Annotated in this window: 111 protein-coding genes and 1 tRNA gene (2 of these 112 only partly in view); 69 read left to right on the forward strand and 43 right to left on the reverse strand. The window is 57.3% G+C overall.

Features of this window, described 5'->3' with window-relative positions; all coding sequences use genetic code 11:
- Positions 1–1,144 carry the 3' end of a TonB-dependent receptor gene (locus IE102_RS15030; RefSeq protein ID WP_189488154.1) on the forward strand. Its footprint begins 1,607 nt before the window's first position, so 1,144 of the gene's 2,751 nt are visible here — the last part of the coding sequence; its start codon lies beyond the left edge, outside the window; the stop codon is at positions 1,142–1,144.
- A 185-nt stretch (positions 1,145–1,329) separates the two neighbouring features.
- Here IE102_RS15030 and IE102_RS15035 read toward each other — a convergent pair whose 3' ends face one another.
- The gene (locus IE102_RS15035) at positions 1,330–2,700 is read right to left on the reverse strand and encodes a CehA/McbA family metallohydrolase domain-containing protein (protein ID WP_189488156.1); all 1,371 of its coding nucleotides are present in this window, start codon (positions 2,698–2,700) and stop codon (positions 1,330–1,332) included.
- Positions 2,701–3,604: 904 nt separating this feature from the next.
- On the opposite strand from IE102_RS15035, the gene exbB reads away from it, so the two are divergent.
- From exbB to IE102_RS15075, 8 genes are all read left to right on the forward strand, one after another.
- Positions 3,605–4,477, forward strand: coding sequence for a tonB-system energizer ExbB (exbB, locus tag IE102_RS15040; protein ID WP_189488158.1), 873 nt, complete (start codon positions 3,605–3,607; stop codon positions 4,475–4,477).
- Positions 4,478–4,482: 5 nt separating this feature from the next.
- A complete protein-coding gene (locus IE102_RS15045; RefSeq protein WP_189488160.1) occupies positions 4,483–4,917 on the forward strand; it encodes a biopolymer transporter ExbD in 435 nt (144 codons plus the stop codon).
- Positions 4,918–4,933: 16 nt separating this feature from the next.
- Positions 4,934–5,653: an energy transducer TonB family protein gene (locus IE102_RS15050; RefSeq protein ID WP_189488162.1), complete on the forward strand. Its 720-nt coding sequence runs from the start codon at positions 4,934–4,936 to the stop codon at positions 5,651–5,653.
- 359 nt (positions 5,654–6,012) lie between these two features.
- Entirely contained in the window at positions 6,013–6,723 is a 711-nt protein-coding gene (locus IE102_RS15055; RefSeq protein WP_189488164.1) for an energy transducer TonB, read from the forward strand.
- 259 nt (positions 6,724–6,982) lie between these two features.
- Positions 6,983–7,738, forward strand: coding sequence for a M48 family metallopeptidase (locus IE102_RS15060; protein WP_189488166.1), 756 nt, complete (start codon positions 6,983–6,985; stop codon positions 7,736–7,738).
- A 133-nt stretch (positions 7,739–7,871) separates the two neighbouring features.
- Positions 7,872–7,947 (forward strand) — tRNA-His (locus IE102_RS15065).
- 48 nt (positions 7,948–7,995) lie between these two features.
- Entirely contained in the window at positions 7,996–9,081 is a 1,086-nt protein-coding gene (locus tag IE102_RS15070) for an NAD(P)/FAD-dependent oxidoreductase (protein WP_189488168.1), read from the forward strand.
- A gap of 123 nt (positions 9,082–9,204) precedes the next feature.
- Complete coding sequence (locus tag IE102_RS15075) at positions 9,205–10,062, forward strand: transglycosylase SLT domain-containing protein (protein WP_189488179.1); 858 nt, start codon at positions 9,205–9,207, stop codon at positions 10,060–10,062.
- Here IE102_RS15075 and IE102_RS15080 read toward each other — a convergent pair.
- Both IE102_RS15080 and IE102_RS15085 read right to left on the reverse strand, forming a co-directional pair.
- Positions 10,059–11,510 (reverse strand): SEL1-like repeat protein, encoded by a 1,452-nt coding sequence (locus tag IE102_RS15080; protein ID WP_189488181.1) that lies wholly within the window; start codon positions 11,508–11,510, stop codon positions 10,059–10,061. The genes IE102_RS15075 and IE102_RS15080 overlap by 4 nt on opposite strands.
- A gap of 24 nt (positions 11,511–11,534) precedes the next feature.
- Complete coding sequence (locus IE102_RS15085; protein WP_189488183.1) at positions 11,535–13,091, reverse strand: SEL1-like repeat protein; 1,557 nt, start codon at positions 13,089–13,091, stop codon at positions 11,535–11,537.
- Positions 13,092–13,623: 532 nt separating this feature from the next.
- On the opposite strand from IE102_RS15085, the gene rpsJ reads away from it, so the two are divergent.
- The 30 genes from rpsJ to IE102_RS15235 all read left to right on the forward strand — a co-directional run bounded on the left by rpsJ (position 13,624) and on the right by IE102_RS15235 (position 31,816).
- Positions 13,624–13,932, forward strand: coding sequence for a 30S ribosomal protein S10 (gene rpsJ / locus IE102_RS15090; RefSeq protein WP_006273890.1), 309 nt, complete (start codon positions 13,624–13,626; stop codon positions 13,930–13,932).
- An 11-nt stretch (positions 13,933–13,943) separates the two neighbouring features.
- Positions 13,944–14,687 carry a 50S ribosomal protein L3 gene (rplC, locus tag IE102_RS15095; protein ID WP_189488185.1) on the forward strand — a complete coding sequence of 248 codons (744 nt, stop codon included), beginning with the start codon at positions 13,944–13,946 and terminating at the stop codon, positions 14,685–14,687.
- A 2-nt stretch (positions 14,688–14,689) separates the two neighbouring features.
- Positions 14,690–15,322: a 50S ribosomal protein L4 gene (gene rplD / locus IE102_RS15100; protein ID WP_189488187.1), complete on the forward strand. Its 633-nt coding sequence runs from the start codon at positions 14,690–14,692 to the stop codon at positions 15,320–15,322.
- A gap of 3 nt (positions 15,323–15,325) precedes the next feature.
- A complete protein-coding gene (locus IE102_RS15105; protein ID WP_189488189.1) occupies positions 15,326–15,622 on the forward strand; it encodes a 50S ribosomal protein L23 in 297 nt (98 codons plus the stop codon).
- A 15-nt stretch (positions 15,623–15,637) separates the two neighbouring features.
- On the forward strand, positions 15,638–16,474 hold the full coding sequence (gene rplB, locus IE102_RS15110) for a 50S ribosomal protein L2 (RefSeq protein WP_189488191.1): 837 nt from the start codon (positions 15,638–15,640) through the stop codon (positions 16,472–16,474).
- Positions 16,475–16,477: 3 nt separating this feature from the next.
- The gene (gene rpsS, locus IE102_RS15115) at positions 16,478–16,756 is read left to right on the forward strand and encodes a 30S ribosomal protein S19 (RefSeq protein ID WP_189488193.1); all 279 of its coding nucleotides are present in this window, start codon (positions 16,478–16,480) and stop codon (positions 16,754–16,756) included.
- Between the two features lie 2 nt (positions 16,757–16,758).
- A complete protein-coding gene (gene rplV, locus IE102_RS15120) occupies positions 16,759–17,154 on the forward strand; it encodes a 50S ribosomal protein L22 (protein ID WP_189488201.1) in 396 nt (131 codons plus the stop codon).
- Positions 17,154–17,906, forward strand: a complete 753-nt coding sequence (rpsC, locus tag IE102_RS15125) for a 30S ribosomal protein S3 (protein ID WP_189488203.1) — start codon at positions 17,154–17,156, stop codon at positions 17,904–17,906. Before rplV ends, rpsC begins: the two co-directional genes overlap by 1 nt.
- A gap of 5 nt (positions 17,907–17,911) precedes the next feature.
- The gene (gene rplP, locus IE102_RS15130) at positions 17,912–18,355 is read left to right on the forward strand and encodes a 50S ribosomal protein L16 (protein WP_189488205.1); all 444 of its coding nucleotides are present in this window, start codon (positions 17,912–17,914) and stop codon (positions 18,353–18,355) included.
- 4 nt (positions 18,356–18,359) lie between these two features.
- On the forward strand, positions 18,360–18,551 hold the full coding sequence (gene rpmC / locus IE102_RS15135) for a 50S ribosomal protein L29 (protein WP_189488207.1): 192 nt from the start codon (positions 18,360–18,362) through the stop codon (positions 18,549–18,551).
- 9 nt (positions 18,552–18,560) lie between these two features.
- Entirely contained in the window at positions 18,561–18,797 is a 237-nt protein-coding gene (gene rpsQ / locus IE102_RS15140; protein WP_189488209.1) for a 30S ribosomal protein S17, read from the forward strand.
- 314 nt (positions 18,798–19,111) lie between these two features.
- Positions 19,112–19,480 (forward strand): 50S ribosomal protein L14, encoded by a 369-nt coding sequence (gene rplN / locus IE102_RS15145; protein ID WP_189488211.1) that lies wholly within the window; start codon positions 19,112–19,114, stop codon positions 19,478–19,480.
- A 1-nt stretch (position 19,481) separates the two neighbouring features.
- Positions 19,482–19,799, forward strand: coding sequence for a 50S ribosomal protein L24 (gene rplX, locus IE102_RS15150; RefSeq protein ID WP_189488213.1), 318 nt, complete (start codon positions 19,482–19,484; stop codon positions 19,797–19,799).
- Complete coding sequence (gene rplE / locus IE102_RS15155) at positions 19,792–20,349, forward strand: 50S ribosomal protein L5 (RefSeq protein ID WP_189488215.1); 558 nt, start codon at positions 19,792–19,794, stop codon at positions 20,347–20,349. The genes rplX and rplE overlap by 8 nt, the downstream gene beginning before the upstream one ends.
- 19 nt (positions 20,350–20,368) lie before the next feature.
- Complete coding sequence (rpsN, locus tag IE102_RS15160) at positions 20,369–20,674, forward strand: 30S ribosomal protein S14 (protein ID WP_189488224.1); 306 nt, start codon at positions 20,369–20,371, stop codon at positions 20,672–20,674.
- 14 nt (positions 20,675–20,688) lie between these two features.
- The gene (rpsH, locus tag IE102_RS15165; protein ID WP_189488225.1) at positions 20,689–21,087 is read left to right on the forward strand and encodes a 30S ribosomal protein S8; all 399 of its coding nucleotides are present in this window, start codon (positions 20,689–20,691) and stop codon (positions 21,085–21,087) included.
- 25 nt (positions 21,088–21,112) lie between these two features.
- A complete protein-coding gene (rplF, locus tag IE102_RS15170) occupies positions 21,113–21,646 on the forward strand; it encodes a 50S ribosomal protein L6 (protein ID WP_189488227.1) in 534 nt (177 codons plus the stop codon).
- A gap of 3 nt (positions 21,647–21,649) precedes the next feature.
- Positions 21,650–22,003, forward strand: a complete 354-nt coding sequence (gene rplR, locus IE102_RS15175) for a 50S ribosomal protein L18 (protein WP_189488229.1) — start codon at positions 21,650–21,652, stop codon at positions 22,001–22,003.
- An 11-nt stretch (positions 22,004–22,014) separates the two neighbouring features.
- A complete protein-coding gene (gene rpsE / locus IE102_RS15180; RefSeq protein WP_189488231.1) occupies positions 22,015–22,590 on the forward strand; it encodes a 30S ribosomal protein S5 in 576 nt (191 codons plus the stop codon).
- A gap of 5 nt (positions 22,591–22,595) precedes the next feature.
- On the forward strand, positions 22,596–22,772 hold the full coding sequence (gene rpmD / locus IE102_RS15185; RefSeq protein WP_189488233.1) for a 50S ribosomal protein L30: 177 nt from the start codon (positions 22,596–22,598) through the stop codon (positions 22,770–22,772).
- 118 nt (positions 22,773–22,890) lie between these two features.
- The gene (gene rplO, locus IE102_RS15190; protein ID WP_189488235.1) at positions 22,891–23,373 is read left to right on the forward strand and encodes a 50S ribosomal protein L15; all 483 of its coding nucleotides are present in this window, start codon (positions 22,891–22,893) and stop codon (positions 23,371–23,373) included.
- Positions 23,374–23,531: 158 nt separating this feature from the next.
- Complete coding sequence (gene secY / locus IE102_RS15195; protein ID WP_189488237.1) at positions 23,532–24,902, forward strand: preprotein translocase subunit SecY; 1,371 nt, start codon at positions 23,532–23,534, stop codon at positions 24,900–24,902.
- A complete protein-coding gene (locus IE102_RS15200; protein ID WP_189488240.1) occupies positions 24,899–25,459 on the forward strand; it encodes an adenylate kinase in 561 nt (186 codons plus the stop codon). Before secY ends, IE102_RS15200 begins: the two co-directional genes overlap by 4 nt.
- 355 nt (positions 25,460–25,814) lie before the next feature.
- Entirely contained in the window at positions 25,815–26,183 is a 369-nt protein-coding gene (gene rpsM / locus IE102_RS15205; RefSeq protein ID WP_189488242.1) for a 30S ribosomal protein S13, read from the forward strand.
- Between the two features lie 16 nt (positions 26,184–26,199).
- Positions 26,200–26,589 carry a 30S ribosomal protein S11 gene (rpsK, locus tag IE102_RS15210; protein ID WP_189488244.1) on the forward strand — a complete coding sequence of 130 codons (390 nt, stop codon included), beginning with the start codon at positions 26,200–26,202 and terminating at the stop codon, positions 26,587–26,589.
- A gap of 78 nt (positions 26,590–26,667) precedes the next feature.
- Complete coding sequence (locus IE102_RS15215; RefSeq protein ID WP_189488246.1) at positions 26,668–27,684, forward strand: DNA-directed RNA polymerase subunit alpha; 1,017 nt, start codon at positions 26,668–26,670, stop codon at positions 27,682–27,684.
- A 289-nt stretch (positions 27,685–27,973) separates the two neighbouring features.
- The gene (rplQ, locus tag IE102_RS15220) at positions 27,974–28,390 is read left to right on the forward strand and encodes a 50S ribosomal protein L17 (protein WP_189488248.1); all 417 of its coding nucleotides are present in this window, start codon (positions 27,974–27,976) and stop codon (positions 28,388–28,390) included.
- Between the two features lie 309 nt (positions 28,391–28,699).
- Positions 28,700–28,858 (forward strand): hypothetical protein, encoded by a 159-nt coding sequence (locus IE102_RS15225; protein WP_189488250.1) that lies wholly within the window; start codon positions 28,700–28,702, stop codon positions 28,856–28,858.
- Between the two features lie 138 nt (positions 28,859–28,996).
- Positions 28,997–30,265 (forward strand): alkaline phosphatase family protein, encoded by a 1,269-nt coding sequence (locus tag IE102_RS15230; protein WP_189488252.1) that lies wholly within the window; start codon positions 28,997–28,999, stop codon positions 30,263–30,265.
- A 96-nt stretch (positions 30,266–30,361) separates the two neighbouring features.
- Entirely contained in the window at positions 30,362–31,816 is a 1,455-nt protein-coding gene (locus IE102_RS15235) for a Do family serine endopeptidase (RefSeq protein ID WP_189488254.1), read from the forward strand.
- Positions 31,817–31,865: 49 nt separating this feature from the next.
- Here IE102_RS15235 and IE102_RS15240 read toward each other — a convergent pair whose 3' ends face one another.
- The 4 genes from IE102_RS15240 to IE102_RS15255 form a co-directional block, all read right to left on the reverse strand.
- Positions 31,866–32,255, reverse strand: a complete 390-nt coding sequence (locus tag IE102_RS15240; RefSeq protein WP_189488256.1) for an endonuclease domain-containing protein — start codon at positions 32,253–32,255, stop codon at positions 31,866–31,868.
- Positions 32,256–32,357: 102 nt separating this feature from the next.
- A complete protein-coding gene (locus tag IE102_RS15245) occupies positions 32,358–33,635 on the reverse strand; it encodes an HlyC/CorC family transporter (protein ID WP_189488258.1) in 1,278 nt (425 codons plus the stop codon).
- Positions 33,632–34,756: a 3-dehydroquinate synthase gene (aroB, locus tag IE102_RS15250; RefSeq protein ID WP_189488260.1), complete on the reverse strand. Its 1,125-nt coding sequence runs from the start codon at positions 34,754–34,756 to the stop codon at positions 33,632–33,634. Before aroB ends, IE102_RS15245 begins: the two co-directional genes overlap by 4 nt.
- Positions 34,753–35,325: a shikimate kinase gene (locus tag IE102_RS15255; protein ID WP_189488261.1), complete on the reverse strand. Its 573-nt coding sequence runs from the start codon at positions 35,323–35,325 to the stop codon at positions 34,753–34,755. Before IE102_RS15255 ends, aroB begins: the two co-directional genes overlap by 4 nt.
- Before the next feature lie 109 nt (positions 35,326–35,434).
- On the opposite strand from IE102_RS15255, the gene IE102_RS15260 reads away from it, so the two are divergent.
- The gene (locus IE102_RS15260; protein ID WP_189488267.1) at positions 35,435–36,352 is read left to right on the forward strand and encodes a tyrosine recombinase; all 918 of its coding nucleotides are present in this window, start codon (positions 35,435–35,437) and stop codon (positions 36,350–36,352) included.
- A 259-nt stretch (positions 36,353–36,611) separates the two neighbouring features.
- Positions 36,612–37,571: an acetyl-CoA carboxylase carboxyltransferase subunit alpha gene (locus tag IE102_RS15265; RefSeq protein ID WP_189488268.1), complete on the forward strand. Its 960-nt coding sequence runs from the start codon at positions 36,612–36,614 to the stop codon at positions 37,569–37,571.
- A 13-nt stretch (positions 37,572–37,584) separates the two neighbouring features.
- Here IE102_RS15265 and IE102_RS15270 read toward each other — a convergent pair whose 3' ends face one another.
- Positions 37,585–38,481, reverse strand: a complete 897-nt coding sequence (locus IE102_RS15270) for a mechanosensitive ion channel family protein (protein WP_189488269.1) — start codon at positions 38,479–38,481, stop codon at positions 37,585–37,587.
- A 141-nt stretch (positions 38,482–38,622) separates the two neighbouring features.
- Between IE102_RS15270 and IE102_RS15275 the strand changes: the two genes are divergently transcribed.
- Together IE102_RS15275 and IE102_RS15280 are read left to right on the forward strand one after the other, a co-directional pair.
- Positions 38,623–38,859 (forward strand): CopG family ribbon-helix-helix protein, encoded by a 237-nt coding sequence (locus IE102_RS15275; protein WP_189488270.1) that lies wholly within the window; start codon positions 38,623–38,625, stop codon positions 38,857–38,859.
- A gap of 15 nt (positions 38,860–38,874) precedes the next feature.
- Positions 38,875–39,150: a type II toxin-antitoxin system RelE/ParE family toxin gene (locus IE102_RS15280; protein WP_189488272.1), complete on the forward strand. Its 276-nt coding sequence runs from the start codon at positions 38,875–38,877 to the stop codon at positions 39,148–39,150.
- A 4-nt stretch (positions 39,151–39,154) separates the two neighbouring features.
- Here the strand turns inward: IE102_RS15280 and IE102_RS15285 are convergent, their stop codons facing one another.
- On the reverse strand, positions 39,155–39,625 hold the full coding sequence (locus IE102_RS15285; protein ID WP_229807797.1) for a nucleoside deaminase: 471 nt from the start codon (positions 39,623–39,625) through the stop codon (positions 39,155–39,157).
- A gap of 114 nt (positions 39,626–39,739) precedes the next feature.
- Here IE102_RS15285 and IE102_RS15290 point away from each other — a divergent pair, with 114 nt between their 5' ends.
- The 3 genes from IE102_RS15290 (at position 39,740) to IE102_RS15300 (ending at position 42,957) form a co-directional block, all read left to right on the forward strand.
- Positions 39,740–41,869, forward strand: a complete 2,130-nt coding sequence (locus IE102_RS15290) for a pseudouridine synthase (protein WP_229807798.1) — start codon at positions 39,740–39,742, stop codon at positions 41,867–41,869.
- A 5-nt stretch (positions 41,870–41,874) separates the two neighbouring features.
- Positions 41,875–42,450 (forward strand): 16S rRNA (guanine(966)-N(2))-methyltransferase RsmD, encoded by a 576-nt coding sequence (gene rsmD, locus IE102_RS15295; protein ID WP_189488274.1) that lies wholly within the window; start codon positions 41,875–41,877, stop codon positions 42,448–42,450.
- A gap of 336 nt (positions 42,451–42,786) precedes the next feature.
- Positions 42,787–42,957 carry a hypothetical protein gene (locus IE102_RS15300; protein WP_189488446.1) on the forward strand — a complete coding sequence of 57 codons (171 nt, stop codon included), beginning with the start codon at positions 42,787–42,789 and terminating at the stop codon, positions 42,955–42,957.
- Positions 42,958–42,966: 9 nt separating this feature from the next.
- On the opposite strand, the gene rimM is transcribed toward IE102_RS15300, so the two are convergent.
- From rimM to ileS, 8 genes are all read right to left on the reverse strand, one after another.
- Positions 42,967–43,506 (reverse strand): ribosome maturation factor RimM, encoded by a 540-nt coding sequence (rimM, locus tag IE102_RS15305; protein WP_189488276.1) that lies wholly within the window; start codon positions 43,504–43,506, stop codon positions 42,967–42,969.
- 69 nt (positions 43,507–43,575) lie between these two features.
- Positions 43,576–44,043 (reverse strand): 30S ribosomal protein S16, encoded by a 468-nt coding sequence (gene rpsP, locus IE102_RS15310; RefSeq protein ID WP_189488278.1) that lies wholly within the window; start codon positions 44,041–44,043, stop codon positions 43,576–43,578.
- A 41-nt stretch (positions 44,044–44,084) separates the two neighbouring features.
- Positions 44,085–45,668, reverse strand: coding sequence for a signal recognition particle protein (ffh, locus tag IE102_RS15315; RefSeq protein WP_189488280.1), 1,584 nt, complete (start codon positions 45,666–45,668; stop codon positions 44,085–44,087).
- Positions 45,669–45,889: 221 nt separating this feature from the next.
- On the reverse strand, positions 45,890–47,746 hold the full coding sequence (gene mutL / locus IE102_RS15320; protein ID WP_189488282.1) for a DNA mismatch repair endonuclease MutL: 1,857 nt from the start codon (positions 47,744–47,746) through the stop codon (positions 45,890–45,892).
- A gap of 172 nt (positions 47,747–47,918) precedes the next feature.
- On the reverse strand, positions 47,919–48,662 hold the full coding sequence (locus IE102_RS15325) for a class I SAM-dependent methyltransferase (RefSeq protein WP_189488284.1): 744 nt from the start codon (positions 48,660–48,662) through the stop codon (positions 47,919–47,921).
- Positions 48,663–48,787: 125 nt separating this feature from the next.
- Complete coding sequence (locus tag IE102_RS15330) at positions 48,788–49,348, reverse strand: DUF3035 domain-containing protein (RefSeq protein ID WP_189488285.1); 561 nt, start codon at positions 49,346–49,348, stop codon at positions 48,788–48,790.
- A gap of 135 nt (positions 49,349–49,483) precedes the next feature.
- Positions 49,484–50,008: a signal peptidase II gene (gene lspA / locus IE102_RS15335; protein WP_189488286.1), complete on the reverse strand. Its 525-nt coding sequence runs from the start codon at positions 50,006–50,008 to the stop codon at positions 49,484–49,486.
- A complete protein-coding gene (ileS, locus tag IE102_RS15340; RefSeq protein WP_189488287.1) occupies positions 50,001–53,000 on the reverse strand; it encodes an isoleucine--tRNA ligase in 3,000 nt (999 codons plus the stop codon). The genes lspA and ileS overlap by 8 nt, the downstream gene beginning before the upstream one ends.
- 150 nt (positions 53,001–53,150) lie before the next feature.
- Between ileS and IE102_RS15345 the strand changes: the two genes are divergently transcribed.
- Positions 53,151–53,555, forward strand: a complete 405-nt coding sequence (locus IE102_RS15345; protein ID WP_189488288.1) for a hypothetical protein — start codon at positions 53,151–53,153, stop codon at positions 53,553–53,555.
- Positions 53,556–53,923: 368 nt separating this feature from the next.
- Here the strand turns inward: IE102_RS15345 and ribF are convergent, their stop codons facing one another.
- Positions 53,924–54,961 (reverse strand): riboflavin biosynthesis protein RibF, encoded by a 1,038-nt coding sequence (gene ribF, locus IE102_RS15350; RefSeq protein WP_229807799.1) that lies wholly within the window; start codon positions 54,959–54,961, stop codon positions 53,924–53,926.
- 2 nt (positions 54,962–54,963) lie between these two features.
- The gene (locus IE102_RS15355) at positions 54,964–55,404 is read right to left on the reverse strand and encodes a MaoC family dehydratase (RefSeq protein ID WP_189488289.1); all 441 of its coding nucleotides are present in this window, start codon (positions 55,402–55,404) and stop codon (positions 54,964–54,966) included.
- Positions 55,405–55,700: 296 nt separating this feature from the next.
- Here IE102_RS15355 and IE102_RS15360 point away from each other — a divergent pair, with 296 nt between their 5' ends.
- Positions 55,701–56,087 (forward strand): response regulator, encoded by a 387-nt coding sequence (locus IE102_RS15360; protein ID WP_189488290.1) that lies wholly within the window; start codon positions 55,701–55,703, stop codon positions 56,085–56,087.
- An 85-nt stretch (positions 56,088–56,172) separates the two neighbouring features.
- Positions 56,173–57,186 carry a protein phosphatase CheZ gene (locus IE102_RS15365; RefSeq protein ID WP_229807800.1) on the forward strand — a complete coding sequence of 338 codons (1,014 nt, stop codon included), beginning with the start codon at positions 56,173–56,175 and terminating at the stop codon, positions 57,184–57,186.
- 157 nt (positions 57,187–57,343) lie between these two features.
- Here IE102_RS15365 and IE102_RS15370 read toward each other — a convergent pair whose 3' ends face one another.
- From IE102_RS15370 to IE102_RS15405, 8 genes are all read right to left on the reverse strand, one after another.
- Positions 57,344–58,213: a TIGR01459 family HAD-type hydrolase gene (locus IE102_RS15370; RefSeq protein WP_189488293.1), complete on the reverse strand. Its 870-nt coding sequence runs from the start codon at positions 58,211–58,213 to the stop codon at positions 57,344–57,346.
- A gap of 80 nt (positions 58,214–58,293) precedes the next feature.
- Positions 58,294–59,607 (reverse strand): flagella assembly cyclic-di-GMP phosphodiesterase TipF, encoded by a 1,314-nt coding sequence (gene tipF, locus IE102_RS15375; protein WP_189488295.1) that lies wholly within the window; start codon positions 59,605–59,607, stop codon positions 58,294–58,296.
- Positions 59,608–59,705: 98 nt separating this feature from the next.
- The gene (locus IE102_RS15380) at positions 59,706–60,200 is read right to left on the reverse strand and encodes a response regulator (RefSeq protein ID WP_189488297.1); all 495 of its coding nucleotides are present in this window, start codon (positions 60,198–60,200) and stop codon (positions 59,706–59,708) included.
- 268 nt (positions 60,201–60,468) lie between these two features.
- A complete protein-coding gene (locus tag IE102_RS15385) occupies positions 60,469–61,329 on the reverse strand; it encodes a M23 family metallopeptidase (RefSeq protein ID WP_189488299.1) in 861 nt (286 codons plus the stop codon).
- The gene (locus tag IE102_RS15390; RefSeq protein WP_189488301.1) at positions 61,305–61,523 is read right to left on the reverse strand and encodes a DUF2093 domain-containing protein; all 219 of its coding nucleotides are present in this window, start codon (positions 61,521–61,523) and stop codon (positions 61,305–61,307) included. The genes IE102_RS15385 and IE102_RS15390 overlap by 25 nt, the downstream gene beginning before the upstream one ends.
- Positions 61,524–61,550: 27 nt before the next feature.
- Positions 61,551–63,056, reverse strand: a complete 1,506-nt coding sequence (xseA, locus tag IE102_RS15395; protein WP_189488303.1) for an exodeoxyribonuclease VII large subunit — start codon at positions 63,054–63,056, stop codon at positions 61,551–61,553.
- Between the two features lie 57 nt (positions 63,057–63,113).
- Positions 63,114–64,763 carry a pilus assembly protein TadG-related protein gene (locus tag IE102_RS15400; RefSeq protein ID WP_189488305.1) on the reverse strand — a complete coding sequence of 550 codons (1,650 nt, stop codon included), beginning with the start codon at positions 64,761–64,763 and terminating at the stop codon, positions 63,114–63,116.
- An 11-nt stretch (positions 64,764–64,774) separates the two neighbouring features.
- Positions 64,775–65,275 carry a TadE/TadG family type IV pilus assembly protein gene (locus tag IE102_RS15405; RefSeq protein WP_189488307.1) on the reverse strand — a complete coding sequence of 167 codons (501 nt, stop codon included), beginning with the start codon at positions 65,273–65,275 and terminating at the stop codon, positions 64,775–64,777.
- Between the two features lie 181 nt (positions 65,276–65,456).
- Between IE102_RS15405 and IE102_RS15410 the strand changes: the two genes are divergently transcribed.
- The 4 genes from IE102_RS15410 to IE102_RS15425 all read left to right on the forward strand — a co-directional run bounded on the left by IE102_RS15410 (position 65,457) and on the right by IE102_RS15425 (position 69,441).
- Complete coding sequence (locus tag IE102_RS15410) at positions 65,457–66,350, forward strand: pirin family protein (RefSeq protein ID WP_189488309.1); 894 nt, start codon at positions 65,457–65,459, stop codon at positions 66,348–66,350.
- An 8-nt stretch (positions 66,351–66,358) separates the two neighbouring features.
- Complete coding sequence (locus IE102_RS15415) at positions 66,359–66,781, forward strand: OsmC family protein (protein ID WP_189488311.1); 423 nt, start codon at positions 66,359–66,361, stop codon at positions 66,779–66,781.
- Between the two features lie 372 nt (positions 66,782–67,153).
- Positions 67,154–67,390: a hypothetical protein gene (locus IE102_RS15420; protein ID WP_189488313.1), complete on the forward strand. Its 237-nt coding sequence runs from the start codon at positions 67,154–67,156 to the stop codon at positions 67,388–67,390.
- A gap of 89 nt (positions 67,391–67,479) precedes the next feature.
- Entirely contained in the window at positions 67,480–69,441 is a 1,962-nt protein-coding gene (locus IE102_RS15425) for a M61 family metallopeptidase (protein ID WP_189488315.1), read from the forward strand.
- Here IE102_RS15425 and IE102_RS15430 read toward each other — a convergent pair whose 3' ends face one another.
- The 3 genes from IE102_RS15430 to IE102_RS15440 all read right to left on the reverse strand — a co-directional run bounded on the left by IE102_RS15430 (position 69,442) and on the right by IE102_RS15440 (position 76,826).
- Positions 69,442–70,425 carry a calcium/sodium antiporter gene (locus IE102_RS15430; RefSeq protein ID WP_189488322.1) on the reverse strand — a complete coding sequence of 328 codons (984 nt, stop codon included), beginning with the start codon at positions 70,423–70,425 and terminating at the stop codon, positions 69,442–69,444.
- A 66-nt stretch (positions 70,426–70,491) separates the two neighbouring features.
- Complete coding sequence (locus tag IE102_RS15435; RefSeq protein ID WP_189488331.1) at positions 70,492–74,712, reverse strand: translocation/assembly module TamB domain-containing protein; 4,221 nt, start codon at positions 74,710–74,712, stop codon at positions 70,492–70,494.
- Positions 74,712–76,826 (reverse strand): autotransporter assembly complex protein TamA, encoded by a 2,115-nt coding sequence (locus tag IE102_RS15440; protein WP_229807801.1) that lies wholly within the window; start codon positions 76,824–76,826, stop codon positions 74,712–74,714. The genes IE102_RS15435 and IE102_RS15440 overlap by 1 nt, the downstream gene beginning before the upstream one ends.
- Before the next feature lie 292 nt (positions 76,827–77,118).
- Here IE102_RS15440 and otsB point away from each other — a divergent pair, with 292 nt between their 5' ends.
- The 6 genes from otsB to IE102_RS15470 all read left to right on the forward strand — a co-directional run bounded on the left by otsB (position 77,119) and on the right by IE102_RS15470 (position 84,840).
- The gene (gene otsB / locus IE102_RS15445) at positions 77,119–77,853 is read left to right on the forward strand and encodes a trehalose-phosphatase (protein ID WP_189488334.1); all 735 of its coding nucleotides are present in this window, start codon (positions 77,119–77,121) and stop codon (positions 77,851–77,853) included.
- Between the two features lie 107 nt (positions 77,854–77,960).
- Entirely contained in the window at positions 77,961–79,730 is a 1,770-nt protein-coding gene (locus IE102_RS15450) for a glycoside hydrolase family 15 protein (RefSeq protein WP_229807807.1), read from the forward strand.
- Between the two features lie 35 nt (positions 79,731–79,765).
- Positions 79,766–81,178: an alpha,alpha-trehalose-phosphate synthase (UDP-forming) gene (gene otsA / locus IE102_RS15455; protein ID WP_189488336.1), complete on the forward strand. Its 1,413-nt coding sequence runs from the start codon at positions 79,766–79,768 to the stop codon at positions 81,176–81,178.
- A gap of 68 nt (positions 81,179–81,246) precedes the next feature.
- Entirely contained in the window at positions 81,247–83,370 is a 2,124-nt protein-coding gene (locus tag IE102_RS15460) for an alpha/beta hydrolase family protein (protein ID WP_189488338.1), read from the forward strand.
- Between the two features lie 85 nt (positions 83,371–83,455).
- Complete coding sequence (locus IE102_RS15465; RefSeq protein WP_189488340.1) at positions 83,456–83,866, forward strand: hypothetical protein; 411 nt, start codon at positions 83,456–83,458, stop codon at positions 83,864–83,866.
- Positions 83,867–83,898: 32 nt separating this feature from the next.
- Positions 83,899–84,840: a glutaminase gene (locus tag IE102_RS15470; protein WP_189488342.1), complete on the forward strand. Its 942-nt coding sequence runs from the start codon at positions 83,899–83,901 to the stop codon at positions 84,838–84,840.
- Between the two features lie 182 nt (positions 84,841–85,022).
- On the opposite strand, the gene IE102_RS15475 is transcribed toward IE102_RS15470, so the two are convergent.
- From IE102_RS15475 to IE102_RS15485, 3 genes are all read right to left on the reverse strand, one after another.
- Complete coding sequence (locus tag IE102_RS15475; RefSeq protein ID WP_189488344.1) at positions 85,023–86,444, reverse strand: protein adenylyltransferase SelO family protein; 1,422 nt, start codon at positions 86,442–86,444, stop codon at positions 85,023–85,025.
- 37 nt (positions 86,445–86,481) lie between these two features.
- Positions 86,482–89,034 (reverse strand): TonB-dependent receptor, encoded by a 2,553-nt coding sequence (locus IE102_RS15480; protein WP_189488438.1) that lies wholly within the window; start codon positions 89,032–89,034, stop codon positions 86,482–86,484.
- A 440-nt stretch (positions 89,035–89,474) separates the two neighbouring features.
- Positions 89,475–91,268: an ATP-binding response regulator gene (locus IE102_RS15485; RefSeq protein ID WP_189488346.1), complete on the reverse strand. Its 1,794-nt coding sequence runs from the start codon at positions 91,266–91,268 to the stop codon at positions 89,475–89,477.
- Positions 91,269–91,495: 227 nt separating this feature from the next.
- Here IE102_RS15485 and spbR point away from each other — a divergent pair, with 227 nt between their 5' ends.
- Complete coding sequence (gene spbR, locus IE102_RS15490) at positions 91,496–92,671, forward strand: SpbR family protein (protein ID WP_189488348.1); 1,176 nt, start codon at positions 91,496–91,498, stop codon at positions 92,669–92,671.
- Positions 92,672–92,762: 91 nt separating this feature from the next.
- On the opposite strand, the gene IE102_RS15495 is transcribed toward spbR, so the two are convergent.
- On the reverse strand, positions 92,763–93,257 hold the full coding sequence (locus IE102_RS15495; RefSeq protein WP_189488350.1) for an Hpt domain-containing protein: 495 nt from the start codon (positions 93,255–93,257) through the stop codon (positions 92,763–92,765).
- Positions 93,258–93,650: 393 nt separating this feature from the next.
- Between IE102_RS15495 and IE102_RS15500 the strand changes: the two genes are divergently transcribed.
- On the forward strand, positions 93,651–94,280 hold the full coding sequence (locus tag IE102_RS15500; protein WP_189488352.1) for a hypothetical protein: 630 nt from the start codon (positions 93,651–93,653) through the stop codon (positions 94,278–94,280).
- 256 nt (positions 94,281–94,536) lie between these two features.
- On the opposite strand, the gene IE102_RS15505 is transcribed toward IE102_RS15500, so the two are convergent.
- The gene (locus tag IE102_RS15505) at positions 94,537–95,295 is read right to left on the reverse strand and encodes an NAD kinase (RefSeq protein WP_189488354.1); all 759 of its coding nucleotides are present in this window, start codon (positions 95,293–95,295) and stop codon (positions 94,537–94,539) included.
- A 140-nt stretch (positions 95,296–95,435) separates the two neighbouring features.
- A complete protein-coding gene (locus IE102_RS15510) occupies positions 95,436–96,485 on the reverse strand; it encodes a DUF2336 domain-containing protein (protein WP_189488356.1) in 1,050 nt (349 codons plus the stop codon).
- Positions 96,486–96,676: 191 nt separating this feature from the next.
- On the opposite strand from IE102_RS15510, the gene IE102_RS15515 reads away from it, so the two are divergent.
- Positions 96,677–98,005 (forward strand): hypothetical protein, encoded by a 1,329-nt coding sequence (locus tag IE102_RS15515; protein WP_189488358.1) that lies wholly within the window; start codon positions 96,677–96,679, stop codon positions 98,003–98,005.
- Between the two features lie 2 nt (positions 98,006–98,007).
- Here the strand turns inward: IE102_RS15515 and IE102_RS15520 are convergent, their stop codons facing one another.
- A complete protein-coding gene (locus tag IE102_RS15520) occupies positions 98,008–99,078 on the reverse strand; it encodes a phytase (RefSeq protein WP_229807803.1) in 1,071 nt (356 codons plus the stop codon).
- A 121-nt stretch (positions 99,079–99,199) separates the two neighbouring features.
- On the opposite strand from IE102_RS15520, the gene IE102_RS15525 reads away from it, so the two are divergent.
- Together IE102_RS15525 and IE102_RS15530 are read left to right on the forward strand one after the other, a co-directional pair.
- Positions 99,200–101,389 carry a TonB-dependent receptor plug domain-containing protein gene (locus tag IE102_RS15525; RefSeq protein ID WP_189488359.1) on the forward strand — a complete coding sequence of 730 codons (2,190 nt, stop codon included), beginning with the start codon at positions 99,200–99,202 and terminating at the stop codon, positions 101,387–101,389.
- An 88-nt stretch (positions 101,390–101,477) separates the two neighbouring features.
- Positions 101,478–102,890, forward strand: a complete 1,413-nt coding sequence (locus IE102_RS15530; RefSeq protein WP_189488360.1) for a purple acid phosphatase family protein — start codon at positions 101,478–101,480, stop codon at positions 102,888–102,890.
- Between the two features lie 9 nt (positions 102,891–102,899).
- Here IE102_RS15530 and IE102_RS15535 read toward each other — a convergent pair whose 3' ends face one another.
- The 4 genes from IE102_RS15535 to IE102_RS15550 form a co-directional block, all read right to left on the reverse strand.
- Positions 102,900–104,285, reverse strand: a complete 1,386-nt coding sequence (locus tag IE102_RS15535) for an ATP-binding protein (RefSeq protein ID WP_373295614.1) — start codon at positions 104,283–104,285, stop codon at positions 102,900–102,902.
- 3 nt (positions 104,286–104,288) lie between these two features.
- Entirely contained in the window at positions 104,289–104,987 is a 699-nt protein-coding gene (locus IE102_RS15540) for a response regulator (protein ID WP_189488362.1), read from the reverse strand.
- A gap of 125 nt (positions 104,988–105,112) precedes the next feature.
- Positions 105,113–105,649, reverse strand: coding sequence for a rhodanese-like domain-containing protein (locus IE102_RS15545; RefSeq protein ID WP_189488363.1), 537 nt, complete (start codon positions 105,647–105,649; stop codon positions 105,113–105,115).
- A gap of 35 nt (positions 105,650–105,684) precedes the next feature.
- Positions 105,685–105,996 (reverse strand): ArsR/SmtB family transcription factor, encoded by a 312-nt coding sequence (locus IE102_RS15550; protein ID WP_189488364.1) that lies wholly within the window; start codon positions 105,994–105,996, stop codon positions 105,685–105,687.
- A gap of 94 nt (positions 105,997–106,090) precedes the next feature.
- On the opposite strand from IE102_RS15550, the gene IE102_RS15555 reads away from it, so the two are divergent.
- Positions 106,091–106,447: a carboxymuconolactone decarboxylase family protein gene (locus IE102_RS15555; RefSeq protein ID WP_189488365.1), complete on the forward strand. Its 357-nt coding sequence runs from the start codon at positions 106,091–106,093 to the stop codon at positions 106,445–106,447.
- Between the two features lie 66 nt (positions 106,448–106,513).
- Here the strand turns inward: IE102_RS15555 and IE102_RS15560 are convergent, their stop codons facing one another.
- On the reverse strand, positions 106,514–108,187 hold the full coding sequence (locus IE102_RS15560; protein WP_189488366.1) for a methyl-accepting chemotaxis protein: 1,674 nt from the start codon (positions 108,185–108,187) through the stop codon (positions 106,514–106,516).
- Between the two features lie 207 nt (positions 108,188–108,394).
- On the opposite strand from IE102_RS15560, the gene IE102_RS15565 reads away from it, so the two are divergent.
- From IE102_RS15565 to IE102_RS15580, 4 genes are all read left to right on the forward strand, one after another.
- Positions 108,395–109,504 (forward strand): S-(hydroxymethyl)glutathione dehydrogenase/class III alcohol dehydrogenase, encoded by a 1,110-nt coding sequence (locus tag IE102_RS15565; RefSeq protein ID WP_189488367.1) that lies wholly within the window; start codon positions 108,395–108,397, stop codon positions 109,502–109,504.
- 26 nt (positions 109,505–109,530) lie between these two features.
- Positions 109,531–110,295, forward strand: a complete 765-nt coding sequence (locus IE102_RS15570; RefSeq protein WP_189488368.1) for a GNAT family N-acetyltransferase — start codon at positions 109,531–109,533, stop codon at positions 110,293–110,295.
- Positions 110,296–110,298: 3 nt separating this feature from the next.
- The gene (gene fghA, locus IE102_RS15575) at positions 110,299–111,132 is read left to right on the forward strand and encodes an S-formylglutathione hydrolase (protein WP_189488370.1); all 834 of its coding nucleotides are present in this window, start codon (positions 110,299–110,301) and stop codon (positions 111,130–111,132) included.
- A gap of 304 nt (positions 111,133–111,436) precedes the next feature.
- Complete coding sequence (locus IE102_RS15580) at positions 111,437–112,729, forward strand: hemolysin family protein (RefSeq protein ID WP_189488372.1); 1,293 nt, start codon at positions 111,437–111,439, stop codon at positions 112,727–112,729.
- A gap of 59 nt (positions 112,730–112,788) precedes the next feature.
- Here the strand turns inward: IE102_RS15580 and IE102_RS15585 are convergent, their stop codons facing one another.
- Positions 112,789–113,740: the 3' portion of a methyl-accepting chemotaxis protein gene (locus IE102_RS15585; protein ID WP_189488374.1), read on the reverse strand. It continues 1,112 nt past the right edge of the window; the window shows 952 of its 2,064 coding nt (coding positions 1,113–2,064); its start codon lies beyond the right edge, outside the window — the gene reads right to left on this strand; the stop codon is at positions 112,789–112,791.

The following is a 113,740-nucleotide window of genomic DNA, read 5'->3' on the forward strand; positions in this document are numbered from 1 at the left end:
CGATAAGCACGACGATCAGGACTGGATCATCGTTGACTGGGATAAGGCGCTGGGCCATTACGGCATAACCCGCACTGTCGCCCTGCAAAAGCCGTCGAACTATACGGTCAAGGAAGACACCACGGCGGCATACGGTCAGATGGACTGGAACGGCGACGTTTTGGGTAAGCACATGCGCGGCAATGTCGGCGTGCGCGCCTATGAAACCGAACTGACGTCTGACGGTTTCATGAGCGTAAAACCGTCGGCATCCTTACCGGCTGTCGTGACAGCGGTACAGGTGCAAAAGAAGTATTCCGGCTTCCTGCCGTCCTTCAACGCCGTATTGGAACTTTCTGACAGCTTCCAGATCCGTACTGCGGTTTCGCAAAACCTCAACCGTCCGGGCCTGACGGCCTATGCCATGCAAGGTTCGGTCAGCGAAGAAAACGGCTATGTGAAGGTCTCGGCCGGTAATCCGAACCTTGATCCCTATACCTCGGATGAGTTTGACCTGTCGGGTGAGTGGTACTTTGGCCGGGTTGGCATGCTGACCGCCGGTGTCTTCCACAAGAAGATCAACGGCTTTGTCGTTACCCGCATGGAAAGAAATGTCAGCTATGCCTCCACCGGCTTGCCGGAAAATCTGGTGGCGGGTGTCGTGGGTTCGACGACCGTTAACGAGTATTCGCGCCCAATCAACCTCAACGACGTGAAACTTAGCGGTCTGGAACTCAATGCTCAGACGGACTTCTTCTTCCTACCAGCACCATTTGACAACTTTGGTGCCATCGCCAACATGACCTTCGTTAAATCAGAGGTTAACAAAACCGACACACCGCTCACTGGCATGTCAGACGTCAACCATAACCTGACGATCTATTACGAAACCTCGACCTGGGGGGCGCGTATCTCCGAGAACTTCCGCTCGGACTACACCATTGATGGCGGCGGTTTTAATTCGACCACCTATGTCGATGCGGCGGCCTTCTGGCAGGTCACACCACGCATCCGTCTGACGGTGGATGGGGTTAACCTGACCGATGAGCGTGAGGAGCAGGTCAACAGCTTCTATAATGGCTTTGGCCAGCAAGGCGCCAAGCGTCTGTGGAACACCACCACATCCGGCAAGACGGTATTTGTCGGCGTCAGCATGACGTTTTAATTGAACTCACCGCAAAGTTATTGGCCGTTGGCCAAAATATTTTGGGGTGGGATAAATATAAGAAAGAAACACCCCCGAAGTTCAGGCTTCGGGGGTGTTTTATTATGTATATCCCCCGGCGTGCCGGGGGACCGGGCCGCCGGTGCGGGTGGCTGTGAAGCGTAGCGAGCAGACGGAGGGGGGGGCTATTTCACCTCAACAAACACTGGGTTGGAATAAAACCACAGATCCGGCCACGGGTTTTCGCCCAGCGGATCGGGCAATGGTTCCAGCTCATCGGTCGCGGTGCCACGCAGGCGGACATAGCCGTCGCGTTCAGCTTTGAATGAATAGTTGAAGTTGATGATCTCACCGTCGCGCGCCCAGTCGGCAGCAGTAAAGCGTTTGACCACGCGCGTGGTCGGGTTGTTGTCGGTCTTAACATCAGCCTTACCGGTGATATCGCCCATGATGACATCGACGCGTTTAAGGTCCGGCCGGTCACCATTGGCATTGGGGCCTGACGGATCGCGCAGCCGGACGGTAAGCGTAACTATCTGTCCGGCCTTGACGGTCGCTGTGCCGCCGATGTGGGCACCCGCGATATCCATATCCAGTTCGCTGATCAGGTCACCGGTCGCCACAAAAATCCGCCCTTGTCGCAGCCCCTCCATAATATCGGCCTGATCGAATGCAGCTAAGACATAGGTCTTGGTGTACTGACCGGGCCAAAAATCTTCGCCGCCGTCTTCGACATTGCGATGAGAATCGGACGTTGCGGTGATCCAGAACCGGCGGCCTTCGCCAAGGAACGAATCCCAGATCCCGCCGACCTTGGCCGTCATAATATCAAAGCCGCCGTAAGTGGGTGAATTGACGTAATAGCCGCGCTTGCGCAGGTTCTCAGTGACTTTCAGCGAAGTGCCCTGATGACCGGGCGCGCCTTCCATGCCGACGGCGACGCTGGGGGCCATGTCATGCCATGCCCGCAACTCCCACGGTGTGTGGCCGTGATAATCCCCAATGCCCTTGGCTGAGCGCGACGGGTGGTGAGCGAACACCAGCGGCTTGGGGGTGAGACCGTCCATGTCGCGCAGGGCCTTTAGCATGTTTTCGGTCGTGTCGCGGGCGGGATCATCAACCTCATGCTTGGCGTAAGCATGCTCCAGGCGGCGCAGGCGTTCGCGCTCATCGCCATTGATCGGCAGGATGATCGACGAATGATCGCCACCCGGCGTATCAAGCTCCATGCCGTAAAAGATAATCAGTTCCGGTGTGGCTTTGCGCGCCGCAACGACCTCTGGCCAGGTCTGGTCATAGTGTAGCTGCGACAATCCAAGCCCGCCGTGGTCGGTCGAGACAAACCATTTCAGCCCATACTTTTGCGCCATCTCAGCGTTTTTAGGGATGGTATAGATGCCGTCAGTACCCAGCACATATTGGCCATCCTTGACCTTACCCGAAAAGCGACTGTGGACATGGTGATCCCCGGCCAGCCATTGACGTGTGGGCTCGGCGTGGGCCGTAGCCGTCATCAGGGCAATCATTGAGGTGAGGGTGGCATATAACGGGCGCATGGCGATGTCCTTATGACAGTTTGTCTTTGGCTTACCCGCCATGTTTGACGCTTTTGTAACGCCTGGGGTAACCGCGTTACTGAGCCTAATGTGGCGAAGAGCGTACTACAGCGTAATTGGGTCTTCTGCTTAAGTTTATTTTCGCTCTGATGCGTGTGACAGGCAGTATAATGATTGTGTGCAGACAGCATGGCGCATCGCTATAAAGTTATAATGTATTTAATCTCAAACTATACAGGGTACTGTCCATGATCATTCGAGCCTGAGCCATACCGGACGAGGGTGCGCAGATTCGCACGTCACATACGAAGGCAGCGCAATAGTGTGCAAGTTGCTCATTTGTAACACATTTGTGTCACTTTTACACCGCCTCCAACTCGCGCGTTAGCGGTAACGGGGCTGATTGATTCTCTTTATGGGTGTGTAATTGTGCATGTGACAGTGGCATTGCGAAAAAAAGTCAAACGCGACTGGAATTAATTTCGTTCGCCACAATTGGGGTAAGCTGCGGACATATTTGATCTTTTATAACTTCTTTATACAGCAGTCTGTGGAATGTGGGAGAAAATGCCTTAAAAAGTCAATTTAAACACCTTGACGTTTAACGCTGGCACGGCTTTTTTAATCACAAATCACATTGTTGAGAGTAACAAAGTGATCGCCATTTGTATCTTAATGGTTCATAATGGTTTTGCATTGTGTGTGCATGAGACCCTGACAGAGCAGTTTTAGAACTCGGTATGGGTTGGTGTAACACAAAAAGATTCCTCACAGAGTCAAAGACGGGCCAAACGGTCCGGCTTTTTTTGAGGGGAGTTTAGGTTTTAACACGGGGTAAACGCTTCCCCCTTTAGTCCTTGGTCAGCCCGTAACGGGTCAGTCCTAATTCAGGAATTGGCGAAAAATGCTCGAACACAAGAAACACAACCCACTCATTGCTCTGCTCGGTGCGGCTGCACTGCTGATGAGCGCTCCCACCCTGGCCGTGGCGGCTGCGGCAACGCCAGCGGCTGAAGCGGCGGCCCCTGCGCCTGTCGAAGCGGCGGCTCCGGCTGACGACGCAGCGGCACCTGCCGAAGGCGGTCACTCCGGTCAAATCACCGTATCTTCCATGTTCATGGAAGCTGTGCCGGTCGTTAAGGCTGTCATGATCGGCCTGGTGCTGGCTTCTATCGTCTCCTGGACCCTGCTGGTTATCAAGTTCCTTGAGTTCGGTGGTCTGAACAAGGCAACCAACAACTATCTGGAAGCTTTCCGCGACGCGCGCTCGATCGCCGACATCAACCGCATCTCGGTTTCGGACGAATTTGCCGGTAACCCGCTGGCCGACATGGCCGCCGTGGCCACCGAAGAAGTCCAGATTTCGAAATCTGCTGGTCTGTCGATCTCCGGTGAACACCGTGAATCGACTCTGCACCGCGCCGAATCTTCGATCAACGCGGTTCAAGCCGGTCTGGCCAAGCGCCTGTCGGGTGGTCAGATCTTCCTCGCATCGGTCGGTTCGACCGGTCCGTTCGTCGGTCTGTTCGGTACGGTTTACGGTATCATGAACTCCTTCATCGGTATCGCTAACTCGAACACCACCAACCTGGCCGTTGTGGCTCCGGGTATCGCTGAAGCCCTTCTGGCTACCGGTATCGGCCTTGTCGCCGCTATCCCGGCCGTTGTGTTCTACAACTACTTCAACGCTCAGATCGCCAATTACGGCACCCGCTCGGAGCAATTTGTTTCGGAACTGATGAACTCGCTGTCGCGTCAACTCGACAAAGGGGCGTAATCTAGATGGGAGCCAAGCTATCAGGTGGCGGCGGCTCGAAGTTTCAAATCGAGCAGAACAGCGAAATTAACGTTACGCCGTTCGTCGATATCATGCTGGTACTTTTGATTATCTTCATGGTGGCCGCGCCTATGGCCACCGTGTCGGTAGAGGTTCAAATGCCAACAGCCGTCGCACCACCTCAACAGAACCCGCCTAAGCCGGTTTACATATCCATCCAGGAAGATGGCGATGTCTTTATCGGTGACGGTCCCACATCGGTTGATAGCATGGGGGCAGACCTCAAGCGACTGATCGGTAAGCGTAATCCCGACGAAGAGCGTATCTTTATTCGTGCAGACAAAAAGGTTCGCTACGGCACCTTTATGGAAGTCATGAACGCATTGCAGGACAGTGGTTTCTACAGTGTGGCTCTGGTCGGCGAAGACGGTAACAAGTAAGGAGGGCCCAGACATTATGGTAGAGACCCCCCACAGACGCCGCGATCCTATTCTTGATCCGCCTGAGAATAAAAACAAAGGCCCGATCTGGATTGGTATTGGCGTTGCCGCCGTATTCCACGTTGCTCTCGGTTACTATATCTACAAAGAGAAGTTCGAGATCAAAGAAATCCACTATGAGGATGAGAAGATAGATACGACGCTGGAGGAGCTTCTGCCACCTCCACCGCCGCCACCGCCGCCTCCGCCTCCGCCGCCCGATCTGCCGCCGCCGCCACCCAAGCTCCAGATTCGTGAGCCGGTTATGACGGATGTACCGGCACCGGAGCCTATCCGGATCGAGCCAACCAAGAAGGAAGACCGCGTTGACTATGAGGGTCCTCCTCAAGTCATTCCTGGTCCGCCACCACCGCCTGCACCCGTGGTCCCAGCCGGACCGCGTTACGTGAAAGCGGAATGGGCCAGCTATCCTTCGGGTGAAGCTGCGCTCAACTTCTACCCACCGCGCGCTCTTGACGGTGAAGTCGAAGGTGAAGCCACGGTCGAATGTACTCTGGCCGGTAACGGCAAGGTTACAGGCTGTTCGGTCATCAGCGAAAAGCCTGCGGGCTATAAGTTTGGTGAGCAAACCGTGAAGCTGCTGGTGCGTTATGCGCGCGCCAAACCGCAAACGGCTGATGGTGCTATTCAGGACGGCGATAAGATCAAGATCCGCTATCGCTGGACCTTGAACTAGGCTCAACTGATCCAAGTTAAAGAAACACCCCGTGGTTTTGCCACGGGGTGTTTTTTTTTGCGTCAAGAGCACTCATCCGGCGCGCGAATATTTGTGATCACAGTTTATTGACTTTGAGACGCAAAAATCTGCGGTACTCTGATGCTGCATTCCCTGGCGTAAGAACAGGGAGGCCTAACAACCATATGTCCTGACGTTTCTTAAGGTTCATGAGCTTTTGTGTGTCACGGTTTCGTGGCCAAAACCGCTTCATATTTGGCCTTTGGGTTTGTAATGCCCTTGCGCTGGCAGACCCGAAATTGTGACATGACAGGCGCAACCGACTGGCGGGGCGTCGCGACCTTTTACAGGGGTTAATCATGTCCGAAGTGGCGCACAGCCTTCATCATCCGCTTTTTGCCACGGCCGGCCAACGCCGATTGTCACCGTCTGTCATGGCCGGGCTTGGCATAGCCGCCCTGTTACATGCAGGGATTGCGGTCTATCTGTTTAATCAGAATTTTCAGATCATTGAGCCGCCAACCCTGCCGCCCGAAGTCATAACCAAGGGCGTCATGGTCCGGTTTGCGCCGCCACCGCCTACGCCGCAACCGAAATCACCGCCCATTGATCTGCATAAGCCGACCGTAATAACTCCGCTGGCACCGCCACCAATCCCGGTTGAACCGTCTACGGTCGAAGCCGGGCCATCAACCATAACATCGCCGCCCGCCACGATAGCAACTGGGGCACCCACCGAGGCTACGGGTACATCCTCGCAACCGGCGACAAGTCCTTACGTAAAGGCGCAGTGGGCCAGCTATCCGACCGGGGAGGCGGCGCTGAGCTATTACCCCAAGCGCGCCCTTGACGGCGAAGTCGAAGGGGAGGCGTTGGTTGAATGTACGTTTAACGCTACGGGCAAGATTACGGCCTGTGCGGTTTTGTCTGAAAACCCGGCCAAGTACGGCTTTGGACAGGCAACGGTGGACCTGTTGGTTGCACACGCCCGCGCCAAGCCCCAAACCGCTAATGGTGCCTTGCGTGATGGTGACAAGATGAAGATCCGTTATCGCTGGTCGCTTGACTGAGTAAACGGTAAAATGTGAACATAAGCACTCCGGGTAGTGATGCCCGGAGTGTTCCGTTTTGGGGGGAGATAATGAGAATCGCCACATAGGTCGTGCCGTAATATTTGTAGCGGGATTGGGGCTGAGCCAGGTATCGGCGGTAATTGCGTATACGGCGGAGGGGGCGACGGCGCCGACTTATGAGATTGCCTGATTGTAATTTAATACGGGCTGGGCGATAGTTCGCGAAAATTGGAACAGGCATCAGGTGACATCGCTCATGAACTCAAAACATATATTCGCAGGTATAGCCGCCCTTACGTTGGCGTCGGTTGCGGCCTGCACTACCAACGAAACGCTGGGGCGGTCACAATTACTACTGGTCGATAACGCGCAACTGGCCGAACCCGCCATGGCGGCCTGGCAGGAAACGCTCAAGACCTCAAAGATTTCCAATGATGCCGAGATGAATCGCCGGGTGAAAACCGTCGGCGCCCGTATCGTTCAGGCTGCGGGCCTGTCGGGTCAAGCGTGGGAATATGTGGTGTTCGACAACCCTCAACCCAATGCCTTTGTCATTCCCGGCAATAAGGTCGGCGTCAATTCCGGCCTGTTTAAGGTCGTCAAAAACGACGACCAACTGGCCGCGGTTCTGGGCCACGAAACCGGCCACAATATCGCGCAGCATGCCGCCGAGCGCTATTCGCAGCAGGTGGCGACTTCGGTCGGTATTCAGGTCGCGGCCGGGGCCACATCTGGCCGTACCCAGCAGGCGATCTCAAGCTATGGCGGCATCGGGGCGCAACTGGGCGTTATCCTGCCGTTTTCGCGCCAGCATGAACTGGAGGCTGATAAGATCGGCGTCGATCTGATGGCTAAGGCTGGTTACAAACCGTCTGAATCGATCGCCCTGTGGCGCAATATGGCCGCGCAACGCACCGGCGGGGCTCAGCCGCAGTTCCTGTCGACCCACCCGTCGGATGACACCCGCATCAGCCAGCTAGAGGCCTATATCAAGTCGAAGGGCTATAGCTGATCCTCCACAGCAAAGTTATTCGCTTGAGCATAATTGTGCCTTTGGCATAACTTCGCACTTGATCACGGGCGCGGCCTCGGTTAGAGACAGCGCCCTGACATTGTGTCGTGTACGCTATGTCTTGTGATAGCGTGCCGTCTTAGCTCACTTGGTAGAGCGCCAGATTGTGGCTCTGGAGGTAGCTGGTTCGAAACCAGCAGACGGTACCATCACAAACCCTTTCTAATGGTCATATTGCCGCAAAAAGCGAATATGCGATGACGGCATCACCCTATAGCGTAATCATAATCGGCGGTGGCATAGTGGGCCTGTGTGTGGGCTTACGCGCGCTTGATCTGGGGCTGTCGGCGACGATTGTGGCCAAGGACGATGTGATGGCGACGACCTCGGCCATGTCGGCGGGCATGGTCGCCCCCGCATTGGAGGCCATGACCGAAGCCGATCCTCACCTAAGCTTTGCCCGCTATGCGACGGCGCAGAAATCATGGACGGCCTTTGCGGACGGTATTGGGCTGAGCGAGGTGCTTGAAATGGCACAGCCGGGCATCTGGTTGTGGGAGCCGGGGCCCACGGCGGATGACATGCTGAAACGCTTTACCGACATGGGGGCGCGCGCCAAGCTGATGACGGACGCGAGCCTTGGGGCGATTGGCTATGACGCACCGTTTGAGGGCATCGAAATTTCCGGCGATTGGGTAATCTCGCCGGAACCAGTTTTGGCCTATCTCAAAAACCTTTTCCTTGAGCGCGGCGGGCAATGGCGTGAGGCCAATGTGCTTAAGGTCACCGCCCATGAGGTCGTGCTGACGGATGATGAACGCCTGAACGCCGGCCATGTGGTGGTGTGCGCGGGCTTTGGTTCGGCGCGCTTTGCGGAAGGCGTGCCGTCGCTGTCGGCCCTGTCGCCGATCAAAGGGCATTTGCTGGATATTACGCGCAAATCTGATCCGGCGCTGGCCGGGCGTATGGTGCGCTCGCCGTGGGGCTATTTTGTGTTCTATGACGGCCTGTCGAAATTCGGCGCGACCATGCAGAGCGGACGCGGCGATTTGGACGTCGAAGATAGTGCTGTGGCGTCCTTGAAAGACAAGTCGCCGAAATTCACGTCGGGTCTGGTGTCCGCGATTGATGATGACGCGGTGGCGCGGGTCGGGGTGCGGGCCGCCAGTCCCGATCACTGGCCGCTGATTGGTAAGGATGCAGCGTCTGGCGTGTGGGTGGCCACAGCTATGCGCCGTAATGGCTGGATCTATGGGCCCTATGCGGCCGAAGCGATTATCGCGGGTTTGACCGGTGTAACTTTGCCGGACGATGCCGCGCTGTATGACCCGAACAGGTTTTAATCCAACTTCCATTCGGAAGTTGGCAAGGGCGACTGCCCGCCGCCGCTTATGCGGCGAGCCATGCGGCGTTTGAGCTAAAGCAAATTAATCCCTCATTAACCATAAGGCGGCAAAATTTGCCGTATGAAATTCGGTTTGATTCCCACATCCGGCGGTGAGGCTGCGGCCAAAACCAGTACCAATCCGGTCATGCAGGCCCTGCAACGGGCTTCGCAGACGACCGGCGTGGATTTCAGCTATCTGGTCAAGACCGCCCAGCGCGAAAGCTCGCTCAATCCGCGCGCCAAGGCCCCAACGTCTTCGGCGGCGGGCTTGTTTCAATTTATCGAGCAGACCTGGCTGGCCACGGTCAAAAGCCACGGCGCCAAGCACGGCTACGGCACCTATGCCAATCAGATCGTCAAGGGCACTAATGGCCGGTACAGCGTGCCTGATGCCAGCGCCCGTAAGCAGGTGCTGGGTCTGCGCTATGATGCCACCGCCGCGTCGACCATGGGGGCGGAACTGACGGCGGGTAATGCCGCCTACCTCAAAGGGCGGACGGGGCGTAATCCGTCGGCGGGTGAGCTATATGCCGCGCATTTTCTGGGGCCAGCCGGAGCGGCGCAACTGATGCAGGCCCATGATAGCCGGCCGGGGGCATCAGCGGCGGCTCTGTTCCCGCAGGCGGCGTCGGCCAATCGCTCGATATTCTACAAACAGGGCCGGGCGGCCACCGTGGCCGAAGTCATGGCCAATCTGACCCACAAGGCCGGGGGCGCGGTGACTATGCCGGACGTGCAACCCGATGCCATCGAGGAAAGCTTGAGCGGGTTTCTGGTGGCGCGCGCCCAGCGGGTTGATGCCAATCAGGCGTTGCTCGATATGATGTTCGGCTCGGACAACGGCGATAAGGGGATGTTGTTCCAGACCCAACTCCTGTCGGCCTTCGGTCCGGAAAAGGACGAAGACCAACAGGATAAGAGCGGTCTGTTCGGTTAGGCTTGCGGGGATAACAGGGCTTCGGCGGCGGCTTTTTCAGCCGGTGTCATCCGTCCTTCCAGAATTTTAAGCACCGCTTCGGCATTGGGGTGACCGGCTGTCTGCGCCAGCGTCAACCACGCATAGGCCTTGGTGTGATCAGTCTCGCCGCCTTCGCCCTTCATCATCATGACCCCAAGGTTAAACATGCCGTCGGCCTGACCGCGCACGGCGGCGGCTTCAAACCACTTACGAGCCATGACCTGATCCTTGGGCAGTATCTGTCCGTTGTAGAAATAGGTGCCGAGCGCATTCTGGGCGTCACCGTCGCCGCCAATCGCCGCTTCCTTATAGAGGCTCAAAGCCCTATCTGGATCGGCCTTGACGTTTTCGCCCAAATCATAGGCCCGCGCCACAGCATAGGTAGCGCCCGGATGCTTTTGCCTGGCGGCGTGCCAGTACCAGTCCAGTGCCTTATTCGGGTCAGCTTTAATAGTTTCCTCGCCGGAATAGAGTATATTGGCCAGCGCATACTGGGCGGGCGCAAAGCTATATTCCGCCGCACCCGTGTACAGTTTAGCGGCTTTACCTAAATCACGTGGTGTATCGTAACCAAAATAATAGATGTCGCCTAAAGCCTTACCTGCGGGAACAAAGCCCAGATCATAGGCGCGGTCGAACCATTTTCGGGTCGCTTTCGGATTCTTAGGCACATCAAAACCGATCAGATAAATCTTGGCCAGCATCATGGAGGCTTCGGCCTTGGGGCTCATCCGGTCGGGACGTGTGGGATCATAAGGACGAGGCGTAACCTTTTCATGACCTGCGGCAGCGTCTTCAAACCATTTAATGGCTTCGGGGACATCCTTTTCCGTGGCCACGCCGTAAAGGTGCATTTTGGCGATCATGACGGCGGCTTCGCGATATCCCATCTTTGAATAGGACTTTTTGAACATCGCGAGGGCTTCGGGATATTTTCCAGCGTTGAACAGGTCTGCGGCGTCGCGCATGGTTGTGTCGCGGCGAGCAATATGCGCCCGCCCGGCGGCAAACCCATAATCCGCAGCACTACAGCCGCTGAAGCCGCTGCGGTCATCGGCGGTGCGGCTTCGGTCAAAGGCAGAAAAACCTGTTGAGGCGTCACCGAACGGGCTGCTGGCGCTGAAAGTTTGGCGGTCGTAGCTTTGCTGGCGTATGGCGCCGCGGACATAGTCAGCCGTGCTGGCGTTTTGCCCTGACATGAAACCGCAGGAGGACGCGGTGTCGGTTCTGATCGTCAGCCCGCTTGTGGGGGGTTTCAGTTTGCCGAATACGGTAACTGTGGTGACGTCGCCCTCAGCCGCCGGATTTGATGGGGCGGGTTGGGACGGAGGTGGCGTCGTCGCAGGCGTTTGGGCTTGCGCAACATAGGCGGCGCACATCGTCATGACCGTCAGCACCAGTGTGCGATGGATATTTGCAGAGCTCATTTTCATAATTCCGCCTTAACTCACTTAAGATTTGGCGGACGGTGACAGGATCGCCAGAGCCTGCGCCTTATCGGCATCGGTCATGCGCTTTTCCAATGCGGTGAGGGCGGCTTTGGCACTTTCGTGGCCCTTGGCCTGCGCCAGACGGAACCAGACCCAGGCCTTGACCATATCTTTGTCGCCGCCTTCGCCCTTCATCAGCATGACGCCGAGGTTGAACATGGCGTCGTCCTGCCCCTGACGGGCGGCGGCTTCGAACCATTTGCGGGCTGTGGCGTCATCCTTGACGATCTGATCGCCGCCCTGATAGAAATAGGTGCCCACTGCGTTCTGGGCGTCGGCATTTCCGGCAAGGGCGGCCTCTTTATAATAGACCAGAGCCTTGGCCGGATCAGCATCGGCGCCTTCACCGGCGTCATAGGCGCGAGCGACGCTATAAAGCGCACCCGCATGGTTTTGCTTTGAAGCTTCGTAATACCAGGCCACGGCGGTCTTGAGGTTCGGCTCTATGCCGTCGTCTCCAAGGTAATAGATTTCCGCAAGCGCATACTGAGCGGGGGCAAAGCCGACTTCGCCCGCCTGTTTATAATAGCTGACGGCCTTTTTAACATCCTTCTGCGTATCGTAACCGTAGTAGTAGATATCGCCCAGGGTTTTGGCCGCCGGGACATAGCCGACATAGTTGGCCCGCTCAAACCACTTGCGGGCCTCTTTTGGATTTTTAGCCACGCCGAAACCGGTCAGATATACCTTGGCCAGCATGACCGCGGCTTCGCTGATCGGGGTCAGGCTGTCATCCGGGTACTTCGGATCAAAGGCCGGCATCTGGCGTGTGGCATCAAAGCGGCTGCCGGCGGCACGTTCCAACCACTTGATAGCTTCCGGGACGTCGGCTTTCATGCCCAGGCCATTGAGATAGATTTTACCGATCAGGAGTGACGCTTCCACGCCACCATCACTGTCGGGAAGTTTAGCGTAGGATTTTTTCGCCATCTCCAGCGCTTCGGGGAATTTACCGGCATCGAATAGGGCATAGGCTTCGGGCAGGGTCTTGTCGCGGCGGGCAATGGAGGCCCGACCGGCTGCAAAGCCACGATCCGCACCGCTGCAATAGGCGGTCTGATCGGCGGTTGTACCGGGCGCTTCGGCGGAGGGAAAGCGCATGGGCGCGCCGGGAAGGGAGGCGTCACCAAACGGGCTGCTTTCGTTAAAGTAGTCGCTCCGGCCGCCGCCGATCACATTACCGTCGTCATCAAAGGTCGTGGGGCCCGCCATGGCGTCCGGATCGCGGCTGCCGGTGGTGGATTCGATGTAGTCCTGCACATAGCTATCTGTAGACCCCAGACCCGACGTGAAGAAATTACATGAGGCAGCGGAGTTGGGGTTGAGCTTCAGGACTCTACGGGCGGTCTTGGGTTTCAGCTTGCCTTCGACGGTTACGGTCGTTTCAGAAGGTGTCTCGGCCGCGGGCGGCGGCGTTGGCGTTTGCGCGGAAACCGACGTGGGCAGGATGACGACAGCACTAATAATGAGTGCGCGCGCGATAAACGCACCTGTGGCGGCTGTGGATTTCAATGACATGACTGTCCCCCTGAATCTATTCCCTGTCGGCAGCTTAAATGCGCAGCCGGTTTATTGCGGTACATAATGCCCGCTTTGGTGGAGCCGTCAACTGCAATCAGGTAGTGATCAAAATCGATCATCGAAGGGTGTGCTAAGTGGCCGGAATAGCGTCGTGCGGGCAGGGGACAAACCAAGGCGTTCCGGAAACGCGTTTCCCCTTATTGTTTTTGGATTTTTCCGACATCAGGTCTTGACGGGGAGGGAATCCTTGGGCATAAGCGCGACCTCTGTTGGATCGGCTGTGGTGCCTCAAGTGATTGAGGTGTCAGACGCGGTTCGCAAATCAAACGTTCAGGCACGGAATTGAGCCTTATACCGTAAGGCTCGAAACGGTGTCTGTTTTTTTGCTTTCATCTGCCGGGAAACTGGTAGATGAGGGTGGTAGTTGCGGAATATGCGTTCAGTCTCTTTTTTAGAGCCTGAGTTGGTCTTTGAAATGGTTCACTGCACGCGTTAAACCCGCAAGCTCTTTTATTGGAATACGAGCGATATGGATCGTCAGAATATCCGCATCAGACTCAAGGCCTTCGATCATCGCGTGCTGGATCATTCCACACGCGAAATCGTGAACACGGCCAAGAGAACGGGCGCCACCGTTCGGGGACCTATTCCCCTGCCTACGCTCATTGAGCGTTTCACCGTAAACCGTTCGCCGCACGTCGATAAGAAGTCCCGCGAACAGTTTGAAATTCGCACGCACAAGCGTGTGCTCGACATCGTCGATCCGACTCCTCAGACCGTGGACGCGCTCATGAAGCTCGACCTGTCGGCGGGTGTCGATGTCGAGATTAAGATCTGAGGATATTGACCATGCGGACGGGCTTGATTGCCAAAAAGCTGGGCATGACGCGTTATTTCGATAACGATGGCGTCCATGTGCCAGTTACCGTTCTCTCTCTAGAGGGCTGCCAGGTTGTGGCGCAGCGTACGAAGGACAGGGACGGCTATGTCGCGCTCCAGCTCGGTGCTGGATCTGCGAAAGCAAAGAACACCACGAAGCCGGAGCGTGAGCGCTTCGCCAAGGCTCAGGTTGAGCCCAAGGCGATCCTCGCTGAGTTCCGTGTTTCCGAAGACGCGCTTGTCGACGTCGGTGCTGAATTATCGGCTGACCACTTCGTTGAAGGTCAGAAGGTCGACATTCAGGGCACGACCATCGGTAAGGGCTTTGCCGGCGCCATGAAGCGCTGGAACTTCGGTGGTATGCGCGCAACTCACGGTGTGTCGGTGTCTCACCGGGCACACGGTTCAACGGGTCAGCGTCAAGACCCAGGCCGTACCTTCCCAGGTAAGAAGATGGCCGGTCACTACGGTGTTGAAACCGTCACGACCCTGAACCTCGAAGTGGTTCGCGTTGATGCCGAGCGTGGCCTTCTTTATATTCGCGGTGCTGTTCCCGGTTCGGAAGGGTCTTTCGTCAAGATCCGTGACGCCGTGAAAAAGGCCGCTCCGCAAGGTCTGCCGTTCCCTGCTGGTATTAAGTCTGTAGCTGCCGCTCCGGTCGCTGCAAATGAAGCCCCGGCTGAGGCTCCTGCCGCAGAAGAGGGAGCTGAATAATTATGAAAATCCAAGTCACCAATCTGAACGCTGATCAAGCGGGCGAGCTGGAACTTTCGGACAACGTCTTCGGTCTCGAAGATATCCGCTCCGACATTCTGGCCCGCGTCGTAAACTGGCAGTTGGCCAAGCGCCGCGCCGGTACGCACAAGGTTCAGACCCGCAATGAGAATTCTCGTACGGGTAAGAAGATGTATAAGCAAAAAGGCTCCGGCGGCGCCCGTCACGGCTCACGTCGTGCCCCGCAGTTCGTCGGTGGTTCGCGCGCTTTCGGTCCGGTCGTTCGCTCTCATGCGTTTGACCTGCCTAAGAAGGTTCGTGCGCTCGGCCTGCGTCATGCTTTGTCGTCCAAGGTAAAGTCCGGCTCGCTGATCATTCTGGATCAGGCGATTGTGGATGCCCCGAAGACCCAAAGCCTGCTGGCATCTTTCGAGAAGCTCGGCCTGAAGAACGCGCTGTTTATCGCGGGTCCTGAAGTCGACACCAACTTCGCTCTGGCCTCGCGCAACATCCCGAATATCGATGTGTTGCCGAACGCCGGTCTCAATGTCTATGACATTCTGCGTCGTGAAAAGCTGGTTCTGACCAAGTCTGCGGTCGAAGCCATCGAAGCACGCTTTGCTGTGGGAGCTTAAGAGATGGCTGCTACTATTCGCAATTACGACGTTCTCCTGTCGCCGCACATCACCGAAAAGGCCACTCTGCTGTCCGAGCAGAACAAGGTTGTCTTCAAGGTGTCGCTGGACTCCTCTAAAGACGAAGTCGCCTCGGCGGTCGAAGCGCTTTACGGCGTTAAGGTCACCAAGGTGAACACGATCGTTCAAAAGGGCAAGACCAAGCGCTTCAAGGGCATTAAGGGTCGCCGCATTGATGTCAAAAAGGCGATTGTTACCCTCGAAGAGGGCCAATCCATAGACATCACAACCGGCTTGTAAGGAGAGGTTTGAGCAATGGCTTTAAAGCAATATAATCCGACCTCCCCCGGCCGTCGTCAGCTTGTTCTGGTTGACCGTTCGGAACTGCACAAGGGTCGCCCTGAGAAATCACTTGTCGAAGGCTTGACCAAGTCCGGCGGTCGTGGTGCCGGTGGCCGTATCGCTGTCCGCTTTCGCGGCGGTGGTGCCAAGCGCCTGTACCGCATCATCGACTTCAAGCGTCGCAAGTTTGATGTGGTCGGCACGGTTGAGCGTCTGGAATATGACCCTAACCGTACCGCGTTCATCGCGCTGATCAATTACGCCGACGGCGAAAAGGCCTATATTCTGGCCCCGCAACGCCTCAAGGCCGGTGACCAGATCATCGCCTCTGAAAAGGTTGACGTGAAGCCTGGTAATGCCGCTCCGTTGCGCGCCCTGCCGATCGGCACGATCATCCACAATGTTGAGCTGAAGCCGCTTAAGGGTGGCCAGTTGGCCCGCTCGGCCGGCGCCTATGCTCAGCTTGTTGGTCGTGACGCCGGTTACGCTCAGATCCGTCTGGGTTCGGGCGAGCTTCGCATGGTGCTTGACACCTGCATGGCGACCGTCGGCGCTGTGTCCAACCAGGACCACATGAACGAAAACCTCGGTAAAGCCGGTCGCTCTGTCCATAAGGGCCGTCGTCCACACGTCCGCGGTGTCGCCATGAACCCGATCGACCACCCGCACGGTGGTGGTGAAGGCCGTACCTCCGGTGGTCGTAACCCTGTGACACCTTGGGGCAAGCCCACCAAGGGTCGTAAGACTCGTACCAACAAAGCGACGGATAAGTACATCATCCGCTCGCGTCACGTTAAGAAGGCTCGCTAATCCATGGCACGCTCCGTATGGAAAGGTCCTTTCGTGGATGGTCACCTTCTTAAGAAGGCTGACGCCGCGCAGGGTTCCGGTCGCAAAGAGGTCATTAAGACCTGGTCGCGTCGCTCGGTCATCATGCCCCAGTTCATTGGGCTGACGATCGGCGTATATAATGGTCAAAAGCATGTGCCCGTAATCGTGTCGGAAGACATGGTTGGCATGAAGCTCGGTGAATTTTCGCCTACGCGGAACTTCCCCGGTCACGCCGCTGACAAGAAGGCGAAGAGGAAGTAATTATGTCTCAGACAAAAAATCCTCGCCGCGTTGAAGCCAACGAAGCCCGCGTCAAGCTGGTTTCGGTGCGCATCAGCCCGCGTAAGCTAAATCTGGTCGCTCAATCCATTCGTGGTCTGAAGGTGCAACGCGCCCTCAACGAACTGGAATTCAGCCACAAGCGCATCGCCAAAGACGTTCGCAAGGCTTTGTATTCGGCGATCTCCAATGCCGAAAACAACCACAACCTGGACATCGACAACCTGTTTGTCGCTCAGGCTTATGTGGGCAAAGGCATTGTCATGAAGCGTTTCGCTTCACGGGCTCGTGGCCGTTCGTCGCGTATCCTCAAGCCGTTTTCGGAAATCACGATTGTGGTTCGCGAATTCGGTGCCGAAGCTGCTAAAGGGGCTGCGTAATGGGTCAGAAAGTTAATCCTATTGGTCTGCGCCTCGGCGTCAACCGCACCTGGGACTCGCGCTGGTTCGCTGCGCGTCAGGAATATGCCAAGCTGCTTCATCAGGACCTGAAGATCCGTAAGGAACTCAAGGAAAAGCTGAACGCAGCCGGTGTGTCGCGCATCATCATTGAGCGTCCTCACAAGAAGTGCCGTATTACCATCTACGCCGCCCGTCCGGGCGTTGTGATTGGTAAAAAAGGCCAGGACATCGATAAGCTGCGCAAGGACATCGCCACCCTCACTGAGGGCGAAGTGTTCCTGAACCTGGTCGAAGTGCGTAAGCCCGAAGTCGACGCTCAACTGGTTGCCGAGTCTATCGCTCAGCAGCTTGAGCGCCGTATCGCCTTCCGCCGCGCCATGAAGCGTTCGATCCAGTCGGCTATGCGTCTGGGCGCCAAGGGCATCCGTATGAACCTTTCGGGCCGCCTTGGCGGTGCTGAAATCGCGCGTATGGAATGGTACCGTGAAGGCCGCGTGCCTTTGCACACCATCCGTGCTGACATCGACTTTGGTTTTGCCGAAGCCCTGACCACCTATGGTATCATTGGTATCAAGGTGTGGATCTTCAAGGGCGAAGTCCTTGAGCACGATCCGATGGCCCAGGACAAGCGTTGGGCGATTGAGGCGGCTGGCCCATCGTCAAACGAACGTCCTGAGCGCTCTGACCGTAACCGCGGCCCGCGCCGCGATCGTAATCAGAAGGAGGCTTAAGAGCCATGTTGCTCCCTAAGCGCACCAAATACCGCAAGGCTTTCAAAGGCCGTATTCATGGCAACGCCAAGGGCGGCTTTACGCTGAACTTTGGTTCGTATGGCCTGAAGACGGTCGAGCCTGAGCGCCTGACAGCTCGTCAAATCGAAGCTGCCCGTCGTGCGATCACCCGCCAAATGAAGCGTCAAGGCCGCGTTTGGATCCGTATTTTCCCTGACCTGCCGGTCACGGGTAAGCCTGCCGAAGTCCGTATGGGTAAAGGTAAGGGTGCGGTGGATTACTGGGCTGCTCGCGTAGCTCCGGGTCGCATTCTGTTTGAAATCGACGGCGTGCCGGACGATATCGCTCGCGAAGCTCTGCGCCTCGGCGCGGCTAAGCTGCCGGTTCGTACCCGCGTCGTGACCCGCCTTGATGCCGGCATTGCGCCGGTCGCTGAGGCTGCGGAGTAGGATCATGACCAAGATTGCTGACCTGCGGGGCAAGACCCCTGACCAATTGCACGAAGAACTGCTCAATCTGAAGAAAGAGCAATTCAACCTGCGTTTCCAGAAGGCCACTGGCCAGATGGAAAAGACTCACCGTGTAGACGAAGTTCGTAAGGACATCGCCCGCATCAAGACCCTTTTGACGGCCCAAAAAGCCTAAGGAGAGACCATGCCCAAGCGTATTCTGGAAGGTCTGGTTGTTTCCGATAAGGGCGACAAGACCATCGTTGTTAAGGTTGAACGCACCGTTCTGCACCCGCTCTTGAAAAAGACGGTCCGCGTATCGAAGCGCTACCACGCCCACGACGAAGCTAACACCTACAAGGCTGGCGAAACCGCACGCATCATCGAATGTGCGCCTAAGTCGAAGCTGAAGACCTGGGAAGTGCTTCCTAAAGAAGCCTAATGGCTTCGCCAAAAAGTTTGAAAGCTATGCTTTCAATACGTTTTTGGCGGGTCAATTCAGGAAAAATGCTCTCGAAGCGGTTCTTCGAGCATTTTTGAGTTTACTTCTAACGCGGAATGAGGCTTATGCCTCATTCCGCGAATATTTGTCGGTATAGCGTTGCGGTCTGCTTTGGCCGCAAAACCTGCCGAAAAAGAAATTCAAATCATGAGTAGGGGCTTGCCCTGATAGCGTGATTTGCTCGTATCGTTTCAAACCAAGGCACCTTAAGCAACAGCGAAGGGTTTTGGTTTGGGTTTCAAGGAAGTTTGAACATGATTCAGATGCAAACTAACCTGGATGTTGCCGATAATTCCGGCGCACGCCGGGTCATGTGCATCAAGGTGTTGGGTGGCTCTAAGCGCCGCTACGCCTCGGTGGGTGACCTGATCGTCGTTTCCGTTAAGGAAGCGATTCCGCGTGGTCGCGTGAAGAAGGGTGATGTGCTGCGCGCCATCGTCGTTCGCACCGCGAAAGACATCCAGCGTAAAGACGGATCGGTGATCCGTTTCGACACCAATGCTGCCGTGATCGTCAATAAGTCGTCCGAGCCCGTTGGCACTCGTATCTTCGGCCCGGTTCCGCGCGAATTGCGCGCCAAGAACCACATGAAGATCATTTCGCTGGCACCGGAGGTGATCTGATATGGCTGCGAAGATTAAGAAAAACGACACCGTTGTTGTGTTGACCGGTAAGGACAAAGGCCGTCAAGGCAAGGTCCTTCGGGTACTGACTGAAGAAAACCGCGTCGTCGTGCAAGGCATTGCTGTGGTTCAACGCCACACCCGCGCCAGCCAGACGAACCCGCAAGGCGGCATCATCAACAAAGAAGCCGCTATCCACGTTTCGAACGTCGCCCACATCGACCCGAAGTCCGGCAAGCCAACCCGCGTTGGTTTCAAGATTGATGGCGACAAGAAGGTGCGCGTCGCCAAGAAGTCCGGTGAGGTCATCAATGGCTGATACGAAGTACACTCCGCGCCTTAAGGCGGTCTATCTTGAGACCATCCGTGAGGCCATGAAGGCTGAGTTCGGTTACACGAACGAAATGCAAGTGCCAAAGCTTGACAAGATCGTTGTCAATATGGGTATCGGCGAGGCCGTTGCTGACTCCAAGAAGGTAAAGGCTGCGATCAAGGATCTGGCTGCTATCACGGGTCAGAAGCCGGCTGAAACCAAGGCTCGTCAATCCATCGCCGGCTTTAAGCTGCGCGAAGGTATGGTGATCGGCGCCAAGGTTACGCTGCGCAAGGATCGTATGTATGAATTCCTCGACCGCCTGATCACGATCGCGCTGCCGCGCGTGAAGGATTTCCGTGGTCTGAACGGTAACTCCTTTGACGGTCGTGGCAACTATGCCATGGGCCTGAAGGAACACATCGTGTTTCCGGAAATCAACTACGACCAAATCGATCAGATGTGGGGCATGGATATCGTTGTCTGCACCACGGCTCCGAGCGACAAGGAAGCTAAGGCGCTTCTGAAGGCGTTCCAGTTCCCGTTCACGTCGTAAGCGGGGAGAGAAAGATATCATGGCAAAGAAAAGCGCAATTAACCGCAACGAGATGGTCAAGAAGCTGGTGGCTCAATATGCCTCTAAGCGCGAAGCCCTCAAAGCGATCGCTGTCGATGAGTCTCTTCCGCTGGAAGAACGCTTCGATGCCCGTCTGAAACTGGCCAAGTTGCCTCGCAACTCAGCGCCCAACCGCATCCGTAACCGCTGCGAAATCACCGGTCGTCCGAGAGCTTTCTATCGTAAGCTTAAGATGAGCCGTATCGCTTTGCGTGAGCTTGGCAACCAGGGACAAGTCCCCGGTCTGACCAAGTCAAGCTGGTAAGGGAGGATTGAAATATGTTCGTTAACGATCCTCTGAGCGACATGATCGCTCGTATCAAGAATGCGGCCATGCGTAAGCGTTCCAGCGTTCTGACCCCGGCCTCCAAGCTGCGCGGTCGCGTGCTCGATGTCCTTAAGGACGAGGGCTATATCCGCGGCTATGAGCTTCTGGAAGTTCCCGGCGAGTTTCCTCAGTTCCAGATTGAACTGAAGTACTTCGACGGTGAGCCGGTCATCGCGGAAATCGCCCGCGTGTCAAAGCCAGGCCGTCGCGTCTATTCGTCGATCAAAGATCTGAAGCCTATCAAGAACGGCCTCGGTATCTCGATCCTGTCCACGCCCAAGGGCGTCATGTCTGACAACGCAGCCCGCGACAATAACGTCGGCGGCGAAGTCCTCTGCCGCGTCTACTAAGACCGGCTGATAGGAAATTAAGACCATGTCTCGGATTGGTAAAAAAGCTATTGCTGTTACGAAGGGCGTGACCATCACGCTCAACGGGCAGGACATTCAGGTCAAGGGCCCCAAGGGGCAACTGGCCTGGACCGTCGTTGAAGAAATCGAAGTCAAGTATGAGGGCGACGAAATCACCGTTGCTCCGCGTGGCGATACTAAGCGTCACAAATCTATGTGGGGCCTCAGCCGCACCCTGATCGCCAATATGGTGAAGGGCGTGACTGACGGCTTCGAGCAGAACCTTGAACTGGTCGGCGTGGGTTACCGCGCCGCCATGAAGGGCACCTCGCTTGAGCTGCAGCTCGGTTTCTCGCACCCGGTCGAGGTCCCGGCGCCCACCGGCGTCACCTTCGTGGTGCCTAAGCAAACCGAAATCAAGATCCAGGGAATCGACAAGCAAGTCGTCGGTGAACTGGCCGCCAAGATCCGCAAAATTCGTCCGCCTGAGCCCTATAAGGCTAAGGGTGTTCGTTATGCCGGCGAAAAGGTTCGCCGCAAGGAAGGCAAGAAGAAGTAAGTCATGGCTCTGTCTCCTCGTGAACAATTGGCTCGTCGCGCGCAACGTAATCGTACGCGCCTCAAGAAGCTCTCCAACGGCCGCCCGCGTTTGTCGGTGTTCCGTTCGGATAAAAACATCTACGCTCAGATCATCGACGATCTGAAGGGCGTGACCGTAGTTGCGGCCTCGTCCCTCGAAGCGTCGACTAAGCGTGGTTCGGACGCCTCCGCCGCCACCGAAGTTGGTAAGCTGGTTGCCCAGCGTGCCATCGAAGCCGGTATCAAAGACGTTGTCTTTGATCGTGGTGGTTACATTTATCATGGCCGGGTGAAGGCGTTGGCAGATGCCGCGCGTGAAGCCGGTCTCAACTTCTAAGGGGTACGTTCATGGCTCGTCCTAGCGAAAACCGCAATGAGCGTCGCGATCGCACCGAAGAACCTTCGGAATTCGTAGAAAAGCTCGTCGCCATCAACCGCGTCGCCGCTACTGTTAAGGGTGGTCGTCGTTTCTCGTTCGCCGCTCTGATGGTCGTTGGTGACCAAAAAGGCCGCGTTGGCTACGGTCACGGTAAGGCCCGTGAAGTGCCGGAAGCTATCCGCAAGGCTACCGAAGAAGCCAAGAAGTCGCTCGTTCGCGTGCCGCTTCGTGAATCCCGCACTCTGCACCACGATGGCTACGGCCGTTGGGGCGCCGGTAAGATCCAGCTTCGCGCGGCCCCTCCGGGCACTGGCGTGATCGCAGGTGGTCCGATGCGTGCGGTGCTTGAAACCCTGGGCGTTTCCGACGTGGTCGGCAAGTCGCTTGGGTCTTCGAACCCTTACAACATGGTGCGCGCCACGTTTGAAGCGCTGAAGGTGCAGTCTTCGCCCCGTCAGATCGCCTCCAAGCGCGGCAAAAAGGTTGGCGACATCCTGACGCGCCGTAACGACGGCGCTTCGTCGCCTGAAGCGATCGAGGGCTAATCATCATGGCACAAGTCACAGTCAAGCAGACGGGTTCGCCCATCCGCCGTACCAAAGATCAGCGCGCAACGCTCGCCGGTCTGGGCCTGAACAAGATGGGCCGTGTCTCCACTCTGGAAGATACGCCTTCGGTTCGCGGCATGATCGCCAAGGTGGCTCACCTGATCGAAATCGTAGACTAAACAAATGCCCGGAGGAAACTCCGGGCATTTTGCTATTTATAGAAGCCTGAAACATCAGGCTTCACTCCATCAACGCCGAGTCCGCACCTTGCGGGCGCATTCAGATATGAGGCATACAATGACAAAATTGAACGAAATCCGCGATAACGAAGGCTCGACCAAGGGCCGTATGCGCGTAGGCCGCGGCCCTGGCTCCGGCAAGGGCAAGACCGCCGGTCGCGGTGTGAAGGGCCAGAAGTCCCGTTCGGGCGTCTCGCTGCTGGGCTTTGAAGGCGGTCAAATGCCGCTGTACATGCGTATGCCTAAGCGCGGTTTCAACAACCCGTTCGCTCTGAAATTCGCTGAAGTCAACCTGTGGCGCCTGCAAGACGCCATCGACGCCGGTAAGATCGATGCCAAGGCTGAGATCACGGGCGCTGTGCTTAAGGCTGCGGGCGTTATTCGTCGTGAGCTTGACGGCGTGCGTCTGCTGGGCGAAGGCGAGCTGAAGTCCAAGGTTACCCTCAACGTCTATTCAGCGACCGCAGGGGCTGTGAAGGCCGTTGAGGCTGCCGGTGGCACCGTGACCCAAAAGCGTCCGGCTAAGAAGCCAGCGGCGTAAGTTATCCACGGGTGATATAAGCCCTTGGGCTGAGGGGCGGGCGCTTTGGTGCGTGCTGCCTCTTGGCCTTTCGGTTTTGTCCGCCTATATCTGCCTGAAGGTCGTGAGTCTGTGTCATCAGATTCTTTTGGGGACTTTCTGATTTTTAAGGGTACTTGATGGCATCGGCTGCTGAACAACTTGCTGCGAATATGAATTTCGGCGCCTTTGCGAAGGCAACCGAACTTCATAAGCGTCTTCTTTTTACGCTGGGTGCGCTGATTATCTGCCGTCTGGGGACCTATGTGCCCGTTCCCGGCATTGATATGGCCGCGTTTGACCGCGCCTTTTCGGGACAGTCTCAGGGTATTTTGGGCATGTTCAACATGTTCTCCGGCGGTGCCGTTGAGCGTATGGCCGTGTTTGCCCTGAACATCATGCCGTACATTTCCGCGTCGATCATTGTGCAACTCATGGGCTCGATCTACGGCCCGTGGGAAAAGCTGCGCAAGGAAGGCGGGGAGGCGGGCCGCAAGCAGCTTAACCAGTATACCCGCTATCTGACGCTGGTTCTGGCCATTGTTCAGTCGTTCTCGATCGCAGCAGGTATGCAGGCATCGGGGCTGGCGCTCAATCCGGGGCCGTTCTTCCTTATCGCGACCGTGACGACGCTTACCGGCGGCACCATGTTCCTGATGTGGCTGGGTGAGCAGATCACCGCGCGCGGCGTCGGTAACGGCTCCTCGATGATCATCTTTACCGGCATTGTCGCCGTCCTGCCGTCAACCATAGCCCAGCTTCTGGCGCTCGCCAAAGAAGGACAGATCGCGCCTCTGGTGCTGCTCCTGGTCGTTCTGGTGCTGATTGCCACCATCGTCTTTATCGTGTTCATGGAGCGCGCCCAGCGTCGCCTGCTGGTGCAGTACCCTAAGCGTCAGGTCGGCAACCGTATCATGGGCGGCGATACCTCGTTCATGCCGCTTAAGGTCAATACCGCCGGTGTTATTCCGCCGATTTTTGCCTCGTCGCTGTTGCTGCTGCCGACCACGATCCTGCAATTTGCAGGTTCCAACCCGGATGCCATGCCGACCTGGTTGCAGTGGCTGCCTACGCTTACGACGCAACTGACCCATGGCCAGCCGCTGTTCATGGCTATCTATGCCGCTCTGATCATCTTCTTCTGTTTCCTGTACACCTCGCTGGTGTTCAATCCGGACGAAACCGCTGAGAACCTGCGTAAATACGGCGGCTTCCTGCCGGGTATCCGTCCGGGTAAGCGCACGGCTGAGTATCTGGATTTCGTTCTGACGCGCATTACCGTGATTGGTGCTGGCTATATCACCATCGTCTGTTTGCTGCCGGAACTGTTGATCTCCAGCCTTGGCAACAGCTTCTACTTCGGCGGTACGTCGATCCTGATCGTGGTGTCGGTAACTATGGACACGGTTGCCCAGATCCAGTCGCATCTTTTGGCCCATCAGTATGATGGTCTGATCAAAAAATCGAAAATGAAAGGCGGAGCGCCAAGACTCCGCGGGGGAGCTCGATGAACCTAATACTTTTCGGGCCGCCTGCGGCCGGTAAGGGCACTCAGGCCAAGCGTCTGGTGGTGGCACGTAACATGGTGCAACTGTCAACCGGTGACATGCTGAGGGCCGCTATTGCTGCCGAAAGCGAACTGGGCCTCAAGGTCAAGGATATTCTGGCCAGCGGCGGCTATGTGGCCGATGAGATCGTCATCGCCCTGATCCGTGAGCGCCTGCCAGAGGCCGAAGCTGCCGGTGGGGCGATCTTTGATGGCTTTCCGCGCACTGTGGCCCAGGCCGAGGCGCTGGACGCGATGCTTGCCGAGCGTGGCAGCCAGATCGATAAGGTCGTGCGCCTGAATGTCGATGAAGCCGCGCTGATTGACCGGATCGAGACGCGCTTTGCCGAGCAGGGTCGCAGCGACGACAACCCGCAAGTTTATAAAGAGCGTCTGGCGAAATATAATGCTGAGACCGCACCGCTTTTGCCCTTCTATGCCGCGCAAGGCAAGCTTGCTGAGGTTGAGGGCATGGGCTCAATGGAAGAGGTCGCCGCCCGTATCGAGGCGGCCCTTGCTTAACAGATTTCCTTTCAGGCTCCCTTAGAAGGCCTGAGAGATTTAATTGCCGGTTTTGAATTTTCACCCCAAAGCCGGTTCTACAATTAAGACCAAAGATGCTGGCCCAGCTTTTTCACCTCTGGGCTCAAGTCTTAGTCTGTAACTTCGCCGTCCAGATCGCTTAAGGCGTTAAACCTTAAGCTTTTGGGCAAAAAACCATTGACGGATGATGATTCCTTATTATAAGGGGTCGCTTCCGCGAAAATAACACGCGTGTTCTTTTGGGCTGGCCTTTACATCAGGCACGCTTAAAGGCATACGTGTCGCCTTTCGTTTTTTGGCGCGCCGTAAGGTTGTGCCCCGAGGAGAATTAGACGTGGCCCGTATTGCAGGCGTCAATATACCGACAAACAAGCGCGTCCTTATCGCGCTCCAATATATCCATGGCATTGGCCCGCAAAAGGCTAAGGAAATCGTGGAAAAAGTGGGCATTGAAGATGCCCGTCGTGTCAATTCGCTGTCTGACGCCGAAGTGCTGCAGATCCGTGAAACCATCGACCGTGACTATCTGGTCGAAGGTGATTTGCGTCGCGAAGTCTCGATGAACATCAAGCGCCTGATGGACCTGGCCTGCTACCGCGGCCTGCGTCACCGTAAGGGCCTCCCGGTGCGTGGTCAACGCACTCACACAAATGCGCGTACGCGCAAAGGTCCGGCGAAACCTATCGCTGGCAAAAAGAAGTAATCGGGACCGCTGAGCAATGGCTAAGGAACCTACACGCGTTAAAAAGCGCGAACGTAAAAACATCACCTCGGGCGTGGCACATGTCAACGCTTCGTTCAACAACACCATGATCACCATCACGGACGCGCAGGGCAATGCGATTTCGTGGTCGTCGGCTGGCCACATGGGCTTTAAGGGTTCGCGTAAATCGACCCCTTACGCCGCCCAGGTTGCCGCCGAAGACGCAGGCCGTAAGGCTATGGAACATGGCGTCAAGACGCTGGAAGTCAGCGTTGCCGGTCCGGGTTCGGGCCGTGAATCGGCTCTGCGCGCCCTGCAGGCGGTGGGCTTCACGATCACCACGATCCGTGACGTCACCCCGATCCCGCATAACGGCTGCCGTCCGCCGAAGCGTCGTCGCGTTTAATTTCGTCTAATTCTATTTAACAGCCGCCGTTTCGTTTGATCGCGAAGCGGCGGCCTTTCCCACAATTTGAGGGACGCAATGATCGAAAGAAACTGGCAACAGCTAATTCGTCCCGAGAAGCCCCAGATCGAGTCCGGCGTGGATTCTACGCGCAAGATGCGTCTGGTCGCGGAGCCGCTGGAGCGCGGTTTCGGGGTAACTCTCGGTAACGCTTTGAGACGTGTTCTCCTGTCTTCGTTGCAGGGTGCGGCTGTTACGGCTGTGCAGATCGATGGTGTCGTTCACGAGTTTTCATCTATCGAAGGCGTTCGTGAAGATGTCGTGGATATCATCCTCAACATCAAGCAACTGGCGCTGCGTATGCATGCCGAAGGCCCCAAGCGCATGGTGCTTCGCGCCTCTGGTGCTGGCCCGGTAACCGCCGGTCAGATTGATGTCCCGGCCGATATCGAAGTGCTTAACCCTGACCATGTCATCTGTACTCTGGATGAAGGCGCTTCGGTACGCATGGAATTCACCGTTCAGACCGGCAAGGGCTATGTGCCTGCTGACCGTCTGCGTCCGGAAGATGCCCCGATTGGCCTGATCGCCGTCGATGCGCTTTATTCGCCGGTCAAGAAGGTTGCTTACCGCGTCGAGCCGACCCGTCAGGGTCAGTCGCTCGATTACGATAAGCTGGTGATGGAAGTTGAAACCAACGCCGCTGTGACCCCGATCGATGCCGTGGCCTTTGCTGCGCGTATCCTTCAGGATCAACTGCAAATCTTCATCACCTTTGAAGAACCTAAGCCTGCCGTTGTCGAAGAAGGTAAGCCTGAGCTGCCGTTCAACCCGGCTCTGCTCAAGAAGGTCGACGAACTGGAACTTTCAGTCCGTTCGGCGAACTGCCTGAAGAACGACAACATCGTCTATATCGGTGACCTGATCCAGAAGACGGAATCGGAAATGCTCCGTACGCCGAACTTTGGTCGTAAGTCGCTGAACGAGATCAAGGAAGTTCTGTCGTCCATGAGCCTTAACCTGGGCATGGACGTGCCGAACTGGCCGCCTGAGAACGTCGAGGATCTGGCTAAGAAGTTCGAAGACCAGATATAAGAGACCTCACTTAAAAGTCCCTCGCTTTGCTCGGTGTACTTTTAAGTGTATAGATATGGACAAAGGCGAGACCGAAGTGAATTCGGTCTCGCCTTTGCCTTTTTATAGAAGCTGAGTTTTGGCTTCACTTATCGGGAAAGACCAAAACCTTGTCCCGGTAATTTCGACCCACGTTGGGTCGACGCTTATGACGGGCAGGGGCCATTCGGGTTTCTTAGCCTTTAGATCATGGGCTCGTTTTTGGGAGGTCGGACAGGCTGCGTGCCGCCGGTCTTTTGGAGATTTTATTATGCGTCACGGTTCAGGCCACCGCAAACTCGGTCGCACCAGCGCCCACCGTACGGCAATGTTTGCCAACATGGCTGCGTCGATCATCAAGCACGAACAAATCACCACCACCCTGCCGAAGGCCAAGGAAATGCGTCCCTTCGTCGAAAAGCTGGTGACCCTGGCCAAGTCGGGCACCCTGCACGACCGGCGTATCGCCATCTCGCGCGTTCGTGACGTCGCTCAGGTCGGCAAGCTGTTCGAAGTGCTTGGCCCGCGTTACAAAGACCGCAACGGCGGCTACATCCGCATCATGAAGGCTGGCTTCCGCCACGGCGACAACGCCGCTATGGCCATCATCGAATTCGTCGAGCGTGACGAAAACGAAAAGGGCAAGGATTCCGGCCCGGTACTGTCGGTTGAGACCGAAGAGGCCTAAAAACCTCTCCTGCCGATGCAGATTACCTAAAAAGGCTTCCCGTTATGGCGGGGAGCCTTTTTTATGTTTGCGGGTGCGTAAAAATCGGACGGGGGCATACCTAATGCCTTATGCGGCAGGCATTCGCCGGTGTGCGGCGCGTGATATTTATCACATAATTATTTATTACTGCTTAGTTAACGCGTCTGTGATCATCCGCATAAGGACTGTGACTTTCCCTGACGCGGTTTATACCCTACGCTTCAGGTGAAGATTAAGACCACGGGGTCAGGTCTTCTACCTTACATCACCCATATTCAGGAGGTTGCTATGTCCAATGACGTACAAAGCCATGCGTACACCCCTGCTACAGGCGCACCGATCCTTTCGGAAGCGCTGCTGAGTGAGACCCTTTTCGGGCATGATGAACCCGCGTTCAGCGACGCGTCCGATATGGACGTTCTGGATCGCATCCGCACCTGCGACTAAAACGAACAGCATAAACATATCAAAAGCCTCCGCAGTCGCGGGGGCTTTTTTGCGGCCCGCTGCCGTCTGCCCCTTGTCACCGCTCTGACGTATCTTTTATGTAGTCTGTTGTGATCGTTGGGTTAAGCCGGGTGCTTTATGCGTAAACAGATTTTGGGGGCCATCGCCCTGATCATGATGGGCCTGGGGGCGTGCGTCTCCAAACCGCAGGCGCCTGTGGCAACCGTTGAAGCGACCAATGAAAGACCGACAAGTGAAAAACCAGCCCCGCTGATACTGATTTCCATTGATGGCTTCCGGGCCGACTATCTGGATCGCGGCATAACCCCCAATCTCAAAGCCTTAGCCGACAGTGGCGCGCGCGCCGCCATGCGTCCCAGTTTCCCCAGCCTGACCTTCCCCAATCACTATACGCTGGTCACGGGTCTGCGGCCTGATCATCATGGCATTATCGGCAATACCATGCGTGATCCGCGCCGCCCTGATGAGCGTTTCAGGCTGGCCAACCGTGAGGCGGTCATTGATCGCTTCTGGTGGGATGATGGCAAACCGTTCTGGATCACGGCGCAGGCGAAGGGGCTTAAGGTCGCGGCTATGTTCTGGCCGGGTTCTGAGGCCGATATCCGCGGCGTGCGCCCGACATACTGGATGACCTATGATGAGGAGATGCCGCACCCGGCGCGCGTGGCACAGGTGCTCAACTGGCTGGATATGCCGGTCGCTGAACGGCCTGATGCGATTAGCCTTTATTATTCGAGCGTCGATCATGAGGGCCATGATTATGGCCCCGACAGCCCCGAAGTTAATGCCGCTCTGGCTGATGTCGATCAGTCGGTCGGGCAACTTATTGACGGGCTGAAATCGAGAGGCATCACCGCCAATATCGTCATTGTCTCCGATCACGGCATGGCTAAGCACCAGCCTGAAACCTTTGTCCGCATCGCCGACCTTTTACCCGAAGGCAGTTATGATCTGGTGGCGGGCGGGCAGGTGGTGATGCTTGATCCGAAGCCGGGTCATGAGGCGCAAGTCAATGACATTCTGATCCGCCATAAGCCAGCGCATATGACATGCTGGCCGCGCGAGAAAATACCGGCCCGCTACCATTTCGGTAAACACATCCGCGTGCGCAAGATTGTCTGCATGGCCGATGTCGGGGGCTATATCGTGGCCCCCTCCCGCGATAACTGGATGCCCAAACCAGAGGGCGGTAGTCACGGCTATGACCCCTACGATCCGCACATGCAGGCGACCTTTATCGCCAGCGGTCCGGCCTTTAAATCCGGCGTGCGTCTGAATACTTTTGATAATGTCGATGTCTACGGTTTGATCATGGAACTGCTTGACCTTAAGCCTGAACCCTATGACGGCACGGCCAAGGTGTTTCGGCCAGCCTTGAAAGACTGAGATCCGGCCTTTTTCAGGCGCTATCCGGCCTTGATAGCGCCGCAAAGACCTCTACATAATTGGATGACTATTCCTTTTGTGAGCCTGACCCAACCCATGACGACATCCTTGCGCAAAGCTGCCTCCATTATCGCCCTGACTATGGCCGGTTTGATGAGCGCCTGCTCCGGCCAGACCGAACCGCAGGATAATTACGAGGGTTCGGGGTTTCATCAGCAGCCGCTCGGCACACCTAACCGTAAAGTACCCGACAGCGCCATCGGCATGAAGTCGTCCTTTGCACCGGTCGTGCGCGATACGGCGCCGGCGGTCGTCAATGTCTACGCCAAGCGCGTCTCCCGCCGCCAGGTCGATCCATTCTGGCAGATGTTCGGCGGCGTCAATCCGCGTCCGCAGGTCGAGCAGTCCCTGGGCTCCGGCGTGATCGTGCGCGGGGACGGCGTGGTGGTGACCAACAACCACGTCGTTCAGGGCGGGCAGGAATTCATGGTCGTGCTCAATGACCGGCGTGAATTTCCGGCCAAGCTGCTGCTGGCCGATGAACGCACCGATCTGGCTGTGCTTCAGCTTGAGACCAACGGCGAAAAGTTCACCACGCTTAATCTGGATGACGGGCGCGACCTGGAGGTTGGTGATCTGGTGCTGGCGATCGGTAACCCGTTTGGGGTCGGCCAGACGGTGACCAACGGCATTATCTCGGCCCTTGACCGCACCGATGTCGGGCCGGGCGAGGGGGCGTTCATTCAAACCGATGCCGCGATTAACCCCGGCAATTCCGGCGGGGCGTTAGTCGATATGGACGGCGACCTGATCGGCATCAACAGCTTTATCCTGTCACGCTCAGGCTCTTCGGCGGGGGTTGGGTTTGCCATCCCTTCGGCTATGGTGCGCCGGGTAGTCGATACGGCACTCGGCGGTAAGTCCACGCTGGTGCGGCCGTGGCTGGGGGCCAAGGGCGATGCGGTAACCTCAGACATTGCCCGTTCCATGAACCTTCCGCGCCCCGAAGGGGTGCTGGTCAGCGATATCTATAAGGGCAGCCCCGCCGATCAGGCGGGCTTGCGCACCGGCGATGTCATCACGACCGTCGATGGCCAGCCGGTCAATGATGCCCGCGCCATCGCCTATCGGATGAGTGTGCGCAACCCCGGTGAGACGGCGCAACTGGGCATTATCCGTGACGGTAAGCCGCAATCGGTCAAGGTCAAGGTGCAACCGCCCATCGCCACACCGGCCAAGGATGAGCGCCTGATCAAGGCCAACACGCCACTGCTGGGGGCCAAGGTTGTCAATATGTCGCCCGCCGTGGCCGAAGAAGCGGGCATTGATATCTTTGCCGCCCCGCGCGGGGTGCTGGTGTACGGTATTGAATCGAACCGCGCCTATGCGGCCCGCGCCGGTTTCCGCCCCGGTGATATCATCAAGGATGTCAACGGCACGCCGATTACGTCGGCGGCGCAGTTAGAGCAGATTCTGAGCACCCGTCCGGCGTCATGGAAAATCAGCATAGTTCGCCAAGGGCAGACGATGACCGCGCAGTTTAGGGCGTAAACTATACCTCCCTGAAATCTCTGATTTTGGGGAGGGGGACCGCGACCGTTTACGGTCGGGGTGGTGGGGTGTCTTTTCTAAATTGAAGCCGCTCAAGCGCTTTAAGTCTGATGCCATCTGCGACGGTATCTACGTTTCTAAACACCTCCGCGGCAGGTACGCGATAGGTTTCAATGCCCTTTTCAGCAAACCATTTGTCGCGAATGAGGTCACGCTCATGATGACCGGCTAAACCATGCTCATGACCATCAACTTCGATGGCAAGCTTGGCTTTGGGACAGTAAAAATCAAGGATGTACGGCCCTAGCGGATGCTGCCGACGAAAGGTTAGTGTATCGTGCCGCTCTTTCAAACGCTGCCATAATAAATATTCGGGCACTGTTAACGACTTGCGAAACTTACGGGCCAGAGCCGTTTTTGGTTTAGGGGCGTTGTCCATAGTTTGAACTTAACCGACGGGCCACAGTTAAGAAACCCCACCACCCCGACCGTAAACGGTCGCGGTCCCCCTCCCCGAACGCAAGACGTTCAGGGAGGTATATTAGTCTTCAATCACGATCGGGGTGATTTTCAGCGCGGTGATCTGATTACGCTGGCGGCGCAGAATCTGGAACTTGCGGTCAAAAAAGATGAAGGTCTGACCGGGTTGAGGGATAGTACGGGCCTCATAGATCACAAGGCCAGCAATCGTAACCGCATCATCATCGGGCAAATCCCAGTCCATAAAGCGGTTCAGGTCGCGGATAGGTACATCACCATCAACAATAAGCGACCCATCAGCCTGCTTACGGATGCCGGTCTGGGCGGTGTCGTGCTCATCTTCGATATCACCGACGATTTCCTCCAGTATGTCCTCCAGCGTCACCATGCCCTGCAGTGCGCCATATTCATCGACCACCAGCGCAAAGTGCTGCTTTTGTTTTAGAAACGCGTTCAACTGGCTTTTGAGGTTGGTGGTGTCGGGGATGAACCACGGCTCACGGGTGATGGCGTCGATATCGAGGCTTAAGACATCGCCTCTGGCCTTGGTGATGGCGGCGAACAGGTCACGGGCATGGAGGACGCCGACAATGTTTTCCTGATTATCGCGGTAGAGCGGGATGCGGGTATGGCCGATTTTGAGCGCCTCATCGATGATGCGCTCAATGCCAAGATCCGCGTCAATCATGAATATCTGCTTGCGATGAACCATGATCTGACTGACATCCAGCTCAGACAGATCCAGCACGCCGCGGAACATATTGCGGTCGCGCTTTTCGACTGAGCCTTCGTCGTGGTGATATTCGATGGCCCCGCGAATTTCCTGATGGGCGGCCAGAACGTCGGTTTCCATCGACATGTTGACGCCGAACAATTTCAGGGTTTTGCGCACAAACCACTGCACGGCCTGCACGACGGGACCGAAGATATAGACGGCCCACAAAACCATCCGCGACATACCGCGCGCCACATCATCGGGCTTGGTGATCGCCAGGGTCTTGGGCAGGACTTCCCCGAACACCAGAATAAGTACGGTCATGACGCCGGTGGAGATGGCAATGCCCATAGCACCAGGGAACATGGCCGCCAGAACCGAGGTCGTTAGCGCCGAAGCCCCAATATTGATCAGGTTATTGCCCAGCAATATGGCGCCGATCATCTTTTCCTGATCGGTCAGCAGGCGGTTGACCCGTTTGGCCGCCTTATCGCCGTCGCGCTCAAGCTGGTGCATCCGCCCGCGTGAGGCGGCCGTCATTGAGGTTTCCCCCGCTGAGAACAATGCGGAGACAAACAATAATCCGACCAAAATCGGTGCGAGGACGAGCAGGGTGGTGATCATGCGTCTAGGCGGGCCAGTGCGCCCTCCGTCAGCAGAAAATCATAGATATCGGCGGCGGGCACATCCTTGGCCACGAAGGCCTCACCGATGGCGCGGGCCAGTACGAACACCAGTTTGCCGCCTTCGGCCTTCTTATCGTGGCCCATGTGCTCGATCAGGCGATCCGCATCAAACGGTGCGTTGCGGATTTCAGCAATCGTGGTCGGCAGGCCGGACTGCGCGATGGCGGCTACGGCCCGATCAGCATCAGCTTTTGAACACAAACCGGCGCGGGCGGAATAACGGAACGCCATCGCCATGCCGATAGCGACCGCTTCACCGTGCAGCAGGGTATCACCAAAGCCGACCTCGGCCTCCAGCGCATGGCCGAAGGTGTGGCCGAGGTTGAGCAGGGCGCGTTTGCCGCCTTCGCGCTCATCGGCGGCGACGATCTCGGCCTTCATCTCGACCGAGCGGGCGACGGCATATTTTATCGCGTCAGTATCAAGCGACAGCACCTTCTGATCATTGATCTCAAGCCATTCAAAGAAGACCTTGTCGCCCAGCAGGCCGTATTTGATGACTTCGGCATAACCGCACTTGATCTCCCGTGCGGGCAGGGTCGACAGCACATCCAGATCGCACAGGACTTTGCGCGGCTGATGGAACGCGCCGATCAGGTTCTTACCGCGCGGATGGTCGATGGCCGTCTTGCCGCCGACGCTGGAATCAACCTGCGCCAGCACGGTCGTGGGGATCTGGATAAAATCGATGCCGCGCATATAGATGCTGGCCGCAAAGCCGGTCAGGTCACCAATAACCCCGCCACCCAGGGCAATCACCACGTCCTTACGATCAAGACCTGCGTCAACAAACGCATCAGTGACAGTCTCAAGCCCTTCCCAGGACTTGGTTTGCTCACCGGCGGGCACGACGGTTTTAAAGGTCTTGAAACCCGCCGCTTCAAATTGGGCGACGACGCCATCGGCATGGAGCGCATCGACATTGGCATCACACACAATCAGCACCCGCTTGTTTTTCAGATATGGGCTGACATGGCTGACCACATCGCTGACCAGACCGGTATCGACCAGAACGTCATAGGGGGTGAACGCGCCGCCGGCGACAGGGATGGTGGTCATTTGTGGGTATCCAGATAGGTTTTGAGCGCTTCCAGCACCAGATCAACGCTTTTGGCGTGCGACTGATCGCCGGTTTCAACCGTCAGATGGGCCTCAGCATAGTAGGGATAGCGGTTGATTTCATGCTCACGCAGGACGTCCATCGGGTCGCGGTCTTTCAGCAGCGGGCGATGGGGTTTATTGGCCACCCGCCGCGCCAGCACCTTAAGGTCGGTCTTGAGCCAGACGACGATCGCCTTGTCTTTCAAACTGGCGCGGGTCTGGGCGTGCATAAACGCCCCGCCGCCGGTTGCCAGTACCTGCGGGCCTTCTTCGATCAGGCGCAGGATGACGCGGTGTTCGCCGTCACGGAAATTGGCCTCGCCCAGACTTGAGAAAATATTGGCGATGGACTGGCCCGCGGCCTTTTCGATTTCCTCATCGGCATCGCGAAAGGGCAGGCTAAAATGGTCGGCCAGACGCCGCCCGACCGTGGTTTTACCCACGCCCATCAAGCCCACCAGAACCAGAGGCTTGGGCAGGTCAAAGCGCGGACGCACGTAATCGGTTATGTCGGACGGCCCGGTCATGGGTGGCACGGGTGAAAAAAACAGCTCATGTTGATAGGGTTTACAGTATATTCATGGGTATTTTCCAGTGTTTATGCTAACGCACCCTCAAAGGGTTGTGGGAGTAATAATGGCGCGCGATCCGGTAAAGCAGTTTTTGCAAATGATGGCGGTGGAGCGCAATGCGTCTAAGCGCACGCTGGAGGCCTACGGGCAGGACCTGAGCGACCTTGCAGCGTTTGCAGGCAATGATCTGCTGGCCTTGGGCGAGGCTGATCTGGCGCGGTTTTTCGAGCATCTGGATGCGCTGGGACTGACGGGGGCAACACTACAGCGAAAGCGCTCGGCCATCCGGCAGTTTTTCCGTTTCTGTGTCGGTGAGAGTTTTATGCTGACCGACCCCAGCCGAAAGATTCCGGCGGCGAAAAAAGCGCAAGTCTTGCCCAAAATCATCAGCCGGGAAGAGGTTGAGGCGTTGATTTCGGCTGCCGAACTGAAAGGCCCGCACCATGCGATTCGCCTGAAATGTCTGATTGAAATTGCCTATGCATCAGGGATGCGGGTGTCTGAGATCGTGTCTTTGCCACTGGATGCGGTGATGAAAGACCCGGCCTATCTGATCATTAAGGGCAAGGGTGGGGTGGAACGGCTGGTGCCGCTTAATCCGTCAGCGCGGGTGGCGATTAAGGACTATTTGGGTGTGCGTGAGCTGTTTGTGGCCAAAGGCGATAAGGGAAACAGCTTTCTGTTTGCTTCACGCGGCGGCGATGGTTACCTGACTCGCCGACGGGTTGGGCAGTTGCTGGATGAGGCGGCGTTGAATGCGGGCATTGATCCGGCGCGGGTGTCGCCGCACGTTCTGCGCCATGCCTTCGCCACCCATTTGCTTGAGGGCGGCGCCGATTTGCGGGTGGTGCAAACCCTTTTGGGCCATGCCGATATTTCGACCACCCAGATATATACCCATGTGGCGGGTGAGCGCCTGCGCGAAGTGGTGGAAACCCATCATCCGTTAGCCCTCAAAAAGCGCAGCGTTAGGGCGGAGTAGCAATGCGGAAAACAGTAAAGTTTCTCCTCCCTACGCAGTGGGGACCGGGCAGCCGGAGCGGGTGGCGGCAAGCGTAGCGAGGCTGACGGAGGGGTAGCTTGTTGTACGCCGTAGAAATCCCCTCCGCCTCGTAAACTCGGCACCTCCCCATGGAATGGGGAGGAGGGATGCGTCATTTTTCGGCTTTTCCGAATGATCGCTTGCTGTATAAGGCCAGACTTTATAATTTGCTCGCCTTAAACGGTGTTGTGGGATTCCTTTGATGCGTCATTATCTCGAATTCGAGCGTCCGATTGCTGATCTCGAAGCCAAGATCGAAGAACTGTCCAGCCTGTCCGAAAGCGGCGGCACGGACATGGTGCCGGAACTGGATGCCCTGCGTCAGCGCGCCCATGTGATGCGCAAAGAAGCCTATTCAAAGCTTGAGCCCTGGCAGAAGACGCAGGTGGCCCGCCACCCTGAGCGCCCGCATTTTGTCGATTACCTTGAGGGTCTGATTGAGGATTTTGTCGAACTACGCGGTGATCGTAAGTTCGGTGATGATCAGGCGATTATCGGCGGTCTGGGCCGCTTCCGCGGCCAGAGCGTCGTCGTTATGGGCCATGAAAAAGGCCACGACACCACCACGCGCCTCAAGCACAATTTCGGCATGGCCCGCCCCGAAGGTTACCGTAAGGCCGTGCGCCTGATGGATATGGCCGAACAGTTCGGTTTGCCCGTCTTGACGTTTGTGGATACAGCGGGTGCCTATCCCGGCATCGGTGCCGAAGAGCGCGGTCAGGCCGAAGCCATTGCCCGCTCGACCGAGCGCAGCCTGACCCTGAAAGTGCCGATGATCACGACCGTGACCGGCGAAGGCGGCTCCGGCGGGGCGATTGCGATTGCCGCTGGCAACCGCGTGCTGATTCTGGAGCACTCCATCTATTCGGTGATTTCTCCCGAAGGGGCAGCTTCGATCCTGTGGAAAGACGGCGCGCGCGCCAAGGATGCCGCCGACCGGATGAAGATCACCGCCCCCGACCTGCTGAAATTCGGGATTGTCGACCGCATTATCGAAGAACCCGCCGGTGGGGCGCACTCCGACCCGGAACTAATGATCCGCACAGTCGGCAATGTGCTGGAAGAGGAACTGAAAGCCCTCAATTTCCTCAATGCCGATCAACTGGTCGCCCAACGCGCCGAACGGTTCTACGCCATTGGCAAGATCGGGCTGGAATAGGTTCTGACGCGGCCTAGTCCGCAAGGGTTTCTGGCGTGGCCTTTGGATGCTTATCCACCTGCACCTGATGCGGGTAGGGCAGGATGATGCCCTCAGAATCAAAACCCTTTTTGATCATCAGAAAAAGATCGGTCTCGGTCTGGAAATGATCGCCCGCCTGCACCCACGTCTGGAGGCTTATGGTCACCGATGAGTCAGCAAAACCGCGCACACCCGTCCATGTCACCGGAGCTTCAAGGGTCTTGGGGTGGCTTTCCGCGATGGTTTTCAGAACTTTGAGCGCGTGATCAAGGTCGGTGTCGTAATCGACGCCGATCATCATCTCTATCCGGCGGGTGCCGTTGTGGGTGAAGTTGGTGATCTGGTCGCTGATGATCTTGGAATTGGGGATGTTGATGCGCAGATTATTGGCATCGACCAGTTCTGTGGTGAATAGCCCCAGCCGATACACCGTACCCGATATATCATTGATGCGCACGACATCGCCGATGACATAGGGCTTGATGACCAGCAGCATGATGCCGGACGCGACATTGCTGAGGGTGCCTTGCAAGGCCAACCCGATGGCCAGCGACGCCGCACCCAGAACCGCGATGATCGAGGTCGTCTGCACCCCTAGCTGCGACAGGATCGCCACGATGCCGATCACCATGATCAGCCAGTTGACGACCTGAGAGAAAAACTCAGGCAGGGTCCGGTCAGCCGGGTTATGCGATAGTCGGCGCGCCATCTTACGCACCATGCCCGACAGCCAGCCTGAGATAATCAGCGTGACCGTCAGGATCAGCACGACCACAATGACTTTGCCAATGATCGTGTCGGCGTTGGCGGTCAGGCCCTGAATCTGCTTTTCAGCGTGCGCGGAATATTGCCCGACGAACGCTTCCATGGCCTTGAAATCAAATGTCATCCGATAACCTCTGCTAATTGCGGTAATTAAAGACCAAAATTGTGACAGGGTGAACCCTTAAAGCGGAAAAATGCGTATCTAATCGATTTTAATCAAAATGATTAAATTGTAGAGTGTCTCATATATTCAGCGGAGTTGATCATGAACACGCGCGTTGTCACCGCCCATATTCCGGTTGAACTGGCGGATCAGCTTGATGAGATCAGCTCCAGGCTCGACCGCCCAAAGGGGTGGATCGTCAAGCAGGCTTTGGTGTCTTGGGTGGAACTGGAGGCTCGTCGCCACGCTATGGTGATGGAAGCCCTAGCCGACGCCGATGAGGGCCGGGTGGTCAGCCATGCCGATATTAAGGCGTGGGTGAACGGCTTGCCCGAATAATCGCTCCATTACGTCATGACTATTGAATGGACTAAGGCGGCGCAGCGGGATTTGATCCGGCTTTATGAGTTTCTGGCACCGGTCAATCCCTCTGCCGCCAAACGCACCTTGAGCAAAATCGTGGATGCGGTCGAAGGGCTGGCGTCATTTCCGCATCTGGGCCGGCTGCAGGAAGCCTATGCGGGGCGGCAGGTGCGAAGCTTTGTGGCCGGAGATTACGAGGTTCATTATGAACTTCGGGAAAACCGGATCGTAATCTTGCGCATTTGGCACGCACGGGAAGATCGTTAAGGCGTCAGGTACGCGTTTTGCGGCGGTCTTTAAAAAACGCTTTCAGCAGGTCGCGGCTGTCATCACTCAGCACGCCAGCGCGCACATCTGGTCGCCAGTGGCAGGTCGGCTGCTCAAAGAACTTGCCGCCGTGTTCAACCCCGCCGCCCTTGGGATCGGGTGCTGCGTAAATGACCCGGCCTATGCGCGCATGGGATATGGCGCCCGCGCACATGGCGCACGGCTCCAGCGTCACATAGAGCCACAAATCGGTTAGGCGATAATTACCGACAATCTGTCCCGCGGCCCTAATCGCCAGAATTTCGGCATGGGCGGTGGCGTCATGGGTCGATATCGGTGCATTTGATACAGTTGTTAGCACCTTTTGACTTGACGGATCGTAGATTAAAGCGCCTATCGGCACCTCACCGGCAAGGCCCGCTTTGCGTGCCGCGTCCAAAGCCAGTGCCATCAGGGTTTCATCTGTCGGGTCCATAGGCTCTTACAGACGATCCGGTGACCAATTTCAAGGGCCCCCGTACTTTTAAGGGCCAAGTGACTTTTAAGGACCTAAGTGGTTTAGGCCCTCACTCTTAGAAAGATAGCGACCATGGTCGATGACCAAAACACGCCCGAAAACTCAAATGACATGCCTGCCGACGCTCCCGTTGAGATGAGTGCTGAGGCCCGTGAGGCGGCGCGCGAAGACAAGCGCGACGGTTTCCGCAAGGCGGCCTTCCTCAAAAAACACGACGCCAAAAAAGCGGGTGACAAAAAAGGTGCGGCTAGCGCCCATTCGGGTGAGCGCATCGCCAAGGTTCTGGCGCGCGCCGGCATTGCCTCACGCCGCGAAGTTGAGCGCCTGATTGGTCTGGGCAAGATCAAGGTCAATGGCCGCATCCTCGATACACCGGCAACCCTGATTAAACCTGACGATCAGGTCACGGTCGATGGCAAACCGGTCGGTAAGGCCGAGCCCACCCGTGTGTGGCGCTACCATAAGCCGGTTGGCCTGGTGACCACCCATTCTGACCCCCAAGACCGCCCGACTGTGTTTGCCAACCTGCCCGAAGGTTTGCCACGGGTGATTTCGGTTGGCCGCCTCGATCTCAATTCCGAAGGCCTGCTGCTGCTGACCAATGATGGTGGCTTGGCGCGGTCGCTTGAATTACCGTCGTCGGGCTGGATACGCACCTATCGCGTCCGCGCTTTGGGGCGCACGACGCAGGAGCGCCTGGATCGCCTGAAAGACGGTTTGACCGTCGAAGGCGTGCACTATGGCTCGATGGATGCCAAGCTTGATAAGGCGCAGGAAAAGGCCGACGGCCGCGCCAATCTGTGGCTGACCGTGTCGCTGACCGAAGGCAAGAACCGCGAAGTTCGTAAGGTGCTTGAAGCCATTGGTCTTAAGGTCAACCGCCTGATCCGTCTGGCTTATGGCCCGTTTCAGTTGGGTGATCTGCCGACCGGAGAGGCTGAGGAAATCGGCCCGCGCGTGATCCGCGAAATGCTGAGTGGCGTGGTGCCGCTGAACAATCTGCCGCTGGAAGGCGCGTCCCAGACCGCCGATGCGCCGCGTCGTGGCCGCGATGACAGCCGTTCTGACGGGCATTCTGATGGTCGGCGCGGTGGCGGCGATCGTTTCAGCGACAAGCGCGGCTTTGGCGATAAACCGGCATTTGGCGACCGCAAATCCTTTGGCGACAAAAAACCGTTCGGGGATAAGCCGCGCGGCGATCGTGGTGGTAATCGCGGCGGCGACAATGCTGGCTGGCGTCCGAAGTTCACTGATGACCGCGATTTCAAGGAACGTGATTTCGATCATCGTCCGCGCTTCGAAGGCGACGGCGATGCCAAAGACCGCAATCCGCGCCCGGAATTTTCGGATCGCCCACGCCGCGATTTTGGCGACAAACCACGCTTTGATAAACCCAGATTCGACAAACCCAGAGGTGAGGGCGCGGGGACTGAACGTCCGCGCTTCGACAAACCGCGGGAAGGTTTCTCCGCGCGGGGTGATCGCCCTGACCGCAGCGGTTTCGGCGACAAACCACGCTTTGATAAACCCAGATTTGACAGACCCGCTGGCGACCGTCCGGATCGTGGTGGTTTCGGTGACAAACCTCGCGGTGACTTTAAACCCCGTGGTGATCGCCCTGCTGGTGGCGGCTTCGGTGACAAACCTCGCGGTGATTTCAAACCGCGTGGGGATCGTCCTGATCGCGGTGGTTTCGGCGATAAGCCACGCGGTGATTTCAAACCTCGCGGTGACCGTCCTGCTGGTGGTAGTTTCGGCGACAAGCCGCGTGGTGATTTCAAACCTCGCGGTGACCGTCCTGCTGGTGGTGGGTTTGGCGACAAGCCGCGTGGTGACTTCAAACCTCGCGGTGACCGTCCTGCTGGTGGTGGGTTTGGCGACAAGCCTCGTGGTGACTTCAAACCCCGTGGTGACCGTCCTGCTGGTGGTGGTTTCGGCGACAAACCTCGTGGTGATTTCAAGCCCCGTGGCGACCGTCCTGACCGTGGCGGCTTCGGTGACAAGCCGCGTGGCGATTTCAAACCTCGCGGTGATCGCCCCGAAGGTGGCCGACCCTCTTTTGGTGGTAAGCCCTCATTTGGTGGAAAACCTTCTGGTGGCCGTCCGTCGTTCTCTAATCCAGGCGGTGCTGGCCCAAGATCTTCGGCCCCCCGTTCATCCGGGCCTCGCTTTGATGGCCCGCGTAAGCCCAGAGGCGAATAGGCCTCATGCGGATCGTCGGCGGAGACTTGAAGGGCCGCGCCATAGCGACCCCCGAAGGTAAAACGACGCGCCCGACCTCTGATCGGGCGCGCCAGGCCGTGTTCAATATCTTGGAACATGCCGACTGGATGCCCGCCTTATCGGGCCTTCGGGTTATGGATGTGTTTGCAGGTTCCGGCGCGCTGGGGTTTGAGGCCCTGTCGCGCGGGGCGGCCTTTTGCCTGTTTGTTGAAACCGATGATGACGCGCGCGGTGCCATCCGCGAAAATATCGAAGCGTTTGGAAAATTCGGTGTCACCCGCGTGCATCGCCGCGATGCGACCCAATTAGGGATCAGGCCCTCATCGGCGGGTGCGCCCTTTGATCTTGTGTTCCTGGACCCGCCCTACCACAAGGGGTTGGGGGAGGTCGCCCTTACTGAGCTGATCGAAGGTAAATGGGTATCTGAAAATGCCATCGTTGTGCTCGAAAAAGGGGCCGATGAAGCGACGTTTTTGTCCGAACTGTGGGAAATAATCGACACCCGTAACTATGGTGCGGCGCAGGTTTTCTTCCTGAAACAAAAAATTCTTAAATTATAAATTATTGATAAATATGTCTATTTCGGGCCCTCTTCGCGTCATTGTTGTATAATTGGCGCTAGTGGCAAAATAGCGGCTTGACGCCTTTCCAAATCTATCCCCAATATATGCTTAATGAGGGGTTAAATGTCCGTCATGACCCCCGTCGGGAGCCGGGGGCGACGCTTTTTTAGGGGCGTCAAAAGCGGGGTAAGGGGCCATGGGGAGAGACAGGCCATCCGGCACATGCCTTGCAGTACTCGAAACAGTACATGCGCATTTTCGCCGAATTTGAACACACGTTCTTTTCGGGCCGGAAAACTGCGTCCTAAGTTAAATCACTAAAGGGGTTATGTGATGACTACGCAGACAATGAATATCAACTCGGCGAACATCAACTCGGCGGATACCAAGCCGGTAAAGGGTCGCTCGGACGCCCTCAAGCTGCTGCTGATCGCAGGCTTAAGCGTGCAGGCGTGGGGCGTACTGATGGGCCTCAGCCTGATTGTGCTGAATATCGCCCGCTAAATTTAGCGCTTAGGGCTGTTCCGCATCCGATGGTTCAGCCTGAGTTTCCGGCGGCAGTTCGATCACGACATAGCCGCCGGTGACCGAGACTTCGGGCACGTTTTCGCGCGTGAAGGCCAGATAGAAGCTGGCGCCGGATTTCGGCTGAATATCGAGCAAATCGCCCGCGCCGAAATTATCGACATTTTTGATGCGGCCCACGACTTCGCCGCTGCCGTTACGGGCCTCTAAGCCGATCAGGTCGGTGATGTAGAAATCGTCTTCGTCTTCGGGTTCGGCAAAGGCTAAGCGCGGCACATAGAGCTTAAGCCCTTTGAGCTTATCGGCCTTATCCTTATCATCGATCCCGTCAGCGCGCACAACCAGAGCGCCTTTGTGGGCGCGGGCCCCCGTCAGGCTTAGGGCGGGCTCGCCTTTATCGTTAAACAGCGGGTTATATTCCAGCACGCTGAGCGGGTCGGCGGTATAGCTCAACAGCTTGAACTCGCCCTTGACGCCGAATGACGCGGCCACCTGGGCGACAAAGATAAGGTCGGATTTTTCGGTCATGACGAATACCTGAAACAATAAGGCCGGAACATATATGCCCCGGCCTTATTCAGCAAATTATGAAGGCAATTAAGCTTCGGTCGACTCTTCGGAAGCAGGGGCCTCTTCAGCAGCCACGTCTTCAACCGCAGCAGGCTCTTCAACCGGAGCGGCAGCCGCGGCGGCAGCTTCTTCCTTGGCAGCGGCTTCGGCGTCGAGACGGTCCTGCTCACGTTGCGCACGTTCAGCGGCGCGTTCCTGAGCCTTCTTGCCTGGTGTACCCTTTTGTGGGTTGTTGCCGTGTTCCCACTTTACCAGACCTTCTTTGGCCAGGAAGCGTGCGACGCGGTCGGTCGGCTGCGCGCCTTTTTTCAGCCAGTCAGCAATGGCTTCAACCTTAAGCGTGACGCGGGCCTCATTGTCCTTGCCCAGCATTGGGTTGTAGGCGCCAACCTTGGCGATGAACTTACCGTCGCGGGGAGCGGCAGCGTCAGCGATAACGATGTGGTAGTACGGGCGCTTCTTGGAGCCACCGCGCGACAGACGAATTTTCAACATGATATAAGATCCTTTGAGAGATTAGATTTAAAGCGTTTCAGTTATTTCTTTTTCGGGTCGAAGGGGTTGCCCCCACCAAGTCCGGGAAGTCCGCCACTGCCGAGGCCGGGTAATCCCGGAAGCCCGCCAGCAGGAAGATTTGGTAATTTACCTGCGCCCAGTTGCTTAAGCCGTTCCATATCAACGGCGGCGTTTTCACCGATGGCGAGGTTGGGATCGCCTTTGAGGGCCTTACCCATTTGCTGCATCTGAGCCATGTTTGGACCGCCGCCCATGCCAAGCATCTTGGCCATAGCGCCCATGCCGCCGCCGCGCCCACCGGTATTGCGCGCCATCATCTTAAAGGCGTCGGCCATCTGGCGATGCTGTTTCAAAAGGCGGTTGATTTCGGCGACATCGACGCCCGCACCTGCGGCAACGCGGCGCTTGCGTGAGGCGTTAAGGATGTCGGGTTTCTTGCGCTCCAGCTTGGTCATGGACGAGATAATCGCCACCTGACGGGCGAACATCTTATCGGACATATCCAGATCGCTGATCTGCTTCTTGATCTTTTGCACGCCGGGCAGCAGGCCCATGATCCCCTGCATACCACCCATTTTTTGCATCTGACCGAGTTGATCGGCCAGATCGTTGAGGTCAAACTGGCCCTTGGACAGCTTTTTGGCCATCTGCTCGGCCTTGGCGGCATCAAGCTCTTGGGCGGCCTTTTCGACCAGCGCGACCACATCGCCCTGACCCAGAATACGGCCCGCAATACGCTTGGCATCAAAGACATCAAGCGCTTCGATCTTTTCACCGGCACCGAGGAACTTGATGGGCAGTCCGGTCGTGGCGCGCATGCTGAGCATGGCCCCGCCGCGCGCATCACCATCGGCGCGGGTCAGGATCAGGCCGGTCAGCGGCAGGCGGGCATGGAAGGCTTCGGCGGTGCGCACCGCATCCTGACCGGTGAGTGAGTCAGCCACCAGGAAGGTCTCGGTCGGGCTTGAGATTTTGGCAATCTCAGCCGCTTCGGCCATCAGGGTTTCATCCAGCGTGGTGCGGCCGGCGGTATCGAGGATCAGGACATCAAAGCCCTGAAGCTTGGCCGATTGCAAAGCGCGGCGGGTGATTTCAATCGCGGACTGACCGGCCACGATCGGCAGGACATCGACGCCGACCTGATCGCCCAGCAGTTTCAGTTGCTCCATAGCCGCAGGCCTGCGGGTATCGAGCGAGGCCATCATGACCTTTTTGCGATCAAATTTGGAAAGGCGCAGCGCCAGCTTGGCCGAGGTCGTGGTCTTACCCGACCCTTGCAGGCCGGCCATCAGGATGACAACCGGCGGCACGGCGGCCAGATTGAGCGGTTCCGGCTCTTCGCCGCCCAGCATGTCAATCAAGCCGTCATAGACAATCTTGACCACCTGATCGGCGGGTTTAATGGCTTTGATGATCGCCTCGCCGGTCGCCAGTTCGCGGGCCTTATCCATGAACTTGCGCACGACCGGCAGGGCGACATCGGCCTCAAGCAGGGCGACCCGCACTTCGCGCAGGGCTTCGTCAACGTCCTTTTCCGAAAGGACGCCACGGCCACTCAGTCGGTCAAACAGTCCCGATAGGCGCTCGTTTAAGCTATCAAACATGGTAGCGAGTCAAACCTCAAAATCCTCATATCTGGCACCCGCGATTTTGAACAACAAAAAGACCCCGAGAACGCCACGCGTTGTCGGGGAGCCTTCCCATCCCTGTCCGGTCGCAGTGCCGGGGTCATGATGGCGAAGGTTTGTCGTCAAAAGCGCTGGAGGGCGCCAATGTGTCGGGCCTTTTGCGCGTTTTAGTCTTAAGAGTCAAGCCCCGATAGGCTTTAACGTCGCCCGAACAGCTTTTCGATATCCTTGAGTTTTAACTCAACATAGGTCGGGCGACCGTGATTGCACTGGCCGGAGTGGGGTGTGGCCTCCATCTGGCGCAGCAGGGCGTTCATCTCTTCGCCTGTCAAACGGCGACCGGCGCGCACAGAATTACGGCAGGCCATATTACCGCAGATTTCAGCCATTCGCTCCTTGAGCGCCAGCGCTTGACCGTGTTCGGCGATGTCATCGGCCAGATCGCGGATCAGGGCCCCGACATCGCAATCACCCAGCAGGGCCGGAGTTTCGCGCACCAGTATCGACGACGGCCCAAAGGCTTCGATCGCCAGTCCCATGACATCGAGATCGCCCTGCTTGGTCATCAGTCGCGACACATCGGCGGGTTCCAGATCGACAATTTCCGGGATCAGCAGGCTTTGGCGGGCGACATGGCCCTGCGCCATCGCCGTTTTCATCTGCTCATAGACCAGCCGTTCGTGGGCGGCGTGCTGATCGACGATGACCAGGCCATCGCTGGTCTGGGCGAGGATATAGGTCTCATGGATTTGCGCGCGCGCCGCCCCTAACGGATGCTGGGTCGCGATGTCTGCGGGCGGGGCAGACAGTTCGATATCGGCAATAGCTTCGGCCAGTTCGCCGTAGTGCGGCACAAAATCAGCTTCGACCCGCGCAGACGGCATGAAAGCGGGCGTCGACATATAGTTGGGATGTGGCGCGTCGAGCGAATAGGCCGGACGGGGGGCAGGCGTCGGATACTGATACCCCAAGCTGGCAATCTGCGGGCGCAGTCCAGACAGCGCCTGATCCGCCACGGTGGTGGCCGCACGGTGACCGGCGGAGGCCAGCGCATGTTTCAGCGCGCCGATAATCAGACCGCGCACCAGGTTCGGATCACGGAAACGCACTTCGGTCTTGGCCGGATGGACGTTGACGTCCAAATCCTGCGGATCGATATCGAGATAAAGCACCGCCATCGGGTGGCGATCTCTAGCCAGAAAATCGGCATAGGCCCCGCGCAGAGCCCCTTGCAGCAGCTTATCGCGCACCGGACGGCCATTGACGAACAGGTACTGATGCTGGCCATTGCCGCGCGAAAAGGTTGGCAAACCGGCATAGCCGGTCAGGCGCACGCCTTCGCGACCCTGATCAATCAGCAGCGAATTGCGTCCGAAATCCTCACCAAGAATGGCCGCTAATCGCTTCAGGCGGCCCTCAAAGCCCGGTGTTTCAGCAAACAACCGCAACTGGCGTTTACCGTCCAGCTCCAGCGTAAAGCCGACATCCTCGTGGGCCATGGCCTGACGTTTGACCTCTTCGGCAATGGCCATGTTTTCAGCCCGGTCGGTCTTCATGAACTTGAGCCGGGCGGGGGTGGCGTAGAACAGGTCTTTCAGTTCGACCCGCGTGCCGTGCGGGCGCGAAAAGGCGGCGGGGCGCAAGGGCGCGATCCGTCCGCCGTCGACTTCAATGGCAAACGCTGCGTCCTGATCGGCCGGTTTGGAGATGATATTCAGCCGCGCCACCGACCCCATCGACGGCAGGGCTTCGCCGCGAAAGCCCAGCGTCTGGATGTGCATCAGGTCCCAGGTGCCATCGGCCTGCGGTTTCAGCTTTGAGGTGGCGTGCCGCTCGACCGCCAGCGGCAGGTCGATTTCCGACATGCCGCGCCCGTTGTCTTCTATGATTATCCGCGACAGCCCGCCCATTTCGGCCTGAATGTCGATGCTGCGGGCCCCGGCATCAATGGCGTTTTCAACCAGTTCCTTGATGGCGGATGACGGGCGCTCCACCACTTCGCCAGCGGCGATGCGGTTGATGGTTTCAGTAGGTAAGCGGGCGATGACGGACATGCGAAAGCCTTGATTTTGGCGATCTGCGGCGTTGTCATCGCTTACAGGTACTCACTGTACCTGCGGCGCTTGACGCCTGGCATCTCATCCAAACTGAAGGCTTTCGGTACGGCGGATTAAAGCCTTGAGTAATCACAATACAGAAACTGGTGAGCGTTTTGTAGTGATTCCTTTAAGGTTTCTGGAACACCAGCGCCATGCGGTCGGTCTTGCCGCGGATTTTGGCATCAAACACATTGAGACTGCGATCGTCTTCAGGGTGGCTGAGCGCGTCGGAATCAAGCACCAGCTTGAAGCCGGCCTTGGTGACGCCGTCAATCACGGTTTGCTGGTCGATGCGGTGGGTGGTGTTGGTGTCGCGCAGACCTGAGCCGTCCGGCGCCTTATGGTCGGTGATGATGAAATAACCGCCGGGCTTAATAGCCTTGAACAAGGCTGCGTTCATCTTGGCGACATCGGCCTTCGGATCATTGAAGGTGTCGTGATAGATCATGCCCGCAAAGATGACATCATAGGGCTTGGCGGGTGCGGGGATATCCTCAAACGGGGCCACAACCACGGTGACATTGGCGCGTTTTGAGGTCAGGTAATCGAGCGCGGGCTGCATCTTATAGTTTTCAACCCATGAGGCCGGATTTTGCACATAGACCTTACCAGTATCGCCGACCGCCGTGGACATCAGCATGGAGGTGTAGCCGCCACCCGCGCCCATATCGAGCACGGTGTCGCCTGCCTTAATATAGGGCAGCAGGAACGCCATTTCCGGTTTGCGCGCGGCATCGCGCTCCGTGTGCTGAGGCGGACGGTCGGTGGCGGCCATGGCCGCTTCGGCGGTGACGGTCTGGGCTATCGCGGGGACGCCTGCGATAGGGGCAATCAAAATAAGGGCTAAGGCAAGGCTTTTATATAGGCGCATGATTTTTCCTCCTGCGGTCAGGTGGCGGGAGGATAGGCGAGGACGACAGGGATGCAAGTTACATCCGCGTTAACAAAAAAGGCGGCCCGTTAAGAGCCGCCTTTTTAAATCTTAAAATCCTTGGCCTAAAGACCCGGAAGCTTGAACTTAGCGTCTTTTTTCTGCTCGATGATGATCGGCTGTTCACCGACCAGCTTGGTCAGGCGTTCCTTTTCAGCGGCGGCATCCAGCGGGGCGACTTCGGCACCGAGAGCGGCGTTAGAGCCAGCGACCACATTTGTTTCCGGCTTTTTCCAGAACATGACCGAATCGGAAAACGACTTTTCCTTATAGGTCAGGTCGCCAAATTCATCATCAACCACATAGCGGGCCAGAGGATCGGCGCGGTCGGCTCCGGTTTTTGAGGCAAAAATCTTTTCACCCTCAGAGCGGGTAAAGCCCTGACGCTGACCCAGCAAAGCTTCGCGGGCCGCACTTTCGGGCTGAAGCTCCTGCGGACGGGGCTCACCGGGCGCGGGCGGGCGCAGGGCGTAATCGGGCGGTACGATCAGCGGAGCCTTGGTGACCACGCGGAATTCATCGGGGGTAACCTTGTTGAGGCCCAGCGCGGACTTGGTGGATTCGCAACCCGATAGGGCCAGACCCGCCAGCACCGTTAAACCCAAAACGACCTTAACCGACTTCATATTTCGCTCCAGACCTGCCTGTAATGGCGAGGCACCAAAATTAACAAACTAACCGTTACTGTGTTTAAGCGGCTGTGCCAAGCCCCCAAAGATGACGAAACCTAACCGGCAATTAAGCCTTTTTTTCGCCCGTAACTAAGCTTTCGCGTCACTTTCCTTGGTGGTGAACACTTCCCAGATCAGCATGACCACACCAACCGAAATGCAGGCGTCAGCAATATTGAACACCCACGGGAAATAAAGCCCGGAAAAGTCCAGAAAATCGACCACGGCCCCGAACCTTATGCGGTCAATGGCATTACCGATCGCGCCGCCGATGACGAGACCCAGTGACCACGCCAGCCACGGCCGCTCAGCCTTACGCACCCAGTTGATCAGAAAGATCGAGACCACGATTGAGAACAGCACCAGCAACCACCGGCCCAGACCGTCCGCGCCCAGAAGGCCAAAGCTTACGCCATCATTCCACACCATGCTGAGGTGAAAAAACGGCAAAACCTCAATCTGCTGCTGGACCGGCAGGTTAATGCCGAACAGAATCCAGTGCTTTGAGATCTGATCAAGAATTAGGGCGACGATGGCCACAATCAGACCCAGCGCACCGTAACGGCTCACACGGCCCTTCAAACGGGTTTCAATCCCCGTCAATATATCAGCCATGTAATTTGTCCCAATAGGCGACCGCATCGGCATCACGGTGCGACAGGTCGGGGTAGCGCGGATCAGTGCCCACTTCGGGCAGGATGCGCCATGAGCGCTGACACTTCTGACCGTGGGCCAGCAGCACAACCACGCTGACGTCTTTCACGTCCTCAAGGCGGAAGGCGTGTTCCGGCCCCATTGAGTTGGACAAAACCGCCTGAGAGGTGCGGAACACTTCGGCGGCATCAATGCCGTCAAAAGCCGCCATCAGCACGTCGTTATCTATATAGACATGTGGCGCGGCTTCTAACGCGGCCCCGATGACCTTTTCACGGCGTTTTTCCTCTAACGCGCCGGTGACGACATCCAGCACATGCTCGATCTTTTCCCAGCGCGCGGCCTCGGCTTCATTGTGCCATTCGGCCGGGACGGGATTGAGCGTGCGGAAGACGTTTTCGGAGGCGTCGGGGTAGCGGTACGACCACGCTTCTTCGGTGGTGAAGCTCATGATCGGCCCCAGCCACGCGGTCAGGCGCTCAAACAGGATATTGAGCACGGTGCGGGTGGCGCGGCGTTTCACGCTGTCGGGGCGGTCGCAATAGAGGCAATCTTTGCGGATATCGAAATAGAGCGCCGACAGGGTTTGTGAGGCGAAATCCGCGACCGGGCGGATGACGCCGGCGAAATCATAGACGCCGTAAGCATCGCGCACTTGCGCATCCAGCGCATGAACGCGGTGCAGGATATAGCGTTCCAATGACGGCATGTCCTTATAGGCGACCTGCTCGGCCTCGGTGTAGCCGTTGAGCGCACCCAGCAGATAGCGGATTGAGTTACGCAGCTTGCGATAGGCATCGACGGTGGTTTGCAGGATCTGCTTACCGATGCGCAGGTCTTCGGAATAGTCGCTGAGGGCTACCCACAGACGCAGGATTTCAACACCCGATTCCTTGGCCACGTCCTGGGGGCTGACGACATTGCCCTTGGATTTCGACATTTTTTCGCCCTGTTCATCCAGGACGAAACCGTGGGTCAGAACCCCTTTGAACGGGGCATGGCCGCGCGTGCCGCAGGATTCCAGCAGCGATGACTGGAACCAGCCGCGATGCTGATCCGAGCCTTCGAGATAGAGGTCAGCAGGGCTACGCGTGTTTTCGCGGCCCTCCAGCGTAAAGGCGTGGGTTGAGCCGGAATCAAACCAGACATCGAGAATGTCGGTGATCTTTTCATAATCGTCCGGGTTATAGCCGTTGCCCAGAAACTCGGCGTCGGGCAGGGTAAACCAGGCATCGGCCCCGCCGTCGCGGATACGGTCGATGATGCGCTTATTGACCGCTTCGTCGCGCAGCGGCTCACCCGTCGATTTACTGACGTACATGGCCAGCGGCGTGCCCCAGTTGCGCTGGCGGCTGATCAGCCAGTCGGGGCGGGTTTCGACCATCGAGCGGATACGGTTCTTGCCTTGTGCGGGGTAGAAGGCGGTTTGGTCGATGGCGGTGAGCGCGGTATCTCGTAACCCGCCATCCATGCGGATAAACCACTGCGGCGTATTGCGGAAGATGACCGGGGCCTTCGAGCGCCATGAGTGCGGGTAGGAGTGTTCGACCCGTCCGCGCGCCAGCAGGTTACCGGCTTCGATCAGCTTTTCCATGACGATCTTATTGGCGTCGCCGAACTTACCGGCCTTCTTGCCTTCGGTTTCCAGAACTTTCAGACCTGCAAACAGCGGGACATGGGAATAGTAGGCGCCGTCGGGATCAACCGTGTCGGGGATGGATGCAATAGAATAACGGCCAATCCAGACCATGTAATCTTCGACGCCGTGCCCTGGTGCGGTATGCACAAAGCCTGTACCTGCGTCTGCGGTAACGTGGCCCCCTGCGATCAGTGGAACAGGAAAACCATAACCTTTTTTATCATCTGGATCTGGCGCAAGTGCTCTGAGCGGATGCTCACAAACTAATCGGCTCAACTGAGTATTACGATTGTAAGGCTCCTTGGTTTCCTTACCGTCATCAATTTTTTGTACCAATCTGTATTCAGCATTTGCTGCTTTAAATACAGATTCCGCCAAGGCTTCTGCAACAATTAGTCGTTCGCCAATTTTAGCCCAAGGTTCAAACCCAAGCTCTTCGACAGACTTCACCGCGGTAATTTCATACAGAGCGTAATTGATATCTGGCCCGTATGAAATAGCCCTGTTAGCCGGAATTGTCCAAGGCGTGGTTGTCCAGATAACAATTGAAGCGTTGTCAAAGGGTGATGAAGTGATGGTATGCCCGTCGACGGTTTCACCTACAGAAGGGTCGCTCACCGGAAATTTCACCCACACCGTCGGGCTGACATGGTCGGCATATTCGACCTCGGCATCGGCTAGCGCCGTGCGCTCAACCGGCGACCACATCACCGGCTTTGAGCCGCGATAAAGCTGGCCCGACATCATAAATTTGTGGAATTCTTCGGTCACCTTGGCTTCGGTGTCGAAATCCATGGTCGCGTAACGGTTATCCCAGTCGCCCAGGCCGCCCAGACGCTTGAACTCATCGCGCTGAATGTCGATCCATTTGGCGGCGTATTCGCGGCAGGCCTTACGGAACTCAGCGGCGGGGACATCGCCTTTTTTGCGGCCCTTGGCGCGGAATTCCTCTTCGATCTTCCACTCGATCGGCAGACCATGACAGTCCCAGCCGGGAACGTAATCGACATCATAGCCCATCAGGAACTTTGAGCGGACCACGAAATCCTTCAGCAGCTTATTGAGCGCGTGACCGATATGAATATTGCCATTGGCATAGGGCGGGCCGTCGTGCATGACAAACAAAGGCGCGCCCTTACCCTGACGGGCCTTGCGCACTTCGTTATAGAGGTCGGCCTCAGCCCATTTTTTGAGCATCTCCGGCTCGGCCTTGGGCAGGCCGCCGCGCATCGGAAAGTCGGTTTCGGGCAGGAACACCGTTTCGCGATAATCGCGTGCGGTCTGTTCAGTTGTGGTGTCGGTATCAGAAGCCATTGGGGTAATCTCATCAGGCCGGGTTACGCGGGCACACAGGGCATCGCACCGGCAAAAAACATGGCCTCAGCGTTTATCAGAGCGAACTTTGATTGCCTAGCGCTTTCGGGCGTGTCATTCGACTTTTGGGACATGCTGAAAGGGGCGGGGATGCCAGACAAGAAAGCACTATCTTGGCCAAGATTTGTCGTGGGGCTTTTTTTATCACCGCTTTTGTGGGTGATTGAGTTCTATGTGGTTCCGCACGACGAGCTTTTGGCTGGCGGGCAACTCCTATTTTACATTGCCGGAATTATATGGCTGATTGTCGTGTTGCTTTTGACCAAAGCCATTAGTCTGGCGCGTAAGCAAAAAATGTCGGCAACAGTTCTTATGTGGGTCTCGATAGGGCTCTCAATTCCGATAATGCTTAATCCGGCGAGTAAAGGCCCTAGTATGCCTGACTTCCAAATATTGGGCATAGTCGTGCCTGACATACTCATCTTACCAATCTTAAGCCTATTGACCGCCTTGGTATTCGCACTGATAGCCGGGCTGAGATGGCGCGCCAAATGAGGCGCAGTCTTGTCGCGGTGCAAAAATCGCACTGATCACAAGCCACCACATAGCGGCACAAAACGCGATGATGCTCAAAAACCCATAGCCTCTGATCGACATGGCTTTTGCCTTTATATGTTCCGAACCCTGTACTTTATGAACCTACTCTCTCATGAGGCGATTATACCGTCTATCGGGTATCGGCATATTCGCCCCATTTGAGGTATATAGTTAGGCATTAGGGTGTGGATAAAAAAGGGCGAAACCCGTTATCTATAACGAAAGTGATAACTGATCACCGCTATGTTATTAGGTTGTGTAGTCTGTAACGACAGCTCAAACTCAAGCTGAGTCTGCTCAGGCTGTGTTCGCAGTTGCGGCATCAACTACTTAGACGGGTGCATGTTCAGCCAGGATTTTGCCTGATCTGTGTCGGTCGCGATTTGCGCCTTAAGCTCATCTAATGATGAGAACTTCATGTCGGGACGCAGATAATGCAGCAGCTCGACCTCGATCGTCTGGCCGTAAACCTCATATTGCAGATCAAACACATAGGTCTCAAACCGTTCGCTCAAACCCTCAGCAATCGTCGGGCGACGGCCCAGATTGGTGACCGAGCCCAAAACCTGTCCATCCTCAAAGCGGGTGCGGGTGGCATAGACGCCGTATTTTGGCCGGACATAGTCGCCTAAATCAACATTCAGGGTCGGAAAACCGAGCGTACGGCCGATCTGATCGCCCTTGATGACCGTGCCCATATAGGCCTGCGGGTGGCCGAGTATCGCCGTGGCGCGTTCAAAATCTCCGACGTGCAAAGCTTCCCGGACGGCGGACGACGACAGCTTATTGCCGTCGGCATCGTCCTGACGATCCAGAATAGTGGTCGTGAAACCGAACTGCGTCCCAAACGCCACCAGATCGGCGGCCTGACCCGCCGGTTGGTTCGGGCCGCGCTTGCCGAAGCTGAAATCAAACCCGGCACTGACGTGGGAGGCCCGTAACTGCTCGCTCAGGATGATGCGCCCGAAATCCTCAGCGCTTAAGGCCGACAGGTTCGCATCGAAATCGCAGATCAGCGCATAATCCGCGCCCAGGGCCTCATAGGAGCGCAACTGCTGCGGGACGTGCATCAGGCGGAATGGCTCGGCGTCAATGCCTCTGAGGTTTTGAAAATACTGCTGCGGGTGCGGATCGAAGCTGATGACCGCACTTTTGTGGCCGCGCACGTGGGCGGTCTCGGTCGCCGCGGCAATCACACTGTGGTGGCCTTCGTGGACGCCGTCAAAGCTGCCGATCGCCACGCACAGGTTGGGCGGGATGCCCTCACCATGCGCCGGTTCATTGATGGCATAGGCCTCAAGCTTACCCTCGGCGGTCAGGCGCAGATGAAAGGCTTTGATATGATGGGCGGTGAACGGGGACACGACTATGCTGTGACCGGCTTTTTCGGCGCGAGAACTTCGGCCACGCCGTCGACAAAGACCTTACCCCGCACCCTGACCGTGGTCTGAAGCTGGACGTGGGCGGTTTTCAGGTTGATGTCCTTGACGCGAATATGGACGGTGGCCTCATCACCCGGACGGATGGCGCGCTTAAAGCTCAAAGTTTGCCCGACATATATAGTGCCCCAGCCGGGCAGGCCGCCGGCAACGGTTGCCGAAATATAGGCGCCGGCCAGCATACCGTGGGCAACCTTGCCTTTAAACGGTGACGCGGCCGCATAGGCTTCATCGACATGGATTGGGTTATGATCGCCTGAGACTTCGGCAAAGGCGGAGATAGCTGCGTCCGTCACCTGAAAGGTGCGGGTGATCTCCTGATCGATCATCAGGTCTTCGAGGTACACAGTGGGGGCGGAATCGGACATGTTGGCTTTAAGTCGCTTAAAAAAATTAAGCGTCACCGTTATTATGTGACGATGCCAATTGCCAAATCTTTTTGCAGTTTCATCCGTGAAATTATGTCCCAAACTGACAAAAAAGTTTTGCACCTGTCCCAAAATTTCACCATAATCGTGGTTAATTTAAGGTATATCATTGAATTTAAACGATAAATATAAAATCGGCTCTTAACCGAATTTTTGTCTGTCTTTGTCATGATGGCCCTGTCTTCAAATGAAGGGCGTCGCGTGTTGCGGGTCCAAAAAAATAGGTGGGGCTTTACATGGCCATCGATATGTCCATGCCGGTGCTGGTCGTAGATGACTACAAAACCATGCTTCGGATCATTTCCAATCTGCTCAAGCAATTGGGCTTTGAAAATGTCGAAGAAGCTTCGGACGGCACCGAAGCACTCGATAAGATGAAAAAAGGCGCCTATGGCCTGGTCATTTCTGACTGGAACATGGAACCCATGACAGGCTACGAACTGCTGTTGAAGGTCCGCGCGGACGATTCTCTTAAGCGCACGCCTTTCATCATGGTTACGGCTGAGTCCAAGACGGAAAACGTGATTGCGGCCAAAAAAGCCGGTGTGAACAACTATATCGTGAAACCGTTCAACGCCGCGACTTTGAAGCAAAAAATCACCGCCGTTCTTGGTGATTTCTAAGCTTTAAACTGACTAACAGTAGCCTTAAACTAACATAATAACAGGTTCATCAATGGCCCAGGCATCACATAAGGCAGAGACTGACATGGACGGGTTCGACCCCGCTCTGGTTCAGGAACTTGAGCCTAAGCTTATCAATCTGATGCAGCAATCCGAAGCGCTGGTCGCTTTGATGCGTGGCTTTTTCCAGCAGCTTGATAAGCGTCGCTCCGATGAGTTCAGAATCATCGCGGGCTATATCGCTAAGGCCAAGGAAGAGATCCGCGAACTGCGCCCGCATGATCTGTCGAACGACCGTATTCCGACCGCCGGGGCCGAGCTTGAGGCCATCACCCGCGATACTGAAAACGCCACCCACACGATCATGAACTGCGCCGAAGCCATGATGGGCTTTTCGGTTAAGGATTTTGGTGACGACCCCAAAGCCTATAAGGCAGCGGTCGATGATCAGGTCATGATGATTTTTGAGGCGTGCAGCTTTCAGGACATCACGGGACAGCGCGTCTCCAAGGTCGTCAATGTCTTAAAGCAGATCGAAGACCGCGTCACGCGCCTGGCCGATAAGCTGGGCATAGAGGACAAGAGTGTTGAACTTACCGACCGTGAAAAGCGCGACCGTGACCTGCTGCTGAACGGTCCGGCCATCGGTGGGCCTGAAACCGGACAGGATTCGATTGATGCTCTGTTTGCCGGTGGTTTCGACAGCTTTGATGCGATTGAAGCGGCCCCTGCACCTGTGGTCGAGGCGCCAGCACCGGTAGCCCCTCCTGAACCGGTAGCCAAGGCGCCGGAACCAGAGCCCGCGCCTAAACCCGAACCAAAACCCGAAATTAAGGTGGCACCTGCTCCGGCGCCCGTAGCGCCTGCGCAGGTGGCTCCAAAGCCAGCACCGGCCCCCCAACCGGCACCTGTGGCCAAAGCGCCAGAGCCTAAGCCTGCGCCTCAACCGGCTCCGGCACCCAAACCTGCGCCCGCTCCAGCCCCCGTGGCCGCCGCAGAAAGTAATTCTCAGGACGATATCGACTCATTGTTCGACATGAGCCCCGAAGACCTGAACAAGACAAACTCACAGGACGATATCGACGCCCTGTTTGACTAAAGACAAGCGCATTGGCTTCGCCAAACTTCGTTTCCAAAAAGTGTAACGCGGTTTTTGGACTCAGATGCGCGTAGAAAATAAGCAGAATAATCAGACGAAGATCTGGTGATGGTGAAAAACCGGCCGCGAAATCCCCTCGCGGCCGGTTTTTTGTGATTTAAGCCAGTTCAGCCGCCACATATTTGGCTTGGGCGTTCTGCGATTGCAGCACGGCGGTCAGAAGATGCGGATCAAGCTTACCGTCAGCGCCGGTGGCCTCAACGGCGTGAATACCGGCGGCGATAAACAGCAGATCAAGCCCTTGGGCATTGGCCCCCAGTACATCGGTCGGCAGGCCATCACCAATCGCCAGAACCCGTGATTTATCAATGGCTTTGCCGGTCAGGTTTTCGAGCGCGGCATAACACAGGTCATAAATCGGCGGGTAAGGCTTACCGGCCATGATGACCTCACCGCCGAGCGCCGTATAAAGATCGGCCAACGATCCGGCGCACAGGATGATCTGATCACCGCGCTGAACGATGCGATCGGGATTGGCGCAAATCAGCGGAATGCCGCGTTTGGCGGCGACGGCGAACGTGTCGCGATATTGCTCAATCGTGTCGCTCTCGTCGTTGAACAAGCCGGTGCATGAAATGAAAGCCGCCGTCTCTGGCGTGCCGGTGCGGTCAAGCTCAAGGCCAGTATAGAGGTGATCATCGCGCTCAGGCCCTACGATCCAGGCGGAACCGAGCGGGGCGTATTGGCTTAAAAATGCGCGGGTAGCGTCACCGGAAGAGACAATGGCGCTGTAGGCATCCTCAAAAATGCCGAGTTCGGCCAATTGCGCGGCCAGCCCGTCATTGGGGCGCGGCGAGTTGGAAATCAGCACTACCGGCCCGACCGTGGCCTTAAAGGTTTTCAGCGCCGCATAGGCGGCTGGAAAATGCCATTTGCCGTTATGGATCACCCCCCATATATCGCAAAACACAGCGTCATAACGACCGGAGATCGAGGCGAGGGACGTAATCAATTCAGGGGAGGGCATGGGCAATTCGCAATTTGTAATGTGAGGAGCTGAATATTCCGCCGACTCCAACTAACGGGTCAAAGGGGCTTGCCCCCTTGCTAAGCCCGGCGACGCAGGGGCGGCAGGGTTGAGCGGGCAAAGCCAGCGGGTGGGGCGGTTTCCAGCAGCACTTGCTCCTTGATGGCGCGCGGTTCACCGAACAGATGGCCCTGACCATAGCCGATATCGGCTTCGAGCACGTCAACGACCTGACGCTCAGACTCGATCTTTTCGGCAATGACTTCGATGCCGTAACGCGCCAGCAGTGAGGCGTAATCACCGGCGTGAATATCTTTTAGGAACTTCATGGCCGGGCGACCGTCGATGTCGAGCAATTGCTCCATCAAAAGCTTGGCCGAAATTTTGACGAAGCGTACGTCCGAGCGTTGCAGGTCATGAACGTCGAAATCAATCGTCGTGACCTTATCGATCGAGAAGCGGAAGCCGAGATCGGCCAGTTTGGCCATATTGCGGGCTTCGGCCGACCCGCGGGCGATAAAGGCGTCCTGACCCAGTTCAAAAATCAGCGCGCCGGACAGGTCGCGGTTTTCCTTAAGGAACTCCAAAAACTGCGGGAAAAAGCTGTCGTCACGCAGGGTCGAGAGCGAGATATTGCAGAAAATACCAATGCGACGATCGTTCTTGGCCAGTTTGCGCACAATCTGCACACAACGAAACAGCAGCAGATTGTCAATCGACGGCAGCAAACCTTCGGGTTCGGCCACGGTCAGATATTCTGCGGGCATCATCACGCGGCCGGTCTCATCGCGCAGACGCGAAAAGCTTTCGTAAAACACCGTCTTACGCTGTGGCAGGGACACGACGGGTTGCAGATAGAGATCGACGCGATTCTCAATTAGGGCCTCACGCACGGTCTCAATCAGGGCTATGGCCTGTTGTTCCTGACGCGACATCTGGCGTACAGCCTCGGCAGCATTGGGGCCGCGCGCATAGCTTGGCTGGGTGGGGGCTGGCGCACGGTTTTGCCATTGGTTGAGGCGATCTTCGATGCTTTCGCCGAGCTTAAGCACCAGCCCTTCCAGCATCTTAACCTCAGATGTCAATTCTTCGGTGCGGGTGGTGCGTTGATGCTGCACGCTGTCGGCCAGATCGAGCATGTCTTTTTGGGTGGCGTCAATGGCTTCGACCATCAGGCGGTGGGCTTCGCGCACCCGGTCGAGATCCTTATCGATGCGGGCGGCCATCAGCTTTTGGCCGACAAACACATGGAACCCGGTACACAGGCCCATGGTGCCCAGAAACGCCGCTACGCACGCACCGCCGTCTGAGCCGCCGCGCCACAACAGGGCGGCCACCGTCAGCGACAGAAAGATGTAGGTGCCCATCAACAGGGCAGGGGTGGCTCTGGCCATGAATGCGTGGTCCTGAAGAATCACTAATACGCGTAGAGCGTACTATGGGGTGATTTTCCTCTGACGCAAAGCGCGGCGTTAACTTTTGAGGGTGCGACCTAAAACATGCCGTCGGTATTGCGCCGGTAAGGGCCTTTGTAGCCTTCATCGGTCTTTCGCCTGCGATCCGGCCCGAAATAGCTGGAGCAGCGGATAAACGGACGCGGGCGCATGATGATGGTGTCGATACGGCCCAAAAGCGCGCGCGCCGTCAATGGCTTGACCACAAACTCATTGACCCCGGCGTCGCGGGCTTCCATCACGCGGGTTTTCTCGGAATGGCCGGTGATCATTACGACCGGCAGGTAAGGGTTGGGGCTGTCGCTGGAATTACGCAGCATGCGGGTAAATTCAACCCCGTCGATGGGCTGCATGTTGAAATCGACAATGGCAATGTCGGCTTCGTATTGCCGCAGCATCTCCAGGGCCTCAGCGCCGTCGCGCGCTTCGCGAATGTTACGCAGACCCGTGCCTTTGAGGATAGCCATGACGATTGAGCGCATGTGCTGATTGTCTTCGACCAGCAGAATTTTAAGGGCACTATAATCAGTCATGACACATAAGTCCGTTCTGCCTCAACACGGCAGATGATTTAACTTAAAATCTAAAAAGGAGGTACGCGGTACTGATGGGATCGGCACCGTTCGTTTTAGAAACTGAAGGGGCGATCCGTGCCAGCGGTTAAGCAAACCCGTCCTAAAGATCAAGTGCGGCGCACACATATTGTCGCTGATTGAGCATGGTGGACACAATATTTCCATAAAATGTGACGCATTTTGCAATAGTATGCACTCTTGATGGCGAATTTGACGCCAATTGGTCTCAGGCGCTGGCCATCAGGCTGGGGTCCAGCGCCCGGTCACGCCACTTGAGTCGCCAGCACAGATGAGGGCCGGTGGCGCGGCCTTTGGCGCCGACATAACCGATCAACTGGCCCTTTGGGATCAACTGGCCTTTGGTGACAAACAGTTGCGACAGGTGCAGGTACATGGAAATCACCCCCTGACCGTGATCGATCAGGATCAGCCCGCCTTCAAAGTGCAGGTCGGGTTCGGCCAGCACCACCCGCCCGGTCTGAGGCGCATGTACCGGTGTGCCGACGGGGGCGGCCATGTCATAGCCATAGTGCGGCCGCGACGGCACGCCGTTTAAGATGCGCTGATTACCGAAGGTGCCCGACACGCGGTAGATATCAAGCGGCCATGAAAACCCGTCCCGGAACCAGTCAGCGTCTTCGCGGTGGGCAAAGGCTTCGTTCTTGAGTGCGACCTCGGCGGCGATACGCTCCAGCAAGGCGGGATCGCTGGGGGTGACGGTATTTTGCGGCAGGCCATCAATGCGCTGCACGTCATAGCTGGTGGGGTAGATTTCGCAGATCGTCTTTTGGTACTGGCCTGAGACCGGGCCTTTCAATTCAATCAGGCACTGGGGCGGGCTGTCGCGATCAAAGCCTACGAAAAAGCTGCCGATATCAGAGGCTTTCGTGCGCCATTCGCCGTCAACCCAGACATCGGTATGGGGATCGGCCTGGCCTATGGCATAGCCGCCCTGCTTAAAACGGCCACGAAGATTCAACGTGCGCGGGATCAGGGGCACCGCATAGGCGGGCATGGCCGCAAGGCCCATCAGGCCTGCGGCTGTCAGTAAGTGTCTGCGGTTCAGCGCTGGTTCTGGGCTTTCCATCGGGCCGTGGCTTCTTCAGGGCCGGCATAGGCTTCCTGAGCGGTGGGGTTCCAGTAGCGCAGGGCCTCCAGCGGGATGTGCTTGCCCGATACGGCGCAGATGACGAACTTACCGGGCTTCATGACGACATATTCGCCGTCGCCATAGTGCAGAACGGCCTGATCGGGCAGGGGGGAAGGGGTGTGCATATTCATTATCGCAATATAGGGGCAGATGGCGGCCTAAAACAAGCTCCCCTGATCGGAAGACGGGGGCGGTGTGACTTTTTTGGGCGCGGGCTTGGGTTGTGAAGATTGAGGTGGTGCCTCGGTGGTGGCGACCACATCGACGATGCCGTCCTTGAAATGCAGTTCCAGCGCATCGTTGGTGATGATGGCTGCCGCAGACGCGACCAGCGCCCCGTCCTTACGGTGCACGCGGGCAAAACCGAGATTAAGCGGACGGTCGGGGTTCAGGCTCTGGCGTAGTTGCTCAAGGGACGACAACCGCTCGCGGCGTTGTTTCAACTGGCGTTGCATGGCGTCATCCATCCGCTGCGCCCATGCGGGCAGACGCGCATGTGACTCAGCAAGCGCCACGCGGCGGGTCAAGGCGGCCAGGGCACGGGTTGATAGTTGCGACACCTGATCGGCTTTAAGCGCCTGCGGACGGGCCAGCAAGGCCGGATTGAACCGTCCCGCCACCCGCACAAAACCGGTTTCATGCAGGTTGAGATTTTTCAAGAGGCCCCCATCCAGACGATGGGCGATATAATCGAGCCTCTGCTGGGCGGAGTTGATCAGGTCCTGCGGCTTGGGCAGGGCGCGGCTCAACAGCGCCACCCGTTCGCGACGGGATTCCATAGAGCGGCCAAAAGTGCCGACGCGGCGGCGCTCCAGATCGAGCACAAAGCCTTTGAGTTCGCTCAACACCGGTGTAGCCATTTCCGCAGCCCCCGTGGGGGTGGGGGCGCGCCGGTCAGATACAAAATCGATCAGGGTGGTGTCGGTTTCGTGACCGACGGCGGAAATGATCGGGATGGGGCAGGCGGCGACGGCGCGCGCTAATGCCTCATCGTTGAACGGCCACAGATCCTCGACCGACCCGCCGCCGCGGGCGATGATCAGCACATCCGGTTTGGGAGCTTCGCCAGCCTCAAACCCTTTGATCGCGCGGATCACCTGACCCGGTGCGGCATCGCCTTGCACCACCACCGGCCAGACAATGACCCGGCACGGCCAGCGGTCACGGATGCGGTGCAGGATGTCGCGGATCACCGCCCCGGTGGGCGAGGTGATGACGCCGATGGTTTTGGGCGCGAACGGCAACGGCTTTTTACGGGCCGGATCGAACAGGCCCTCGGCATTAAGCTTCCCCTTGAGCCGCTCAAGCTGGGCCAGCAACGCGCCCATGCCGGCGGCCTCAAGCGACTCGATGACGATCTGGTACTTGGATGAGGCCGGAAAGGTCGTGATCTTGCCCGTCACAATGACCTCAAGCCCCATTTCCGGCTGGGCTTTCAGGCGGCTGACATTGCCTTTCCAGATCACGCCGTCAATGGCAGCACGGTCGTCCTTGAGCGTCAGATAGACGTGACCGGACGAATGGCGCGTGACCTTGGAAATCTCAGCCCGTACCCGCACATGGTCGTAAGTGGTCTCTAAGGTGCGTTTCAGCGCCCCCGCCAGTTCGGATACCGAATAGGGGGCGGCATTGGTCGATTCAGTCGGGGGGAGAAGGTCGGTCATGACCTCTGTTTATTCTGCGCCGAACGGGCTGTCTACATGAAGGATGGTGACGCCACATCAGCTCACTAAGGCAGCGCCCGAACAGCGCAGACCGTGGACCTGAACGTCGGCTTCACCCAGACCAATACCGAGCGTCCCCAGCAGGGTATTAAGCACCCCATCCACCAGGGGGGCGGCAAAACTCAGCAGCGATCCTATCGCGGATACTGCGGGGCCCACCTTGATCTTAATGCCCGCTAAGACGACCGTTAGATCAACCTTATCGACCAGAGATTGGGTCAGACTTTGGACAGCATCATCGGTTTTTACCGTCTTGATGGTGTGGTTTTTGATGTCGTCGGCGGTGAACGCTTGCGATTTCCAGGTCTCGCCGCCCAGTTTGATCTGGGCCTTGGCGGTGGCGCTGATGACAGGAATCCCCAGGGCGCTGATATTGACCAAGGTGGCGTCATTGACCGTCAGGGTTTTCTTGAAATTATTGAGATCGGCCACATTGATTTCGCCGATATTGACCTGTCCGATGCTGGGACGAACGCTTAGGGTCACGCTTTTTGAGCCTGTGCAGGTGATACTGGCCAGTTTCGCTTCACCCGATGCCAGTTCGATAAACACCGGCAGTTTCAACGCCTTGACACCGAGCGCGCTCAACACCGAACCGACGCCACCGATGGAGGCTTCGACATAAAGTCGCGTCTGGGCCGTGCGAATGATGGGCTCACCGGAGCGCGTGACGGTGATCCACGGCGATGAATTGGGCCGCTCCCCTATGGCCAGCCAGACCTTGAGCGCACTTAAACTTGGCACCTGCGAAGACAGGTTCAGTTCGACTTGCCGGTTCTTATTGGCGGTGGTCAGCATGGCGTTCACCAGCGCCAGGGAATCGACCGATACGGCTGAGTCCGAAGCCCCTTTGATGTAGTCCTGATTGCCGTAAACCCCCAGATCGATCAGATCGTTCAGTTTGATTTTGGTGTCCTTGATATTGGTGGCCGCCAGAACCTTAAGCGGGCCGCGGGCATTGAGATCGACCTCTTCGGCCAGCAGATTGAGCGCATCGCCGAGTTTCACCTCAGCGTTCAGGGTGTCATCGAAACTGGCGGCATCCAGCGCAACGGTTTCATGCAGGGCACTGACATAGCTCAAAAGATCCACGCGCGCGCTGACCAGATGATTATAATCCATCACGGTCAGGCTGACGCTGGAGCCGGTCAGGCCGCTCAGCAGACTGTTGAGCAGGCCACCGTTGAGGGACGCCAGCCGTGAGCCAATGCTAAAGGCGGCCAGTTGCGTCTGGCTGGCCGTAGCCGTGCGGCTGATGGTGATGGAGGGTTTATCCAACAGCACCTGCCCAAAATAGAGCGGGGCCTGCGCGGTCAGGGTGACGCGGGCGGCATTGGCTGAGGTCAGGGCCGTGGTCTTAAAGCGGTTGTCGTGGCTGAGGCTTTGATCATACTGGCCGATCTCGGTGACCGTCGTGGTGCCGGTAAGATTGGCGGCGACGGTGGCGGATGCGGCGGCATCGGCACGGCTGAGGTCGGCGGCGGCGGTCATGGCGGCCAGATCGGCCGCGCCTTGAAGCTTACGGGTATGGAGAAATATTGAGCCAATATCGACGGCCAGAGCGGCCAGGCAGATCACCATGCTCATCGACAATGCCATGATGATGGCTGAGGCGCCGCGTTCGTCGTTAAAGAAGCGGCGGAACATGGGAAATGCCTTTAATAGCCGCCGCGAGCGACGGCGGCGGTACGGGTAATGGTCGTGGGCATACCGGGCAGGGCGCCGATCAGGTCAAAGCTGCCGTCATCGGGCGTAAAGGTAATGGTGACCTGATAGGTATCGGTTTGCTCGTTCAGGTTGATTGATAGGTCGCCGGGTGTCATGAAGTCGTATTCGGATTTTTGGACATCAAACATCGACTGAGCCAGTGCCAGCCTCTCTGGCGCTGTGGTTCCGCCAATAGCGGCACGGGCGGAATCATTGGCCATCTGCTGGACGGCGTGGGAGGTCCAGAAATAGCCGCCGTAGTCGACAATCCCTGCTAACATAAGGATAAGGATCGGACTAATCAGGGCGAACTCAACCGCGGTGGCGGCGTGTGTGTTGCGGGCAAAATGGCGGAAAATTGAGGTTCGAAAAAAGCGCGTCCAAGGCTTTGGTCTGCGGCGGGGCCCGGACGCGCTTTTCACTTCTGAGATGTCATCTACGGTACGTCTCATGCAACCATAGATAGTTGTTTTTGATTAATGCGAGATTAACGCGTGCGCTTTTTGACGTGACGCTGAAAAAAATATTTCGAGCGAAGGTGAAATTATGAGAACTCCTCCATATTTGAGGTGACGTTATTCCTGAAAAATCATAGGTTCCGTCCGTAATAGCCCCAGCATTTAGGAGGTAATCATGTCTGCCGAAGATTCAGGTGTGACCGACAGCGTTATTGATATGATCGTGCCGCCGCGCGCCAAGGATTTAGGCGGGTTTCAGGTGCGCCGGCTGCTGCCGTTTGCCAAACGGCGCATGGTCGGGCCGTGGATATTTTTTGATCACATGGGGCCGGTCGATTTTGCGCCGGGCGCCGGATCGAATGTCCGCCCGCATCCGCATATCAATCTGGCGACCGTGACCTATCTGTTTGAAGGCGCGATCCTGCACCGCGATTCGGTGGGGTCGGTCGCGACCATAGTGCCGGGGGATATTAACCTGATGGTGGCGGGGCGCGGGATCGTCCATTCGGAACGCGAAGTGCCCGAAACCCTGGATCAACCGCGCCGTATGCACGGCCTGCAACTGTGGCTGGCCTTACCCGAAGCCGATGAGGAAATTGATCCGGTCTTTTTTCATTATGATGGGGCTGAACTGCCAAAAACCGAGATTGCCAGCGTACCGGTACGGGTCATGATGGGGCAGGCGTTCGGGGTGACTTCGCCCGTTAAGACCTATTCCCCGACCCTCTATGCCGAGGCGGCGCTTACCGCCGGACAAACCCTTGAACTGCCGGAAGGGGTGGACGAGATGGCGGTTTATGTCGCGGCAGGAGCAGTGTCAGTTGACGGCGTTCCGGTCGATGAGTTCCACATGGCAATCCTTAAGCGCGGAACGACGGCGACCCTGACCGCGACGGTGGATGCCCGTATCGCCATTATTGGCGGTGAGGGCATGACTGAGCGCCATATCTACTGGAACTTTATCTCCTCACGGCCGGAACGGATCGAGCAGGCCAAGGCCGACTGGAAAGCGGGCCGGTTCCCCAAGGTGCCCGGCGACGACATCGAATTCATTCCTTTGCCAGAATAGAAAACCTTATGACCAAAGTTCGCATAAATGAGACCCACGCCAGTACCTACAGTGTCGCGATTGAGGTCGGTGCCCATAGCCTGATCGGTGATGAACCGGCCGATAAGGGCGGACTGGATCTGGGGCCGTCGCCCTATGATCTTTTGACCTCTGCTTTAGGCGAATGTACGGCCATGACCGTGCGTTGGTATGCCCGCAGTCAGGGCTGGCCGGTCGATCAGATTGAGGTACGTGTCACCCACGAAAAGCGCGGAAGGCAGGATGTATTCACCAAATCCGTTCACATAACGGGCGACCTGCTGAGTGATGATCAGCGCGTAAAGCTGATCGAGGTTGCGTCCAAATGCCCGGTTCAACGCACCTTGCTGGCGTCGGATACGGCGATTGAGACGGTGCCCGATATCGATGTACCGGCGCAAAATCGGGCCTGATAGCGGGCCAAAATCCCCAGTTCAAGTATATCCGTAAGCATAGAGGTGGGTGGCCATCTCTATGCCATAAGAGACGCGTTTAGACTTCAAATGCGCATTTTTACTAAAAATTTACAAATTTTAACTGATTTTATTTCACGTTTTTAACGGATTCGTCAAAAAATTAAACCATTGAAATTAAATGTAAAATTATCAAAATTAATCATTAATTTACCTTTTGGGGGTGGGCTTAAGTAAAAATTTTGACCGCTATGTTTATTTTTTGCTTTTCATTAGGGTTAATATGCGCTTTATTGCCTCACAGGCGAAAAATGCGCCGGATTCCTCCCTCGGTAGGTGCCGAGACCGGTAACAAGTATAAGAGTTAAACCCATGTATGAGAAAAAAGTCCTGAATGGTTATGTAGTTGGCGGCTATGCTTGCGCCTTTGCATTTAGCCTCGTGGTCTGGGGTCTGCTTTTGTTTCAGGTCACCAAGTTTGACTTGCCGTTTGATGGCGCCTTCAATGCGTCCATGGCCGATGCCAGCGTGAACCTTAGTCATCAGCAGGTTCGCAGCGACATGATCACGCGCGACACGCGTCTGCGCGCCGTACCATCGGCGGGTTAAGCCGTTTCATCTGTAATTTTTAGGGCTTTACAAACCCGAACCGCTTTTCAATAGTGTCGTCTTTGCGTTGGTTAAGCAGGGGCGTTTCAATGAAAAAACGGGTGTCGGTGGCGAGCTTCAGCGCGTCAGTGAGTTTGGTTGTGGCCGCCTTAATGGCCCAGACCGCGTTGGCGCAACCCGTGCCACCTCCGCCGTATCAAGCCCCGCCAACCCCTGCCATTCCCGCCGCGCGCGATATTGCCTATCCCGGCACACTTAAGGTCTTTGTCGACGCCACCGATCTGGATCATCGCCGCTGGGTGGTGCGTCAGGTGGTGCCGGTCGACAAGGCCGGTGAGATGGTGCTGATGACGCCGCTGTGGCTGCCGGGCAAACATTCGGCACAAAAGTTTTCCGATAAAATCGCCAATGTCCGCTTTAGCGCGGGCGGGCAAACCTTGACCTGGCTGCGTGATCCGGTGGCGGTCAATGCGTTTCGCTTTACGGTGCCGGATGGGGTGACCGAAGTGGTCGCTGAGTTTGAATATCTGGCGCCGATGACCTCAACCGCGGGACGGGTGGTGCAGACCGACCTGATGGCGAATTTTCAGTGGGAACTGGCCTCCATGTATCCGGCTGGCTATTTCACCAGCCGTATCCCCATCCAATTGACCCTGAAACTGCCGCAAGGCTGGTCGCACGCCAGCGCTTTGGAGGTCGAGTCCACGGCCGCAGATAATACCGTTACCTTTAAGCCGATTTCCTACGACAACTTCATCGACTCGCCGATGTTTGCGGGCAAATATTATAAGCAGTGGGATCTGACGCCGGCGGGTAAAAAGCCGGTCCGCCTCAACGTCTTTGCCGATAAGCCCGAATATATGGAGGCCAAGCCCGAAGTCATCGACCTGCACCGTAAGATGGTGGCCCAGTCGGTTAAGCTGTTCAAATCTGAACATTATGACCACTATGACTTTTTGGTGCATTTGTCGGAAGAGTTGGGGGATATCGGCCTGGAGCATCATCGCTCATCCGAAAACGGCCATGATATCAAGTATTTCACCGACTGGACCAATAGCTATATTGGCCGTGACCTGCTGGCCCATGAGTTCACCCATTCCTGGGATGGCAAGTTCCGGCGCGGGGCCGATCTCTATACCCCCGATTTTCAGGCGCCGATGCGCGGCAGCCTGTTGTGGGTCTACGAAGGCCAAACCCAGTACTGGGGCTATATGCTGACGGCGCGGTCAGGCATGTTCACTAAGGAGCAAACGCGCGAGGCCATCGCCTTGATTGCCGCCATCTATGACAATTTCAAAGGCACGGAATGGCGCCCGACGGTCGACACCACCAATGATCCGGTGATTTCCAGCCGTGCGCCGAAGAACTGGCTGTCGATGCAGCGCTCTGAGGATTACTACAATGTTGGCCTGCTGATCTGGCTGGATGCCGATACCCTGATCCGCGAAAAGACCGGCAATAAGAAGTCGCTCGATGATTTTGCGGGGGCATTTTTTGGCGTCAAGGACGGCTCATGGGTGCCGGAGACCTATGAGTTTAAGGACGTGGTGGCGACCCTTAACAGCGTCTATGCCTATGACTGGGACACCTTCCTGAAGGACCGGCTCTATAAGCCGATGACCGGCGCGCCATTGGATGGCCTTGAGCGCGGTGGTTACAAACTGGTCTACAGTGCGACGCCGACCGACTGGATCAAGTCGCGTGAAAAGGTGCAGAAAAACACCGACCTGAGCTATTCGTTAGGGCTTACCCTCAATGCGACGGGCGATATTACCGCGACCCTGTGGGACGGTCCCGCGTTCAAGGCCGGTCTGGGGCAGGGCATGTCGGTGGTGGCGGTGAACGGCGTCGCCTATGAGGCCGATGGCATCAAGGCGGCGGTCACGGAGGCGGCCAAGCCCGACGCCAAGCCGATCGAACTGCTGATCAAAAAGGGCAAAAACTACCGTACCGTGACGATCGACTATAAGGGCGGCCTGCGTTATCCGCGCCTTGAGCGCATTGCGGGCAAACCGGCCTATCTCGACGATATTCTGACCGAAAAGAAGTAGTCAGATCATAAGCAAAAACGCCATATAACCGGCATAGGCCGCCAAAAAGCCCAGCGCGATCAGGCGGCCTATCTTGCCAAAGATATAGACACAAAGACCGGCGGTTACCGCCACGCCCAGCGCAATCGGGATATCAACCTGCGTAAACCGTGCATCTATGGCGATGGGCGCAATCAAGCCGGTTATCCCTAAAATGCCCAATATATTGAAGATGTTGGAGCCGATCAGATTGCCAAGCGCGATGTCGCTCTGGCGCTTGAGGGCCGCAATTAGGGTCACGGCCAGTTCGGGCAGGGAGGTGCCGACTGCCACGAGGGTCAGCCCAATCACCGCTTCGCTGATGCCAAAGTCGCGGGCGATATTGGTGGCCCCTTTGACTAGGCTGTCGGCCCCGACCACCAGCGCCAAAAGCCCCAGCGATACCCAGGCCATGGCCATGAATATGCCCATCTCAGTCACGCTGGAATGAACGGCATGTTCCGGCTCAGGATTGCGGCGCTCCAGCACATAAACCGACACCAGATAGGCGATAAGGCAGCCCAGCATGATCTGGGCATCCAGCCGGTCGATCCCGCCGCGATAGGCCAGCACCAAAAGGCCAATGGTGGCGACAATCATCACCGCCACATCGCGTTGAATACCGGCACTTTTGCTGTCCATCGGATAGATCAGCGCGCCCATGCCCATGATGAGCAAAATATTGGCGATGTTGGAGCCGACGACATTGCCGACGACGATATCAGGCGTATCTTTTAGCGCCGCCTGTAAGCTGACCATCAGTTCCGGCATGGAAGTACCAAAGCCCACTACCGTGAGGCCGATAATCAGATTGGACAGCTTAAGCTTACGCGCCAAAGCGGTGGCCCCGCGCACCAGGCCTTCACCACCGATAAACAGGAAGGTCAGCCCCGCCGCGACCCAAAGGTAGTCGACATGTGCGCTAACCCAGTTCAGCCCCTGATCGATCACCCCAACCCCCCCCATGATCCTAAGTCCCTAGCCGCGCGGCTTAGGCGAACTGATTAAGGGTTAATGGCGTCCGTTTGGCAATCAGTAATCGCGCGAATATCTCAGGTTGACGGCGGTGCCGCCCGCCGTGCCGGTCTGCGACAGGATGCTCAAACTGCGCGACAGGGAGATTTCCAACTGGGTCGCCATGAAGCCCTTGGTGTCGGTGACAATTTCCACATAGACATTGTTGGTCAGGTATTTCCCCGCCGCCACCGCCGTGCCGCGCCCGGTCGCGTCATCTTCGCCCAGTACGCGCAGACGGTCTATGCCGGTCGCGGCCCGCAATGTCCCCAACGGATTGACACCGCCCCCGCCGGAGCTGAGTTGATTGAGCGACGCCGCCAGTTGCAGGGCCTGAGTGGCCGACAGGTTGGTCACACTTTCGCCAAACAGAATCCGCGACAGCACCTCATCCTGCGGCAGGGACGGGTCGGAGGAAAACGCAATGGACGGTCGCTGGGCGGTGCCGGTGACATTGATGGTGCCTGTGATGTCATCGACCACCGTAGAGGCGGCGATCTCAATCTCCGGATTGGTCAGTTGCCCGCCCTCAAAGCTGATCACGCCGGTATCGAGCTTGAACTCACGGCCTGCGAAATTATAGGTGCCGCGAATGGCATTGAGGTTACCCAGCACGCGCGGGGCACGGGTCGTGCCGCCGACATTAATATTGGCGCGCCATTCCGACTCCAACCCCATGCCGGACACAAAAATTTGGTTCTCGGCGCGTACCCGCACATCCAGCCGCCAGTCTTTCGGTGGGGCTTTTTGGCGCGGTGGCGGGCCGGCGGTTGTGATGGCCGGACGGCGCACACCCTCTAATTCCGTGATTTCCGCCGCCCCTTGGGTGACGATCTTATAGCGCGTTTGCGGCAGGCTGAGGTTGCCCTTGATCAGCGCCCCATCATCGCCATTGGTGATATCGAGTGTCCCCGAAACGGTCGAGGATATCTGATCCGACGCCGCCAGACGGGCGTTGTTCAGCTTGGCGTTCAGTTGCAGAGGGAAGGCATTGTCCGCCGCCAGCGATACCCAGCCGGTGGCCGACACCGTGCCGTCACCGGCGCGGCCATCGAATTTACGGATCTCCAGCCGGTCATTGCTGAATTCCCCCTCAAGATTAATGCGGGTAATGCGGGTGCCAAAACCTGAGTGCTCATAGGCCAGACCATTGCCGCGCATGACGCCGCTCAGGCGGGGATCGCGGACCTGACCCGAAATATCGGCGGCCACGGCCATCGTGCCGGACATGCTCTGATCACCCTGAGCCGCCAGTGAAAACAGTACGCTGGCCGGGCCGTTATAGCGGATGCCGCCGGTAATGCCGCCCTGACGCAGCCGTTCAATCCAGTCGCCGCCAGATGCGGGATCAAGCTGCACCTGCATCCGGCCAATGACGCCCAGCAGGTTGGCACCGTTCTGACGGAACACAGCGCGCAGGTCGCCACGGTCAGAATTCAGCGTGCCGTCAATATTGATATCTACGGGTGATGAAACGGCGGCAATCGAGGAGCGGGTGAAATCATCGACCGTCAACCGCGCGCGCACATCGGGGATATCATTGCCGTTTTGGCTGTAATCGAGACTGCCAGTGGCCGTACCGCCAATACCCGCATCAGGGGCGATCGCATTGATGATGGCCAGGTCAAAACCCTCAAAGCGGGCCTGGCCCTTGATGCCATCACCAAACTGACCGGCCAGTTGCACCTTGCCCTGATTGGTCGCAAGCGTGGACGGCAGCAGTTGATAGCCAGTGCCGCGCTTAACGATCCGCGCCGGGGCTTCGGTTTTGACATTGATGCCGTTCACGACACCGTTCGCCGCAACGCGGTAAAGCTGCGGCGACAGGTCTGCATTGACGGCCAGAGTGAATGGCACACCCGATGAGCCGTTAAGTACCGCCTGGGCCGTACCGCGATCATTGCGGTAGTTGATTTTGACGCGACCCTTTTCGACAAAGGTATTGTTGTAATTCAGGTTTTGCGCCTGAACGTCGGCAACGATTTCCGGCTTTTCATAAAGGGCAATGGTCGCATCAATCAAAGCGCGCCCAACCTGAATATTGTAGTCACCGGGCAGGGTGGCGCCTTGGGCGCGGGCCGTGATCTTGGCGCCCTGTACATCATTGATTTCCATCAATGACGCCACGCCGGTGATGCCGGAGCCACTTAGATTGAGGTCGCCCGCGAACTTACCGCCTGATGTTTGCTGGATAGTCCCTTGGGCGTCGATACCGGCCACCCGCGCCTGATTGATGTCGAGGGTCAGCGGGCCGCTGCCCGATCTGATTTCGACATCGGCCAGCAGCGGGCCATAGGCGGAGGCCCCTTCGGCCTTGACCTCATAGCCGACTTTGGAGGTGGTAAGGGTCGCCACCACCTCACGCAGTTCCAGCCCAAGGCCGGGACTGGCGGCCGTTAGTACCACTTTCGGGCTGCTGGCCGTGCCGGACACGTTGGCGGTGAGGGGGCCATATTGTTTTGATGTGGCCTGCGCCTTGAGGGTAATCCCGCCGCCTTTGAGGGCATAGCGCCCCTGAGCCGTCAGGTTAAAGGATGGCGATGTACCTTTGAAATTATTGAGAATAATATCGCCATTGGCGGCGGTCGAAAACGCGCCCGAAATCTTGGCATTGCCACCCAGAAAGTTTTGCAGCCCCTCATTAAACAGGCGCTTGGACTGAACCTGGAACGAACCCTTAATGCCGAACCCGCCTCCCTGACCATTCACGACCGGGCGCTGCACCAGTTCAGCATCGGTGACCACACTGACAATCCCTAAACCGTCGATGCGGTAATCATTGATGCGTCCCTTGAGCGCGCCCTGATAGATGCCGGTGCCAAAATCGGCCACCAACAAAGCTGTGCCGTTCAGCTTGTCCGAACGGATTTTCATATTGTCGCTTAACAGGCGGTTGTCGCTATAGGCCAGATCGCCGTCCAGCCGGACATTGGTCAGCAGGCCATCGGCGGCGGCATTCACGCCCCACACCCTCTTGGCACCGCCCTTGACCGGAATAATGATGTGATCGCCATCAATGCGTGAGCGGCCTTCGATGCGGGCGGCTTCGACGGTGATTTTATTGAACTTCACCCAATCGGCGGACAGGTCATAATCAATCAGCGGGCGCTTGAAATCACCGTCGATCAGGGCCTTAAGGTGGACGTTTTTACCCGACAGGTTTTTATCGATGACCGCCGCCTTAATCAGTTCGGCATCGATGTTCAGCTTACCGAAACGGGCGTTTTTCAGGTCGATAATACCGGCGGCCTTGATATCGAGCGCATCGGATTTCAGGGCCAGTCGACCATCGGCCACACGATCCTTGAATGTGCTGGTCAGATCAATATTGACAGCGGGCGTCACCAAGGCTTGCGTGACGCCGTTCAGCAGCAAATCGGGCCGTACATTGCCCTTCGCGGTAAAGGTGCCGTTGCGACCGTTCAGGGCCACATCGGCCAGACCGTTATCGCCCAGATGCCCCTCAATGCGGCCATCCCACACGTCCCAGTTTCCGCGTCCGCCCGCTGTGACGGTCAGGGCCTCATCCAGCCCAATCAGGGCAACGACCGCGCCGTCCTTGGGGGCGATCAGCAGGCCCTCAACAATCAGCCGGTTTTGTTTGGGCGTGGCATCCAGTTTCAGGGCCAGACGATCCGCGCGGTTAGAACTGGCCGCCGTATTGATCAAGATCTGGCCTTTTTTCAGGTGCGCATCGCCTGATAAGGTCAGGGTTTGCGCAGTCCCGGCCACGCCCTGCGCCAGGTTGAGGCGCTCCACCGACAGCTTGCCGATATCCACCTTGAGGTCAGGCAGTTTGAACGGTTCGCTGGTTGTCTTTGGTGTGGGTTTAAACTCAGGCCGGCGCAGAATATCGATCCGCACCGAGGACAGTTCGCGCACATCAACATGCTTATTGAGGTAAGCAAACGGCCGCCAGTCGAGGGTCACCGCCGGGCTCTGGGCAAACACGCCCTTGGGGTCGGAGAGTTTGATATCGCGAATGACGGCGCGTTTGTAGAGCGAGCCCTCAATGCGCCCGACGCTTATTTTCAGGCCGTTGTCGAATTTGAGGCCATTGACCCGGTCAAGCAGAAAGCCTTTGCCTGCGCCGCTATCCAACCCCCACACCGCCAGCAACAGCAGGGCGGCAATGAATGCGATGGTGAGCCCCGCGATTTTGGCAATAGTGGTGCCGCCCAGTATCTTGGCTTTAGGCTTGGCCTTATGTTCGGGTGAGGTTTCGGGTGTGTCTGTCATCAGAAGGCCTGCCCAATCCCGACATAGAGGCTGACTGGAGATTCCCCGTCGCGCCGGCTGACGGGGGTGGCTACATCAATGCGGATCGGCCCGAAATTGGTATAATAGCGCGCGCCGATGCCGACCCCAAAGCGAATGTCGTTAAAGTCCGGTGTCTTACCCTGATAGACCTGACCAGCATCGATAAACGGTACGACCCCCAGATTGCCATCGAGGATATTTTTGAAACGATATCGCGCCTCAAACGCCACCTCGAACAGGCTAAGGCCCCCCGTCGGCGTATTGGCGGCGTCGCGGGGCCCCAGTTCCTGATAACCAAATCCGCGCACACTGCCGCCCCCGCCAGCATAAAATCGCGTGGTCAGGGGGACATCGACAAAATCACTGCCAATGATGGTGCCAGCGCGAAAACGCGCGGCCAGAATCGTCTGATCACTGACCTGCCGATAGGTCGAGACATCGAACTGGTTCTTGATATTATTGCCAAACAGACCTGATAATGACACCTGTGGCGTAGTCTCAATAGAGGCCCGGAACCCTTTGGTAGGATTAAGAAGATCATCCGTCACGTCACGCGCCAGCTTAAGCGGCATGTCGGCGGTGTAGTAGTTGATCCAGCTATCGCCGAGCATCTTATCCAGCTTTGAGTTCAGCCGAATGGCACTCAGTTCAACCCCTGCTGACCAGGTCCAACGCTTTTGCCAGATCGGGGTCGATGACCGCGACAGGCTGTAACCCAGCCGCAAACCTTGCGCCTCATAGGTATCGTAGTCGGAACGCGCCAGTTCGGTCGAAATCAGGCGGGTCAGGTCGCGCTTACGGTAGTTGGAATGGCGTAAACTCACACCCAAGGTCTGTTCATTGCTGCCCAGCGTCGTTTCGACAATCAGTGCGCCTTCGGGGGGGCGCCAGTTGCGGTTGATCCAGCTACCTTTGAGCAGGACGCCCTGACCGGTCGAAAAACCGACATCAGCGGCCAGTTTGCGCGCCCGTCCGGTTTGCTGACGCACCAGAATATCAACATATTCCGTACCATCAGGGGCCGGGGCATTGGTGCGCACCGGCTCAACCGACACAGATCGGAACAGGTTGGTTGCCACCAGCGCCTGACGCAGATCATCGACCATGCGGCTGTCGTACAGGTCATTCTCATGGAAACGGGCAATGGTTTCGATGTGATCAACGCCAAAGGCCTGACGACCTTCGGTGGTAAAATTTCGAATGCGCGCGCGCGGCCCGGTCTCGACGGGCAGGGTGTAATCCGCCGTATAGGTGGTATTATCGAGTAGGATATCGCGTGCGCCCACCTCAGCGAACGGATAGCCGTTTTCGGGCAGTTTCAGGCTGACGCTGGCCTCAGCCGCGATCACCCGGTCGGCGATCAGGCTATCGCCGGTTTTAAGCGGCAGGGCGTCACGGATCAGGTTCGGCGGCGTGGTGGGCCCGGCCGTAATCACAATCTCATCAAACCGGTATGGGGGGCCGGGGGCCACGGTCAGGGTTGCCCGCACCCGGCCGGGCTGGTTCGGCTCATTTTCCATTGAGGTCATGACGGTGGCGTCATAATAGCCCTCGGCCTTCAGCAGTCGCAGCGCCAGTATCTCATCCTGCTTGAGGCGGGCGCGCACCATCACGGCATTGGCAGCCTTGCCCTTGCCTTCTTTTAACGCACTCAAGTCCCAGAAGGTTTTCTCTAAGTTCAGGTCTTTCAGGCCATTCAGCGTGGTGTCGTAAGCGATTTCCGGCGCTTGCTCATCGGCGGCGGCTACCACTGCGGGCGGCGGGGCCTTATCAAAATCGGCCAGAGACGGCAGGGGCTCGGTCAGGGCGTCATCGGTGGCAGGCGGGATTTCGGGCAGGGTTTCCGCTACAGCCTCTGTGACCAGATCATCATTTTCTGCGGCGGGCTGCGGCGGCAGCCCGGGCACCGGCGTGTCCTCGTTTGGGGCGTCATCCAGCGCGGGCAGGGCGGATTCGAAGTCCTGATCCGTGATAATCGGGGCATCTGCAGGCGCTATTTCGACCGGCGGCGCACTTTGGGCACAGGTCAGCGGCGCCCAAACCGTGAGGGCGGCAGCCAAGGCAATCGCGCTGGCGCTGACGGTTTTGAGCAAGAGGGCTTCCTGAAAATAAGGCTTAAATGAATCAAGGGGTTCACATGTGATCTCAGGGTATGGGCATGGCGGCTGTGAGGCAAATAAAAATCACATAAACTCAGGTTCATCTCGTTCTGTCGCAGTGCGGGGTAACGCAATTGTTATGTGATTGTGTAAAAACCCAAGCAAAATCATAGGCATAATCCTTATTGTTTTCTTACGTCTAAGTGCCGAGAATAGTTAACCTGTGCGCTGCACTTAAAACTCATATCAATTTGTGGCGTCCCCAGAGGGCGCCAAAGAGGATGAGATGAAGCCTAAACCTGAGCCTTTGGACCTGTTCAAGGTCGCCCTGTTCCTTGATCTGGACGGCACGATTGCGCCGATAATGCCGCGTCCGGATGATGTCGAGCCCGAAGCCGCCCGCAATGGGCTGCTGAAAGCCCTGAATGATAAGCTGGAAGGCCGTTTGGCGGTCATATCCGGTCGTTCAGTCAGCGCCGTCGATCGCATCACCGAGGGGGCTGTGACCTCGGTAGCCGGGGCTCACGGCTTAGAGCGGCGCACGGCGTCGGGGCAACGCGAAGATACCGAGGCCCATGCCGCGCTCGATACTGTGGTGACTGAATTTCGCGCCCTAAACCGCGTGCTGGAAGGGCTGATCGTTGAAGATAAGGGTGTGAGTGTCGCCGTCCATTACCGCCAAGAACCCGACCATAAGGCCAATATTATTGCCCTCGCCACCCGCATGGCCGAGAGCCACGGCCTGCGCCTTCAGCCTGGTCATGAGGTGATCGAACTGCGCACCCCCGGCCCGAACAAGGGCGATGCTATTCGCGCCTTCATGTGCGAAGCGCCGTTTATCGGCCATATGCCGGTGTTTGTCGGCGATGATCTGACCGATGAGGTTGGCTTTGAAGCGGTGAATAGTCTGGGCGGTTTTGGCGTCCGGGTCGGTGCGGGATCTTCGGTGGCCCGCTATGGTCTTAAGGATGTGGCGGCGGTCACAGCCTGGCTGGAGGAGAGCCTGTTATGCTTGACATGACCGCATCCTCCGCTCAAGCGGCACCTGTGACCGCGGATGCGACCCAGACCGTTCTGGCGCAGCATTGGCAAACCCACAGCCTTAATCTGTCGCCCATCGGCAACTGCATGGTTTCGGCCCTGATTGATTCCAACGGGACATGGGTGTGGGGCTGCGTGCCGCGTTTTGATTCCGATCCGGCCTTTTGCAATCTGGTGTCCGGTGTCAGCACGAACGATCCGCAGGCGCTTGGGCTATGGGCCATCGATGTGCTGGATATGGCCCATGTGCGGCAGGCTTACGGGCGCAACAGCGCCGTCCTGCATACATGGCTGACCGATACCCACGGCGCCGAGGTCGAAATCATTGATTTTTGCCCGCGTTTTAAGCGCAATGACCGGCTCTATAGCCCGGTGTCGTTCTGCCGGATCGTGCGGCCAACCAAAGGTGCGGCGCGTATTCGCATCCGGTTGCGGCCGGCCTGTAACTACGGCGAAAGCGAAGCCCAGACCACGTCCGGGTCGAACCATATTCGCTACTACGCGTCTGAGGCTATCCTGCGCCTATCGACCAACTGTGCGGTCAGTCATGTGCTGGAGGAACGTGAGTTCCGGCTTGAGGAGGAACTGGCGTTTTTCTTAGGCCCGGATGAAAGTTTTTCGGTCGATATCCGCACCGGCGTGCGCGACATGCTGGAAAAAACCGACCTGCACTGGCGTGAATGGGTGCGGGGTCTGGCCCTACCGATGGAGTATCAGGAAGCGGTGATCCGCGCGGCGATTGGTTTGAAACTGTGCGTCTATGAAGAAACCGGTGCGATCATAGCGGCGATGACGACGTCGATCCCCGAAGCGCCGGGGTCGCAGCGCAACTGGGATTATCGCTATTGCTGGATCAGAGACGCCTATTATGTGGTTGAGGCGCTGACGCGGTTGGGGGCGATGCAGACCCTGGAGAACTACCTCAAATATCTGCGCAATATTGTTGATCGCGCCGTCGATGGCAAGATGCAGCCTGTCTATGGTATCGGCTACGAATCAATATTGACAGAATCCATTGCCGAGCACCTCAAAGGCTATCGCGGCATGGGGCCGGTACGGGTTGGTAATCTGGCCTATGTCCAGCATCAGCATGATGTTTACGGGCAGATTATCCTGTCGTCGGTGCAGGCGTTTTTCGACCATCGCCTGCTGCGGCCGGGAACGGCCGCTGATTTTGAGCAGCTTGAGAAAATTGGTGAAAAAGCCTTTGAGGTTTTCGATCAGCCCGATGCTGGCCTGTGGGAATTTCGCACCTTCGCCAAGGTGCACACCTATTCGGCGGTGATGTGCTGGGCCGCCTGCGACCGGCTCGAAAATGCCGCGCTAATCTTAGGTTTGACGGATCGCGCGACCGTGTGGAAAGAGCGGGCGGCGACGATAAAGTCAACAATTGATTCACGTGCACTGTTTATCAGGGACGGGGCTGAGGATAATCTTTATTCATCGGCCTTTGATGTCGATGAGGTCGATGCCAGCCTGCTGCAAATGATCGACCTGCGCTATATCTCAAAGGACGATCCACGCTTCCTGAGCACGCTGGAGGCGGTCGAAAAGATGCTCCGTCGCGGCCCACATATGCTACGCTACGCACTTCCCGATGATTTTGGCGAACCGGAAACGGCTTTTAATTTCTGCACCTTCTGGCTGATCGAGGCCCTGCACTATGCCGGGCGTACCGATGAGGCGCGTGAGCTGTTTGAGGGGATGCTTAATCAGCGCACCCCGTCGGGCCTGCTGTCTGAAGATACGTCATTTCACGATGGCAGCCTGTGGGGCAATTTCCCGCAAACCTATTCGCTGGTTGGCATCATCAATTGCGCTGTGCTGTTGAGCCGGCCCTGGAAAGATATCCGTTAATCGCGGCCCCCTTCGGGCTGTGGGAAAGACATAAGATGAGCAGATTAATTGTTATCTCGAACCGGGTCAGCCCGCCGGCCGAAGTCGGTAACGCTTCGGTCGGCGGACTGGCGATGGCCTTGTCAGCAGCGTTGCGCGAAGAAAACGGCATGTGGTTCGGCTGGAGCGGGGAGGTGGCCGAAAGCTCAGGCCAGATTTCCATCCAGAAAATTGGCGGGGTGACCGTGGCCCTGACCCACCTCGAAGAACAGGACGTGCAAGAATATTACAACGGCTACGCCAATAAGACCCTGTGGCCGTTGTTTCACTATCGCACCGATCTGGTGGCGTTTGAGCGGTCGTTTGATGAGGGCTACAGCCGCGTCAATCAACGCTTTGCTGATACGGTGTCGCCGCTGATCGTTGAGGATGACCTGATCTGGGTGCAGGATTATCACCTCATCCCGCTGGCCTCAAAACTACGTGAGCAGGGCGTCAAAAATCGCATCGGATTTTTCCTGCACATCCCCTGGCCGGCCATGCGGGTGCTGATGACCCTGCCCAAGCACGGCGAACTGGTTGAGACCATGTTCGACTATGATCTGGTCGGATTTCAAACCGAAGACAATATGCACGCCTTCACCGAATATGTGATCAATCAAGCGGGCGGCGAAGACTTAGGTGATGGCCGTTTGCGCGCTTACGGCAAGACCATTCAGGTCGGGGCATATCCCATTGGCATCGACGCCAAGGAATTTGTTGAGGCCAGCCGCTCGCAAACCGCCAAGGATTACTGGGATCTGATGCGTGATTCCCAGGCTGGGCGCAAGATGATCGTGGGCGTCGAAAGGCTAGACTATTCAAAGGGTTTGGAGGAACGATTCACAGCCTATGATCAGTTCCTGCGTGACTATCCGCAGTATGAACGCAATGTCTTTTTGCTTCAGATAGCCACGCCATCCCGCGGTGAAGTCGGGGCCTATCAGGACATTCGCGGCAAGCTCGATACCCTGTCTGGGCATATCAATGGTGAGCACTCAACGATTGATTGGGTGCCGCTGCGCTATGTCAACCGCTCATACCGCCGCGATGAACTGGCAGGTATTTACCGCGCCGCCCATGTCGGGCTGGTGACGCCGCTGCGGGACGGTATGAATCTGGTGGCCAAGGAATATGTGGCGGCCCAAAATCCGGCTGATCCGGGGGTATTGGTGCTGTCGGAATTTGCCGGGGCCGCCGCACAAATGCGCGACGCCCTGATCGTCAACCCGTTTGACCGTGAAGCGGTGTCTGAAGCGATCCATGAGGCCCTGTCCATGCCGCTTAAACAACGGGTGGCGCGTTATGAGGGCCTGATCCACGGCATTATGACTGAGGATGTCGTAAGCTGGCGCAAAAACTTTACCAACGACCTTAAGGGTAAGCCGCCGGTAAAAAAGCCTGAGCCGTTGGTGGTGGTGAGCGGCTAACCCCTTGATCATGTCTGTAAAACGGTCTTAAGTGCGGCTCGTTTCAAACGTGACGGGTTTTGCAGATTATGATCAGATCGCTGAAAATGGCCGCTTTTGCGGCTACGGTATCGGTAATGGCTTTGGCCGGGGGCATGGCGACTGCCGAAAGCAAACCCTTCACTTACAACGATCTGATTGAGTTAGACCGCGTCAGTTCTTTGAAAGTTGACCCGACTGGCCGGTTCGCGGTCATAGCGGTGCGGGCCACAGATTTAGAGAAAAACAAGGGCGTGACGTCTTTGTGGATCAAGGATTTGTCCAACACGGCGCTTAAAGAATGGCGACTGCCGATTTCCGATCAAGGCGCCTCAAGTCCGGCCTGGAGTGCTGACGGTAAGTCGATTTTCTACCTGTCCGGCGGGCAGATTTACATGACCGATGCCAAGGGGGCCGAGCGCACCCAGATCACCAAACTACCGATCGGCATCGACAGTTTCAAGGTCAGCCCCGATGGCAAGGGCTTTGTAGTGTCGATGGCCATTACTGAGGGCTGCGCGGGCGAGGAAATTGCCTGTACGCTCAAGGCCGATGAGGCCCAGAAGGCCAAGAAATCGAGCGGCGTGATCTATGATAAGCTGTTCGTGCGTCATTGGGATACGTGGTTCGATTTTAAGCGCAATCACCTGTTTTATGTTGGCCTGAATGCGGGCGGGGCGGCGACCCATGCCACCCCGCTGACTGATGGTTTTGATGGCGATGTGCCGTCAAAGCCCTTTGGTGATGAGGCCGAATACGAGATCGCCCCCAATGGCCGCACGGTCTATTTTTCGGCGCGGGTGGCGGGTAAGACTGAGCCGTGGAGCACCAATTTCGACGTCTGGCAGGTCGATATGCAGTACCCGCAGGACGTGGCCCAAAAGCCTGAACTGCTGCGCGCCACGAAGCCTCATAACCTGACGCCGGACAACGAAGCGTGGGATGCCGAACCGCGCGTATCGCCTGATGGCAAAACCCTGGCCTATAAGGCTATGAAACGCCCGAAGTTTGAGGCCGATCGCTACTGGATTTACCTGAAAGATATCGCGACGGGTAAGGTCACGCCGCTGGCCCACGACTGGGACCGCTCCCCCGACAGCCTGACCTGGTCCGATGATGGTAAGGCGCTTTATGTGGTGGCCGCTGATGTCGGCAAAACCCGCCTGTTCAGGATTGATGTGGCGACCGGCAAGGTCACGCCGCTGACCAAAGACGGCCATATCGCCGGCTTTGATTTCACGCCGCAAGGCGCAGTCTTCCTTAAGGATTCTCTGGCCGCCCCGGCGCAGCTTTATCTGCAAGGGCGCGACCGCTCGGCCCTGATCGACGCGACCGCCAAGCCGGTGACCGAGTTCAATAAATCCCGCCTCGACCTTCGCCCGCGCGGCCAGTATGAGCAGTTTTCATTCAAAGGCTGGAATGACGATACGGTCTATGGCTACATCGTAAAGCCTGCCGATTTCGACCCGAACAAAAAATATCCGCTGGCGTTCATTATCCACGGCGGGCCGCAGGGCTCATTCTCGGATGCCTGGTCGTACCGCTGGAACGCTCAGACCTATGCCGGGGCGGGTTTTGTGGCGGTGATGATCGATTTCCATGCCTCGACCGGCTATGGGCAGGCGTTCACGGACGCCGTATCCGAACACTGGGGCGACCGCCCGCTCGAAGATCTGCAAAAAGGTTATGCGGCGGCGCTAGCGAAATATCCGTTCATCGACAAAGACCGCGCCTGTGCTTTAGGTGCCTCCTACGGCGGCTACATGGTCAACTGGATCGCCTCGCAGTGGAAAGGGCCGTGGAAGTGTCTGGTCAATCATGACGGCCTGTTTGACACCCGTTCTATGGGCTATGCCACCGAAGAACTGTGGTTCTCGGAATATGAGAACGGCGGCGATGTTTATAATCACACGGCCAACTACGATAAATTCAATCCGGCCCTGCACGCCAAAGACTGGTCGGTGCCGATGCTGGTTATCCATTCTGATCTCGACTATCGTGTGACGCCAGAGCAGGGACTGGGCACCTTCACGGCCTTGCAGCGTCAGGGCATTAAGTCGAAATTCCTGCGCTTTCCCGATGAGAACCACTGGGTCTTAAAGCCGCAGAACTCGGTGGTGTGGCACCAGACGGTTCTGGACTGGCTGAAAGAAAACACCGCGGAGGCTAAGTGAAACATTGCCGTTTGAGTCGATGGAAAGGGTGATGGTTTTTGCCTCACTCTTTTTCGCATTGCTCTGAATATAGTGGATAGTTCTTATGCTGGATATTGAGGGGGTTACGCTTTCTGAATTACGTGAAATGTCGCGGAAAGATCAGGATGCACTGGTTGCCTTTGATCGGCCACTGACCTTCCGTATGGGAACGGCTACGATACTGACGCAGTTTGAGCAGAGTGATGGTGGGCTGATTGTCAATCTCGTTCACATAGACGGTGGCGGTGAAGGCATTCTTTTGAGGCTTTGGAAGCTGATCGACCAATGGGCGAAACAGCGTGAATATGGTTTCGTGCGCTGGAATGTCTTTGCAGCTACATGCACGACGCCAAATCCAAGGTTGCAGTTTTTTCTGCAGGCAAAAGGATTTGCGGAGTGCGATGATGCTAAGCATGGGCGTATATTCGCCCGAACTATAAGGCTCTATCCCCATCAAGATGGAAGTATAGAATAGAAGTCATTGCTTTGATTCTTAGTGAGCCCCTCATGCGCCGACCTCTGCCCCCGAAGGAAGTGACCTCGTTAGACGATGTGCTGCATGAGGTGTCGGTGCTGGTTAAGCCGCACTTTGGCAAGGGGCGGCCTGCGGACTATATCTCCGAACTGGCGGCGGTTGACCCCATGAAATTCGGCATGGCGGTGGCCACCATTGAGGGGGAGGATTACGGTGTCGGCGATGCCGATGAATCGTTTTCGGCGCAGTCAATCACCAAGCTGTTTGCGCTGGGGCTGGCGCTCAACCGGCTGGGCGATGAAGTGTGGACGCGGGTGGGCAAGGAGCCGTCGGGGACGCCATTCAACTACCTGTCGCAGTTGGAACAAGAGGCCGGTGTGCCGCGCAATCCGTTCATCAATGCGGGTGCGCTGGCCATTACCGATATATTGCTTGATGTGGTCAAGGCACCGGCCCATCTGGTGCGCGATTTCATGGGTGTGCTGGCGGGGGAGCCTTTGAGCATTGACGATGCCGTGGCGAAATCGGAGATGGATACGGCCTATAAGAACCGCGCCATTGCCAATCTTATGCGCGCGCAAGGGACGATCACCCATGACCCTGCGGCAGTGATTGAGGCCTATTGCCGCCAATGCGCAGTGTCGATCACTTGTCGTCAGTTGGCCAAGGCAGCTTTACCTTTGGCGGCAGCGGGCTATTCGCCGGTGATGGAGGAAAGCATCTTCCCTGAGCGGCTGACGCGCAGGTTAAATGCGCTGCTGCTGACCTGCGGGATCTATGACTCGGTCGGATCGTTTGCGTACCGGGTCGGACTGCCGGCCAAAAGCGGGGTCGGCGGGGGGATTGTCGCCGTCATCCCCGGCCGGGCGGCGGTGGCGGTCTGGTCGCCGGAGCTTGATCGTTATGGCACTTCGGTGGTCGGCGTCTCGGCGCTGGAGCACTTTAGCCGCCTGACCAATTGTTCGGTGCTGTGATTTGGGCGTGTAGCCCCCCTCTGTCACTTCGTGACATCTCCCCCAAATGACACGTTGCGCATAGTCGCTAAGATTGTGCGTTGGGGGAGTAAAAAAATACTATTACTCCCCCAACGCATTGAGTTGCCAGGCTATGTAGATTTATCCTTTGGGGGAGGTGGCGCGTAGCGCCGGAGGGGGGCTTAATCCGCCGCCAACCCCAGCGCCTGCCGGTAGGTTTCGATCTCATCCAGTTTGGCGTGGAAACCTGACCAGTCGTCATCACGGGCAATGGCCGCCCATAGGGCTTCGATATCGTCTATCAGCAGGCTGACGGGTTCAGATGCGGCAAACAGCGGATGTTTCAGGTGGTCCGCATCTTTTGGTTCAGAATCGCCCAGCAAAGCTTTGAAATTATCAAAGATTTCGCCCGTATAGAACTGACCGCGAGGGCCAGACATGGCGCGGTCTTCACTGATCAGGCCGCCGAACCAGTCAAAATATACCCCCTCAAATGATCCTGATCGCGGATGCAGGGCGGCCTGGAGTTTAAAGGTCGCCTCGACCAGTCCCTGGTCTTTGTCAGCGGTCAAAGGCTTGAGATTCAACCGGTTGAGGACGGCCTCACTGGCAGCGGCCTCATAACGCGGACCGAAGTCATTGAGGCTTTCGATCAGCCGCGCCCCGTCGCAAATCTGGGCCAGACAGCGCGCCAGTTGCGTCAGGTTCCAGAACACCGCATCGACCTGACGGCCATAGGCATAGAGCCCGCCTTCGTCAAAATAGGCGGCGGTGAAATAGGCATCGTAATGGGGCAAAAACCGGTAGGGGCCGTAGTCAAAGCTTTCGCCGGTGATGTTCATATTGTCGGTATTGAGGACGCCGTGGACAAAGCCCGCCATCATCCAGCGCGCCACCAGTTTCGCGGTGCGGGTGACGCACAGGTCAAACACGCGCACGACCTGATCTTCGCCCTCAAGATCGGCAGCATCGGGGTAGTAATTGTCCGCGACGAAGCCGATCAGGCCGCGCATGGTCTCAAGATCGTTGAGGTAGGTCAGCCGCTCGAACGTTCCAAAGCGGATATGGCTGTGCGACAGCCGCACCAGCACCGATGACCGCGTGGGCGAGGGCTCATCGCCGCGATGGAGCGCCTCACCGGTCTCGATCAGCGAAAACGTGCGTGAGGTCGGCACCCCCAGCGCCTCCAGATAGGCGGTCGCCAGCACCTCCCGCACGCCACCTTTGAGTGTCAGCCGTCCGTCACCACCCCGCGACCAGGGCGTGCGGCCTGAGCCCTTGGTGCCGAGGTCGAGCAGTCGCCCCTGATCGTCGCGCAGTTGCGCAAACAAAAAGCCGCGCCCGTCGCCGAGGTCAGGATTGTAATGACGAAACTGATGGCCGTGATAGCGCAGGGCCAGCGGCTCAGGCTGGTTGTCGGGCAAGGGGCTGAACCGACCGAAATGACTGATCCATGCCGCATCATTCAGGCCCTCAAGGCCAACGGTAATCGCTGCCCGATCATTGCGGTAGCGCAGAATAGTTTGCGGAAAGTCAGCGGCCTTGACCTGGTCAAACAGGTCAAGGCCGCTATTGAACAGGCGCGGGTCAGGGGCATAGGTCATGCCCCTGACATGGCGCGCGGCGTCTTAAATTACAAGTCTAATACTTGACGCGCAGGGTGATGCCATAGGTCTTGGGCGCGCCCATAAAGGCGTCATAGGTGTTGGAATCCAGACCCCGGTTATAGAAGGTGCCGTCGGGCTGAACCGTCGACTGGAAGCCGGTGCCTTGCAGCGGGGCGTTGATCACGACCTGCTTATAGCTCTCGTCGGTCAGGTTCTGGCCCCAGATTTCGACCATCCAGCGCGAGTCCTCAGATCCGATGCCGATGCGGCCATTGAGCAGGGTAAAGGATTCCTGCATCTTGAACGGAATGAGGTCGGAGCCGGTATTGTAGCTGGAGGTATGCTTGGCCGATAGGTTGGCCAGCCAGCGCAGGCCCGCCACATTGCGGGTATAGGTCACCGACCCGGATGAGGTCCACTTGGGCGCGAACGACATCTGGGCACCTGGCAGCAGGGACAACTGCGCAAAACTGCCCGGATTGTTCAGGTCAGCGGCCACGAACTCAGCATACTTTGTGTCGGCATAGGCGATACCGCCCTGGAAGCTTAAGCCCCGGATTGGCGTGGCCCAATAGATATCGGCATCCCAACCCTTTGAGGTCAGTTCCGGGATGGATTCGACCACAAACGCGGTGCCTAAGAATGTGTTGAGCTGGAAGTCATTAAAGGTCTGATCAAAGGCGGTCAGGTTGAACAGCACTTTTTTGTCGAACAGGGACGTCTTGACCCCCAGTTCGTAGCTATCAACCGTTTCCGCCGGGAAATAGAGCGATGAATTGGGCGTAAGGCCCGTCAGCGCCCGGTCTAGGTTGAACCCGCCGCCTTTGTACCCGCGCGCATAGGAGGCGTAGGTCATGATGTTGTCGTTCCAGCGGTAGGCGCCCTTAAAGGTGCCGGACCATTCTTTTTCTTCCTGTTCGTCGGCGACCTGACGGTTGTTGAACGCCGGATTGGCCCAGAAGGCGCACAGGCCACCCAAGACCGTTGGGCGCGAAGCCGTCGGTATCAGCGCCCAAATTCCGGTCGGTGTGCCGCCGCCTAAGCCAGAGCGGGCAATCGCTGCCCCACAGGTCGCGCCTGAATCTGAGTTGGTGTAAACCCCCGTCATCTCTTTGGTTTCAGCCGTGTAGCGCAGGCCAAGGGTCAGCTCTAAGGCCTCGGTCACCTGATAGCTATTGTTGGTGAACAGGGCGAACGATTTGGCGCTTTGGGTATAGTGGTCGAGCGCGCCTTGTCCGGCGACGAAGTTGGTTCCGGCGGCCCGGCCTGTCAGGAGGGGCAGGACGTTTGACGGGGTAGTGCCCGGAATTTGCTGAGATAACAAAGCGCTGATGTAGGCGGCGTACTTTGTGCCGTAGACATAAGAATCCATCCGATCGAGGTCTTCTTCGGCATAGAAGGCCCCGATCAGCCAGTTGAGCTTATCGGTCGATCCGGCCAGACGCAGTTCCTGCGAGAAGGTTTTGAACTCAGCGGAGAAATCACCGTTGTCGCGGCGGTAGAGAATGTCCGCGCCGGTATAGTCAATATCCTGACCATTGACGTTTTTCCAGTTACGGATGCCGGTCACCGAGGTCAGGGTCGAATCGAGGAAGTCGAGTTTCAGGTTCGCCTCAATCGACACGCCCTTATCGTCAATGAACTGACGGGTATCGCGGTTGGCATAGGCGGTCATGTCTTCGGGGCTGGCGGTCAAATCAATGCCCTGGCCACCGGTGGTGATGGCGTTGATCAGCGCGCCGGTAGGCCCTGTGCGGGTCTGCACGGTGACGCAGCAGCGTTCCTCACGGCTGGACCAGTCACCGATAACGCGGATGCTCAGGTCGTCGTTCGGTACGAACAGCAGTTGCCCGCGCACGGTCTGGAAATCCTGGGTGGCGTCTTCGGTCGTGGTACGTGGGCCATCACCGGTCACGACATCGTAATAGCCGCCGCGTTCGCGCTTGGCGACATAGAGACGGCCTAAGACTTCTTCGCCCGCGATCGGGCCGGTGACAGCGGCGGAAAAGCCGCGCGCGTCATAGTTTCCGACCGTGGCTTCGGCTTCGGCACCAAAGACGCTGGACGGCTTTTTGGAGATGATGTTGATCACACCGGCAGAGGTGTTTTTGCCGAACAGGGTGCCTTGCGGCCCTTTCAGGACTTCGATGCGTTCCAGTTCGCCGAGGTCCCCAAAGCCTACGCCGTTACGCGGACGGTAAACGCCGTCAATCACTACGCCGACGGAGGATTCCATGCCGGGATTGTCACCGACCGTGCCGACGCCGCGGATGCGGGCGGTGGTCAGGGACTCGTTCTGGGTCGAGGTCACGGTCAGGCCGGGGGTCAAGACCTGCATGTCCTTGATGTCGCGCACACCGGCATCCTGCAGCAGTTTGGCCGACAGGGTGGTGACCACGATCGGCACGTCCTGCAGCGATTGCTCACGCTTTTGGGCTGTGACGACGATCTCTAAGATTTCCTCCGGCTCATCTGCGGGCGGGGCGTCGTTTTGCGCCAGAGCCGGCAGGGCCGTCCCCAGCAGGGCCAGCGAGGTGCCGGTCAGTAAGACTTTGTTAAAAAATTTGCCGCCGCGATAAGATGTCATGGTACGCATGCCGTTTCCCTTGGGTAAATCGGGGTTCTATTTTCAAATATTCGCGGTGCGAGCATTTGAAAATCATTCTCCGTGTTTCCTGTAACCTGTAAGACTTTTGTTGTGCGGTATACGGGCACTTAGAAATTCAAGTAACCCTATACAATTATCAAAAATGTATGACACAAGGCTTAAGAAACACAACGGACAAATATTGCGGCGATGCACAATGAAACATCACCTGACCTAAAGGAAACAGGGGGTTGATATAACTGTGTTTTGTATGGGGTTGGCTGAAAATTCCAGACAAATCAAAGTTTACGACGACGTAAGCTTTTTGCGGTTTTAAGGGCCGTTTATGTGAGCAGTTGCACAGGTCGCGAATACTTGAATACCGAAGTTATTCCGATTTTGTGAAATCTGTGATGTTTATGTCGGTTTGTGACACCGGATCAGGCCGACAGGGCGCGGTTCAGGTCAGCTTCGCTTTGGGGCAGGATCAGCGGTTTCACGCCCATGTCACGCAAAATATCGGCGTGATCACCCTGCGGCAGCAGGGCCAGAATCTGTATCGCCGCCTCTGACTGACTGGTGCGCAGGCGGTATAAAAAGGCCTCCAGCGTTTCGCGGCCATCGGCGTCGGCGACTTCGTTCAACGGGCCGGTAGCGATCAGGCAGGCGTCAAGTTCGACCTTACCCGCCAGACTGAGCGCGCGTTCGCGCGTGGTCGAGGTCAGGCACTTATGGCCCAGTCGCTCAAGGCTGTCGCGCAATTGGGCCGATCTTAAGCTGTCATTGGACAGCAGCAGAACCCGCAGGCTGTTGCGCATCTCTGCGGCCACGGCGGGCGGTGCCGTGTCAGGTTTTACGGGACGGCGAGCCTCACGATCATATACCAGTTCGACCCAGAACTTAGACCCAAGGCCGACCGTGCTGTCGGCGCCGATGCGGCCGCCCATCATGGAAATCAGCCGCTTTGATAAGCTTAAGCCCAGTCCGGCGCCCGAATGACCGGCGGCGGTGCGGGCAATGCGGGTGTGGGCTTTGAAGGCCTGATCCAGTTCGTCGGCATCAAGACCGGGGCCGGTATCGAGGACATCGACCCGCAACACATCTTCTGCCATCATGGACACCTTCAGTTCCACCCGCCCGCGCGCCGTATAGGCCAGCGCATTGGAGACGAGGTGGGACAGGATCTGGGTAACCCGCGCCCCATCGGCCATGACCGCGCCCTTATGCGGTATGGCCTCAAGATTTAGCGCCAGTTCAAGGCCTTTGGCGGTGGCCTGAGCGCTGAAATCCTCAATGACTTTCACGCAGATGGCGTCGATATCGAGCGCTTCGGGGGTAATCTGCATCAGCCCCTGCTCGGCGGTGTCATTATCAAGGGTGGTCACCAGCATGTTTTCCAGATGCTGGGCCTCATTTAGCGCCGAATAGATGTGCTGACGAATGGCCGGGGCACGGCTGGCCTGTGTAAGGCCGGTGTGCAGGCTGGCGCTTAATCCTTTAAGGCCCGTGCGCAGTTCATCCGACAGGGTGTGCATCAGGGCGATCTTGCTGGCGCTTAAGCTCTCTGAGGTATTGACGGCGGCGTTGCGTTCTCTGGCCAGCCGCAACTGATCGTGGGCCAGTTGGTAATGTTCCCGCAAATGACGGTTGAGAATGAACCCCAGTGCGAGCGCCAGTGCCATGCCACCTATGGCCAGATTGCTCAGGTCTTGCCCGCCCGGCACGGATTTGAGCGCAATCACCGGGCCCGTAGCCGCCAATGGCCCCAGGGTCAGCAGAAACCGCAGAACCGGCGTGCAAAAGAAGATGATGCCAACGGCAGCCCCCGCACAAATCAGCAAAAAAATATGAGCATTGTGTCCGGACAGGGCTGCCACATAGCTGAGGATCATCAGGCCTGCGACCCACAAGGCGCCGCTGGCACCCTGATAGACCATGCGGCGGGCCAGAAAGGCTTTCGGCGGCACCTGATCTTCGGGCGTCAAAAGGGCGCGGGACTTGGCGCGCAGGTAATGGAAAAAGCCCCAGTTGACCGCAAACAGGGTCAGGCTTAGCACGATAAAGGCCGGGGGCATGAAATAGGACGCCGCCCACAGATACGGCGGCAACCCCACACCAAAGAACCCCAACGCATAGGGCAGCATACGCGCCTGTGCCCGCAGGCCGTAATCGAGGATAACGGCCTCATCGACGGCGGGAAACTGAGTCGTCAAAGGCTGATCGTGGGGTGACATAACGGCTCCGTACTGGGCGCAAAGCTTAGCTCAAACATCTTGCTGTCCCGTTACCGGCTGCGAAAATTATGCACTATATATTCTTAAGGTTGTATTTTTGGGTCATTCTCAAGATAATGTGATCGATTTTTAGCGCTTTAAGCGAACTTATGACCAAAAAGTAAAGCTTCGTTAGGGATAAGACGCGACAATCAGGGCTCATATCCGTGCTCTCAGGATTTCGACCCATGATGACCTCAAAACTGGTTTTGTCCGACGAAGACCTTAAGCGTCTGGTGAAAAGTGATAATGCCGACGACCGCGCCGTGGCGGCCCATAAGATCTGCCGGGTGATGGAGCGTCAGGTGGTCAGTGAGGCTGAGCGCGAAGCTGCCCATGAAATCATCCGCCTGATGGCCCATGATGCCGCCGAACTGGTGCGTCGTGCTCTGTCGGTGACCATGCGCACATCTGAGTTGTTGCCGCATGACGTGGCCATGAAACTGGCGCAGGACGTGGTGTCGGTGGCCGTGCCGGTTCTGCATTATTCGCCGGTTTTCAGCGACGACGATCTGCGCGCCGTGATCGAAGCCGGCAATCCGGCGCGTCAGATCGCGATTGCTAAGCGCGACACCTTATCCGAAGTCGTCACCGGTGCCTTAGCGACCCACGGCGTCGAGGAGGCGGTAGTGATTGCCTGTGCTAACGATAATGCCCGTTTTGACGAGGGCGGTTTCGGGCGGGTGATGGACCGTTTTGGTGAGTCTGAGATCATGCAGTCGGTGCTGGTTCATCGTCAGGCCCTGCCGGTGACGGTGACGGAAAAGCTGGTGCATCTGGTCAGCGGCGCCTTACGCGAACAACTGGTGGCCCGCCATGCGGTGACGCCGGAGACGGCGGCGCGGATATCCGAAGCGGTGCAGGAGCGCGCGACTCTCGACATGGCCGGACGCACCCCTAATGCCCATGATCCCAAGACGCTGGCGCGCCATCTGGTCGATTTTGGCCGCATGACGCCGTCGCTTATGCTCAGGGCGCTGGTGCGCGGGCAAATGACCTTCTTTGAATACGCACTGGCGGAGCTATCCGGTGTGCCGCATGAACGCACCTGGCTAATGATCCATGATGCCGGGTCGTTGGGCTTACTGGCCATATATGACAGGGCCGGCTTACCCGGTGGCATGTTCGCAACCTTCAAGGCGGCGGTCGAGACCTATCACGACCTTAAGGCCGAGCAGGGGCATCTCGACCCCATCCGCTTGCAGGAGAGGCTGATCGAGCGCTTCCTGACTCAGACCCCAACGGCATCGCGCGAAGATATCGCCTATCTGATGGAGCGTCTGGACTTTGACCACAAAGGCCATTCATGGGCCAATCTGCCCAAGGGTGAGGCAGAGGCGAAGTCAGAATTTGAAGCGGCTTAATCTTTTCATTTTACAATAAAAAAGCCGCCGGAAATCACTCCGGCGGCTTTTTTATTGGTGGCGTTTGACGCCTAGTCTTTGTGGCCGCCACCTATTCTTTATGACCAATGGCGTTGAGGTGTTCCTTGACGCGGGCCTCCAGCGTGTCAGCGAGGATTTTACCGACCGGGTGGGTGTCTTCCTTGATGCTGTCACGCACGGCGGCACGGATGGCGTCAAGGTGAGCGTCGATCAGGACGCGCGGCGCTTGCAGGCGGATGGCTTCGTCATCCATCATCTTACACAGCGACCCGGCGATGCGGGTCACCAGCGGATAGCCGTAGGTCGTCCCAAGCCCTTTCAGGTCGTGGCAGTGGAAATAGAGCTTATCGGCATTGGCAGGCGTGAAGCCGCTGCGCTTAATTTCAGCCTGCGCGTTTTCGATTTTCTTGACTTCGTCCAGCAGCCATTCCCCGAAATTGGACGACAGGTCAGCAATGGCGGCTTCGGCCTTGGCGATAGCGGCCTGATCAAGGGCGCCCATCTTGCCGCCGACCTTGGCGCGTAAGGTGTTGGGAACCTGAATGATTTGAGCTTTTTCCGACATGGGAGAGGGGTCCTCAAAGGGGTACGAATGGTCACAATTGCTGTTCACCATAACCGGCACAGATTTAAGAACCCCTAAAGGCCGCCATTTTTATGAATTTTATCAGGGCAGGGCAGGGGCACGGCCCCTGCACCCGGAACTGGGAGCTGGCGGATAGGTCGGCACTTTATTCTCCTCCCTACGCAGTGGGGAGGTGGCTGCAAGCGTAGCGCCGCAGACGGAGGGGGACTGCGTTGTCGTTATCCTGTACTCAAGTTTGTAACGGCAGCGCGCTTAATATGTCTCGGTGCTGCCCCCTCCGTCTTTTGCTAACGCAAAATCCACCTCCCCCGTAAACAGGGGAGGAGAAGGTGAACTTATCCCCCCTGTTAGTTTTTCCCCCATGCTGAGGGGATGACTGCCGATGCGCCAACTCAGGAACGCTTTACGCCCGAAGAACGGCGGGCGCGGCTGCGTGCGTTTGCCGACCGGATGCTGGAGCGGCTGGGCGATCTGCCGTCGCCTTATGATGCCCCGGAACTTGAGCAAATGACGCGCACGGGCCTGCTGATCGAGCGTGTCTATGCGCGCGTTGATGCGTCAGAGCGCACGGCGTGTAAGCAACTCACCCCAGAAGAGGCCGCCCGCAGCCGCGAAGAGTTCGGCCTGAAACTGGCGGCCTTGCGCGCAACCCATGACGCGGTATGCGCGAAACTGGCCCCCAAAATCGACCCGCAACCAGCCCCTATAACGCCGGATGAACTGATCAAGCGCATCAAGGGGCTTGATTTGTCGGAACCCGATTTCGGGATTGATGATTTTGATGATGAGCTTGATGACGATCTGGTGGACGAGGCAGAGGATACGCCGAAAAGCCCTCCGCGTCTCGATCCGAAGACCGGCCTGTTGTGGCTGGATGAGCGGACGATTCTGGCCACTCAGCATCCACCGTGGTTTGAAGCCGAAGGCGGCGAAATGTACTGGCGCGTGGCGCGCGGTGAGGTGAAGCTGGTCTTGCCAGATAGCATCCCCGATAGCAGTTAAGTCCCAAAAGTTTGCAAGAGCCCCCCTCTGTCACTTCGTGACATCTCCCCCGGTACACCGGGGGAGTATGAAAGAAAATTACACCTCCCCAACGGCGCTCAAGGAGCGTAGCGTTAGCGCACTAAAATGACTGGGGAGGGGGACCGCCCGAAATCGCGCAGCGATGAGATGTGGTGGTGGGGGCTCTTTAAGATTCACCGAAGGTAAAAATTGACGCCTCCCCATCCTTGATGGGGAGGTTGCAACGCATGCCGCCCTAAGCCGTGAACATTTCCGCCAGTACGCGCTCATCAAAGCCCTTACCCGCATCGAACAGGATGGTGGCGGACATATCGCGACATTCTTCGATCTGCACATCCCTGACATGCCTGACTTCAAAGGTATCCGCAGAGGCGCTGACCGGGCGTTTGTCGCCTTCAAGCACCTCAAAGCGCACGCGTTTTGTGTGGGGCAGAACCGCGCCGCGCCAGCGCCGTGGGCGGAACGCGCTGATCGGGGTGAGGGCCAGCGCCTGCGCCGTCAGGGGCAGGATCGGGCCGTGGGCCGACAGGTTATAGGCGGTCGATCCGGCCGGCGTCGCCAACATGCAGCCGTCACAGATCAGTTCTTCGAGGCGAACCTTATCGTCAACATAGATTTTCAGCTTGGCGCTCTGGTGCGTTTGGCGCAGCAGGGAGACTTCGTTGAGCGCCAGGGCCTCAAAGCTTTCGCCGTCGCGGTTGGTGGCCCGCATCCGCAAGGGGTGAATGAGGGTGCGTTCGGCGGCGTGGATGCGCTGAACCAGATCGTCTTCGCCGTACTCATTGAGCAGGAACCCGACCGAACCGCGGTTCATGCCAAAGATTGGCACGCTGTCATTTAGATGCTCATGCAGACATTCGAGCAGGAACCCGTCACCGCCCAGCGCCACCACCACGTCGGGGCTGTCGCTTGAGCCATAGCGGGTCTTCAGGCGTTCACAGGCCTGCTGCGCTTCGGGCCGTTCAGACGCTTTAAAAGCCAGCTTCAGGGGCATTGTAAGGGGCCTTTTAAAGCGATATGCCGAAAAGTGTGAGCGGTTTTCGGCTAAAATATCGCGACCAATCTAGAAACAGTTAGCGCGCAGGGCGGGGCGGCTTTATACGCTGATATTTCGGGAAATCAAAGCGTTATAGCCTAGCCAAGAATAGCCTGCAGCTTTTCCCGCGCCATGGCGGGCGGCAGATCAAATACCGGCCGGGCCAGCAGGTGATGGGCGCTGGTCACCTTGGGGCGTTGGTTGTTGAGGCGCTGTATCTGCTCAAGCACAGTAGCAAAGGCGGCGCGGTCAATCCCAAGCGCCGTCATCGAAAGCGCTAATGTCACGCAGCTTTGGCCGTTCAGGCTGTGGCGCAGTTTTGCACTATCGAGGTCCAATTTGCGGCCCATGCCTTCGAGAAAAGCGTCAAGCTGGCCGACATTGAGCAGGTTCAGCAACAGGCCATTGGTAAGGGAAGACAGCTTAAGCTCGGCTACCGCCTGCGCAGAGGTGGCTGTGGCTGAAGGGACGGCCAGATACGGAAAACGCGTATGAAGTGCGTCACGTAAGGCCGGGCCGACCGAAGCCATCAGCGCCTTGGCATGGGACTCGGTAAACAGCGGATGGCGAATGAGGGCGCCGCGCAGGGCCGCATGACCTTGGGCCAGTTGGCAAAGGCTCTGCATGTCCTCAGGCTCAAAGCGAGCGGACGGGTTATTCAGCAGCGCCATCTGAACCAGATAGGGTGGCAGATTAATAATCGCCTTGACCAGATTGTTTGACAGGTTGGGCCGTCCGGCAATGGCGACCTGATGGGCCTCTGATCGGTTATTCAGCAGGTTAAACAGGGCCGCATCGCTGAGCGGGGCCTGTTGCAGCATGGCCTGACTGACCTCGGCGGGCAGGGCGCATAGCTCAAGCCGTGCCGCTTCGGGAAGCCACGGCGCATCAATCAGTTGCGCAATTCGGGCTCTTTGTTCGCGGCTCTCGCTTTTACGGAGGGTGTCAATCAACAGGCGGGTAAAGTGATCAAGGTCACCGGCAGGGCGTGGCGCAGGCCCAGTCGGGGACGGCACTGGCGCAGTTACCGTGGCGACGGTGTGGGTGGCGGCCTTTAAGGCTTCCAGCAGGCTGACATAGCTATCCCGATCGCGACCGCCAAGGGCAGCGCGTTCAGGTGGCGATGTTTGTAAAGCGGGTTGAGCCAAGGCACCGTCCGAATCAAGAGGTTCGAATAGGCTAAACAGTGACGAAACAGGGTGAACGATTGCTTAATTTTTACGCGAAGGCAGGATTTTGAGGGGGCGCGGATTGTATACATTTTTTCAGGGGTATTAATCTTGTTTCAACAGTGTGACCTTAAATTGGTCAGATAAGTAAACAGGAACCGCAGGGCGCAATGTCCCAGACTTCCGAAAGTGTAACCGCTTCCACGGTTTCGTCCCTGACGGGTACGGAGCGTGAGATCATGGTGCTTGAGCGCGATGATGCGGTCGAGATCATCGAACGTCTGCGTGAAACCCATCATGATCGGCGCGGGCGGGCGTTTTTACTGAATATCACGCCGCTTATACTGCGCATGGGGGCGCGCTGGGATGCCAAACGCGAGCTGGTGTTTGAGCATCTAAAGACCGGGTTTGAGCGGCGCTTTCCTGAGCCCAACTGGTGCATAGCCATATCCGAAAATACCTGGCTGGCGGTTCTCCCGACCGAAGCGTCGCGCAAAGGTGCCATGTCGGTGGTCGATATGTGGCTGGATCTGGGGAACTTTTTTGTGGGCGACCTGAGCGGCACAGATGTCCCCCTCTATGCCGTTGAGGCCTATGATGTCGATAAGTTTGCCATTGCGCGTGTCCGTATGAACAGCTTTTTTGAACGCGACGAAGAAGAAGCTCATTCCGTTAGGGCACGGCCCGGGGCCATGCCCGAAGCTGCGGAAAAGCGTCCGGAGGCCAGCCCGCAGATGAGCGCGATCCAGCGCCCGGTGATTGTGGCCCAATCCGTAGCCTATGCCGGGCGCACGGTGCGGGTGGCGTCATCCGCAGAGCCTCTGTTTGAAATGCGCAAGATGGTGATGATCGGTCACCGCCTTGAGGCTATGGTGATTGAGGGTGGCGAAAATACCCTGCTGGACCGTAAGGGGCTGGCCAATATGGACTGGAACCTGCGTGAGCAGGTCGATGTCGCCAATATCGAGCAGGGCATCAAGCTGATCCGCCTGAAAGAACCAGACGCCCGTAAGATGCTGATGGTCGTGCCGGCGGCGTTTTCGACCTTTGCGTCTAACCGGGCGCGGGCCCGTATCACGCAGGAAGTGTCAAGGGCGGCGACGGATATGCAGCTTAAGGTGCTGTTTGAAGTGCGCGGTTTGGACGGCGTGCCACCGCACCGGATACTTGAGATTGTCTCTATGATCAAGCCGTTCTGCATGACCGTCGTGGGGTCGGTCTCGGCAGATCGCAAATCCATTGCCACCCTGCACAAGTGCGGCCTGTCGGGGGTGTGCGTTGAATATGACGGCGTTAAACGCGAAGATGCCGCGCTTAACGAGTATCTGAGTGTGCTGAGCGCCGCCGCCAAGGCTTCGGCGGGCGCCTGTATGGTGCAGGGCTTTGACAACTACCGCCAGATGGCGGTGGCTCGGATGGCCGGAGTCACCCACGCCTCGATCAAGGCCACGGCCATGATGACCGCCAAGGTTTCGGATCAACCGGCCGCCACAGCGTAAGCTTAGTCGATCTTGAGTGCTGCCTTGACGTTGTTCCAGTCCACGATCTTGAAGTTTTGCTTCACGCGGGTGGTGGACGCCGCTTCGCCATCAGAATCGACATCGTCCTGCATGACGACAATACCGTTGGGGTAGGGGCCGACCGGCCCGCCACGCGCCGCGACACCATCGGTGCCGGTGACCGCGTCGATACCGTTGCCGGCCATGACCGAGAAGCGGCCCTTATAGACCGGATCGGCATCGACCTGCCACACGGCAAAGGCCGAATCGCCCTGGGAGGAGGCAATCAGATAGGTCTTGTCGCCCTCGTGCATCAGGGTCAGGCCCTCGACATCGGGTTTCAGAATGTCGGACGGGGCGGGGGCAAAATGAACGCGGGTGGCGTTGGACGGCGACCTGACATCATAGCGCCAGATGCCCTTGGCTTCTTCGCCGACATAAAGCGCGCCGGTTTTGGCATCAATCACGCAGCCTTCGGACTGGGAGCCAACCTCAAAACGCTGGGTGTCAATGATTGAATAGCCGCCCACATCGTTCAGGCGGGCGACGGCGACATCGCCGCGCTGACCGACCACGACAACGACGGGGCTCGTCTTATCGCTAAATTTCACCGCAGCCATACAAAACCCATAAGCCTCGGAGGTCGGCAGGCTGACAAAGCCGTGATTGACCAACTTCAGGTCTTTATCCAGGCCAAACAGGGCCACACCGTTCTTCACACGGTCGGACGTGCCGATCAGAACCTGACCGTCCATTTCCAGCAGATCAACATTGTTGAGCGGGCCGGTCGGGGCAAAATCGCGCACGCTGCCGTCAATGTTATAGACATAAAGCCCGGCCTTCTTGTCGGTGCCCAGAATGACCGGTGTTTCCGGCAAATAGCGGCTGACGTAGATTTCGGGGTCGTCGGCGGCGTCTGCAGAACCCGTGCCGACGGCGGTGGTTTCAGCCGACGCCAGCACCGGAGTGCCTGTGCCGAACGCCATAGTCTTTGAATCGGAAATAAGTTCCGAATTAAAGCCTGAACATGCTGACAATAAAGACACAGTTACGGCGGCAATGCCGACTGTCACACATCTGTCATATAAGTTTTGCAAATTCATCATGGGCTCCGGTTAGTAAGCGTTTCAACGCTAATACCAAGATTTTGTGTGTTTGCACGGCTAATCTTCTGTGACTGGGAATAATAATTCTATGAAACTCGTGAAAAAGCTCGCCATGGGCGTGGCACTTGCACCGTTTGCGTTTGCGATGGCGCCCTTTGCTTATGCGCAAGATGCTGCCGCCACGGCCGCTGCTGATAAGGAAGAGATGACCGAAGTCGTCGTGACCGGCAACATCCGGTTCCGTGACCGTCAGCCGGTTGAAAACCCGACCCTGGTTTATGACACCGAGTATTTCCAGCGCTTCGAGCCGGTTTCGGTAGGTGAAATGCTTAAGCGCGTTCCGGGTGTCACCTTCACCTCGGATATGCTGGAATATGACGGCGTGTCCATGCGCGGTCTGCCACCGGGTTACACCACCATCCTGATCAATGGCCGTAAGGCACCAGGCGGCGAAAAGGATCGTTCGTTCTTCGTTGACCGCATTCCGTCGGAACTGGTTGATCGCATCGAAATCATTCGTAGCCCGGCGGCTGACCAGCCGCGCTCAGGCATGGCCGGTTCGATCAACGTCATTCTGAAAGACGGCGCCAAACTGCGCGGCGGTCTGATCAAGGCGGGTGCGCTGATCAATGGTGACGGCGAAGCCCGTCCGTCGCTGGCGGCGGCCTATGCTGGCGGCGACGAGAGCAATGACTGGTGGATCGGTGTGAACCATCAGGGCCGTCGTAACCCGAAGAAGAAGTATTCCTGGCGCTACGGTGCTGACAATGCCGACTTCGACGATATGGAGTATCAGGAAGATACCCGTGACGGTAAGGACACCTCGATCAACGGTGAATGGAAGCATTCCTTCGATAACGGCTTCGTGCGTTTCAACGGTTTCTTCGTCAATACCGACCGCGACGAAGATGAAACCTCCAAAACCTATGGGGCACCGGATTTCACGGATTTTGACGAAGTTGAAGTTCAGGCTGAGCGCATTAGCCAAAAAACCTACGCCTTTGGTCTTGATGGTGAATATGGCCTGGGCCTTGGTAAGCTAGAATACGATTTCGGCTACAACAAGTATGACGAGCACACCGAAACGACCGTTCATGTCGGCGAAGCTGAAGACCTCAGCGATCTGGAACTCGACGACGAAGAAGTTCTCGATATTGTCGATGAGGAATATAACGGCAAGCTGGCCTATGGCTTCAAAACCGACGCCATGAAGCTTAAGTTTGGGGTTTCGACCACCCGCAAGACCCGTGATGGCGCCGCTGATCCGCTCGGCACCTACACTATCGAAGAAACCAATATCGATCCGTTCGTTCGCGCCACCTTTACCCCGACCGCTGCTCTGACTGTTGATCTGGGCTTACGTTACGAAATGACCGATCGTGAGGTTACGGGCGAGGATGATACCGGTTCTTACGACGAAGGCATTCTGACGCCGTCGGTTCATCTGCTGTATAAAACCAGCCGCGATGATCAGTTCCGCTTCTCGGTGGCGCGCACCTCACGTTCGCCGGACTTCGACGACATGGTGCCGCTCACTGAAACCGAAGAGCCTGCCGATGAGAACGCTTTCCGCGGCAATGCCGATCTGAAGAACGAAACGTCCTGGGGTGTGGATGCGGGCTATGAGCATCGCTTCGGGTCGCAGGGTATTTTCGGGGTTAATTTCTTCTACCGCAACATCGAAGATCTGATTGATCTGGTCTCGACCGGTGAGACGGTTGAAGATGACGGTGACGAATTCTCGGTCTATCAGCCCCGCAATATTGGCGATGGCAAGACCTGGGGTGTGGAACTTGACTACTCAGCGCCTCTGACCCTGTTCGGTATCAAGGATACGGGTGTGTTCTTCAACTATACCTGGATGGACTCCGAAGTGGCTGATCCGTTCACCGGCGAAAAGCATAAGTTCAACAACCAGCCGGAGTGGGTCTATAACGCCGGCTTCATCAAGACGATCACCAAGTGGGACGTAAGCTTCGGGGCCAGCCTCTATGGCCGTGATACCGGTGTGGCCTATGCGGTCGATGAAGTCGCCAGCGTAGATTATGATCCGAACCTGGAAGCCTTTGTTGAAAAGCGTCTGGGTAAGACCATGGTGGTGCGTCTGTCGGCCCAGAACATTCTTGACGCTGAAAAGGCCGAAGTGTTCCGCAAATATGACGGTGACTCGATTGATGAAATCATCGCCAACCGCCGGGCTGACGATCTTGATGAATATGAGCGCGAATCCGAAAAATCGGGAGTGCTGTATCAGTTGACCTTCCGCGCGACGTTCTAAGCGGCAGGTTTGATAAAACGAAGCGGGGGCAGTGTCCTTACCGAAAGGTGAGGGCGCTGCCTTTGCGTTTACAAAAGAGGCTTTTGCCATGAAATCCTTGTGTTTAGCCCTGCTGTGCAGTGTTGCCACCCTTGTACCGCTGGCCGTCGTTGCTGATGACCTGCCGCCGCTTGAGGTGCCGCGCACCGCCGGTCTGCCTTACGGCGTCAAATCCATTCCTGACCGGATCGTGCTGACACCCGGAGCCAATCCGGCGGTGGAAATGGCGGTATCGTTTCGCACCGACAGCCTGCAACGCACGGCCCAGGCGCAAATTGCGGTCGCGGTCGATGGCCCGACGCTAGAGGAAAAGGCGCAAACCGTCACCGGCACTACCACCTATTTCCCGTCGTCCAACGGGCTGGCCCACTATCAGCAGGTGCGTTTCACCGGCTTAACGCCCGATACCGTCTATGCTTACCGGGTCAAAGGCTCGGCGGGTTGGAGCGAATGGCATCAGTTCAAGACCGCCAAAACGACGCCAGAACCGTTCCGGTTCATGTATCTGGGCGACACCCAGAACGGCATCCTGACCTTTGCGTCGCGGGTGATCCGTCAGGGCTTCCATGAGGGCAAGGTCGATCTGGTCGTCCATGCCGGCGATCTGGCGGCCCAGCGCGACAATCTGGATCACGACGATGAGTGGGGCGAGTGGACGCAGGCCGGTGGCTATAACTATTCTATGGTGCCGCAGATCCCGGCGACTGGAAACCACGAATATGCTGACCTGATCCTGCCCGATGGCATTGAATCGCGCAGGCTGGGGCCGTACTGGCAGGTTCAGTTTGCGCTGCCTGCCAATGGTGCGCCGGGGGTTGAGAAAACCTCATACTTTGTCGATTATCAGGGCGCGCGCTTTATCGTGCTGGATGGTACAGCGGCCCTTGATCTGGGGCAGCTTCAGTCTCAAACCCAGTGGCTGGATAAGACCCTGACCGACAGCAAAGCCAACTGGAACTTCGTGCTGTTCCACCAGCCGATATTCACCTGCGCGCGTCCGAACGACACCGAAGTGCTCAAAGCCGCCTGGAAGCCTGTGTTTGATAAGCACAAGGTCGATCTGGTGCTGCAAGGTCATGACCATTGTTATAGTCGCCTAAGCTCTGAGGTCGGACGCGCAGCGGGCATCACCGCGCGCAAAGGCGGTAAGGCGCAGGGCCCGGTCTATCTGGTCTCCGTAACCGGCTCAAAGATGTATGGTCTGAATAATCGTTCCGGCACTCAGCCCGATAAGGTGGCCGAAGCGACCGAGCTTTATCAGATCATCGATGTCGACGGGGCACGCCTGAAATTGCGCAGCTATACGGCGTCAGGCAAGCTCTATGACGGTTTTGACCTTGAGCGGCGCAAGGATGGCACCAACCGTCTGCTTGAACTGAAAGAACCGATGCTGGCGACCCGTAAATGCATCGGTGCTGTTGGGCCGGACGGCGGGGCGTGTGTAGCTGACCCCAAGGATTAAGTGGTAAAGTCAGGCGACTGGCAACCGGATATCGGCCCGGAGCCCGCCCAGCGGGCTCTGGTCGAGCACCAGCTCGCCGCCGTGGCCACGGATGATGTCATGGGCGATCGACAAGCCCAAGCCGACGCCCTTGACGTTCTGATTGCGGGATTCGTCTAGCCGTGAAAAGGCCTTCATGGCATCTTCGCGCTTATCAGGGGCAATGCCTGGCCCATCATCATCGACATAGATGTGCAGCAGTCGGGCCGGGCCACCCGTCTTGTTAATCGTGGCCTTGACCTCGACCTCAGCACTGACCGCGACGACCTTGGCGTGGTGAAAGCCGTTCATGATCAGATTGGTCAGGGCACGTTGAAGGCCCATTTCGCGGGCCGATATGGTGACATCTTCGCTAAGCGGCGACAGTTGCAGCTTATGGCCTGAGCGTTCGATGCTGTCATTGAGTGCGGCCAGCAAACCGTTGATCGAGACATCCTCCTGCGTGTCCTGCATCTCACCGCGCGCAAAGGCCAGATATTCGTCGATCATATAGGCCATTTCCGACACGTCCTGCTTCATGCGTTCGGTCGCGGTGTCCTGGGGGGCCATGGCCAGTTCCAGCTTAAGCCGGGTCAGCGGGGTGCGCAAATCGTGGGACACGGACGCCAGCAAGGTCGTGCGCTGTTCGATATGGCGCTGGATGCGGGCTTTCATCTTCAGGAAGGCGTGGGCGGCGGCGCGGACTTCGGCGGCGCCGTAGGGCTTAAAGCCCGGATCATCTTCACCCTTGCCAAAAGCCTCAGCCGCGCGGGCCAGCCGCTCAATGGCGCGGACCTGGTTGCGGATAAACAGGATAGATATGGTTGTCAGGAAAAAGGTCGCGCCGCCCATCCACAAGATAAAGATATGGGCGCGGGTCGCAAAGGCCCGCTCACGGGGCGCAATGATACGCATGACCCCGCCGTCGACCTGAACACGGATATCGACGGCACCGGCATATCGGGTGGTATCGAACCAGAACGGATCATCAAGCTGGTTTTGCAGGGCGCGCTTGAGTGAGCGATCAAGCGCGGCCCAGGGGTTCGGACGGCGGCGCTCCGGCAGGGCTTTGTGCGGTTGGTACACGATAGAGAGCTGCATGGCCTTTTGCGCCTGCTCGGAGATGCGCGTCATGTTCTGCGTGGTCGGGTCGGCCTCATAGGCATCGACCGCCCAGACTATATCACCGACCAGCCCTTCGGATAGGCGCGCCGTCACGGTTTCCCAGTGCATATCAAAGAACGCCCAGGTTACCGCAAACTGCATCAGCGCCACCGGCAGGACGATGATCAGCAGCGCGCGGCCCCACAGGGTTTTGGGGATGCTGCGCTTGATGAACTTGGGCCACAGGCTGATTTTGGGCAGGCGCAGTTTCATAACTTAATCAGGTGCCAGCATATAGCCCTTGCCGCGCACGGTTTGCAGATAGCGCGGGTTTTTAGGATCGTTTTCAATCTTGCGGCGCAGGCGGGTAACCTGAACATCGACGGCGCGGCCGGTGGTATCAACGCTGTCCTTGGCCAGTTCCATACGGTCGACGGGCACATTGGCGCGTTCAGCCAGATATTTCAGCAGTTGTGCCTCGGCCTCGGTCAGGCGCACCAACGCCCCGGCCTTGGTCAGCTCCGAGCGTTCAAGGTCAAAGGTAAAGGCCCCGATATGAATCTCACGCGGCAAAGCCGGTTTCACACCCGTACGACGCAGGATCGCCTCGATCCGCAGCAAAAGTTCCTGTGGTTCAAACGGTTTGGACAGATAATCATCGGCCCCCAGCGACAGGCCCATGATGCGGTCGTCAGGCAAACCGCGCGCGGTCAGGATCAGGATCGGCACGTTGGAATTGGCCCGCACCCATTTCGACAGCGAAAAGCCGTCTTCGCCCGGCATCATGACATCCAGAATCAGCAGGTCGAAATCCAGCAACTGCAACATGCGCTTGGCGGCATCGGCATGGGCGGCGGCGGTGACGCGAAAGCCCTGCCGCGACAGGAACTCCTTTAGCAGGGTGCGGATGCGGTCATCGTCATCGACGACCAGCAGATGGCGGGCAGTGGCTTCGGAGGTTGGCGCGGGACTCAAAGGTTTTGTCCTCTCTGTTATCGTAGGGCGTATATTCAAAGTATAGACATGACCAATCGGTTAAAAATGTAAAGCCTGTTACGCGCCCGCCTCTGAAATGCTCACTCAACAGTGATTACCAAAGATTATCGGATCGCTTTTGGACGGTTCCAAGGCATGTGCGCCAGAACTCTAGCCAGGCCGCAGATGCCGGTGAGGCCCGCAAAGATCAGGCCCGCACCGAAAAAGGCCGCGCCCCAGATGAAGTGAGGGTTTACAAAGACGCTAAGGAGCGCAAACGCCAAAACCCCCAGCCCGATCGTTAATTGCGTCTGGCGATCCAGCGGCAGGGTGAGGCGGGTGCCCGGTTTTTCGGTAGCAAAGCCTGCCGCCGTCCAGGCGCTGATGCCGCCTTCCAGATTATGGATTTCAAGATCGGGATATAACTGGCTCAAGGTCTGGCAGGCCGATTGCCCGCGTCCGCCCTTAAGGCAGTGAACGGCAAGGATGCGTCCATCAAGCGCGGGCAGGGGCGTAGTGGCCAGAGCGCCGAGCGGTATCAGGTGTGCTCCGGCAATATGCTCGGCGGCATGTTCGGAAGGTTCGCGCACATCAATCAAAATGGCTTCATTATGGTTCAGCCATTGTTTCAGGGTGGGGGCGTCAACAGATTTTACAGGCATGTTTCACTCAATCTATTAGAGTTATCTAATTTATTTCAGGATTGGCAGTAGATCAGATACAGGGTGGACAACAGGGCGGTGACCTTGGGGTTGGCTAGACGGTAATAGACCATCTGGCCTTGTTTTTCGGCTTCAATCAGACCTTGGGCGCGCATCTTGGCCAGATGTTGTGACAAGGCTGATTGAGAAAGATGAATATTTTCATTGAGCTCACCTACTGATCTTCTCTGATCGATAAGCTGGCACAGGATCAGCAGGCGATGCCGGTTAGCCAAAAGCTTAAGCATGGCTTCGGCCTCAGCGGCATTGCGTTCCAGAACGTCGGCGGGGGTGTCAGTAGTGGGCATGAAATATTTTGTCCTTTGGCTCTTGTAAATATATTAGATAATTCTAAATTATTCAAGAGCCGATGGTGGCGAAAATTTATTGAGGTTTAGAGCCATGACCAAATCCTATCCCGATATTACCCGTCGCATTTCAGGGAATTTGAAAACCCTGCGCCGCGACATACATGAGACTATGGCGGGCTTTTCCGCGCTGGCGCAGGCGGCCACCAAGGACGGTGCGCTGGATAAAAAGACGAAAGAATTGATCGCGCTGGCGATTGGTGTGTCGACGCGGTGCGATGGCTGCATAGGCTTTCATACCGAAGCTCTGGTTCGGTTGGGGGCCACCAAGTCGGAGGTTGAGGAAACGCTGGGTATGGCCATCTACATGGGCGGCGGCCCGTCGCTGATGTATGCCGCGGATGCAATCGCGGCCTTTGATCAATTTACGGACGCAGCACAAGCGGCGTAAGATTCCGAACAAATAAAAAAGCCCCCGGCGAACACCGGGGGCTTTTCATGAGTGCGGTTGGCGGCCTTATGCGGCGCGCAGGCGGGTCACGAAGCTGACCACCTCGGCCTGAAGGTCTTCGGAGCGGCCTTCGAGGTCGGACGACAGGCTGAGCAGCGACTGAGCCGCTTCGCCGGTCGATTGGGCTGCACGGCCCACGCCGGTGATATGGCCGGTCACGTCGCGGGTGCCAGAGGCCGCCAAATTGGTGTTGTTAGCGATTTCATTGGTCGCGGCCCCTTGCTGTTCAACCGAAGCGGCGATCGATGAGGTCAACTGGCCGATGGTTTCAATGGTGCGGACAATGGCGTCAATGGAGCCCACAGTGATGGTGGTCGCCGACTGGATTTCCGAGATCTTGGTGCGAATATCGTCGGTGGCTTTGGCGGTTTGCTGTGCCAGTTGCTTGACCTCAGAGGCCACAACCGCAAAGCCTTTGCCCGCTTCGCCGGCACGGGCCGACTCGATGGTGGCGTTGAGCGCCAAAAGGTTGGTCTGGGCGGCAATGGCCTGAATCAGGTTGATGACTTCACCGATTTCATTGGCGGCAACCTGAAGGGTCTGGATGGCCTGTTCGGTCTTTTGGGCTTCTACGACCGCCAGACGGGTGACTTCTGAGGTGCGGATGACCTGCTGGTTGATTTCACCGACGCTGGCCGACAGTTCTTCGGTAGCTGCGGCGACGTTCTGGACGTTGTTGGCGGCTTCGATCGCGGCAGAGGACACAGACGCGGCGCGGGTATTGGTGTCGTCGGCATTTTCCGACAGACCGCGGGCGGCATCAGCCACTGTGCGTGAGGAATTGATGAAGCGGGTCGCCAGTTCGCCCATATGCTTTTCAAACTCGGAGGCGATGCGGTTACGTTCCTGCATCAGTTCAGCGTAGGCACGTTTTTCGGCCAGTTGCTGTTCGCCTTTAAGCGCTTCGGCTTCGGCAGCGCGATCACGCAGGACGCGGATCGAGCGCCACAGGCTGGAGATTTCGTCCTTGCCCTTGGCTTCGGGGATGACCGTGTCGTAGGCGCCGTCAGAGATCTTATTCACACTGCCGGTGACGTTCTGGAGCGGACGGGAAATCGAATTGATCGCCACCCACAGCGAGGCGCACACCAGAAAGACAATGCCCGACGCGGCCATCAGCAGAAACAGCATGGCGCGGGTATCGTTATATTTGTTGATAGCGCTTTCGGAACGATCAAGATCGGCGCGGATGGTCTTTACCATCGCATCGATCTCTTGCTGGAAGGCCTTGCGGTTTTCACGGTTGGCGTCGTTATTGCCCATGACATTGGCATCCTGCGGTGACACGTCACGGCCAAGACGGGCGACTTCGCGGCGGAAGGTGTTGAACTCCTGCGACCGCGCTTCGACCTTGGCAAATTCCGGCAGTTCATCACCACGCAGCGAGGTTTTCCACGTCGCCAGCATCCCCATCATTTCATCAAGATTCTTGTCGATGCCGTCGGCGAATTTTTTAGCACCGTCGATGTCGCTGGCCATATAGACGCCGCGCGATTCCATCACAACGGCGGTCACAAGGCGGTTGAGGCGCTCACCATTATAGGCGTTTTCATAGGCGCTGCCGTAGTCGTCGATCATCTTGTCGTAATCGCCGATGGTGATCAGGCCAAGGCCGGTGATGGCGCTGGCCATCAGCGCAAAGGCTGCAACTAGGGCGAGAATTCTGGTCTTTATGGTCATGGGTTTGTCCCGTTTAAGCGAAACTCAAGGCTGTCCTCAACATAGCTAATCATCGTTAACAAAAGCTGATTTTTAACCATCACGTTCAGTTGTGTGAGTAGGTCAATATTCTGATTTCATTGGAAAATAATTTCTAATATAAACGCTGGAATCGGGCATGTGACATGTTACCATGCTCAACGATTTATACCCTTAAAAGGATACCCCATGAAGACCCGCGCCGCCGTTGCCTTTGAAGCCAAAAAGCCCTTGGAAATCGTGGAAGTTGATCTCGAAGGCCCCAAATTCGGTGAGGTTCTGGTCGAGATAAAAGCGACCGGCATTTGCCATACCGATGCCTACACCCTGGACGGTCTGGATTCGGAGGGTTTGTTCCCCTCGATCCTCGGTCACGAAGGGGCGGGCGTGGTGGTTGAGGTCGGTCCGGGCGTCGTTTCGTTAAAGCCGGGTGACCATGTTATCCCGCTTTATACGCCGGAATGCCGCCAATGTAAGTCGTGCCTGTCGCGCAAGACGAATCTGTGTACGGCGATTCGTGCAACTCAGGGTAAAGGTCTGATGCCGGACGGCACGTCCCGGTTTTCCTACAAAGGCCAGGCGATCCATCACTATATGGGCTGCTCGACCTTTGCTAATCATACGGTCATGCCGGAAATCGCGCTGGCCAAGATCCGCACTGATGCCCCCTTTGATAAGGTCTGCTACATCGGCTGCGGCGTCACGACCGGGGTGGGGGCGGTGACCAATACGGCTCAGGTTGAGCCGGGCGCCAACGCGGTGGTGTTTGGTCTTGGCGGGATCGGGCTTAATGTCATTCAGGGCCTGAAGATGGTCGGGGCCGACAAGATCGTCGGCGTCGACATCAATGACGATAAGGCCGAGTGGGGTAAGCGCTTTGGCATGACCCACTTCGTCAATCCGAAAAAAATCGACGGCGATATCGTCGCCCATCTGGTCGAACTGACCGGCGGCGGGGCGGACTACACCTTTGACTGCACCGGCAATGTCGAGGTCATGCGTCAGGCGCTGGAAGCCTGCCACCGCGGTTGGGGCGAAAGCATCATCATCGGCGTGGCTCCGTCAGGCGCTGAGATCAAGACCCGCCCGTTCCAACTGGTTACGGGGCGCGTCTGGAAAGGCTCGGCCTTTGGTGGCGCGCGCGGCCGTACTGACGTGCCAAAGATTGTTGACTGGTATATGGACGGCAAGATCGAGATCGATCCGATGATCACCCACATCCTGCCCTTAGAGAAAATCAATGATGCCTTTGATCTGATGCACCGTGGCGAAAGCATCCGTTCTGTCGTAGTCTTTTAAGTAGTTAAGGGAATCGACAGACGAACATGACGGACGATGACGACGATATCGTGGATGCCCACGAATTTCACTGCGTGTTTTGCGGGGTGGCGATTGAGGATGAAAGCTCAGCCGTCATGCTGACCGCGACCTGGATGCCGCATTGGCGGGCCGATAAGTTTGCACCGCTGGCACAGGATTTCTGGGCCCATTCCGCCTGCCTTGAAAAAGGCTGGAAAGGCCAATGGCCGTGGGAGGAGCATATCCTCTACGGCTTTGAGGCCGGAGCGGATAAGGAATACGCCCAGTCGCTGGAGATCAGTGTCGCCCGGCCGGAAGACCGCGAAGAGATTGAGGACATGCTGGAGACCGCCTTTGCCGAAGGCTTGCGGCGGTCCTACGGTACGGATCTGGTCGATGCGGTCTTGCCGACCATATCGAAAATCAACCCTAAGCTTTTGACCAGCGGGACGTTTTACGTTCTGGCCGACATGGACGGTCAGGTGGTGGCGTCGGGCGGGTGGACGCTGGATGATCCGGTCACCGGTGAAGTCATTGAAGGCGTGGCCCATATCCGCCATTTCGCCGTCCATCCGGATTTTTCGGGCTTTGGTCTGGGGCGCAAGCTGTTCCGCCACTGCCGTAGCCTGATCGCCAATGCCGGGGCGCGGGAAATCCGCTGCCTGTCGGGCCTGAATGCCGAGGCGTTTTACGCCAAGCTGGGCTTTGAGCGGGCAGGGGCTGTCGATATCGATCTGGGCGGCGTGTTTCTGCCGTCGGTCGATATGCGCCGTCCGGTGAAGGATAGTTAAATAATGGAAGTCACGGCCCATCACCGCCTGTTTGGTGGCGATCTGAAATTTGTGCGTCATGAGGCGGCCTCTACCGGCACGTCTATGGCGTTAAGTGTATTTGTCCCAGATGGTGAGGGGCCGCATCCGGTGCTGGTGTGGCTGTCGGGCCTGACCTGTACGGCCAATAACTTCACCGAAAAGGCCGGGGCCTACAAACGCGCCGCCGAACTGGGCCTGATGATCGTCGCCCCCGATACCTCCCCGCGCGGCGACGGTGTGGCCAATGATGAGGGTTACGATCTGGGGCAGGGGGCTGGGTTTTATGTCGATGCCACCGAGGCCCCGTGGGCTGCGCATTTTCAGATGGAATCCTATGTCACCAAGGATGTGCTGAGCCTGATTGCGGAGCATTTTCCGGCGGATATGACGCGCGTCGGTATCAGTGGCCATTCGATGGGTGGGCATGGCGCGCTGACCCTGGCCATGAACCACCCGCATCATTTCAAGTCGATGTCGGCCTTTGCGCCGATCGCCTCGCCCCTCAACTGTCCTTGGGGGCAAAAGGCGCTGACCGCATATCTGGGTGAGGATCGCACCGCATGGCAGCGCCACGACGCGGCGGCATTGATCGCGCAGGGGCGGGCCTCTGGCTTTGATGATATCCTGATTGATCAGGGGCTTGGCGATCAGTTTCTGGAAACCCAGTTAAAGCCGCACCTGCTGGAGCAGGCCGCGTCCGGCGCGGGCCAAAAGATCACCGTGCGCCGCCACGCGGGCTATGACCACAGCTATTATTTTATCACAAGCTTCATCGATGATCATCTGGCCTTCCATGCCGAAAGACTCAAGGGATAATTACAATTTAAAAGCCTCAACCTCCTCCCCATTTTATGGGGAGGTGTCAGTCCGGAAGGGCTGACGGAGGGGTATATCATCATCGACAATACCCCTCCGTCTCGTAAACTCGCCACCTCCCCATAAAATGGGGAGGAGAAAGATCACACGGATTTATTTGTATTTCAGCCTGAGTCAGGCTGAAATAACGAAACTGTTAGCTGCAATCCCCTGAAAATTTCAGGGTAATTTATTGCATCTGCTAAGCTTAATGATTACCATAACCGGCGGAGCCGAATAAGGCTTCGTCTGGAATCCTCCCTCAATGTTACTTTTTGCCTGTGTCGTTGTGCTGCTGCTGGTAGTGCTGAACGGCATATTTGCCATGTCTGAACTGGCGGTCGTCTCGTCCCGCCGTGGTAAACTCCAAAGCCGTGCCGATCGGGGGGATAAGGGTGCGCAGGCCGCCCTGAAACTGTCCAACGATCCGACCCGGTTCCTGTCGGCGGTGCAAGTAGGGATTACCCTTATCGGTATTCTGGCCGGGGCCTATGGGCAGGCGACGATTGCCAGTGAGCTGGATAAGATTCTGGAAACCAGCGTGCCGGCCTTGGCACCGTACTCTGAGGGCATATCCACCGGCATCGTGGTCGTTATCCTGACCTATCTGTCGCTGATTGTCGGTGAACTGGTGCCCAAGCGCATAGCGCTGATTTTCCCGGAAACGATTGCAGGCGTTGTGGCGCGGCCCTTGTCGTTGATGGCCATGGCGATGGGGCCGTTTGTGACGCTTTTGACCGGATCGACCACCCTTGTGCTGCGGCTATTGGGCATTAAGGATGAAAAGGGCGAAACCATCACCCAGGAAGAGGTCGAGACCGCGCTGGCCGAAGGTATGGGTGCCGGGCTGATTGAACCGGCTGAGCAGCAGATGATGACCGAAGTGATGCGCCTGGGCGACCGCGTGGTGCGCGTGGCCATGACGCCGCGCCCCGAAGTTTACTGGGTATCGCTAGATGACACCGAAGAGGTCGTGATTGAGGATATCCGGGCCTGTCCCTATTCGCGCTTTGTCGTGGTGCGCGGTCAGGATTTTGAAAATCCGGTCGGTGTCGCTCATAAACGCGACATTGCCGATGCTTTTATGCGCGGTGAAAAGTTCAATCTTGAGGCTTTGGTCCATGATCCGATTTTCATTCCGGATACCACGTCGTTGCTGCACGCGCTGGAGCTTTTCAAATCGTCAAAGGTTCACATCGCGCTGGTCGTCAATGAGTTTGGCACCATCGAAGGTGTTCTGACGCCCACCGATCTGCTGGAAATGATCGCCGGTGACTTTGATGAAGCCCACGATGATGGCCGCCTGATGATCGTGCGTCGTGAAGACGGATCATTCCTTGTGGACGGTCGGGCTGACCTTATGGAACTGGGCGATGCCATTGGCGAAAACTTTGAAGCCGGGGCTGGCTTTCACACGGTGGCCGGCCTGATCCTCAACGAACTGGGCCGCTTCCCCAAGGAAGGCGAGATCGTGCGGCTTGAGCCCTATGATGTTGAAATCGTCGATATGGACGAACGGCGGATAGATAAGCTGTTGTTCCACGCGAAAAGCGAATAACGAAAACGCCCGCAAGTTAAGCTTGCGGGCGTTGATATTTTTAGCGGCTGTAAGGGTTATCAGCCGTGGCGGATTTGGGCCACGAACTGCTGAACCTGCTGGCGCAGAGAATCCGATTGGGTCACCAGATTGTCGGCAGTCTCCAGAACCTGAGACGAGGCATCGCCGGTTTCCTGCGTGGCGACGGAGATCGAATGGATGTGGCTGGCGACCTCATCAGTGCCCTTGGACGCTTCGTGGACGTTGCGGGCGATGTCATCGGTCGCTGCACCCTGCTGCTCCATGGCCGCCGAGATGGCGAGCGCGATATCGCTCATGTCGTGGATGACGTCGCGGATAGCGTGGATGGCCTCAACCGTGCCGCGGGTGGCGTTCTGGATGGCGTCGATCTGCTCGGAAATATCGTCCGTGGCCTTGGCCGTCTGGCTGGCCAAAGACTTGACTTCGGTGGCCACGACGGCGAAGCCCTTACCGGCATCACCGGCGCGGGCGGCTTCGATTGTCGCGTTCAGCGCCAGTAAATTGGTCTGCTGAGCGATGGCCTGAATGAAGTTAATGACCTCACCGACCTTGCTGGCGGCGGCCTCCAGTTCCTGAATACGGGCGTCGGACTTGTTGGCCTCTTCGACGGCTTTGCGGGCAATGTCGCCTGACTGTTGCGCCTTTGAGGTGATCTCGTTGATCGACGCGGTCAGTTCCTCAGAGGCGGCGGCGACGGTGCGCACGTTAGACGCCGCTTCTTCGGTAGCCGAGGCTATGGTGATGGTTTGCCCCGACGCATTGGCGGCAATCATATTGAGCGCTTCGGCGGAGTTTTTCATGTCGCGCGAAGCCTTGGCGACGGTTTCGACAATGCCGCCTACGGAGGTTTCAAACTCCTGCGCCATGCGGGCCATGACGCGTTTGCGCTCTTCGGAGGCACCTGTCTGACGGCGGGTGTCTTCGTCGGCGTCGGCGCGGGCTTTAAGGCGTAGGCTGTCGCGGAAACCCATCACCGCCTTGCCGATCAGG

The organism is Asticcacaulis endophyticus (genome assembly GCF_014652575.1).
Lineage (GTDB): Bacteria > Pseudomonadota > Alphaproteobacteria > Caulobacterales > Caulobacteraceae > Asticcacaulis > Asticcacaulis endophyticus.

What these genes read in the sequence shown, in the direction of transcription:
- rplR (WP_189488229.1), top strand. Translation starts at nt 21,650, where the DNA reads ATGGCTCTGTCTCCTCGTGAACAATTGGCTCGTCGCGCGCAACGTAAT.
- IE102_RS15475 (WP_189488344.1), bottom strand. Translation starts at nt 86,444, where the DNA reads ATGACCTATGCCCCTGACCCGCGCCTGTTCAATAGCGGCCTTGACCTG.
- rplQ (WP_189488248.1), top strand. Translation starts at nt 27,974, where the DNA reads ATGCGTCACGGTTCAGGCCACCGCAAACTCGGTCGCACCAGCGCCCAC.
- IE102_RS15105 (WP_189488189.1), top strand. Translation starts at nt 15,326, where the DNA reads ATGGCTGCTACTATTCGCAATTACGACGTTCTCCTGTCGCCGCACATC.
- IE102_RS15500 (WP_189488352.1), top strand. Translation starts at nt 93,651, where the DNA reads ATGACTGCCGATGCGCCAACTCAGGAACGCTTTACGCCCGAAGAACGG.
- IE102_RS15565 (WP_189488367.1), top strand. Translation starts at nt 108,395, where the DNA reads ATGAAGACCCGCGCCGCCGTTGCCTTTGAAGCCAAAAAGCCCTTGGAA.
- IE102_RS15370 (WP_189488293.1), bottom strand. Translation starts at nt 58,213, where the DNA reads ATGCCCTCCCCTGAATTGATTACGTCCCTCGCCTCGATCTCCGGTCGT.
- IE102_RS15495 (WP_189488350.1), bottom strand. Translation starts at nt 93,257, where the DNA reads ATGTCGGAAAAAGCTCAAATCATTCAGGTTCCCAACACCTTACGCGCC.
- IE102_RS15560 (WP_189488366.1), bottom strand. Translation starts at nt 108,187, where the DNA reads ATGACCATAAAGACCAGAATTCTCGCCCTAGTTGCAGCCTTTGCGCTG.
- IE102_RS15255 (WP_189488261.1), bottom strand. Translation starts at nt 35,325, where the DNA reads ATGACCGGGCCGTCCGACATAACCGATTACGTGCGTCCGCGCTTTGAC.
- IE102_RS15085 (WP_189488183.1), bottom strand. Translation starts at nt 13,091, where the DNA reads ATGTCATTGAAATCCACAGCCGCCACAGGTGCGTTTATCGCGCGCGCA.
- rplC (WP_189488185.1), top strand. Translation starts at nt 13,944, where the DNA reads ATGCGGACGGGCTTGATTGCCAAAAAGCTGGGCATGACGCGTTATTTC.
- aroB (WP_189488260.1), bottom strand. Translation starts at nt 34,756, where the DNA reads ATGACCACCATCCCTGTCGCCGGCGGCGCGTTCACCCCCTATGACGTT.
- IE102_RS15225 (WP_189488250.1), top strand. Translation starts at nt 28,700, where the DNA reads ATGTCCAATGACGTACAAAGCCATGCGTACACCCCTGCTACAGGCGCA.
- IE102_RS15415 (WP_189488311.1), top strand. Translation starts at nt 66,359, where the DNA reads ATGACCAAAGTTCGCATAAATGAGACCCACGCCAGTACCTACAGTGTC.
- rplN (WP_189488211.1), top strand. Translation starts at nt 19,112, where the DNA reads ATGATTCAGATGCAAACTAACCTGGATGTTGCCGATAATTCCGGCGCA.
- IE102_RS15550 (WP_189488364.1), bottom strand. Translation starts at nt 105,996, where the DNA reads ATGCCCACTACTGACACCCCCGCCGACGTTCTGGAACGCAATGCCGCT.
- IE102_RS15425 (WP_189488315.1), top strand. Translation starts at nt 67,480, where the DNA reads ATGAAAAAACGGGTGTCGGTGGCGAGCTTCAGCGCGTCAGTGAGTTTG.
- lspA (WP_189488286.1), bottom strand. Translation starts at nt 50,008, where the DNA reads ATGGCTGATATATTGACGGGGATTGAAACCCGTTTGAAGGGCCGTGTG.
- rplF (WP_189488227.1), top strand. Translation starts at nt 21,113, where the DNA reads ATGTCTCGGATTGGTAAAAAAGCTATTGCTGTTACGAAGGGCGTGACC.
- secY (WP_189488237.1), top strand. Translation starts at nt 23,532, where the DNA reads ATGGCATCGGCTGCTGAACAACTTGCTGCGAATATGAATTTCGGCGCC.
- IE102_RS15580 (WP_189488372.1), top strand. Translation starts at nt 111,437, where the DNA reads ATGTTACTTTTTGCCTGTGTCGTTGTGCTGCTGCTGGTAGTGCTGAAC.
- rpmD (WP_189488233.1), top strand. Translation starts at nt 22,596, where the DNA reads ATGGCACAAGTCACAGTCAAGCAGACGGGTTCGCCCATCCGCCGTACC.
- rpsP (WP_189488278.1), bottom strand. Translation starts at nt 44,043, where the DNA reads ATGTTGAAAATTCGTCTGTCGCGCGGTGGCTCCAAGAAGCGCCCGTAC.
- IE102_RS15050 (WP_189488162.1), top strand. Translation starts at nt 4,934, where the DNA reads ATGGTAGAGACCCCCCACAGACGCCGCGATCCTATTCTTGATCCGCCT.
- rsmD (WP_189488274.1), top strand. Translation starts at nt 41,875, where the DNA reads ATGCGGATCGTCGGCGGAGACTTGAAGGGCCGCGCCATAGCGACCCCC.
- IE102_RS15235 (WP_189488254.1), top strand. Translation starts at nt 30,362, where the DNA reads ATGACGACATCCTTGCGCAAAGCTGCCTCCATTATCGCCCTGACTATG.
- IE102_RS15060 (WP_189488166.1), top strand. Translation starts at nt 6,983, where the DNA reads ATGAACTCAAAACATATATTCGCAGGTATAGCCGCCCTTACGTTGGCG.
- IE102_RS15545 (WP_189488363.1), bottom strand. Translation starts at nt 105,649, where the DNA reads ATGCCTGTAAAATCTGTTGACGCCCCCACCCTGAAACAATGGCTGAAC.
- IE102_RS15355 (WP_189488289.1), bottom strand. Translation starts at nt 55,404, where the DNA reads ATGTCCGATTCCGCCCCCACTGTGTACCTCGAAGACCTGATGATCGAT.
- IE102_RS15045 (WP_189488160.1), top strand. Translation starts at nt 4,483, where the DNA reads ATGGGAGCCAAGCTATCAGGTGGCGGCGGCTCGAAGTTTCAAATCGAG.
- IE102_RS15385 (WP_189488299.1), bottom strand. Translation starts at nt 61,329, where the DNA reads ATGGAAAGCCCAGAACCAGCGCTGAACCGCAGACACTTACTGACAGCC.
- IE102_RS15300 (WP_189488446.1), top strand. Translation starts at nt 42,787, where the DNA reads ATGACTACGCAGACAATGAATATCAACTCGGCGAACATCAACTCGGCG.
- mutL (WP_189488282.1), bottom strand. Translation starts at nt 47,746, where the DNA reads ATGTCCGTCATCGCCCGCTTACCTACTGAAACCATCAACCGCATCGCC.
- IE102_RS15505 (WP_189488354.1), bottom strand. Translation starts at nt 95,295, where the DNA reads ATGCCCCTGAAGCTGGCTTTTAAAGCGTCTGAACGGCCCGAAGCGCAG.
- IE102_RS15450 (WP_229807807.1), top strand. Translation starts at nt 77,961, where the DNA reads ATGGTTTCGGCCCTGATTGATTCCAACGGGACATGGGTGTGGGGCTGC.
- rpsE (WP_189488231.1), top strand. Translation starts at nt 22,015, where the DNA reads ATGGCTCGTCCTAGCGAAAACCGCAATGAGCGTCGCGATCGCACCGAA.
- rpsC (WP_189488203.1), top strand. Translation starts at nt 17,154, where the DNA reads ATGGGTCAGAAAGTTAATCCTATTGGTCTGCGCCTCGGCGTCAACCGC.
- IE102_RS15420 (WP_189488313.1), top strand. Translation starts at nt 67,154, where the DNA reads ATGTATGAGAAAAAAGTCCTGAATGGTTATGTAGTTGGCGGCTATGCT.
- rpsH (WP_189488225.1), top strand. Translation starts at nt 20,689, where the DNA reads ATGTTCGTTAACGATCCTCTGAGCGACATGATCGCTCGTATCAAGAAT.
- IE102_RS15075 (WP_189488179.1), top strand. Translation starts at nt 9,205, where the DNA reads ATGAAATTCGGTTTGATTCCCACATCCGGCGGTGAGGCTGCGGCCAAA.
- IE102_RS15470 (WP_189488342.1), top strand. Translation starts at nt 83,899, where the DNA reads ATGCGCCGACCTCTGCCCCCGAAGGAAGTGACCTCGTTAGACGATGTG.
- rpsK (WP_189488244.1), top strand. Translation starts at nt 26,200, where the DNA reads ATGGCTAAGGAACCTACACGCGTTAAAAAGCGCGAACGTAAAAACATC.
- IE102_RS15465 (WP_189488340.1), top strand. Translation starts at nt 83,456, where the DNA reads ATGCTGGATATTGAGGGGGTTACGCTTTCTGAATTACGTGAAATGTCG.
- otsB (WP_189488334.1), top strand. Translation starts at nt 77,119, where the DNA reads ATGAAGCCTAAACCTGAGCCTTTGGACCTGTTCAAGGTCGCCCTGTTC.
- IE102_RS15055 (WP_189488164.1), top strand. Translation starts at nt 6,013, where the DNA reads ATGTCCGAAGTGGCGCACAGCCTTCATCATCCGCTTTTTGCCACGGCC.
- rpmC (WP_189488207.1), top strand. Translation starts at nt 18,360, where the DNA reads ATGACCAAGATTGCTGACCTGCGGGGCAAGACCCCTGACCAATTGCAC.
- IE102_RS15290 (WP_229807798.1), top strand. Translation starts at nt 39,740, where the DNA reads ATGGTCGATGACCAAAACACGCCCGAAAACTCAAATGACATGCCTGCC.
- IE102_RS15035 (WP_189488156.1), bottom strand. Translation starts at nt 2,700, where the DNA reads ATGCGCCCGTTATATGCCACCCTCACCTCAATGATTGCCCTGATGACG.
- IE102_RS15555 (WP_189488365.1), top strand. Translation starts at nt 106,091, where the DNA reads ATGACCAAATCCTATCCCGATATTACCCGTCGCATTTCAGGGAATTTG.
- ffh (WP_189488280.1), bottom strand. Translation starts at nt 45,668, where the DNA reads ATGTTTGATAGCTTAAACGAGCGCCTATCGGGACTGTTTGACCGACTG.
- spbR (WP_189488348.1), top strand. Translation starts at nt 91,496, where the DNA reads ATGATGACCTCAAAACTGGTTTTGTCCGACGAAGACCTTAAGCGTCTG.
- IE102_RS15325 (WP_189488284.1), bottom strand. Translation starts at nt 48,662, where the DNA reads ATGCGCCTATATAAAAGCCTTGCCTTAGCCCTTATTTTGATTGCCCCT.
- rimM (WP_189488276.1), bottom strand. Translation starts at nt 43,506, where the DNA reads ATGACCGAAAAATCCGACCTTATCTTTGTCGCCCAGGTGGCCGCGTCA.
- IE102_RS15480 (WP_189488438.1), bottom strand. Translation starts at nt 89,034, where the DNA reads ATGACATCTTATCGCGGCGGCAAATTTTTTAACAAAGTCTTACTGACC.
- fghA (WP_189488370.1), top strand. Translation starts at nt 110,299, where the DNA reads ATGGAAGTCACGGCCCATCACCGCCTGTTTGGTGGCGATCTGAAATTT.
- IE102_RS15530 (WP_189488360.1), top strand. Translation starts at nt 101,478, where the DNA reads ATGAAATCCTTGTGTTTAGCCCTGCTGTGCAGTGTTGCCACCCTTGTA.
- rplO (WP_189488235.1), top strand. Translation starts at nt 22,891, where the DNA reads ATGACAAAATTGAACGAAATCCGCGATAACGAAGGCTCGACCAAGGGC.
- IE102_RS15345 (WP_189488288.1), top strand. Translation starts at nt 53,151, where the DNA reads ATGCCAGACAAGAAAGCACTATCTTGGCCAAGATTTGTCGTGGGGCTT.
- IE102_RS15360 (WP_189488290.1), top strand. Translation starts at nt 55,701, where the DNA reads ATGGCCATCGATATGTCCATGCCGGTGCTGGTCGTAGATGACTACAAA.
- rplX (WP_189488213.1), top strand. Translation starts at nt 19,482, where the DNA reads ATGGCTGCGAAGATTAAGAAAAACGACACCGTTGTTGTGTTGACCGGT.
- IE102_RS15430 (WP_189488322.1), bottom strand. Translation starts at nt 70,425, where the DNA reads ATGGGGGGGGTTGGGGTGATCGATCAGGGGCTGAACTGGGTTAGCGCA.
- IE102_RS15285 (WP_229807797.1), bottom strand. Translation starts at nt 39,625, where the DNA reads ATGGACCCGACAGATGAAACCCTGATGGCACTGGCTTTGGACGCGGCA.
- rpsS (WP_189488193.1), top strand. Translation starts at nt 16,478, where the DNA reads ATGGCACGCTCCGTATGGAAAGGTCCTTTCGTGGATGGTCACCTTCTT.
- IE102_RS15485 (WP_189488346.1), bottom strand. Translation starts at nt 91,268, where the DNA reads ATGTCACCCCACGATCAGCCTTTGACGACTCAGTTTCCCGCCGTCGAT.
- IE102_RS15275 (WP_189488270.1), top strand. Translation starts at nt 38,623, where the DNA reads ATGAACACGCGCGTTGTCACCGCCCATATTCCGGTTGAACTGGCGGAT.
- IE102_RS15070 (WP_189488168.1), top strand. Translation starts at nt 7,996, where the DNA reads ATGACGGCATCACCCTATAGCGTAATCATAATCGGCGGTGGCATAGTG.
- IE102_RS15405 (WP_189488307.1), bottom strand. Translation starts at nt 65,275, where the DNA reads ATGAGACGTACCGTAGATGACATCTCAGAAGTGAAAAGCGCGTCCGGG.
- xseA (WP_189488303.1), bottom strand. Translation starts at nt 63,056, where the DNA reads ATGACCGACCTTCTCCCCCCGACTGAATCGACCAATGCCGCCCCCTAT.
- IE102_RS15270 (WP_189488269.1), bottom strand. Translation starts at nt 38,481, where the DNA reads ATGACATTTGATTTCAAGGCCATGGAAGCGTTCGTCGGGCAATATTCC.
- IE102_RS15400 (WP_189488305.1), bottom strand. Translation starts at nt 64,763, where the DNA reads ATGTTCCGCCGCTTCTTTAACGACGAACGCGGCGCCTCAGCCATCATC.
- IE102_RS15460 (WP_189488338.1), top strand. Translation starts at nt 81,247, where the DNA reads ATGATCAGATCGCTGAAAATGGCCGCTTTTGCGGCTACGGTATCGGTA.
- IE102_RS15570 (WP_189488368.1), top strand. Translation starts at nt 109,531, where the DNA reads ATGACGGACGATGACGACGATATCGTGGATGCCCACGAATTTCACTGC.
- rpsQ (WP_189488209.1), top strand. Translation starts at nt 18,561, where the DNA reads ATGCCCAAGCGTATTCTGGAAGGTCTGGTTGTTTCCGATAAGGGCGAC.
- rpsN (WP_189488224.1), top strand. Translation starts at nt 20,369, where the DNA reads ATGGCAAAGAAAAGCGCAATTAACCGCAACGAGATGGTCAAGAAGCTG.
- IE102_RS15240 (WP_189488256.1), bottom strand. Translation starts at nt 32,255, where the DNA reads ATGGACAACGCCCCTAAACCAAAAACGGCTCTGGCCCGTAAGTTTCGC.
- IE102_RS15080 (WP_189488181.1), bottom strand. Translation starts at nt 11,510, where the DNA reads ATGAGCTCTGCAAATATCCATCGCACACTGGTGCTGACGGTCATGACG.
- IE102_RS15515 (WP_189488358.1), top strand. Translation starts at nt 96,677, where the DNA reads ATGTCCCAGACTTCCGAAAGTGTAACCGCTTCCACGGTTTCGTCCCTG.
- rpsJ (WP_006273890.1), top strand. Translation starts at nt 13,624, where the DNA reads ATGGATCGTCAGAATATCCGCATCAGACTCAAGGCCTTCGATCATCGC.
- IE102_RS15410 (WP_189488309.1), top strand. Translation starts at nt 65,457, where the DNA reads ATGTCTGCCGAAGATTCAGGTGTGACCGACAGCGTTATTGATATGATC.
- IE102_RS15215 (WP_189488246.1), top strand. Translation starts at nt 26,668, where the DNA reads ATGATCGAAAGAAACTGGCAACAGCTAATTCGTCCCGAGAAGCCCCAG.
- otsA (WP_189488336.1), top strand. Translation starts at nt 79,766, where the DNA reads ATGAGCAGATTAATTGTTATCTCGAACCGGGTCAGCCCGCCGGCCGAA.
- rplB (WP_189488191.1), top strand. Translation starts at nt 15,638, where the DNA reads ATGGCTTTAAAGCAATATAATCCGACCTCCCCCGGCCGTCGTCAGCTT.
- exbB (WP_189488158.1), top strand. Translation starts at nt 3,605, where the DNA reads ATGCTCGAACACAAGAAACACAACCCACTCATTGCTCTGCTCGGTGCG.
- ileS (WP_189488287.1), bottom strand. Translation starts at nt 53,000, where the DNA reads ATGGCTTCTGATACCGACACCACAACTGAACAGACCGCACGCGATTAT.
- rplV (WP_189488201.1), top strand. Translation starts at nt 16,759, where the DNA reads ATGTCTCAGACAAAAAATCCTCGCCGCGTTGAAGCCAACGAAGCCCGC.
- IE102_RS15330 (WP_189488285.1), bottom strand. Translation starts at nt 49,348, where the DNA reads ATGAAGTCGGTTAAGGTCGTTTTGGGTTTAACGGTGCTGGCGGGTCTG.
- IE102_RS15435 (WP_189488331.1), bottom strand. Translation starts at nt 74,712, where the DNA reads ATGACAGACACACCCGAAACCTCACCCGAACATAAGGCCAAGCCTAAA.
- IE102_RS15245 (WP_189488258.1), bottom strand. Translation starts at nt 33,635, where the DNA reads ATGATCACCACCCTGCTCGTCCTCGCACCGATTTTGGTCGGATTATTG.
- IE102_RS15200 (WP_189488240.1), top strand. Translation starts at nt 24,899, where the DNA reads ATGAACCTAATACTTTTCGGGCCGCCTGCGGCCGGTAAGGGCACTCAG.
- IE102_RS15380 (WP_189488297.1), bottom strand. Translation starts at nt 60,200, where the DNA reads ATGACTGATTATAGTGCCCTTAAAATTCTGCTGGTCGAAGACAATCAG.
- rplP (WP_189488205.1), top strand. Translation starts at nt 17,912, where the DNA reads ATGTTGCTCCCTAAGCGCACCAAATACCGCAAGGCTTTCAAAGGCCGT.
- IE102_RS15230 (WP_189488252.1), top strand. Translation starts at nt 28,997, where the DNA reads ATGCGTAAACAGATTTTGGGGGCCATCGCCCTGATCATGATGGGCCTG.
- tipF (WP_189488295.1), bottom strand. Translation starts at nt 59,607, where the DNA reads ATGGCCAGAGCCACCCCTGCCCTGTTGATGGGCACCTACATCTTTCTG.
- IE102_RS15260 (WP_189488267.1), top strand. Translation starts at nt 35,435, where the DNA reads ATGGCGCGCGATCCGGTAAAGCAGTTTTTGCAAATGATGGCGGTGGAG.
- IE102_RS15535 (WP_373295614.1), bottom strand. Translation starts at nt 104,285, where the DNA reads ATGAAACTGCGCCTGCCCAAAATCAGCCTGTGGCCCAAGTTCATCAAG.
- IE102_RS15525 (WP_189488359.1), top strand. Translation starts at nt 99,200, where the DNA reads ATGAAACTCGTGAAAAAGCTCGCCATGGGCGTGGCACTTGCACCGTTT.
- rplE (WP_189488215.1), top strand. Translation starts at nt 19,792, where the DNA reads ATGGCTGATACGAAGTACACTCCGCGCCTTAAGGCGGTCTATCTTGAG.
- IE102_RS15280 (WP_189488272.1), top strand. Translation starts at nt 38,875, where the DNA reads ATGACTATTGAATGGACTAAGGCGGCGCAGCGGGATTTGATCCGGCTT.
- IE102_RS15365 (WP_229807800.1), top strand. Translation starts at nt 56,173, where the DNA reads ATGGACGGGTTCGACCCCGCTCTGGTTCAGGAACTTGAGCCTAAGCTT.
- IE102_RS15390 (WP_189488301.1), bottom strand. Translation starts at nt 61,523, where the DNA reads ATGAATATGCACACCCCTTCCCCCCTGCCCGATCAGGCCGTTCTGCAC.
- rplD (WP_189488187.1), top strand. Translation starts at nt 14,690, where the DNA reads ATGAAAATCCAAGTCACCAATCTGAACGCTGATCAAGCGGGCGAGCTG.